Genomic DNA, 83,440 nt, shown 5'->3' with positions numbered 1-83,440 from the left:
AGTTGTGGCGCCGGTGGTGAAGGCGGTGGGTGCTGCCGGGCCGGTGGGCCGTGCGGCGGGTGGTGTGGTTTCGCCGGTGAGTGGAGCCGCGGCCGCAGTTGTGGCGCCGGTGGTGAAGGCGGTGGGTGCTGCCGGGCCGGTGGGCCGTGCGGCGGGTGGTGTGGTTTCGCCGGTGAGTGGAGCCGCGGCCGCAATTGTGGCGCCGGTGGTGAAGGCGGTGGGTGCTGCCGGGCCGGTGGGGCGTGCCGCAGGTGATGTGGTTTCGCCAATAGGTGGAGCCGCGGCCGCGGTTGTGGCGCCGGTGGCGAAGGCGGTGAGTTCGGCTGCGCCGGTGGGGCGTGCCGCGGGTGATGTGGTTTCGCCAGTGGGTGGGGGCGCGGCCGCGGTTGTGGCGCCGCTGACCAGGGCGGTGGGTGCTGCCGGGCCGGTGGGGCGTGCCGCAGGTACCGTGGTCTCGCCGGTGGGCGAAGCCGCCTCCGCGGTCGTGGCTCCACTGACCAAAGCGGTGGGCTCCGTCGAGCCGGTGACGCGTGCCGTCGGCGCTGTTGCCTCTCCGGTGAGCGAAACCGTCGCCGGGCTCGTTGCGCCCGTTGTTCGTGGCGGCCTTCCCGTCGTCGAGCCGGTGACCGGTGCCGCGAAAAGGCTTCTCTCCCCGCTGACCCAGGCCGTCGCCGGGCTTGGTGAGCCCGTTGCGTCCGTTCTCGGGCCGCCCGTTGCCGGTCTCGCCGGTTCTCTGGGGCACCTGCTCGAGCCGGTCGCCGGGCCCGTGCTCGGCGCCACTTCTCCCGCACTGGGCGATCTGCTCGCCCCCGTCGCCGACGGCGTCGGGCGACCGATCGTCGCCCCCGTCGCCGAGGCCGTCGAGCCGCCCGTGTCCAGGACCGTTGTCCGGGCCGTTCCCGCGGTCGCGCCGCGGGTGGTCGCCGGTGCGCCGCCGGATCAGGCGCGTGTTTCCGCCTCGGGTGTTCACCCCGCCGCCGCAGCCGGTGGGCCGGTGTGGCGAAGCGGCCCGGTCTGCTCCGCCGCCTCGCCGTCGCGCCGAAGCGCCGCTCACCAGCCGGTGGTGGCGCACCTCGGCGGCCACCGGCCCGGGTCCGCTCCGGCGCCGGCCCGGCCCGGCGCGCCCGGGTCGTCGTCCGACGTCGCCTCCGGCAGCGGGTCCGGCATCCCGCCCGCCTGCCTGAGCGCCGGCCAGGCTCCGCACCGCTTCCGGGCGTCCCCTTGGGCGCACGGGGATTTCGTGCCGCTGTCGCGGCCGTCCGAACCGGGCACCGGACCCGGTTAGTCCCGTTCCGATCTTCCGCCCGTCGTGTGCTCCGCGGCGCGATCCGCGCTGCCCGCGACTGCCGAACTCGAACCGAAAACCACGCGTGGAAGAGGGACGAAATGGAAGCGAGCGTGTTCGACCTGGGGAAGGTGCGAAGAGACGCGGTGGTCACCGTCCGCCTGGACGCGATGGCCAACGTCAGGCTGCTGACCGCGGTCAACTTCCAGGCCTACCGGCGCCGGCAGTACTACCGGATGCACGGCGGGGTGGCCACCGCACCGATGTTCAAGATCCACATCCCGGCCAACGCCCACTGGTTCCTGGTGATCGACGTCGAGGGCCTCGAAGCCCGGCCCCTGCGCCCGCGGGTGAGCGTCGAACCGGAAGCGGCCGTCACGGCCCGTGGCCGCGGCTGCCGGCCGTGAGCGTCCCCTCCGCGGCCCTGGATCCGGGGCCGCGGAGGGGAATCGGCGGCCGGATGCGGGGTACCCGGACCGGATGCAGACGTTCCTGCCGTGTCCCGGCTTCACCGCCAGCGCCCGCACGCTCGACCGCCGCCGCCTCGGCAAGCAGCGCGTCGAGGCGCTCCAGGTGCTGCGGGCGCTCGTGATCCCCGGCTACGGCTGGCGCCACCACCCGGCGGCGAAGATGTGGACGGGCTACGAGGAGGCGTTGACGCGCTACGGCCTCGAGGTCTGCGCGGTGTGGTGCGAGCTGGGCGCGGCGGACACGTGCGCGGTGAAGCTGGGGGAGGAGTTCACCCGATCGGTGAGCAGCGCCGAGGTCCGGACCCAGGCCGACCTCACCGCGGCGGGTGACGTGCCGCCGTGGCTGGGCGACGAAGCGCTCCACCGCAGCCACCAGTCGGCGCTGGTGCGGAAGGACCCGGACCACTACGGCACGCGGTTCCCGGGGGTGCCGCCGGACCTGCCGTACGTGTGGCCCGCGTCGGACCGCGCCAGCCGGGTGGGCTGAGCCGAGCCGCCGGGCCCGGGCTCGCCAGGTCTGGGCCGCCCGACCCGAGCCGGGTGGGCCAGGCGAGCCGAGCCGGGTGGGCCGGGCAAGCCGAGCCGGGTGAGCCGCCCGACCCGAGCCGGGTGGGCCGAGTTGGGCCGCCGGGCCTCGGGTCGTCTGAGCTGAGCCGCCCCGGCCCGGACCGCTCGACCCGAGCCGGGCCAGGCGGCTGGACCGACCGAGTCCAGCCGCCTGGTCCGGACCCGCCGGATCCGGGCCAGGCGAGCCCCGGCCGCTCAGGCCCGGGCCACTCACCTCACCTGCGCCGCGCCAGGGCCACCAGCGCCGGTCCGGCCGGCCTAAACCGCACCGGACCTGCGGCTCCACTGGTCCGCACCGCAACCCCGCACCGACCTTCGGCGGATTTACAACGTTGTACCAACGATGTAAAAAAGTCCCTGCCCGGCTCGCCCGCCGTCGGAAGGGGCCATCGATGTCCTCCGGAAACCGCGACCGAACCCGAGAACCCGCCCACCTCACCCGCCGCGATCTGCTCCGGCTCGCCGGGGGTACGGCCGCCGCCGTCGCGGCCGCGCTCTGGCTGCCCGGGACCGCCGCCGCCGGGACCTTCGGCCCGATCCGGCCGCCCGCCACCCCGCTGATCGTCCGCTCGCCCTACCTCTCCACCTGGCAGCCCGCCGACAACCTCCCCGGCACCTGGTCGAGCTTCTGGACCGGCCACATCACCGCGCTGTGCGGCATCGCCCGCGTCGACGGCGCCGCCTACCTCTTCGCCGGCGCGCCCGGCAGCCCGGCCACGACCCCGATGACGCAGGTCAGCCTCCAGGTCACCGGCACCCGCTCGACCTACGTCCTCAACGGCGGCGGTGTGAACCTCACCGTCACGTTCTTCTCGCCGGTCGACCCGGCGAACCTGCAGCGCCAGTGCGTCCCGTTCGGCTACGTCACGATCCAGGCCGCCAGCGCCGACGGCCGCGCGCACACCGTCGACCTGCACTTCGACACCTCCGCGGAGTGGGTGCACGGCAACACCGCCACCCCGGTCACCTGGACGCAGCAGCAATCCGGCGGCTACACGCTGCTCAGCTGCACCCCGGCCAGTCCCGGCGTGCTGCAGGAGAACGGCGACCAGGCCGGCTGGGGCTCGCTCGTGCTGGCCGCGCCCGCCGCGGGGACCACCTGGCAGATCGGGCAGGACACCGTCGTGCGCGGCGCCTCGGCGGGCCAAGGCGCCCTGAACAACACCAGCGACCCCGCCCAGCCGCGCGCGATCAACGACCGCTGGCCCGTGCTGGCCTTCAACAAGGACCTCGGCACGATCCCGGCCGGCGGCACGGCGAGCCCGTTCACCCTCGCGATCGGGCACGTCCGCACCCCCGCGGTCCGCTACCTCGGCACCGAGCTGCGGCCCTGGTGGACGCACTACTGGAGCAGCTGGCCGGACATGGCGGTCTGGTTCGCGAACGACTACGCCGCCGCACTGACCTCGGCCACCGCGATCGACCAGCGGCTGCACGACGACGCCGTCGCCGCGGCCGGCGGTGGCAGCACCGGCGAGCACTACGCCGGGATCTGCGCGCTCGCCCTGCGCCAGGCCTTCGGCGGCACCGAGCTGGTCGACCGGGGCGGCGCGCCCTGGGCGTTCCTCAAGGAGATCTCCTCCAACGGCAACATGTCCACAGTGGACGTCACCTACCCGGCGTTCCCGGCCTTCCTCCACCTTTCGCCCGCCTACCTGCGCCTGCTGCTGGAGCCGCTGCTCGACTACGCCGAGCGCGGCGGCTGGCCGATGGCGTTCGCCGAACACGACCTCGGCACCCACTACCCGGACGCCACCGGGCACAACGACGGCAACGAAGAGAGCATGCCGGTCGAGGAGTCGGCCAACCTGCTGATCATGGCGGCCGCGCTGGTGCAGCGGCTGCCGCAGGCCGAAGCCGTCGCCTTCGCGAACACCCACTACCGGATCCTGCGGCAGTGGGCCGAGTACCTGGTCGCCAACACCCTCGACCCCGGTTTCCAGAACCAGACCGACGACTTCACCGGCTTCATCGCCCACAGCGCGAACCTCGCGCTGAAGGGCATCATCGGCGTCGGCGCCATGGGCATCATCGCCGCCGCGGTGGGCAACTCCGCCGACGCCCAGCGGTACCGGTCGACGTCCCGCAGCTACGTCAGCCAGTGGGTCACCCTCGCCGAGGACGGCCAGCACCTGCGGCTCGCCTACGACCAGCCGGGCACCTGGAGCCTGAAGTACAACGGCTTCGCCGACCGCGTGCTCGGCCTCGACCTGGTCCCGGTCGGCGTCGCCGCGCAGGAGGCCGCCTGGTACCAGAGCCGCGCCGGCGCCCACGGCGTCCTGCTCGACCCGCGCAACAACTACACGAAAGCCGACTGGGAACTGTGGACCGCGGCCTGGCTCGCCGACCGGCCGGACATCCGCACCACCCTGGTCGAAGGTGTCTACAGCTACGCGAACACCACACCGCAGCGCGTGCCGTTCAGCGACTGGTACGTCGTCGCCGACGCCACCCAGCGCGGCTTCCAGGCCCGCCCGGTGGCCGGCGGCTACCTGGCGCTGCTGACCCGCCCCGCCGCGTCGACGACCGTCTGGCGGAAGCTGCAGAACCAGCGTTCGGGCAAGGTGCTGGCCGTTTCGAACATGTCGCTGGCCGACATGGCCGAGGTCACGCAGTGGTCGGACAACGGCACCGCGGACCACCTCTGGGCCGTCGTGGACAACGGCGACGGCACGGTCCGGATCGTCAACCGCAACAGCGGCAAGGTCCTCGCCGTGCACGACCAGAGCCTCGACAACGGCGCCCACGTCCAGCAGTACCGCGACAACGGCACCCCCGACCACAACTGGCGGATCGTCGACGCCGGCGGGGGCTGGTCGAAGCTCGTCAACGTCCGCAGCGGCAAGGTGATGGCGGTCGACCAGCAGTCCACGGCGGACGGTGCCCAGGTGACCCAGTGGGACGACAACGGCACACCGGACCACCTGTGGCGGTTCGCCTGACGCCCGTTTGCGACACTGGCGCCCGTGTGCGCCGACTTCACCCGGATCCGCCGGTTCCTCGACGAGCGGGACCCGCCGACCCCGTGCCTGGTCGTCGACACCGACGTCGTCGCGGCCCGGGCGCGGGAGTTCGGCGCGGCCTTCCCCGGCGCGCTGGTCCGGTACGCGGTCAAGGCCAACCCGGCGCCACCGGTGCTCGACGCGCTGGTGGCGGCCGGGATCGGCTTCGACGTGGCCGGGCCGGCCGAACTCGAGCTGTGCCTCGGCCGCGGCGCCGGCCCGGCGGACATCGCCTACGGCAACCCGATCAAGAAACCGCGGGACATCGCCTTCGCCTTCGAGCGGGGGGTCCGGGAGTTCACTTCGGACGCCCCCGCCGACGTCGAGCACCTGGGCCGGTACGCGCCGGGTTCGGCGGTGTCGATCCGCGTCCTGCTCGACGCGCCGGACTCGGCGACGCCGTTCGGCCGGAAGTTCGGCTGCGCCCCGGCCGAAGCCCTCGACCTCGTGCTGCACGCGGCCGCGCTGGGCCTGCGGCCCGGCCTGGCCTTCCACGTCGGCTCGCAGCAGCCGGACGTCTCGGCCTGGGAGATCGGCATCGCCACCGCCGCGAAGCTGTTCGCCGAGGCCGCGGCGCAGGGCGTCGGGATGACGCGGCTCAACCTCGGCGGCGGCTTCGCGACCGCGCACCGGACGGCGGTGCCGTCCTTGGCCACGTACGCGGCGACGATCGAGGCCGCCCTCGACGCGTCGTTCCCCGAAGGCCGGCCGGAGCTGCTGCTCGAGCCGGGGCGGGTGCTCGTCGCCGACGCCGGCCTGCTGCGGACCGAGGTCGTGCTGGTCGCGGACCGGGCCGGGCGGCGCTGGGTGTACCTCGACATCGGCCGCTACAACGGGCTGGCCGAAGCCGAGAACGAAGCGATCGCCTACCGGTTCGAACCGGTGGGCGTGCCCGGCGGCGCGGACGGCCCGGTGGTGCTGGCCGGCCCGACCTGCGACGGTGACGACGTGCTCTACCAGCGGACGCCGTACCGGCTGCCGGTGTCGCTGCGCGGCGGCGACCGGCTCGACGTGCCGGGCACCGGGGCCTACACCGCGAGCTACGCGTCGGTGGGGTTCAACGGGATCGAGCCGCTGCGCACGTACTGCGTCGGGAGGTGGGGCGATGCCTGAGGTCGGCCGGTTCACCGGGCGGCACGTGCTCGCCGAGCTGCACGGTGTCGACCCGGGGCTGCTCGACGACCCGGTGCGCCTCGGTGAGCTGCTGCGGGCGGCGGTGACGGAGGCGGGCGCGACGGTGCTCGACGTCGTGGCGCAGCGGTTCGCGCCGCAGGGCGCCACGGTGATCGCGCTGCTGGCCGAGTCGCACGCGTCGGTCCACACCTACCCGGAGCACGGGTCGCTCTTCGCCGACGTGTTCACCTGCGGGGACAGCGCCGACCCCGAACACGCCCTGCGGCTGCTGGCCAAGGCGCTCGACGCCGCGCCGGTCCACCTGTCGGTCCTCCACCGGGGAGAACGCTGATGCCCTTGATCCACGAACCCCTCGGCGAGGGCCTCACCCGCGTCTGGGAGGTCGGCGAGGTGCTCTTCCACGAGCGCACGCCGTACCAGGAGGTGCTGATCGGGACGACGGCACAAGGGGTTTCGCTGTTCTGCGACGGCGAGCGCCAGAGCACCGAAGCCAGCCAGCTGGTGTACCACGAAGCGCTGATGGTGCCCGCGCTCCTGCTGGCCGAACGGGTGCGGCGGGTGCTCGTCATCGGCTCGAGCGAGGGCGTCGCGAGCGAGCTGGCGGTCGCCGCGGGTGCTTCGCTGGTCGACCACGTCGACATCGACGCCCGCGCCGTGCGCGCCTGCGCCGAGCACCTGCCCTACGGCTACACCCCGGCGGAGCTGGCCCGGGCCGAGCGCGGGGACGGGCCGGTCCGGGTGTCCTATGCGGACGGCTGGGCCTTCCTCGCCGCGGCCGAAGACCGGGGCGAGCGCTACGACGTGGTCGTGATCGACCTGCCGGACGAGAACACCGATCCGGACGCGCAGCACAACCGCTTGTACGGCACGGACTTCCTCGCCCGCTGCGCGCGCGTGCTGGCGCCGGGCGGGGTGGTGACCTGCCAGGCGGGTTGCCCGACGCTGTGGCGCAACGAGACGCTCCGGGCGTCCTGGCGGCGGTTCCGCGAGGTGTTCGGCGGGGTGCTGTACTTCGGCTCCGACGAGCACGAGTGGGCGTTCCTGTCCGGCCGCGCGGAGCCGGTCGGGGAGCCGGGCGCGCTGGTGGCGCGGCGGTTCGCGGAGCGGGGGAGCGGCGCGGCGACGCTGGACGCCGAAGCGCTGCTCGGCGGCAGCGTCCCCCCGCGGTCCCTTCGCGCCAGTGGTCTGAACCAGTCGTCTTGACCTTCGATTCCGCGAATATCGGGGCCCGGGAAAGGTGAATTAGCGGGAAATGGATTTCCCGCGCTCCGCGCCTCTCGTGTTACTCCGTTCAGTGGCCGTCGAAAAGGTTGCGATCGCGCTACGATCCTTCCCGCGCGCGATCATCATCACCACCTCGGCACCGTGGCCCATTTGGAGGAGCGTCATGCTCGGTATGTCGGTCGTAGGCGCAATGATTCTGTCCACCCTCCTCGCTCCCGTCGATTCCGCGGCGGCGTCCGTTCCGAGCGAAAAGATCACGCTCGACATCAAGACGATCAACGGTTCGGGGTGCCCGGCGGGCACGGCCGCCGCGTCCGCCGACGTCGCCTCCGACAACACCTCGTTCACGGTGCACTACTCGAACTTCACCGCCAAGGCCGGCGGCGGCGCCCCCGCGCTCGAAGCCAGGAAGAACTGCCAGATCAACGTGGTCGTCCATGTGCCGCAAGGGTTCACGTACGCGATCGCGGAGGCGGACTACCGCGGCTTCGCGCACATCGAGAGCGGTGCGAGCGCGATCGAGCAAGCCAACTACTACTTCGCCGGGACGGCACCGACCGCACGGGTGCGGCACACCTTCCCCGGCCCGTTCCACGGCGTGTGGCGGGCCGTCGACGCCACCGACGTGGCCGAGCTGGTGTTCGCTCCCTGCGGGGAGAGCCGCAATCTGAACATCAATGCGGAACTGCGCGCGGACGCGGGCTCGTCGTCGGGCGGCAGTTTCATCGAAATGGATTCCGAACACGCGAGCGTGGACACGATTTACCACTTCGCGTGGAAGACCTGCTGAATTAGAGAGGTCTTCGTCGCGGCGCCCGCTCACCGGAACCCCGGCCGGTGAGCGGGTTTTGCCGTGCCCGCACGGGCCGGGAAATTCGTTGAACGAGGAACAACGAACCGGCGTCAGCCGCGGGCCGTCACCCGTTCGGTCTCGGGGCCCGGTGCCAGCCGGCACCGGCGTTCGAACCGCTCCATCAGGACGGTAGCGATCAGGACGGCCACTGGGGTGCTCACCGCGATCCACATGTAGCAAGAGCTACCCAGCCGGGCGCGCTCTCAATCGCCCGCGGACAGCCGGGTGATCAGCGCGAGCAGGCCGGTGCGGAACGCGTCGTCGTCGCCGAGGCCGCCGAGCAGCGCGGGTTCGGCCCGCACGGCCTGCTCGTGGACGGCCCGGCCGCGCGCGGTCAGCCGGGTGAGGTGGCGGCGCCCGTCGGCCGGGTCCGCGGCCCGGCTGACGAACCCCGCCTTGGCCAGGCGCTCGAGCGTGCGGCTCATCGTCTGGTCGGTCACCTGGCAGCGCTGGGCCAGTGTCCGCTGGGGCAGCGGTCCGTCACGCAGCGTGTGCAGGGCGATCAGACCCGCGTGGGTGAGGCCCAGGTCGTCGAGCACGGCCACCCAGCGCTGCTCCACCAGGCGGGCGGCCACGGCCAGCAGCCGGCCGGTCGGCCAGGTGCTCAAGTCGGGTTCGGGGGTTGTGCTCACCGTCACTCCGGGTCGTCGTGCAAAATGTTCAGCTTGCTGAACAATTGGGCGTGTTCGCCCTCGAAAGGACCTTAGCGACCATGAACGACAACCCGCGCCGCCTCCGCTGGCTGATCCCGGCCCTCCTGGTGGTCGCCTGGCTCGGCCTGGGCGGGTTCGGCGGTCCGTTCGCCGGCAAGCTCAGCGAGGTCGCGAAGAACGACAACGCCGCCTTCCTCCCGCGCTCGGCCGAAGCCACCGAGGTCGCCGACGAGCAGAAGGCGTTCAGCCCGCGCCAGGTGCTGCCCGCGACCGTCGTCGCCGAGCGCGCGAGCGGCCTGACCGCGGAAGACCGGCGCTTTCTCGAGACCAAGGCGCGGGAACTGGGCAGTGTGCCCGGGGTGGCCGGCCCGCTCGGCCGGCCGGAGCAGGCGCCACGCGACGACCAGGCCGCGCAGCTCGCGGTGCCGGTCTTCGCCGACGGCAACCCCGCCGACGTCGTCAAGGAGGTCCGGGCACGGCTCGCCGGCGCGCCCGACGGGCTCACCGTGCTCGTCACCGGGCCTGCCGGGCAGATCGCCGACCTGGTCAAGGCGTTCGGCGGGATCGACGGCATCCTGCTGCTGGTGGCCGGCGGCGTGGTCGCGCTGATCCTCGTCGCCGTCTACCGCAGCCCCTTGCTGCCGTTCCTGGTGCTGCTGTCGGCGGTGTTCGCGCTCGGGCTCGCCAGCCTGGTCGTCTACCTGCTGGCGAAGCACGACGTCCTCGCGCTCAACGGCCAGAGCCAGGGCATCCTCTCGATCCTCGTCTTCGGCGCGGCGACCGACTACGCGCTCCTGCTGGTCGCCCGGTTCCGCGAGCAGCTGCGCGACACGCCGAGCCGGTTCGACGCGCTGAAGCTCGCCTGGCGCGCGACGCTCGAACCGATCGGGGCCTCGGCGGGCACCGTCGTGCTCGGCGTGCTGTGCCTGCTGTTCAGCGACCTCAACTCGAACAAGGGCCTCGGCCCGGTGGCGGCGATCGGCATCGGTGCGGCCCTGCTGGCGTCCACCACGTTCCTGCCGGCCGCGCTGGCCCTGTGCGGCCGTGGCGCGTTCTGGCCGTTCAAGCCGGCGCTGGGCTCGCCGCACCCGGAGACGGCCGGGATCTGGGGCCGGGTCGCGCGCCTGGTCGGCCGCCGCCCGCGCGCGGTCTGGGTGGTGACGGCGCTGGTGCTGGGCGTCGGCGTCGCGTTCCTGCCGCAGCTGAAGGCGTCCGGCACCGCGCAGTCGGACGTCTTCCTGACCCAGGTCGAATCCGGGACCGGGCAGGAGATCCTCGGCAGGCACTTCCCGGGCGGCCTCGGCGCACCCGCGATCACGATCGCCGACGCCGGCGCGCTGCCCGCGGTCCTGAAGGCGTCCACAATCGACGGAGTGGCCCAGTCGTTCCCGTTGCCGGGCCCCGATGGCCGCCCCAAGGTGGTCGGCGGCCGCGTCCAGATCCTGTCGGTCCTCACCGATCCGGCGGACTCGGAGGCGGCGGTGGCGACGGTCGGCCGCCTGCGTGACGCCGTGCACGCGGTTCCGGAGGCGAACGCCAAGGTGGGCGGCCCGACGGCGATCCAGCTGGACACGCAGCAGACGTCGAAGCGCGACCGGGCGTTGATCATCCCGATCGTGCTGCTGGTGATCTTCCTGGTGCTGGCGTTGCTGTTGCGGTCGCTGCTGGCACCGCTGCTGCTGATCGCGACGGTGGTGCTGTCGTTCGCGGCGACGATGGGTGTGTCGGCGCTGGTGTTCAACCACGTCCTCGGCTTCCCCGGCGCGGACCCGGTGGTGCCGCTGTTCGGGTTCGTGTTCCTGGTGGCACTGGGGATCGACTACAACATCTTCCTGATGACCCGGGTGCGCGAGGAGGCGCTGACGCGGGGAACGCGAGCCGGAACGCTGCGCGGGCTGTCCCTGACGGGCGGGGTGATCACCTCGGCGGGAGTGGTGCTGGCGGCGACGTTCTCGGCGCTGGCGGTGATCCCGATCCTGTTCCTGGCGCAGATCGCGTTCATCGTGGCGTTCGGGGTGCTGCTGGACACGCTGCTGGTGCGGTCGTTGCTGGTCCCGGCGCTGACCATCGACGTCGGGCGGCGCATCTGGTGGCCGTCGAAGCTGGCTCGCCGGGAGGACTCGACAGCGAGCAGTCCTGGATGCCAAGAATCTTGGTAGCCAAACATTTCCGAGGGGAGCATGTGGGGGCGGATCACGGCACTCGTCGTCCTGCTCGTGTCCGTCGTCGCGCCACCCGCCTCGGCCTCGCCGGGCGCCCTGGACTGGGTGCCCGGCGGGGTGGGTGCGGAATGCACGAAGATCGCCGTTCCGCTGGACTGGGACCGGCCGGACGGGCCGAAGACCACGCTGGCGTTCGACCGGCACCGGGGTGGATCCGCGCGGTGGCGGGGTGCACCCCTTCAACGGCAGGCAGCCCGCCCCGGTCCGGTCCGGTCCGGCGCGATCGACTGCCGCCTGCCGGTGCACGACCCGGACGTGACCGCGTTCCCGCGCTCGGCGGCCGAGGCCGACGCGCTGATCCGGCACAACCAAGCGGTGGAGGCCGGTTGCGCCGGTCCGCCGGCCGGCCACCTGGACGCCGTCACCCAGGCCAGGGACCTCGACGCGGTCCGGGCCGCCCTGGGCGAAGAGCGGGCCAGTTTCTTCTTCTACGGCTACACCGGTCCGGGGCAGGCGTACGCGCACCTGTTCCCGCACCGCGTCCGCGCCATGGCGATGGACAGCCCGCTCGAGCACAGCGTCCCGGTGGTCGTCCGGGCCGCGGCGTACGCGTCCACAGTGGAGCGTGAGTTCACCCGGTTCGTGGCGTGGTGCACCGGGTCGGTGCGCTGCGCGCTGCACGGGCAGGACGTCGCCGCGGTCTACGACACCCTGCTGCGCGATGCCGACCGGCGTCCGGTCCGGCTGGACCTGCCGCCCGAACCCGGCCGCCCCGAACCGCAGCAGACGACGGTCGCGGTGCGCGGCGACGACCTGGCGTTCCTCACCGGGCAACTGCTGGAGATCGGCGACCTGACCCTCCCGGGCGGCGGCATGGGCTGGGCCGACCTGGCGACCGCCGTCCAGCAGGCGGCCGGCGGCACGAGCCCGGTGTTCGCCTTCGTCTACCGCTACTCGTGGGGCTTCCGCGACCTGTGGAACCCGCTGCGGGCCGGAATGTGCCAGGACTACCCGGCTTCGGTCACCGATCTCGTCGTGGCGCGGCCGATCGTGGCCGCGCTGGCCCCGCACACCCGCGGCGCGTCGCGGGCGTGGGACGCGCTGAGCGGCTGCGCCGGCCGGCGCACGGCGGGCACGAACCCGCCCCGGCCGGCGATCGTCCGGGGCGCGCCACCGATCCTGGTCGTGGGCGCCGAGGGCAACCCGTGGTCACCGTACGAAAACGTCGTCAGGGTGTCGGCGGAGATCCGGGGAAGTGTGCTCCTGACCTACGCGGGCCATCCCCACCCCTTAGCCGATGGCGGCCTTGAGGTCCGGGCACACCGCCGGGCACGCCGTCCACGACGGCACCCGCCAGCTGCTGCGGCGACGCTGTTCGGCGCGCACGACCCGTGGGAGCTGGACCTGCTCAGGAATCGCGCCGGGCCCGGGAGTCCGTCGCCTCGCCGGTGAGGTACGCGGCCGTGCCGGTGCGGGCGAGCAGCCGGTCCAGCGCCGGCTGCCGGTTGTCCAGGTGCAGCCGGGCGCCCGCGTCGGTGACGACGCGGTACAGCTTCATCAGCTCCGAGAGCCCCGAGGAGTCGCAGAAGCCGATTTCGCCGCAGTCCAGGCGGACTTCGCGGACGCCGGGGCGGCCGGCCAGCCGTTCGGTGACCAGCCGCAGCAGCGTGCCGGTCGTGGCGAACTCGAGGTCGCCGGTGATCGTGACGCGGGCCGTGCCCTCGTCGGGGGTGGTCCAGGTGCAGGTCAGCCCGGTGGTCATGCCGGCCGCTCCGATCCGGCGGCCGGCTCCGCCAGGTGCGTTCGTGCGGTGCGGAGCAAGCCGGTGGCCCGCGGGAAGTCGCGCAGTTCGCCTTCGAGCAGTTCGAGCGCCGGCGCGAGCGAGGCCGCCGGGACGCCGCGCGCGGTCAGGATCCCGGCCGTCCAGGTCAGGAACCCGGTGAACAGCTCGCCGTCGCCGACGTACAGGGCGGTGGCCAGGTACTCGACGATGTGGGCGAGGTCTTCGGCGGTGTACTGGCGCTGCAGGTCGGTGTAGTCCCGCATCGCCGGGATCCGCTCCTCCAAGCCCGCCAGCACCGTCTTCACCAGCCGGCCCGAGCTGCGCGTGACCAGCGTGTACTCCTGGTCGGCCAGGTGGGGCAGGTCGTCGAGCGGCTGGTGGGCGGTCTGCGGGCGGGGGAGCGGCTCGGCCAGCCGGTCGGCGGCGGCCCGGGCGTCCGGGGCCCACGCTTCGGCGCCCAGCAGCCGGGCGTACCGGCCGTCGTGACCGAAGGCGGCGCCGCCCGCGATGACCGGGGTCGCCGCCGCCTGGCACGCGGTGATCGTCGCGTGCGCCGTCGGCAGCCGGGTCGCCAGCGAGCCGGACAGCGCCACCGCGTCCGGGCCGGTCCGGTGCAGGTGGGCCACCAGGTGCGGGGCCGGCACCTGCGCGCCGAGGTAGTCGACCGCGAACCCGCGCAGCCGCAGCACCTCCGACAGCAGCCGGGCCGGCATCGCGTGCCACTCGCCGTCGACGCACGCGACGGTGATCCGGCCCAGGTGCGGCTCCGGCCGCTTCAGCACGTAGCCGAAGGTGGCGATGACGCGGTCGTTGATCGCGGTCGCCGCGTGCTCCTGGGCGACGGTGAGGCGGTTGGCCGCCCATTCGCGGCCGACCCGCCGCTGCACCGCGCCGATCACGTCGAGCAGCACGCTTTCCGGGTCGGCCCCCTCGCCGAGCGCCCGGACCACGACGTCGCCCGCGGCGTACTCGTCGCCCGTGGTGACGGCGGTCCAGAGCCGCTCGGCGTGCCCGGCCACCCCGGTGGCGCGGGTGGCGGTGCTCATGCGGTGTACCTCCCGCGGCCGTGGCCGCCGACCGCGGCCAGGTGCTGGCCGCGCGGCGCGGTGATCGCCAGCACGGCCATGTCGTCGTGGGTGCCGCGGCCGATCCACTGCGAGGCGAGCATCTGCACCCGCTCGACGACGGCGTCGGCCGGCATGCTCGCGCACTCGGCCGCGGCCTGCTTGAGCCGTTCTTCGCCGAACATGGCGTCCCCGAGCGGGCCGCCCTTCGCCTCGACGATCCCGTCGGTGTAAAGCAGGCAGGTCTCGCCGGGGTGCAGCGTGACGTCCGCGCTCGACGTCGTGATCTCGGGCAGCACGCCGATCAGGCTGCCCTGGCTGTCGGCCTCTTCGACCCGGCCGTCGGCCCGGATGATCAGCGGCGGCGGGTGCCCCGCGCAGGTCACGCGCAGCCGGACGGTGGCGCCTTCGCGCCGCGCGGAGGCCAGCACGAGGGTGACGTACCGGGCGTCGGCGTTGTCGCCGAGGGTGCGGTTCAGCAGGTCGAGGAGCCGGTGGTGGTCGCCGGCCATCGGCAGCAGCGCCCGCAGCGTGGTGCGGATCTTGCCGGTCAGCACGGCGGCGTCCAGGCCCTTGCCGCAGACGTCGCCGAGCACCGCGAGGGACTCTTCGCCCTCGGCGGTGATCGCCGAGTGGACGTCGTAGAAGTCGCCGCCGATCCGCTCGCCGTCGCGGGCCGGGCGGTAGCGGCCGGCGAACTCGACGCCGCCGAGCTGCTCGAGGGTCGGCGGGAGCAGCTCGCGCATGAGCGTGTCGGTGATCGACGCCTGCAGCGCGAACACGCGCGCCGCCGACATGGCCGCGCCCGCCCGCGCCGCGAACAGCCGGGCGAAGAGCTCTTCCTGGGCGGTGAACGACGCCCGGTCGCCGCGGCGCAGCAGGACCAGGGCGCCGGCGGGGACGCCGTGGCCGGGCAGCGGCGTCACGACGATCGAGCCGACCGGCCCGAAGCCCTCCGGCAGCACCCAGGACGGCGCCGCGCCGGGGTCGAGCCAGCGCGACGGCACCGGAGGGAAGCCCTGCAGCGCTTCGCCGAGACCGGGCAGATCGTCCGGGTCGATCTCCAGCCGGGCGCGGATCGGCACGCCGTCGCGCACGCAGGTGACGGCCGGGAAGCCGGTGCCGGCGGACGGGGCCAGGACGAGGGCGGCGTCGGCGAGGTGCTGCGCGGCCAGCCTCGCGGCCACCTCCATGCAGCGGTCCAGGTTGAGCGAGCCGAGCAGCGCGGCGGAGGCGTCGCTGAGGAAGGTGGTCCGCTCCTGCTCGCGGGCCAGTGCCTCGCGCGCCGAGCGGGTCTCGGTCTCGTCGATGAGCCACCAGGTCACGGCCTCGCCGTGCGGGACCGGGTGCGCGGCGAACGCGCGCTCGCCGACCTCGCCGCGGACGACCTCGTCGGAGCCGCGCTCGTGCGCCTCGGCCAGCCAGTCCGCGATCGTGCCCGCCGCCGGGCACCCGAAGCCGGCGGCCGGGAAGAGCGCGCGGGCGGCTTCGTTGAGGGCCCGGACCGTGCCGGACCGGTCGACCACCACGGCGGCGGCCGGGGCGGCCGCCCAGCCGCCGGTGCCGTCGACCGGGGCGGTGGCCGCGGTGTGTGCCGGATCAGCCACGGGCGCCCGCCGGATCCGGGTCGGTCGCCAGCTCGGCCCACAGGGTCTTGCCGCTGGGCCGGCGCAGCTGGCCCCAGGCCGCCGCGCAGCGTTCGACCAGCAGCAGCCCGCGGCCGCCGTGGTCGGACGGCGCCCGGCGGCGGGCCGGGTCGGTCCCGCTGTCGTCGACCTCGATGCGCAGCCGGGCGGCGCCGGGCAGCAGGCGGACGTGGTAGGGCGCGCGGCCGTGCCGCAGCGCGTTCGACGTCAGCTCGTCCACCACCATCACCGCCGTGCCGACGAAGTGGGCCGGGAAGCCGCGCAGGACCGTCCGCACCCAGTGCCGGACCCGCGCCAGTTCGGACAGCTCGGGGGAGATGCCGAGTTCGTGCCGGGCAAATCGGAGCTTCACATCCGCCTCCTTCGCCGTGCCACCCCCAGCCGGGAGGCCCTCTCCCTCTTCATGCCCGGAACCGGGCCCGCCCACACGGGTGTCCGAGGTCGTCATGCCGCACCCCAGGCGTCGGCGACCGCGTCGTGGGTCGGGTGCACCGGCAGGACGTCGCCGAGGCGGAGCAGGCCGATGGGCCGGGTCACCGCCGGGGCGGCCGACACGACGGCGAACCGGCCGCCCGCCGCGTGCAGCCCGCGGGCCAGCCGGAGCAGGACCTGCAGGCAGCTGGAGTCGCAGTACTCGACCTCGGCCATGTCCACCACGACCCGGGCGGCGCCCGGAGCGGCGACCAGCAGGTCCGCGAGCTTCGTCGAGGCCGCGAAGTCGAACTCGCCGCACAGGGTGTAGACGCTGGTCTCGCCGGAGTCGTGGGCCTCGAGCGACCAGCCGTCACCCGAGTACCGCTGCCGCGGCCGCGTTGCGTCGGTGGTCATCACAAGCTCCAGGAGGGGGTCGGGACGCGGGCTGGCCGGCTCAACCCGTTCCCGACGCAATCTACCAGCGCTGTCGACCAGGGGCAGGCCGGTGTCCCTTACTGTCCTTTAAGGACTTTCTCGGCAGGCGCGGTCACCGGCGCCTGCGCCGGCGTCCCCGGCGGCACGACGGCCACGTTCACGGTGCGGGTCAGCCGCTCGTAGGGGGCCCGGTGCTCGTCGTCGAGCAGCACGGCCAGCGGCGTCCAGATGCCGACGACGAACACCGAGGCGGCCAGCGCGACCGGCAGGAGCAGCCGTTCGGGGTGGTTCCCCAGGTCCCAGTGGTCCAGGTCCAGCACCAGCCAGGTGAGCCACAGCGGCGAGAGCAGGACGCCGTTGCGGACCAGCAGCGCGACCGGTCCGGCCCGGCGGCCGCCCCGGCGGGTCACCCGCAGCAGCATCGCGCGCTTGCCCGGTGTCGACCCGGTGACGGCGGGCAGGACCACGAACCACACGAGGGCGAGGATGACGACCGGCGTGTCGCGGTGGCTCAGGTCCTCGCCGAACAGCGTCAGCAGGCCGAAGAGGAACCCGAGCAGCGCGGCGAACCCCAGCAGGTCGGTGGCCAGCGCGAACAGCCGCCGGGTGAAGGTGACCTTCGCCGCGTAGCGGCGCCGGTCGTGTTCGGGCTCCGGGGAGGGGAGCAGCCGCCCGAGCGGGCCGGCCAGCAGCCAGCCCACGACGACACCCGCGGTGTTGAGGATCAGGTCGTCGACGCTGAAGAGCCGGTACGGGCACGGGTAGACGAACCACAGGCCGGTCAGCTGCGTCAGCTCGAAGAACAGCGACACGCCGAAGCCGATCAGCGTGGCCGGCAGCAGCCGCACCCGCCGGGCGTAGCGGACGTAGAAGCCCAGCGGGGCCAGCATCACGACGTTGAGCGCGGTGGTCCAGACCGCCGGGTTGTGCAGCAGCGCGCCGGGGCTCCAGTGACCACGGGCCCGCTGCGAGACCACCTCGACGAAGTAGAACGGCCGCAGCTGCGGGGAACTGGCGTAGGTGTGGCCCGCGCAGTACGCCGGGTCGGCCGGCAGCGGCAGCACCGTCTGGGTGGCGATCGCCAGCAGGTAGAACAGGAACGTGTAGAAGACGAAGGTCGGCCACCCGCCGGCGCGGCCGCGGCGGCGGTAGCTGACGAAGGCGGCCGGCAGCATCACGGCCAGCGCGACGAGCGGGAACAGCAGCAGGGCGGTCCGGACGGGGACCAGGTAGGTGGCGACCACGGAGCCGGTGGTACCCAGCCGCGGGGGCGGCGAAGCGTGCTTCCCCCGGACGGCTGGGATTCACCGGCGCGGGCTCACTGCGGCGGGGCGTCCTGCCCGCCACCGCCCTGCTTGCGCAGGAACTCCTTCGCCTTCTCCGAGCCCTGGTCGATCTTGTCGGCGTGCTCGCCGAAGCGCTGCTTGGCGGCCTCGGCAGCCTTGTCGACGCCCTGGTCGGCCTGGTCCGGGTGGTTCCCGAGCGCTTCCTTGGCCTTGTCGAACAGGTTCATCACGGACCTCCGCTGCGGATTCGATCTTCGGACCCCCCGAGGAGAACACCGGCGGCGCGCACCCGCAACGCCGCTTCCCCTGTGCCGGGGATTTCGGGCGTTTGTGCGGGTGAAAGCCGGGCGCGGGGGTTTGGGAAGATCGGCGGCGGGTAGCGGCGGCCGCAGACCTGGAGGTGCTTGAACCGCACGCCGCCGCGGCCCGTATATCCGGTGACGACCGCCGCCCGGCCGCACGGGCCGCGGTCACCACCGTGCACCACGACGTGAGGCTCGCCATGGTTGGAAACATCGGTCTGCCGCTGGTGCGGCGCGTCCGCCGCACCCCGGTCGCCGGGGCGGCGCTGCCCGACTTCGGGCTGCCCCGGCCCGGACGGCGGCGCCAGGTCGTCGCGAGCCGGGTCCTGACCGTGCTGGCCGCGCTGCTCGTGCTGTTCGGGCTCCTCGCCCCCGACGACCTCAGCTCGTTCTCCCTCGCGGACCTCGTGCGGGTGCCGGTCGAGGGACTCGTCGTCGCGGCGTTCCTGCTGGTCCTGCCGCCGCGGGCGCGCCGCGTCGCCGCCGCGGCTGTCGGGCTGGGGCTCGGCCTGCTCACCCTGATGAAGGCCCTCGACACCGGCTTCTACGCGACGCTGGAGAAGCCGTTCGACCCGGTCTACGACTGGAGCTTCTTCCACGCCGGCGTCGAGTTCCTCGCCGGGCAGATCGGCAACGCGGCCACGACCGCCGCGCTGGTCGGCGCCGGGGTGCTCGCGGTGGCGGTGGTGGCGCTCATGGTGCTGGCGATGCTGCGGCTGAGCCGGATCGCCGCCGGGCGCCGCACCGGCGCGACGCGGGTGGTGGCCGTCCTCTCCGTGGTCTGGATCGTCTCCTCGGTGTTCGGCGTCGAGCTCGCGCCGGGGCAGCCGGTCGCCGCCCAAAGCGCCGCCGCGCTGGCCTACGGCGACCTGCGCCAGGTCGGCGCCGATCTGCGGGACCAGCGGCCCTTCGGCGAGGTGGCCGGCGACGACGCGTTCCGGGCCACCCCGGGCGCCCAGCTGCTGAACGGGTTGCGGGGCAAGAACGTGGTGCTGACCTTCGTCGAAAGCTACGGCCGGATCGCGCTGGACGACCCGGTCATCGGCGCGAAGATCGGCCCGTCGCTCGACGCGGGCACCGCCGAGCTGCGCGCGGCGGGCATCGGCGCGAGGAGCGCGTTCCTGTCCTCCTCGACGTTCGGCGGCGGCAGCTGGCTGGCGCACTCGACCGTCCAGTCGGGGATGTGGATCGACAACCAGCAGCGGTACAACGACCTGCTGGGCAGCGACCGCCTGACGCTCGGCGGGGTGTTCCAGCGGGCGGGCTGGCGGACGGTCTGGGACGTGCCTGCCCACACGAAGGACTGGCCGGAGGGCCAGAGGTTCTACCACCCGGACGCCTACTACGACGCCCGGTCCATCGGCTACCACGGGCCCGGCTACGCCTACGCCACCATGCCCGACCAGTTCTCGCTCTCGATGCTGCAGCGCAAGGAACTGGCGAACGCGACGCCGCAGCGCCCGGTGATGGCGGAGGTCGACCTCGTCTCCAGCCACGCACCGTGGTCGCCGCGGCCCTGGCTGGTCGACTGGAACCAGGTCGGGGACGGCTCGGTCTTCAACCCCCAGCCCGCGGCGGGCGAAGCGCCGGAGTCGGTCTGGAAGGACCCGGAGAAGATCCGCGAGGCCTACCGCGACGCGACGGACTACTCCCTGAAGACGGTGATCTCGTTCGTCAAGCAGTACGGCGACGACAACCTGGTGCTGGTGTTCCTCGGTGACCACCAGCCGCCGGTGGTCACCCCGCAGGGCGCGGTGCACGACGTGCCGATCACCATCGTGGCCAAGGACCCGAAGGTCCTCGACCGGATCGCCGGCTGGGGCTGGCAGGACGGCCTGCACCCGGGCGCGCAGGCGCCGATCTGGAAGATGGACTCCTTCCGCGACCGCTTCCTGAACGCCTTCGCCCGCTGACCGTCCTCTCCGGACGGCAGCGGGTTCGCGGGCTCGAGCGGGGAATCCGCCATCCGACCAGTGGCCCGGGCTAGCCCGGATGGAGCAGCGGGGTGACTTTCCGCTGCGCGCCGGTTCACTGGCCCGATGAATTGCCGGTAATTCTCGCGCACTTCTACGCTCGTGAAGTCGGGTTCTCGGCGGTTGAGGAGTGGCGATGTTCAGGAAATGCGCGGTTTTCGCGATCGCGGTGTTTTCCCTTTTCGGTCTGTCGGTCGTGCCGGCGGCCGCGGCGACCGGTGATTTCGCGCCACCCGGCTGCTTCGGCGAGCGCTACGGAACCCTGTTCGGACAAGGGGTTTCCGTCAGCTGCTTCCCCGGCTCCGGCTACGGGTACCGGGTTCTCGCGCAGTGCTCGAACGGCTCCGCGTTCTGGCTGGTGGTCGGTCTTCCGGTGCCCTACGGATTCGGCCCGGCGACCGCCGAGTGCTCCGGTGCACTGCTCGTGCCTGCCCGGGTGATCCGCTACCAGGTCGACGAAATCTGATTGGGGTACGGAACCGCCCGGCCGCCGTTTTCCGGCGGCCGGGCGGCGTCGTGCCCGTATTCCGGCCGCCGGATCGGGCGGCCGGAGGGACGGCCGGGCACCTTCGGTGCCCGCCAGACTCCCGTTCGGGGCGTCGTCCGGTGCAGCGTGTTCTACTTGGTTCAGACCTTTGCGATGCCGCGACGAAGGGGTGGCGGACACGGCGCGGGCGGCCCGGTGGCCGGTCCGCGTTCCGGTCGTTGCCGGGAAAAGTCTTTGCCTCGTAACGGGTTGGGACCATCCATAGTGGAGGCAAGGCCGGGAGTTCCGGACAGAAGACCGGACAAATCTGGACCCGGCGCGGGGTCGGCCCGCACACTCTGCGGACGGTGTGTTTCTTTCCCCCGGCCTTGGAGGAGTTCCCATGCGTCGAAGAATCGCCCTGACCCTCGGCAGCGCCGCCGCCGTCCTCACCGCGTCCCTGACCGCCCTCACGCCCGCCGTCGCCCAGGCCTCGCCCGGGCTGATCGCCGCCATGCAACGCGATCTGGGGCTCACCGCCGCCCAGGCGTCGGCCCGGCTCACCCAGGAAATGACCGCCGCCCGGGTGCTGCCCGCCGCGCAGCAGGCGGCCGGCACCGCGTTCGGCGGCGCGTGGTTCGATCCCGCGCGGGGCAAGCTGGTCGTCGGCGTCACCGACCCGGCCGCGTCGGCCGCCGTCCGGCAGGCCGGTGCCGAACCCGTCGCGGCGCGGACCAGCGCGGCGAAGCTCGACGCCGCCAAGGCCGCGATCGACGCGTCGGCCAAGGCGGACCCCGCCCCGGCCGCCGTCACCGGCTGGCGCGCCGACCCGCGGGCCGGCAGCGTCGTGGTCACCGTGCGGCCGGGCGCGCGCGGCGCCGAAGTCGACGCCTTCCTCGCCCGTGCGGCCAAGGCCGGGCCGGTCACGGTGGCGACCGCGCCGGCCGCCGAGCCCTTCTCGGCCGGCACCGTCGGCGGCGACCCGTACTACATCAACGGCAACACCCGCTGCTCGATCGGGTTCTCCGTGCAGGGCGGGTTCGTCAGCGCCGGGCACTGCGGCGGAGCGGGCAGCTCGGTCGTCGGCTGGGACGGCTCGTGGATGGGCACCTTCGCCGGCTCCTCCTTCCCCGGCAACGACTATTCGTTCATCCGCATCGGCGGCGGCTGGTGGACCGCGCCGGTCGTGCTCGGCTGGGGCACGGTGAGCGACGCGCTCGTCCGCGGGTCCTGGGTCGCGCCGGTCGGCACGTCGGTGTGCCGCTCGGGCTCGACCACGCACTGGCACTGCGGCGTCGTCGAAGGCCAGAACGAGACGGTCAACTACGCCCAGGGCGCGGTCTACCAGATGACCCGCACCAACGTCTGCGCGGAGCCCGGCGACTCCGGCGGCTCGTTCATCACCGGTGACCAGGCCCAGGGCGTCACCTCCGGCGGCTGGGGCAACTGCGGCTCCGGCGGCGAGACGTGGTTCCAGCCGGTGAACGAGATCCTGCAGACCTACGGCCTGTCGCTCGTCACGGCGTAGAAAACCTGACGGCGGCGGTGCGATGAATCCGTCGGCCGCCGCCGGTAGGTACCGGTGCGGCCGCGCCACCGGGGTGCGGCGAAGAGACACCGGGAGCGGACATGAGCGTGATCGTCGTCGAGTTCACCACCTTGGACGGCGTCGTCGAGGACCCGGACGGCTCCGGCGGCACGCCCGCGGGCGGCTGGGCCTTCCGGCACGGCGGGCCGGAGGCCGTGGCCGGGGACAAGTTCCGGCTCGGCCCGCTGCTCGACAGCGGGACCCTGCTCTTCGGCCGCTCCACCTGGGAGCTGTTCGCGAAGCTCTGGCCCGGCCGGACGGGCGAGTTCCCCGACCGGCTCAACGCGGCCCGGAAACTGGTGGCATCGCGCACGCTGACCGATGTGACCGCGTGGCAGAACTCCTCCCTGCTGCAGGGGGATCTCCTCGAAGCGGTCAAGCACGCGGAAGGCGACCTGATCGTCATCGGCTCGATCGGGATCGTGCGGGAACTGGTCGAGCACGACCTGGTCGACGAATACCGCTTGCTGGTGTTCCCCACCGTGGCCGCGGAAGGCCGGCGGCTCTTCGACGGCGCGGCGCCCGCAGACCTGCGGCTGGTGTCGAGCACGCAGGTCGGGCCCGCGGTCCTCGGCACTTACCGGACGCGCTAGGTCCGCAGCAGGCTCCCGAGCCAGCCGCCGAGGACCTGCTGGACCTCGGCGCGGGTCCGCGCCGGGTCCTCGGCCGCGGCGATCATCCGCGCCGCTTCCATCACCGCGCTGAGCACGAGCTGCGCCAGGGCGCGGACGGGCGTTTCCACGATCAGCCCGTCCGCCCTGGCCCGCTCCAGCACCGCGACGATCAGGCCGAGGCCGTACTCCGCCTCGATTTCGCGCCAGACGTCCCAGCCGAGCACGGCGGGGGCGTCGGTGAGCGAAATGCGCCGGACCTCCTCGCGCAGGCAGGCGTCGAGGAAGACGCCGAGGCCGCCCAGCATGCCGGAGAGCGGGTCCGGGCCGGCCGCGAACGCGGCCTGCACCTCTTCGGTCAGCTCGCGTTCGAGCTCCTCGACGACGGCGCGGAACAGGCCCTGCTTGTCGGCGTAGTGGTGGTACAGCGCGCCGCGGGTCACCCCGGCGGCGCGGGTGATTTCGTCGGCCGGCACGGCCTGGTAGCCGCGGGCGGCGAACAGTTCGCGCGCGGCCGCGACCAGGGCGGCCTTCGTGCCGGCGGAACGGTCCTGCTGGGTACGTCGCACGCGCCTAATCTGCCATGACGCCCGCGAACTCCACGACGTGGCGGGCCAGCACCGCGGGCTGGTCCTCGGACACGAAGGTGTAGGAGTCCGGTATCTCCACGAGTTTCGCCGCCGGCAGCAACGCGGCGAGCCGGCGGGCCAGCCGGATCGGGAACAGCCTGTCCTCGGTCGCCCACGCGAGCAGCACCGGCCGGTCGAAGGTCCGCAGCTTCTCCGCGGCGGCCAGCGTGTGCCGCGGGTGCACGGCCTTCAGCAGTTTCCGCAGGTCGCGCTGCACTCCGGCGGACTTCCGCAGCGGGGCGAGGTACGCCTGCGCGACGGCGTCCGGCAGCGGGCGTTTGACCACCCAGCCGAAGAGGACCGGCAGCGGGTACAGCGCCCGGATCCGCAGCAGCTGCCCCAGCACCGCCATCGAGCCCGGGATCCGGGCGAGCGGCGGCAGCGCCTTGAAGACCGGCGGGAAGAAGTACTCGAAGCAGTCGGACGGGGTGAGCACGACCCGCCCGACCCGCTCCGGGCGGCGGGTGAGCAGGATCTGCGTCAGCGCGCCTCCGGTGTCGTTGGCGACGAGCGTGACGTCGCGCAGGTCCAGCGCCTCGAGGAAGTCGGCGATGACGTCGGCGTTGCCGGTGGGGGAGAGGTCCGCGTCCGCGCGCATCGGGAGCTCGTGCGCGCCGAGCGGCAGATCCGGGGCCAGGCACCGGAACCCGCCGTCGGCGACGTCGGGGACGACCTTCCGCCACAGCTCGGCGTTCGTCAGCACCCCGTGGACGAACACCACCGGGGCGCCCGTGCCCCGCTCGAAGTAGCGCACCTCGCCGGCGGGCAGCCGGACGCGGTGCTCCTGACCCAGGGATTCGCTGCGCTTCGTCATGCGGCCAGGTTACATACGTGGTGTATGTATGTAAATGCGCAAGGGAGGCGGACCGCATGCGCTGGGGAAGTGGCCCGATCGGCCGGATGCTGCGGTGGTGCCCCGGGACTTGGCTTCGGGGAAAGGTCGGATCCGGGGGCACCACCGCCCGCGGGACAGCTGACACGGTGTCCTGCGGTGGACTCACCCTACGAACCGCCGGGGGCGCTGACCAGGGCCTCGATGCGGTGTCGAAGGTTTGTCGCCCGGTCGGTCACCGGGCCTACCGAGAGTGGGTCCCGGTCAGGGTTTCCTCCGGTTCGGGTTCGTCCGGCGGCCGGTCGGCGTGGCGGTGGACGATCTTCCACTCGCCGTCTTCGCGGCGGTACACGTGGGTGGCGCGCAGGGTGTAGGTCGTGGGCCTGCCGTTGACCGACACCGTGTTGTGCTCGAAGCCGATGGTGTACGCCAGGTCGCCGCTCGCGCCGGCCGCGACGACTTCGAAGCGGTAGTCGAGCGAATCGGAGAACTGGGCCGCGACACGCTTGAACGCTTCGCTGACGTCGGGCCAGCCGGTCCGGATCGGCAGCCAGGCCCCGAACAGGCTCACCGGGTCGGCCTGCGACCACAGCGCGGCGCGCGGTTCCTGGTCCCCGTTGTGGATGGCCCGCTCGGCGGCGGTCTGCCGCGGCAGCACGTCGGCCAGGAACGCGTCGGTGGGTGATGGCATGATGACTCCAATACAGTCGTGCTGTTTTCAATACAGTGAGGATGTATCGGATGAGCGGACCCGTCAAGCGCCAGTACGACTCGAGCCGGCGCCGGGAACAGGCGCGGGAGAACCGGCGGCGGATCCTGGTCGCGGCGCACGAGCTGTTCGTCACGCGCGGTTACGGCCGGACCACCATCGCCGACGTCGCCGCCAAAGCGGGAGTCGCTCCCGAGACGGTCTACGCGGCCTTCAAGAACAAGCCCACGCTGTTGCACCGGGCGTGGGACGTAGCCGTGGGCGGCGACGACCGGGACGTGCCGCTGCTGGAGCGTCCCGAGCTGCGGGCCGTGCTCGCCGAGTCCGACCTGCGGGCCCGGTTCACCGCGCTGGCCGTCTTCAACACCGCCGCCATGCGGCGGACCGCGCGGCTGCACCTGGCCGTGCGCGGCGCGGCGGCGAGCGAACCCGCGGCGGCGGCGATGCTCGAGGAGATCGACCGCCAGCGGCTGGCGGCGATGGCCGAGCACGCGCGGGCCGCCGCCGGTACCGGGCAGCTGGCGGTGGCCGAAGAGGAGTGCCGGGACGTGCTCTGGTCCACCACGGACGGGACGCTGTGGCACCAGCTCGTCGAGTGGCGCGAGTGGTCCGACGAGCGCTACGCGGCCTGGCTCGGCCGGCTGTGGGGGACGGTCCTGGTGGCCGGTTGACCGGTGCTGAACATGCGCTTAACATTCAGTTGAAACTTCAACCGAACTGCGCGCAGCACGGAGCCCCGATGTCGATCTTCCGCCTGAACCACGCCGTGCTCTACGTCCGGAACCTGGCCGAAAGCGTGGCGTTCTACCGGGACGTGCTCGGCTTCGGGTACATCGACGGCGGTGACGCGCACCCGGGTGCGGCGTTCCTGCGGGCGCCCGGGTCGGCCAACGACCACGACCTCGGCCTCTTCGAGATCGGCCCGGACGCCGCGGAATCCGGCGCGGGGCGGACTTCCGTCGGCCTCTACCACCTCGCGTGGGAGGTCGACACCCTCGGCGACCTCGAGCGGCTCGCCGCCCGGCTCGGCGAAGCGGGCGCGCTGGTCGGCTCGTCCGACCACGGCACCACGAAATCCCTGTACGCCAAGGATCCCAGCGGGATCGAGTTCGAGGTGGTCTGGATCATCCCCCGCGACCTGCTGACCGACGAAGACCGCGCGTCGAGCGGGCGGCTCGACCTCGCGAAGGAGCTGGCGAAGTACGGTCCCGACGCGCGCAGCGGCGTCGGGATTTCCCGTCCCTCCTAGACCGTGGCGCCTTCCCGGCTCGGCTCGGAAGACCGCTGCCGGACCGACAGGTTGCCCAGCGCGAACCGGCCCGCGCCGATGAACGCGATGAGCAGCAGCGACCAGCAGAACAGCGTGGCCGCTTCGCCGCCGTTCTGGATGGGGAACGGGCCGGTCGGCAGGTGGACGACGAAGTAGGCGTAGGCCATCGAACCGGACCCGATCAGGGCGGCGACCCGGGTGCCGAGGCCGACCAGGACGAGCACGCCGCACACGAGCTGGATGACCGCGGCCCACCAGCCGGGCCAGGCCCCGACGGCGGCGGTGGACTTCGCGCCGAACAGGCCGAAGAGCGTCTTGAGGCCGTGGCAGGCGAAGAGGAAGCCGATGACGATGCGGTAGAGCCCGATGACTTGTTCGCGGGCCGGGTCAAGGCGGTGCATGGTGCCTCCGGGGAGCGGGAGAGGGCGGCATCGAACCGGCCGGGAGGGGTCCGGCCGCGTGCGAATTCGAGTCACCCAGATATACCGCCCGTGGAGAGTTGCCACAAGCGCCAATCGTCGTGTAAGCGAGTTTCGAAAACGTTTACCCGCTGGTCTTCGCCGTGCAACCACCTTGCGGGGCAAGGCAAAGCCGCCGTACGGGTGATCTTTCCGGCGTGGTCCAGACCAGTGGATAATCTGGTCCGCTTCTTTCGGGATTGTTTTCGAGTCTTTCGATGCGGCTGCTTAACGGTCTACTTAACAAATGGTGGATCCGAATGTCGTATTCGACGCACCCGAATGATGTGTTGATCGCACGGGGCCGGGTGCCACTCGTCCACATCGGAGGGGGAGCCGTCCCGGCCCGGGCCGGCGGCGGGCGCCCGGCACCGGCCGGCGTCCGCCGGTCGCGGAGCGGACGTTCGACATGATCGACGAGTTCCTCGGCCGGCTTGAGGAGGTACCCCCTAAAGTGGCTCCATGGTGGACGAAGAAGCCGTCACGGAGCGCATCCAGCAGATCGCCGCCACCCTCGCGGACCGCGCGGGCGAACTCACCGGTGAGCTGGTCCAGCTGTACGCCACCGACCTGCCGCAGCTGGTCAACGACGACGAGCGCATGGTGAGCCTGCTGTCGGCGAGCGTCTACCAGAACATCGAGACCGCGCTGCAGATCTTCCGGCACGGCATCGACCCGGCGGGCGTCGAGCCGCCGGCCGCGGCGGTGGAGTACGCGCGCCGGCTGGCCCAGCGCGGCACCCCGGTGTTCGACCTGATCCGCGCATACGACCTCGGACAGGCCGCGATGCTCGACTTCGGGTTCCAGGAGTGCATCCGGGCGGTCGACGACGCCGCGCTGCTCGGGGCCATGATGCGCCGGCTGCTGCGGGTCGCCTACGAGTTCATCACCCGGGTCGTCCGCCAGCTCGTCGGCGTCTACCAGGACGAACGCGACCGCTGGCTGCTCAACCGCAGTGCCGCGCGCGCGGCGAAGGTGGCGGACCTGCTGGGTGAGAACGGCGTCCCGCCGGACGTCGACGCGGCCGAGGCGGTGATCGGCTACCGCCTGCGGGGCACGCACGTGGGGATGATCGTCTGGCACGCGTCGGAGGCCTTCGTCGACGACGCGCTGTCGTTGCTGGAGTCGGTCGCGGGCGAGGTGTTCGCGCGCGTCCGAGGGCAGGGCCGTCCGCTGTTCGTCCCGCGGGACGAGGCCAGCGCCTGGGTGTGGCTCCCGCTCGCGCCGGGCGCGACGATCGGCCGGGAGCACCTCGACGCCGCGCTCGCCGGCGCCGCCGCCGGGGTGCGGGTGACCGTCGGCGACCCGGGCACCGGGGTGGCCGGCTTCCGCGACACCCACCAGCAGGCCCGGCGGGTGCACGCGCTGGCGCTGGCGGCCGGCGAGCACTGCGACCGCGTGCTGACCTTCCGGGAGGTCGGCACGGTGGCGCTGATGACGAGCGACCTGAACGCGGCCCGCCTGTGGGTCGCGAGCACGCTCGGGCCGCTGGCCGCCGACGACGAGAACGGGGCCCGGCTGCGCGAGACCCTGCGGGTGTTCCTGTCCTCCGGCGGTAGCTACACCGCCGCGGCGGCCGAGCTGACGATGCACAAGAACTCCGTGCAGTACCGCGTCCGCAAGGCGGAGGAGCTGCTGCCCCGCGGGCTCGGCGAGGGCCGGCTGGACGTCGAGCTGGCGCTCGCCCTGTGCCGCCGCCTGGGCTCGGCGGTGCTCTCGCCGTCGTGACTTTGGTGTCCGGGACCACCGGTGCCCAAGATCGTTGGGCCGTCGGCACGAAGCCGCAGTGCCGATCTTCGCCTACCTTGCTGGCATGGGTGAGAACGGTGGGATGCTCGCACTGGTGCGGCTACGCCGAGGCGTCGTCGGCGAGAGCAGACGCGTCTGCCACCTGATCCCCGTGCCCGCCGGTCCGGTGCCGGAGCACCTGACCGCCTTGTGCGGCGAGGCGATCTTCCCGGCCGAGGCCGAGGTGCTGGACGGGCTGCGGGGCATGCCGTGCCACGCGTGCCTGGTGCGCAGCGCGCCGCCGGGCCCGGGCCTGCTGGCCAACGCCGGCTGAGCTCACCACGCAGCCGGGCACCGGCCCGCGCGGACACCCGCGTGAGCCGGACCGGTGCGCTCCGCGACTGAATCGATTTCGTAAACCGCCGCCCGTCGGGAGGGTGGCGGGACAAAGCGGTCGAATTGATTGTCGGTGAATATCCGACCGGGACGGCGGGCGAATTCGAATTCGCGATCACGTCGAGTAGCCGGCCGACTGTCCACTGTGGCGATCAAGGCGGATTCCGCTGTGGATGACGTGGGAATCTGCGACGTCTGGTCCATGTTCGATAGGTCATTCGGCTGAACTCTGCGGATTACGTACCCATGGACGGTCTCGTGACCCTTAACCTTGCGTGATTCTTCGTCAATCGCACTGGGGAGTGAGATGAAGTCGACGTCACCGCCTTGGTTTCCGCGCGCCCATTCGCCGTCGGGGGCCGACCGCCGGCGATGACGCAAGCCGGAATTCTCAGACGTTTCGCGGAAATCTCCCGGCGCAGCCCCGATCGGATCGCCGTCCTCGAAGGCGGCTCGGCGGTGAGCTACGGCAGGCTGGCCGCGCTGGCCGGCGGGCACGCCGCCCGGCTGCTCGACGCCCGTGTGCGGCCGGGGGAGTTCGTCGGCCTGGTCACCGGGCACGGCACCGCCGCCATCTCCGCGATCCTCGGCACGCTGGCCGCGGGCTGTGCCTACGTCCCGCTGGATCCGACGTTCCCGCGGGACCGGCTCGGCCACCAGGTCGCCGCCGCCCGGGTGTCGGCCGTGCTGGCCGACGCCGAGCACCTCGAACTGGCGGAAGCGCTGTGCCGCACCGGGGCCGCCCGGGTGGTCGGGTCCGAAGGGGACACCGCGCCGCTGCCGGTGCCCGACCCGGACCCGGGCGCGCCGACCTACGTGCTGTTCACCTCCGGCTCCACCGGCACGCCGAAGGCGGTCGCGCAGACCCACCGCAACCTGCTGCACGTGGTGGACAACCAGATCGCGACGCTCGGCATCACCGCCGCCGACCGGGTCAGCCTGCTGGCCTCCTTCGGCTTCGACGCGGCCATCCCCGACCTCTACCCGGCGCTGCTGACCGGCGCCGCCGTGGTGCCGGTCGACGTCCGCGCCCACGGCGTGGCCCACGCGGCCCGCGAGCTCGCGCGGCACGAGGCGACCGTCTACCACTCGACGCCGACGGTGTACCGCTACCTGCTCGACGCCCTCGACGGGGACCTGCCCTCGGTGCGGACCGTCCTGCTGGGCGGCGAGCAGGCCACCTACGCCGACGTCCGCCGCGGCCGGTTCGCACCCGGGTGCGTGTTCGTCAACGGCTACGGCGCCACCGAGGTGACCTTCGCCGCCCAGTACCGCCTGACCGCCGCGGACGTCCGCGAAGACGCCACCGGGCCGCTGCCGATCGGGACCGCGCTGCCCGGCTACACGCTCACCGTGCTCGAGGGCGGCGAGCTCGAAGTCAGCGGCGAGTACCTGGTCGACGGCTACTTCGACCAGCCGAGCCCGGCGTTCGGCACCACCGGCGCCGGTGTCCGCAGCTACCGCACCGGCGACCTCGGCCGGGTCCTCCCCGACGGGAACGTGGTCTGCCTCGGCCGGCTGGACCGGCAGGTCAAGGTCCGGGGGTTCCGGATCGAGCTGACCGAGGTCGAGGCGCGGCTCGGCGAACAACCCGGGGTGGCCGAAGCGCGGGCCATCGTCCGCGACGGGGAGCTGCTCGCCTACGTCGTGCCGGCGGCCGGTACCCGTCCGGACGGGACGGCGCTGCGGTCGGCACTGGCCGGGGTGCTGCCCGCGCACGCGGTGCCCGGCGCCGTGACCGTGGTCGCGGCCTTCCCGCTCACCGTCAGCGGCAAGCTCGACGAGGAAGCGCTTCCGCATCCCCGGCCGTCCGCGGGCCCGGAACCGGCCGGGCCGGCGACCGCGGCGCAGCGCCGGGTGCACGCGATCTGGTGCGCGGTGCTCGGCCACGACCGGATCGGCACCGAGGACGCCTTTTTCGACGTCGGCGGCCACTCCCTGCTGCTGGGCCGGGTCCAGCAGCGGCTGGCCGCGGAGTTCGGGACCGACGTCCCGCTGCTGAGCCTGCTGGAGCACCCGACGGTCGCGGCGCAGGCCGCCTACCTCGAGCCGTCCACTTCGGACGCCGAGCCGGAAGCGGAAGCGCGGGGCGAAGACGAACCCGGCAGCGACCTGATCGCGGTCGTCGGGCTCGCCTGCCGGTTCCCCGGCGCGCCGGACGCGCAGGCGTTCTGGTGGAACCTCTGCGCGGGCGCCGACGCGATCCACGACCACACCGACGACGAGCTGGCCGCGCTCGGCATCGGCCCGGGCCTGCGGGCCGACCCCGCACACGTGCGCGCCGGGGGACGGCTCGACGGGGTCGAGGACTTCGACGCCGGGTTCTTCGGGTTCACCGCCGAGGAAGCCGCGCTGACCGACCCGCAGCACCGGCTCTTCCTGGAGACGGCGTGGCACGCGCTGGAAGACGCGGGCCGCGACCCGGCGCGGGAACACGGCCCGGTGGGCGTGTTCACCTCCACGGGCGTGAACCGGTACTTCCTGTTCCACCTGTTCGGGAACCCGGCCGTCACCGGCGACGTCGACCCCGACGACTGGGAAGGCAGGCTGGCCGGCCGCCAGCTGACCGACCACCTGCCCGGCCAGGTCGCCTACCGGCTCGGCCTGACCGGGCCCGCGGTGGCCGTCCAAAGTGCCTGCTCGAGCTCGCTCGCCGCGGTCGGCCTGGCCGCGCAGAGCCTCGCCGAATACCGCTGCGACCTGGCGATCGCCGGTGGCGTCAGCGTCACGTGGCCGCGCTACCGCGCCGGCGGCATGGTCTCGCCGGACGGCCGCTGCCGGTCGTTCGACGCGGCGGCCGACGGCGCCGGGTTCGGCTCGGGCGCCGGGGTCGTGGTGCTGCGGCGGCTGTCCGACGCCCTCGCCGACCACGACCACATCCACGCCGTGCTGCCCGGCTGGGCGATGACCAACGACGGCGGCGACCGCGCCGGGTACGCCGTGCCCAGCCCGGCCGGCCAGGCCGCTGCGGTCGCCGAGGCGCTGGCCGTGGCCGAGGTCGACCCGGCCGAGGTCCGCCTGCTCGAGGCGCACGGCAGCGGCACTCCGCTGGGCGACGCCATCGAGGTGGCCGCGCTCAACCGGGTGTACCGGGACGTCCCGGCGGGCACCTGCGCGCTCGGCTCGGTCAAGACCAACATCGGCCACCTCGACGCGGCCGCCGGCGTGGCCGGGCTGATCAAGGCGGTGCTTTCGGTGCGCCACGGCGTGATCCCGCCGAACCTGCACTTCACGGCACCGCACCCGGAGGTCGACCTGGCCGGCGGGCCCTGCTACGTGCCGGTCAAGGCCGCCGACTGGCCGGACGTGCCGCGGCGGGTGGCCGGGGTGAGCGCCTTCGGCATGGGCGGGACCAACGTCCACGTGATCGTCGAAGAAGCACCGGCGCCCGGGCCGCGGGTGAGCGCCGGCGGCCCGCACGTCCTGCCGGTGTCCGCGCGGACCCCGGAAGCCCTGCGCCAGGCGCTGGCGGCGGTGCGGGACCGGCTCGCGACCGACCCGCCGGACCTGGCCGACGTCGCCTACACCCTCGCCGTCGGCCGCCGGGAGTTCGGGGCCAGGGCCGCCGTGGTCGCGACGACCGCGGCCGAGGCCGTCGAAGCACTTGACGCGCTGCTGGCGGCCGGGACCGACCTGGCCGGGCCGCCCGGCGCGGCCCGGGAACTGGCCGCCCGCTGGGTCGGGGGCGCGAGCGTCGACTGGGTGGCCCGCCACGACGGCGCGCGCCCCGGCCGGGTGCCGTTGCCCGGCTACCCGTTCCAGCGCAGCAGGTTCTGGATCGACCCGCCGGCTCGGGGACACCACCCGTGAGCCGCACGCACGACCACACGGCCGCCACCGCGGCCGTGCCGAACTGGGGAGTTCACGTTGACCGACACGTTGCCCGGCACGGGCGCCGACGGCCTGGCACTGTCCGATGCGGACTCGACCGTCGCCGGGCTGATCCTGGCGCAGGCGGAGCGGACGCCGGACGCGCTCGCCGTGCGGCAGGGCACCACCCGGCTCACCTACGCTGAACTCGTTGCCGCGGCCTGGGGTGTGGCGGCGGCCCTGCGCGAACGCGGGACGGGCCCGGAATCCCGCGTCGGGGTGTGCGCCCACCGGACGCCCGCGCTGGTGACCACCGTCCTCGGGGTGCTGTTCTCCGGCGGCTGTTACGTCCCGCTCGAACCGGGCGGGCCACGGGCCCGGCTGTCCGGGATCGTCGAAGACGCCGGCGTCTCGCTGGTGATCGGGGACGCCGCGGTCGCGGAGTTCGGGCCGGCGCTGGGGATCGACGTCCCGCCGCCCGCCGCGCCCGGGGTCTGCCCGGCCACCCCGGACAGCACCGCGCACGTGCTCTACACCTCCGGGTCGACCGGGCGCCCGAAGGGCGTGCTCACCACCCACCGCAACATCGTCGCGTTCGCGACCGGGTTCGCCGGGCGGCTGGGTGTCGGCCCGGACACCCGCACGCTCGGCATCGCCTCGCCGGGGTTCGACGCGTTCACGATGGACGTCTTCGTGCCGCTGACGACCGGCGGCTCGGTCCAGCTGGCGAGCTCGGCCGACCGGGCGGACCCGGACCGGCTGCGCCGGTTCGTCGTCGAGCACGACGTGAACTGGGGGTTCATCACCCCGACGCTGCTGGCGCTGCTGGACCCCGCCGACGTGCCCGGCTGGCGGACCGTCGCCTGCGGTGGCGAGCCGGTGCCCGCCGAGCTGGCCGCCCGCTGGCTGCCCGGCCGCCGGTTCTTCAACGTCTACGGCCCGACCGAAACGACCGTCGTCGTGCTCACCGACGAGGTGACCGGCATCCCGGCCGACCCGCTGCCACTGGGCACGCCGACCCCGGGCCACCGCGCGGACGTCGTCGACGCCGACCTGCGGCCCGTCCCACCGGGCGAGGTGGGCGAGCTGGTCGTCGGCGGGCCCGGCGTGGCCGCGGGCTACCTGAACCGCCCGGAGCTGACCGCGCGCCGGTTCGTCGACGACCCGGCCGCGCCGGGGGAGCGGCGCTACCGCACCGGCGACCTGGCCCGGCTGCGCCCGGACGGCAGGCTGGAGTTCGCCGGCCGCGCCGACCGCCAGGTGAAGGTCCGCGGCCAGCGGATCGAGCTCGGCGAGGTCGAAGCCGCGCTCGGCGCGCACCCGGACGTCGACGCCGTCGCGGTGGAGGCGGTGCCGGGGCCCGGCGGGACCCGGCTGGTCGCGTTCCTCACCCCGGCGTCGGCACCGTCCGACGAGGACATCCACGCCCGCACGGCCGACCGGCTGACCGAGGCGATGCGCCCGGCCGCGATCCGGCGCCTGGCCGAGCTGCCCGTCAACCCCGTCACCGGCAAGATCGACCGGGCCGCCCTGCGCGCGCTCGCCGAGAGCGAGCCCGTGGCGGCGGACGCGCCCGCGTCGCCGCTCGAAGCGGTGTGGCGGAGGGTCCTCGGTCCCGGCGCCGGGACCGGCTTCCTGCTCTCCGGCGGCGACTCGATCTCCGCGATGCGGCTGGTCGCGGCCCTGCGCACGGAGTTCGCCGCCGACGTGTCCGTCGAGGACGTCTTCGCCGGGCGGACCCTGGACGGGCTCGCGCGCCGGGTGGCCGAGGCCGCCCCGCTCGTCGGGCCGGGCCTGACGACCGGGCACGCACCGGCGTTGTCCCCGCCGCAGCGGCGGCTGTGGTTCCTCGACCAGCTCGCCCCGGACGCGGCGCCGTACAACATCGCGATGGCGTTCCGGCTGGCCGGTCCTCTCGACGTCGTGCGGCTGCGAGCGGCACTGGCGGCGGTCGCCGAGCGGCACGACGTGCTGCGCTGGCGGATCCGCCCGGTCGACGGCGTCCCGCGGGCCGAGTGCCTGCCGCCGGGCGAGGTGCCCCTGCCGGTCGTCCCGGTGACCGCCGGCGCCGTGGCCGCCCGGCTGGCCGCCGACGCCGCGACGCCGGTGCGGCTCGACCGCGAACCGCCGTGGCGCGTGCGGCTCTACGAGCTGGGGGCCGACGAGCACGTCCTCGGGGTGACGCTGCACCACGCGGTGTTCGACGGCTGGTCGCAGGAGCTGCTCTGCGCCGACCTGGCCGCGGCCTACCGCGGCGAGGAGCTGCCACCGCTCACCGCGTCCTATGCGGACTACGCGGTCTGGCGCGCCGACCGCGACCGCCGCCGCGAAGCCGTCGACCTCGCCTGGTGGACGGCCCACCTGGCCGGTGCGCCGTCCACTGTGGACCTGCCGCGGGACCGGCCGCGCCCGGTCGTGCAGACCTACCGCGGCGCCAGTCACCACCAGGGCTTCCCCGGCGGCGTCGCCGAGGCCGTCGCGGACCTGGCCACGCGCACCGGGACCACCCGCGCCGGGGTGGTGCTGGCCGCGTTCGGGCAGCTGCTGCACCGGCTGACCGGCGGGGACGACCACCTGGTCGCCACCGTCGTCGCGGACCGGCAGCTGGCCGAAACCCAGGACGTCGCCGGGTTCTTCGTGGACATCGTCCCGGTGCGGCTGCGGGCCGGGGCGGCGGACTTCACCACGCTCGTGCGGAACAGCGGTGAGGAGCTCTTGGCCGCCACCGCGCACCCGGCGGCACCGATCGACCGGCTCGTGGACGCCCTCGGCGTGCCGCGCGACCCGGCGCGGGCGCCGCTCGTGCAGGTGATGGTCAACGTCCTGAACTTCACCGAACCCCGGCTGGACCTTCCCGGGGTGCGCGGGACGTGGCTGCCGGTCGAAAAGCCCGGCTCGCCGTTCGACTTGACGGTCTACGTCCTCGAGCACGGGATCGAGCTGCTCTACAACCCGGATCTCTTCGACGCGGGCCGGATGGCCGCGCTGGCCGAGGACTTCACGGCGCTGCTGGCGGCCCTCGTTGCGGAGCCGGACCGGCCGGTCGCGACGTGCGCACCCCGGCTCCCGCGGCCCGCCGTCCGGGCCGCCGCGCCGGGCGCCGCCGCCCGGCTCCCGGCCCGGGCCGATCCGGCCCCGGTCACCGATCCGGCCGCGCTGGCCGCGACCGAGGCGGTCATCGCCGGAGTCTGGCGGGAGGTGCTCGGCCGCGACGCCGTCGGCGTGACCGACAACTTCTTCGACCTCGGCGGGCATTCGCTCGCACTGGCCCGCGTCCACGCCGAGGTCACCGCCCGGCTCGGCCGGCGCATCCCGATCGTGGACCTCTTCACCCACCCCACCGTCCGCGCCCTCGCCACCCACCTGCAGGCGCCGGCCGCACCCGGTCCGGAGCTCGCCCGCGCCGCCGAGCGGGTCGCTGCCCGCCGGGGGCGCACCCCGTCCAGAAGACCCCGCCGCAGTGCCGGCACGACCGGCCAGGAACAGGAGCGACCGCTGTGACCCACGACCTCGAACCCGACCCCGGCACCGAGCCGATCGCGATCGTCGGGATGGCCGCGCGCGTGCCCGGCGCCGGCGACCTGCGCCAGTTCTGGCGCAACCTCGTCGACGGCGTCGAGTCCGTCAAGCCCGCCACCCGCGAGGAACTGCTCGCCCGCGGCGCGGATCCGGCCACTTTGGACGATCCCAGCTGGGTCAACGCCACCACGGTGGTCGACGGCTTCGACGAGTTCGACGCCGACCTGTTCGGCATGACCAGCCGCGAAGCCGAGATCACCGACCCGCAGCACCGCGTGTTCCTCGAAGCCTGCCACTCGGCGCTGACCGACGGCGGCTACGACCCGGCCCGCTACCCCGGGGCGATCGGCGTCTACGGCGGCACCGGGCGGACCGGCTACCTGATCGAGAACCTGCTGCGCAACGAGCGGGTGATGGCCTCGCAGCACGGCGGCATCGGGATGTCGACCGGCAACCAGCCGAGCTACCTGACGACGTCGGTGTCCTACAAGCTGAACCTGCGCGGCCCCAGCCTGGCCGTCCACACGGCGTGCTCGACGTCGCTGGTCGCGGTGCACCTGGCCTGTGAGGCCCTGCGCAACGGCGAATGCGACATGGCGCTGGCCGGCGGCGTCAACCTGGAGATGCCGCACGGCATCGGGTACATGGGCGTCGAGGGCTTCACCTCGCCGGACGGGCACGTCCGCGCGTTCGACGCCGGCGCCAACGGCACGGTGTGGAGCAGCGGCGTCGGCGTCGTCCTGGTCAAGCGGCTTTCGCAGGCCCTGGAGGACGGCGACCACATCCGGGCGGTCGTGCTCGGCAACGCGATCAACAACGACGGCGCCACGAAGGTCGGCTTCTCCGCGCCGAGCGTCGCGGGCCAGACCGAGGCCATCGCGCAGGCGGTCGGCATGGCCGGGGTGAACCCGCGCACGATCGGCTACGTCGAGGCGCACGGCACCGGAACCGCGCTGGGCGACCCGATCGAGATCACCTCGCTGTCCACTGTGTACGGACACGGCATCGCGGACACCGGCTGGTGCGCCATCGGCTCGGTGAAGTCGAACATCGGCCACCTGTCCCAGGCCGCCGGCGTCGTGGCGCTGATCAAGACCGTCCTCGCCATGGAGCACGGGCTGATCCCGCCGACCATCAACTACGAAGAACCCAACCCGGGCATCGACTTCCCGCGCAGCCCGTTCCACCCGGCGCGGACGGTGACCAAGTGGGAGGCGGCCGACACCCCGCGCCGGGCCGGCGTCAGCTCGTTCGGCGTCGGCGGCACCAACGCCCACCTGGTGCTTGAGGAGGCGCCGGCGCCGCAGCGGCGGCGCCGTCCGCACCCGGCGCACCTGCTGCGCGTGTCGGCGAAGACGCCGGAAACCCTGGCCACCGCGGTCGAGCGGCTCGCCGAGCGGCTGGCCGGGGACGTCGACCTCGACCTCGCCGACGTCGCGCACACCCTGGCCGCCGGGCGCACCGAGTACCCGCACCGCGCGGTGGTCGTCGCCCGCGACTCCGAGGACGCGGTCGACGGCCTGCGGGACCCGCGGCGCCTGCTGACCGCGCAGGCGGCCGAGCTCGCCGAGCTCAAGGTGGCGTTCCTGTTCTCCGGCCAGGGTTCCCAGTACGCCGGGATGGGCGCCGAGCTGTACCGCAACGAGCCCGTGTTCGCCGCCGCCGTCGACGAGTGCTGCGAACTGGCCGGCGTCCCGGGCCTGAAGGAGCTGATCCTCGACCGCGGCGGGGACGCGGAGTTGCGCGAGACCCGGTACACGCAGCCCGCGCTGTTCGTCGTCGAGTACGCGCTGGCCACGCTGTGGCGCAGCTGGGGCGTGCGGCCGGGCGCGATGATCGGCCACTCCGTCGGCGAGTACGTCGCCGCCACCGTCGCCGGGGTGTTCACCCTGGCCGACGCCCTGCGGCTGGTCGTCCGGCGCGGCGAGCTGATGCAGGCGATGCCCGCCGGGTCGATGCTCGCCGTCCAGCTCGACGAAGAGGCGGTGGCGAACCGGCTGCCCGAGGGGCTCGCGATCGCCGGTGTCAACGGCCCCGGCACCTGCGTCGTCGCCGGGCCGTCCGCCGCCGTCGCCGACTTCGCCGCGTTGCTCAGGTCCAGTGACGTGCAGTGCCGCGAGCTGGTGACCTCGCACGCCTTCCACTCGCCGATGATGGACCCGATCCTGGCGGAGTTCACCGACGCCGTCGCCGCGGTGCCGCTCTCGGCGCCGTCGCTGCCGTTCCTGTCGAACCTGACCGGCGGCTGGATCACCGATGCCCAGGCGACCGACCCGGGGTACTGGGCCGCGCACCTGCGCCAGGCGGTCCGCTTCGGCGACTGCGTGCGGACGCTGTTCGCCGGCGGTGACCGCTGGGCGCTCGTCGAATGCGGGCCGGGCCACCAGCTGGCCGGGCTCGCCCGCGGCCAGGTGCCGAAGGGCCTGCCCGCGCCGCAGCCGAGCCTGCCCGGCCGCACCGACCGCGAAGGCGACGTCGAAACGCTCTACGCCGCGGCCGGTCTGCTGTGGACACACGGGGTGTCCGTCGAGTCGATGGTCCCCGGGCACCGCGTGCCCCTCCCGGGCTACCCGTACGCGCGCAAGCGGTACTGGGTCGATCCCGATCCGGCCGGGACGGCCGCCGAGCCGGTGCGGCCGAGCGGGCCGCTGCCCCTCGACGAGTGGTTCGCCGTGCCGTCCTGGCGCCAGGCCGGGCCGGAGCTGCGGCGGGAGCCGTTCTCGTCCTGCCTCGCGTTCGTCGACGACGACGTGCTGCCGGGCCTGCTGCGGGACGCCGGGGTCACGGTCACCGAAGTCCGGCCGGGTGGCCGATTCGCCGCTGTCGAGGGTGGCTTCACCGTGCGGCCCGGCGTCCGCGAAGACTACGACGCCCTCGTCGCCGCGCTCGGCGACCGCCCGGAGCGGGTGGTGCACGCCTGGGCGCTCGGCGGGACCGAGACCGGGATGGCCGCGCAGGAGCGGGGGTTCTTCAGCGTCCTCAACCTGGTCCAGGCCTGGGGCGAGCCGATGCGGATCGACGTGCTGAGCGCCGGCACCGCCGACGTCACCGGAACCGACCTGACCCGGCCCGAACACGCCACCCTCGCGGGCATCGCCCGGGTGATCCCCCTCGAAGTCCCGGGTACGGTCGTGCGCCGGATCGACGTCGAGACCGGGTCCGCCGACGTCGTCGCCGAGCTGTTCGCACCGGCGGACGCGGCCGAGGTCGTGCTGCGCCGCGGCCGCCGCTGGCTCCCGGAGCACACGCAGCTCACGGTGCCCGAGACGGCGTCGCCGGTGCTGCGCGACGGCGGCCGGTACCTGATCACCGGGGGCACCGGCGGCATCGGCATCACGCTGGCCGAGGACTTCGCCCTGCGGGTGCGGGCCAAGCTCGTCCTCCTGACCCGGTCCGGCCTCCCGCCCCGCGAGGACTGGGCCGGGTACGCCGGCGACGACCGGACCGGCCGGGCGATCCGCGCGATCCGGCGGATGGAAGCGGCCGGGGCGGTGGTGCACGTCGTGGCCGCCGACGTCACCGACCCCGCGCGGCTGCGGGAGGTCCGGGAGCTGGCCGAGCGCGAGTTCGGCGGCCTCGACGGGATCGTGCACGCGGCCGGGCTCCCCGGCGGCGGCGTCGCCGAGGTCAAGGAGCGCGCGGCCGCGGAAGCGGTGCTGGCCCCGAAGATCGGCGGCACCCTGGCGCTGGCCGAGGCGTTCGGCGACCTGCCGATGGACTTCGTCGCGCTGTGCTCGTCGGTCACCGCCGTCTCCGGCGACTTCGGGCAGGTCGACTACTGCGCGGCCAACAACTTCCTCGACGCCTACGCCCGCGGTGACCACGGCTGGCGGGCCCGGGTCGTCTCGCACGACTGGGGCGGCTGGGACGAGGTCGGCATGGCCGCCGAAGTGGCAGCGCCGACGACGATCCGCAGCACCCGCACGAAGGCGGACGGCCCGGTCGAGCACCCGGTGCTCACCACCCGCACCGGCGAGAGCTGCCACGGCCTGGTCTCGGCGGCCGGGCACTGGCTGCTGGCCGAGCACCGGATCGCCGGCGTGCCGGTCGTCCCGGGCACCGGCCACCTGGAGACCGTGCGGGCCGCCGTCGAGGCCGCCCTGCCGCGGCCCGGCGACGGCCACGTCGTCGAGCTGCAGGACGTCGCCTTCCTGGAGCCGTTCTCGGTGCCGGAAGGCACGGTCGCGGAGTACCGGGTCGCCTTCGACGGCGACGGCTTCACGGTGACCAGCCGCGCGGCCGGGGTGACCAAGGTGCACGTCCGCGGCTCGGCGGGCTGGGTCGCGGCACCCCCGACGTCCACTGTGGACCTCGACGCGGTGCGGGCCAGGACCAGCGTGCTCGACGACGGCAACGCCTTCGGCACCGGCCGGACCAGCATGGTCACCTTCGGCCCGCGGTGGGCCGCGCTGCGCACCCACCACGTCGGCGCGCACGAGGAACTGGCTTCGCTGATCGCACCGGACGCGGCGGCCGGCGACAAGGGGTGGGGCCTGCACCCGGCGCTGCTCGACGTCGCCACCGCGTTCGGCCGCGGCCGGGGGAGCGGCACGTACCTGCCGATGAGCTACGGGCGGGTGGTCGTGCACGCCCCGCTCCCGGCGAGCTTCCACAGCCACCTGCGCTACCGCGACTCCGGCGGCGACCAGGTGATCGCCGCCGACCTGACGCTCTGCGACGACACCGGCCGCGTGCTGGTCGAGATCGAGGACTTCGTGCTGCGGCAGGTCGACGAGAACGCGGTCGGCGGCGGGCTGACTGTCGCGCGGAAGTCCACTGTGGACTCCACGGGGATCCGGCCGGTGGACGGCGCCGAGGCGTTCCTGCGGGCCCTGACGCCCGGCCTCGGCGGGCAGGTGGTGATCAGCACCCGCCCGGTGCGCGACCTGTTCGACCGCCGGGTGACCGCCGAAGCGCTCGAAGAAACCGAAGAGGCCGCGGAGCCGGTGTCGCCGCAGGCGCAGGACGGCTACGTCGCCCCGCGCACCGACCTCGAGGCGGAGATCGCCCGGCAGTGGGCCGAGGTGCTCGGCGTCGAGCGCGTCGGCGTCCACGACGACTTCTTCGCCCTCGGCGGCAACTCCCTGGTCGCCATCCAGCTGATCGCCCAGGTCCGCAAGACCACCGGCGCCCGGCTGGCCATGAAGACGCTGTTCGAATCCTCCACGGTGGCCGCGCTGGCCGAGCGGATCGGGGAACTGCGCGGCGGCGCCCCCGCGCCCGCCGCCGAACCCGCCCCGGCCGCGACCACCATCCCCAAGCTCGAGCGCTGAAGCAGGAGACATGACCGAAACGAAGGAATGGACGTTCCCGGCGTCGTTCGGGCAGGAGCGGATCTGGCTGTCCAACCAGCTCGACCCGGCGTCCCCGGTGTACAACCTCCCCTGCCAGGTGCGGCAGGACCTGCCGCTCACCGAAGCGCAGTGGCGGGCCGCGCTCGGCGTGGTCGTCGGGCGCCACGAAGCCCTGCGGACGGCGTTCCGGATGGACGGCGCCGACCTCCTCCAGGTGGTGCACAAGGACGTCCCGATCGACTTCGAACGGCACGACCTGCGGGAACACCCCGACCGGGAGGCTCGCGCGGTCGAGCTTTCGGAGGCGATCGCCCGCCGCCCGATCCCGCTGGACACCGCCCCCCCGTGGCGGGCGCAGCTGTGCCGGCTGGGTGACTCGGACTGGCTGCTGACCTTCGTCGTGCACCACACGGTGTTCGACGCCGGATCGGCGGTCGTCCTGGCCGCGGAGCTCGACGAAGCCTGCAACGCGGCCGCCGAGGGCCGGCTGCCGAAGCTGCCCGAGCTGGCCATCCAGTACCCCGACTACTCGGCCTGGCAGCGCGCCCAGCTGCCGGCGGTCCGCCCGCAGCTGGACTACTGGCGCGAGCGGCTGGCCGGGCTGCCGCCGGTGCACAGCCTGCCCACCGACCGGCCGCGGCCCGCGGAGTTCGGCTTCGGCGGCGACCAGGTCGACTTCGCCCTGCCGGACGGCCTTCTCGACCGTGTCGGCGAGGTGGGCCGCGAGCTGTCCGCGTCGCCGTTCATGGTGCTGCTGGCCGCCTACACCGCGCTGCTGTCGCGGCTGTCCGGCTCGGCCGACGTCGTGGTGGGCGTGCCGGTCGCCGGCCGGGACCTGCCGGAGCTGGCGCCGCTGATCGGGATGTTCGTCAACCAGCTCGCCATCCGCGTGGACTGCGACGGCGACCTGCCGTTCGCCGAGCTGGTGGGCCGGGTCCGCACCGCGGTGCTGGACGCCATCGAGCACGGCCGGGTGCCGTTCCAGCTGGTCGCCGACGAGGTCCGCCCGGAGCGTGACGGCAGTGTGCAAGCCGTCTACCAGCTCGGCTTCAACTTCATCCCCGACTCGGGCATCGAGCCGGTCCGCTACGCGACCGCCAAGGACGACGTGGCGATCGACCTGACCGCCACCGGCGGCCGGCTGCTCTACCGCACCGACCTGTTCGACCGGGCCACCGCGGAGTCCATGGTGGACCGGTTCCTCCGGGTGCTGACCGCCGCGGCCGCGGACCCGGCCGTCGCGGTGGCGGACCTGCCGCTGCTGTCGGACGCCGAGCGCGGCCAGGTCCTGGACGAGTGGAGCGGTTCGTCCGCCGAGGACGCACCGCTGGTCGTCGCCCGCTTCGAAGACCAGGTGCGGGCGACCCCGGACGCCGTCGCCGTCGACCTCGGCGGTGTCCGGCTGACCTACGCCGAGCTGAACGCGCGGGCCAACCGGGTCGCACACCGCCTCGGCGGCGGTGGCGTGGCCGGGATCTGCGCGCCGAACTCCGCCGACCTCGTCGTGGGCGTCCTCGGTGCGCTCAAGAGCGGCACCGCCTACGTCCCGCTCGACCCGGCGAACCCGCCCCAGCGGCAGGCGCTGATCCTGGCCGACGCCGGGGCGCGGGTGGTGCTCACCGCCGGGGACGTCGACCTCGACGGGGACACCCTCGCGCTCGACGCCCCGGCCGTCTGGGCGGACTCGCCCGAGGAGAACCTCGCGCAGCCGGGTCCGGACGACATCGCCTACGTCATCTACACGTCCGGCTCGACCGGGCGGCCGAAGGGCGTGCAGGTCGGACACCGCGCCCTGGCCACCTACCTGGCCTGGGCGCGCGAGGCCTACCCGAGCCTGGCGGGCCGTGCGCTGCTGCACACGTCGGCGTCCTTCGACCTGACCGTGACCACGCTGCTCGGCCCGCTCACCGCCGGCGGGTCCATCGTGGACTCCGGACGGCCCGACTTCGTCAAGGCGACGCCGACGCACCTCGCGGTGCTGCCCGAAGAGTCGTACCCGACCGGCGACCTGGTCGTCGGCGGCGAAGCGCTGATCGGCGAAGCCGTCCGGCCGTTCACCGGCATCGCCGTGACCAACGAATACGGCCCGACCGAGGCGACGGTCGGCTGCGTCGCCCACCGGCTCGACGGGCCGGTCGCCGGGCCCGTCCGGATCGGCCGCCCGATCCCCGGCACCCGCGCCTACGTGCTCGACGACCGGCTGCGGCCGGTCCCGCCCGGCGTGGCCGGCCAGCTGCACCTGGCCGGCGACCAGCTCGCGCACGGCTACCTCGGCCTGCCCGAGCTGACCGCGCAGCGCTTCCCCGACGGCCCCTTCGGGCGGATGTACGCCACCGGCGACCTCGCGCGCTGGCGCCGCGACGGCACCCTCGAATACCTCGGCCGGACCGACGACCAGGTCAAGCTGCGCGGCTTCCGGATCGAGCCGGGCGAGGTGGAAGCCGCGCTGAAGGAGCTGCCGGAGATCCGGGACGCGGCGGTCGCGGTCCGCGAAGGAACGCTGGTCGGGTACGTCGTCGGCACCGCCGACGGCGCGGCCGACGCCCTGCGGGCCACCCTGCCGGAGTACCTGGTGCCCACGGTGTTCGTCACCCTGGACGCGCTGCCGGTCGCGGCCAGCGGCAAGCTCGACCGGGCCGCCCTGCCGGACCCGCGGCTCGACGGTGGCCCGGCCGAATACGTGGCGCCGGGCACCGCGGCCGAGGAACTGGTCGCCGAGGTCCTCGGCGAGCTGCTGGGCGTGGAGAAGCTCGGCGTGCACGACGACTTCTTCGCCCACGGCGGCAACTCGCTGCTCGCCATCCGCGCGATGGTCCGGATCCGCAAGCAGGTCGGCGTCGACCTGCCGGTGCGCGGGCTGTTCTCGTTCACCACGGTGGCCGAGCTGGCCGCCGAGGTCGAGCGCCGCCTGGAAGCCGACCTCGACCAGCTCAGCGACGAAGAGGTCCAGGCCCAGCTGGCCGAAGGCGGGCCGGCGTGACGACGATCGACGAAACCGGCCGCGCGGCCGCGCGCCGCGCGCTGCTGGAACAGCGGCTGCGGCGGCGCGCCGAGCCGGCCGCGACCATCACCCGGCGCCCGGACGGCGACCCCGTTCCGCTGTCCTACCAGCAGGAACGCGTCTGGTTCATGGAGCAGTTCGCGCCCGGAACCACGTCCTACACCATCCCGGTGCCGATCCGGCTCACCGGCCGTCTCGACACCGCCGCGCTGCAGGCCGCGCTCGACGCCCTCCCGGCGCGGCACGAGGCGCTGCGGATGCGGTTCCCGGCCGGCGAGGACGGGCAGCCGTCCGTCCACGTCGAACCGGTCGTCACCGTTCCGCTGTCCATTGTGGACGCAGGCAGTGAAGCCGCGGCCCGGGCGGCGGTCGACGCCGCCGCGGCCGAGCCGTTCGACCTGGCCGGCGGGCCGCTGCTGCGCGCCACCCTCGCGCGGGTTTCCGACGACGAGCACCTCCTCGCGGTGTGCACGCACCACATCGTCGGCGACGGCTGGTCGGTCGACCTGCTGCTGCGCGACCTCGCCGCGCACTACCACGGCACGGCGGCCGGGCTGCCCGCGCTGGCCATCGGCTACGGCGACTTCGCGCACTGGCAGCGCCGGACGCTGACCGGCACCGAACTGGACCGGCAGCTCGACCACTGGCGGGCCGCGCTCGACGGCGTCGAACCCCTGGAGCTGCCCACCGACCACCCGCGGCCGGCGACCCAGACGTTCGACGGCGCCATCCACGAGTTCTTCGTCGAGCAGGACCTCGCCCGCGCGCTCGGCGCGCTGAGCCGCGAGCACGGCGTCACGCTGTTCATGACGCTGCTGGCCGCCTACCAGGTCCTGCTGGCCCGGTACTCCGGGCAGGACGACTTCGCCGTCGGGTCGTCGTCGGCCGGGCGCGGGCTGCCCGAGCTCGAAGGCGTGGTCGGCATGTTCATCAACATGCTGCCGCTGCGCGCCCAGCTGGCGGGCGATCCGACGTTCGCCGAGCTGCTGGCGCGGACCCGCCGGCACGTGCTCGACGCGTTCGAGCACGCCGACGTCCCGTTCGAGCGGCTGGTCAACGCCCTCGGCGTGCCGCGGGACGTCAGCCGCTCGCCGGTGTTCCAGGCGATGTTCGTGCTGCAGAACTACGAAATGGGCCGGATGGGCGCGGCCGGGAAGTCCGATGTGGACTTCCGGTGGCTGCCCATGGACCTGCCCTCGACCCGGTTCGACTTCGAGTTCCACGCGATCGAGGTCTCCTCCGGGCTGATCGGCAAGTTCGTGCACAACACGGCGCTGTTCGGCACGGAGACCGTCGCGGGCATGGCCGAGCGCCTGGTCACGCTGCTGCGGTCGGTCGTCGCGGACCCGGGGCGGCCGGTGTCCGAGCTGGATCTGCTCGGCGACCAGCGGGACCTGGTGCTGAACCGCTGGAACGACACCGCCGGCGAGATCCCGCCGGGCACGCTGCACTCGCTCGTCGAAGCCCAGGTCGCCCGGACACCGGACGCCCCCGCGCTGACCTTCCGCGGGGCGTCGCTGTCCTACCGCGAGCTGGACGAGCGGGCCAACCGGCTCGCCCACCGCCTGCGCGACCTCGGCGTCGGGCCGGGCACCCTGGTCGGCGTCTTCGCCCAGCGGTCGTTCGAACTCGTCGTCGCGCTGCTCGGCGTGCTCAAGGCCGGGGGCGCGTACGTGCCGCTCGACCCGGAGTACCCGGCCGACCGGCTCGCCTTCATGCTCGAAGACGCGGCCGCGCCGGTGGTGCTGACCCAGGCTGCCCTGCGCGAAACCCTGCCGCCGAGTGACGCCACGGTCGTGGTCCTCGACGACCTGACCGGGCCGGCCACGCCTCTGGAACCCTTGGCGGGCGCGGAGGATCCCGCGTACGTCATCTACACGTCCGGGTCGACCGGGCGGCCGAAGGGCGTGCCGAACGGCCACCGCGGCATCGTCAACCGCCTCGACTGGATGCAGCGTGAATACCGCCTCGACGGCTCGGACGCGGTGCTCCAGAAGACCCCGGCGAGCTTCGACGTCTCGGTGTGGGAGTTCTTCTGGCCGCTGATGACCGGCGCGCGGCTGGTGCTGGCCGAACCCGGCGGCCACAAGGACGCCGCCTACCTGCGGGAACTCCTGGAGACCGAAGGCATCACCACCGCGCACTTCGTGCCCTCGATGTTGAGCCTCTTCCTCGCGGAGCCGGGGGTGGAGCAGGTGACAGCGCTGCGGCGGGTCGTCTGCAGCGGCGAAGAGCTGCCCCTGGACACCGCGCGCGAGTTCGTCCGGCGGCTGCCGCACTGTGAGCTGCACAACCTCTACGGGCCGACCGAAGCCGCGATCGACGTCACCGCCTGGCACTGCACGCCCGAAGCGCTCGCCGAGGTCGCGTCCGTGCCGATCGGGGCACCGATCCGCAACCTGCGCATCTACGTCCTCGACCGGCGCGGCAACCCGTGCCCGGTAGGCGTGCCCGGCGAGCTCCACATCGCCGGTGTCGGCCTGGCGCTGGGCTACCACAACCGGCCGGAACTGACGGCCGAACGGTTCGTCCTGGATCCGTTCCACGGCGGCCGGATGTACCGTACCGGCGACCTCGCCTCCTGGCGTGCCGACGGCACGATCGCCTTCCTCGGCCGGCTCGACCACCAGGTCAAGCTGCGCGGCCTGCGCATCGAGCTGGGCGAGATCGAAGCCCGGCTGCGGGAACAGCCCGGGGTGGCCGACGCCGTCGTGCTCGTCCGGGAGGACACGCCGGGGGACAAGCGCCTGGTCGGCTACGTCGTCGGCGAGGCGGACGCGGGCACGCTGCGGACCGCGTTGAAGGAGACGCTGCCGGACTACATGGTCCCGCCGTCGTTCGTCGCCCTCGACGCCCTGCCGCTGACGCCGAACGGGAAGCTCGACCGCAAGGCGCTGCCCGCGCCGGTCGCGGCCCGCGACGCGAGCACGGCCCTGGTCGAACCGTCGACCCCCTTGGAAGTGCTGCTCGCCGAGATCTGGCGGGACGTGCTCAAGGTCGACGAACTCGGCGTCGACGACGACTTCTTCGACCTCGGCGGGCACTCGATGCTCGCCACCCAGGTCGTCGCGCGGATCGCCAAGGCCGGGCACCAGGCGGGCGTGATGGACCTGTTCCAGCACCGCACGATCCGCGAGCTCGCGGTGTTCCTCGACGGCGACCGCGACGACTCCGGGCACCTGCTGTACGAGCTGACCAAACCGGTCGCGAAGCCGACGCTCACCTACGTCTGCTTCCCCTACGGCGGCGGCAGCGCGATCGTCTACCAGCCCCTCGCCGACGCCCTCCCGGGCGGCTACTCGCTGTTCTCGGTGGCGATCCCCGGCCACGACGTCGGGCTGTCCGAAGAAGCCGTGCCGTTCGACGAACTCGTCGAGCGGCTGGCCGACGAGGTCCTCGAGCGCATCGACGGCCCCCTGGCCATCTACGGCCACTGCGGGGTCGGCAACGCCCTCGCGGTCGGCGTCGCCCGGCGTCTGGAGGAGCGGGGCCGCGAGCTGGAGGTCGTCCACATCGGGGCGATCTTCCCGTTCGCGCGGATCAAGGGCGCGGTCGGCACGCTGCGCACGCGGCTGGAAAAGCTGCGCAGCAACCGGTACTACGCGAACTGGCTCAAGGGCATGGGCGTCGACACCGACGACCTCGACCCGGCACAGGCCGACCGGATCATCAGCAACATGCGCGCCGACAGCCGCGCCGCCGAGGAGTACTTCAGCGGCCTGCTCGACGCCCGCGTGGCCAAGCTGCGCGCGCCGATCGTCTCGGTCGTCGGCTCGGAGGACCCGGTCACCGACTACTACGCCGAGCGCTACCGCGAATGGGAGTTCCTCACCGACCGGACCGCCCTGGTCGTGCTGGACCAGGCCGGGCACTTCTTCCTCCGCTACCGCGCGGAGGAACTGGCGGAGATCCTCACCCGCGTGCACCCGGCGCTCGACGACCCCGGCGACCTGCACGTCTCGGCGCGCGGGGAGGACGCCGACTGGGCCGTGCACGACACGCATCGGTCCACAGTGGACGAGAAGCCCGCGGTGAAGCCGAGCATGGCCCGGTTCGTCACGGTCACCGTCGGCCAGCTGGTCTCCTCGACCGGCTCGGCGCTGACGTCGTTCGCGGTGCCGATCTGGCTCTACACGAAGACCGGCTCGGTCACCGACCTCGGCCTGCTCTGGGCACTGGCCCTGCTCTGCGGGGTGCTGGTGCTGCCGGTGGCGGGCGCGCTGGTCGACCGCGGCGACCGCCGTCGCATCATGATCGCGGCCAGCGCGATCGCCGGGGTCATCCAGCTCGTACTGGCCTTGCTGCTGACCGCCGGGAACCTGCAGCTGTGGTTCCTGTACGTGCTGATCCCGCTCGGGTCGGTCGCCGGGTCGATCCAGCGGATCGCCTACCAGTCGTCGGTGGCGCAGCTGGTGCCCAAGCAGTACCTCGGGCACGCGATGGGGCTGGCCCAGCTGTCCAACGGCTTCGCGCAGCTGCTCATGCCGGTGATCGCGGCCGGGCTCCTGGCCGCGATCCAGCTGTCCGGGATCCTGGTGCTCGACATGGCCAGCTACGTCTTCGCCGTCGTCAGCCTGCTGTTCGTCCGGTTCCCCGACCTGCTCGGCTGGCGCCCGCGCGAGCCGCTGCTGACCGCGATCGCGGGCGGGCTCAAGTACTCGTGGAACCACCGCGGGTTCCGCACCATGCTGCTGTACTTCGCGCTGGCCAACGTCTTCCTGGCCCCCGCGCTGGTGCTCGTCTCCCCGCTGGTGCTGTCCTTCGGCACGGTCACCGACGTCGCCCAGGTGGCGCTGGCCGAAGCGGTCGGCGCGGTGGCCGGCGGCATCGGCATGGCGCTGTGGGGCGGCCCGCGCAAGCGGCGGATGGTCGGCGTCCTGTTCGGCAACGTCGGCATCGCGCTCGGCAGCCTGGTGATGGGCCTGCGGCCGTCGCTGGTCGTCGTCGCGGCCGGGGTGTTCCTGCTCGCCGCCGCGATGGCGGTGTCCCAGGGCATCTACGCGACGCTCGTGCAGGTCAAGGTGCCGCAGCGCTACCACGGCCGGGTGTTCGCGATCAACCAGACGATCACCTGGTCCACCCTGCCGATCGGGTTCGCGGTGCTGGCGCCGCTGGCCGTCGGCTGGTTCTCGCCGCTGCTCGCCCCCGGCGGGGCGCTGTCCGGGTCGGTCGGCGCGGTCCTCGGCACCGGCGAAGGCCGCGGCGTCGGGCTCGCCTACGTCGTCTACGCGCTGGTCCTGCTGCTGGTCAACGCCGGCGGGTTCAGCATCCGGCTGCTGCGCCGGTTCGACACCGAAGTGCCCGATTCGCTGCCGGACGACCTCGTCGGCGCGCAGGAACGGGAGCGCAAGCTCGCCGGGAAGGAGGCCGCGTGAACACCGTGGTCCTGATCAGGGAGGCCCGCGGGCACTGGGTCGGCGAGGTCGCCGCCGCGGTGCACGCGGCCGGCCACCGCGCGGTACTCCTGGCCCCGCCCGTGGACGAGGCCGAGCGCGCGTCACTGGCCGCGCTGGTGGACGAAGTGGTCGCGGTCGACGACGTCTACGACGCTCCGGCGGTCGCGGCGAAGATCCGTTCGGAATACGGGACACCGGCCGCCGTGCTGACCGGGTCGGACGGGGCCATCGCGAGCACCGCCCGGGTCGCCGAGCTGCTCGGCGTCGCGCGGTGCCCGGCGTCGGTGTTCGCCCGGTGCGCGAACAAGTTCGCGGTCCGGGAGGTGCTGGGCGGGACCCCGTTCGCGTTGATCTCCTCGGCGGCGGAAGCCGCGGAGGTGGCGGCGCGGGTCGGCCTGCCGGCGATCGTCAAGCCGGTCAACGGGGCCGGGAGCAACCTGGTGCGCACCGTGTCCACCGTGGAGGAACTGGCGGCGGCGTACGAGCTGCTGGCCGCGCGGCTGCCCGAGTCCGCGGACCCGCGCTACCACCGCCAGCTGGGGACCCTCGACCCGGCCGGGACCTTCCTCGTCGAAGGCTTCCTCGACGGGCCCGAGTACGCGGTGGACGTGCTCGTCCGCGACGGCGTCGTCGAGCCGATCGAGGTCCTCGACAAGCCGCTCATCGACGAGCGCAAGTTCGAGCTGGCCCTGTCCTGCCCTCCGGCCGGGCTCACCGAAGAGCGCCTCGCGCTGATCACCTCCGCGGCCGCGGACGCGGTTCTGGCGCTGGGCCTGGACAACACGGTCGCGCACGTCGAGGTGATCGACGACGTGCGGCGCGGCCCGACCATCGTGGAGGTCAACGCGGGCCGCCCGGCGGGCTCGATCATGCCGCTGCTGGCCAAGCTGCGCACCGGCATCGACGTGTTCGCCGAGCTGACCGCGCTGGCACTGGGCGCACCGCCGCCCGCGCGGGAACCGGCGAAACTGCAGATCCCCCTCGCGATGCTGATCCTCTACGCGGCCGGCTCCGGCACCCTGACCGGGATCGGCGGCCTCGACGAGGTCGCCGCGCTGCCGGAGGTGATCGACGTCGTCACGACGGTTTCACCCGGTCAGGTGCTCACCGACGAGCAGGAGACGTACGCGGTGAACCTCGTCGTCGCCGGGTTCGCCGACCACGAGGACCTCGCCGCCCTGCACGCCGAAGCGAGCAAGCTGATCCGCCTGGAGGTCGCGTGAACACCGCGTTCATCGTCCGGGAGACGCACGGGCACTGGATCGGGGACTTCGCGGCCGCCGTCCGGGCGTCCGGGTGGCGGGCCGAACTCGTCACCGAGCCCCTGGACGACGCCGAGCGGGCCGCGCTGGACCCGCTCGTGGACGGGTTCGTCTTCGTCGACGACGTCCGGGACGTCCTCGCCGTCACCGGCGCGCTCCGGGACCGGGCGCCCGCGGCGGTGCTGACCGGGGCGGAGGGGATCATCGCGAGCACCGCCCAGGTGGCCGAGCTGCTCGGCGTCGCACGCTGCCCGGCGTCGGTGTTCACGCTGGCGCACAACAAGTTCGCCGTCCGGCAGGCCCTCGCCGAAGCGGGGCTGCCGGGGCCTCGGTGCGCGTTGTTCGCCGACCCGGCCGAGGCCGCGGCGATCGCCGGGCGGGTCGGGCTGCCGGCGATCGTCAAGCCGGTCAACGGCGCCGCCAGCACCCTGGTCCGCACGGTGTCCACCGTGGATGAACTGGCCGCGGCTTACCGGGTGCTGGCCACCCGGCTGCCGGAGAACGCGGACGCGCGCTACCACCGTCCGCTGCCCGGCGGCCTCGACCCGCTGCGCGTGTTCCTCGTCGAGGGCCTGCTCGACGGGCCGGAGTACGCGGTGGACGTGCTGGTCCGCGCCGGGGTCGCGGAGACCGTCACCGTGGTCGGCAAGCCGTTGATCGACGAGCGGAAGTTCGAGCTCGGCATGGTCTGCCCGCCGTTCGGGCTCCCCGCCGGGCGCGCGGCGGCGATCCGGGCGGCCGCGGCCGACGCGGTGCTCGCGCTGGGGCTCGACCAGGCGGTCGCGCACGTCGAGGTGATCGACGACGCCGAGCTCGGGCCGGTGGTCGTCGAGGTCAACGCCGGCCGCCCCGCCGGGGGCGCGCAGCCCGCGCTGCTGAAGCTCGCCACTGGCATCGACGTCACCGCCGAAGCTGTCTCGCTGGCCCTCGGCACCCCTCCGCCCGTCCGGGGCACCGGGCTGCCGGTGCCGGTCGGGTACCTGGTCGTCTACGCCGAAGGCGCGGGGCGGCTGGTGCGCGTCGAAGGCACCGGCGAGGTCGCGGACCTGCCCGAAGTGCTCGACGTCGTCACGATCGTTTCGCCCGGCCAGGTGCTCACCGACGACCAGGAGATCTACGCCGTGAACGTCCTCGTCGCGGGCTTCGCCGACCTGGACGACCTGGCCGCGCTGCACGCTGAGGCCACCAAGCTGATCCACTTCGAACTGGAGGAAGCATGACCGCCGTACTCGCGGAGCTGCAAGGCAACGAGCACACGAAGATCGCCGTCTTCGCCACCGCGGACTTCGCGGCAGTCGAGGCACAGTTGCCGCAGCTGCAGGCGCACCTGCGTGACCACGGCGCGATCCTGCTGCGCGGCCTGCCCGCCGACCTCGACCTGTTCAACAAGGTCACCGAGACGATCGGCGGCGCGCTGCTCACCTACACCGAGCGCTCGACGCCGCGCTCGGCCGTGGCGGGCAACATCTACACCTCGACCGAGTACCCGCCCGCCGAGTCGATCCCGATGCACAACGAGAACTCCTACTCGGCGAGCTGGCCGGCCCGGCTGTTCTTCCTGTGCGACACCGCCGCGGAAACCGGTGGCGCGACCCCGATCGCGGACAGCCGGGCGGTGTACCGGCTGCTGCCGGAAGACCTGCGCGAGCGGTTCGCGGACGGCGTCACCTACACCCGTGCGTTCCGCGAAGGGCTCGGGCTGACCTGGCAGGAGGCGTTCCAGACCGAGGACCGCGCGGCCGTCGAGGAGTACTGCGCGAGCCACGGCCAGACGCACCAATGGACCGAAGAGGGGCTGCGCACGCGGCACGTCCGGCCGTCCTTCGCGACGGAACCGCACACCGGGGACACCGTGTGGTTCAACCAGGCCAACCTCTTCCACGTCTCCAGCCTCGGCGAAGAGGTCAGCGAGGCGCTGCTGGAGCTGTACCCCGAGGAGGACCTGCCGCGCAACGCCTACTTCGCCGACGGCAGCCCGATCCCGGTCGCGGACCTCCAGAAGATTCGCGAGGTCTACGACGAAGTCAGCTACGCGTTCCCCTGGCAGCCCGGCGACATCATGGTGATCAACAACATGCTGATGGCCCACGGCCGCGAGCCGTTCACCGGCAAGCGGCGCATCCTGGTGGCGATGACGGGATGACCGCACCGGTGGTGGTGCTGCTCGCCCACCCGCGGCCCGGCAGCTTCAACCACGCGCTGGCCGCGCGAGTGGTCGAGGCGCTGGAGCGGGCCGGGGTGCCGGTGCGGTTCCACGACCTGTACGCCGAGGGCTTCGACCCGGTCCTGACCGCGGAGGAGGCCTACACCAGCGGGGACCGGGCGGAGGAGTTCCTCGCCGCCGAACCGGACCCGCTGGTGCGGCGTCACCGCAGCGAGCTGCGCGAGGCGGGCGGGCTCGTCGCGATCCACCCGAACTGGTGGGGCAAGCCGCCGGCGATCCTCGGCGGCTGGCTCGACCGGATCCTCGTCCCCGGCGTCGCCTACCGCCTCGACGACGCCGGCGGCGCGCCCGAGCCGCTGCTGTCCCTGCGGCGGCTGCTGGTGGTCAACACCTCCGACACGACCGAGGAGCGGGAGCGGACGCTGTTCGGCGACCCGCTGGACGCGATCTGGCGGCGCTGCCTCGCGCCCTACCTGGGCGAGCCGGAGGTGCGCCGCCTGGTGCTGCGGGTGGTGGCCGACGCCGACGCGGCCCAGCGGGCCGCGTGGCTCGACGACGTCTCCGCGGTGGTGGAGCGGCTCTTCGGCTAGCTCGCCTTCAGCGCGTCGAAGACCAGCTTCGCCGCCTGCGCGATCAGGCGGTCGTCGTGCTCGGCGTCCTTGTCCTGGCGGCTGGACATGACCGCCAGCACGATCGGCGCCCGCCCGGGCGGCCAGACGACGGCGATGTCGTTGCGCGTGGCGTAGCTGCCCGTCCCGGTCTTGTCGGCGACGGCCCAGCCCGCCGGTGCCCCCGCCCGGATCAGGGCGGCGCCGGTCGTGTTGGCGCGCATCAGGTCCGTGAGCACCGTCGCCTTCTCCGGCGGCAGCGCGGGGCCGATGGCGAAGGCGCGCAGGCTGCCGGCCATCGCGCGCGGGGTGCTCGTGTCCCGCACGTCGCCAGGCGCGAGGTCGTTGAGGCCGGGTTCGATCCGGTCGACGTGGGTGGTCGTGTCGCCGGCCTCGCGCAGTGCGGCGGCGAGCCCGGCGGGGCCGCCGAGCTCGCGGAACAGCAGGTTCGCGGTGGTGTTGTCGCTGTAGCGCAGCGCCGCGTCGATCGCGTCGCGCAGCGAAATGCCGGTGGCGACGTGCTTTTCGGTGACGGGGGAGTTCGGCTGCAGGTCGGCGCGGGCGTAGCTCAGGTTCTTCGCGAGCCCGTCGAGGCCGGTCTTCTTCAGGACGGCGGCGGCGGAGAACGCCTTGTGCGTCGAGGCGTAGCCGAAGCGCTCGTCGGCGCGGTGGGCGATCTCGCGGCCGGAGCCGGTGTCGAGGGCGTACACGCCGAGGCGGGCGTCGAAGCTGCGTTCCAGCGGCGCGAAGTCCGGTTGCGGCGTCGTGGCCGGTGTCGCTGTCGCGGCCGGCGCCGGGGCCGGCTTCGGTGCTTCCGCGGTGCAGGCGGCCAGCGGGACGAGGAGCAGCGCGGCGAGCGCGGCCCGCCGGGCTCGGGGGAACGGCACGGGACTTCCTTCCGGTTTCTCGATCGTCCTCCGCAGTCTCACGGCGTTCGCTCATGCTGTCCAAGACGGAAGTAAGCGGTTTGATGCCGAATTGGCATAAGATCAGGTCGTGGACCTGGTCGGTGGCTGCAAGGCGTTCGTGAGCGTGAGCGAGACGGGCAGCTTCACGGCCGGTGCGGCGCTCGCCCGGATCCCGCAGCCGGTGGCCAGCCGGCGCATCGCCGCGCTCGAACGGCACTTCGGGGAGCGGCTGTTCGACCGCTCGACCCGCCGGGCGAAGCTCACGCCGTTCGGCCGGGACGTGCTGCCCTCGGCGCGCCGGCTCGTGCAGCTGGCCGAGGCGATGGAACACGACGCGAAGCGCGCCCGGCTGCGGCCGGTGCGGGTGGCCGTGCCGGCGACCTGCGGGGTGCGGGAGCTCGCCGGGCTCGCGGCGGAAGCCCGGGCGCTGGAGGTCCACCTCGAGTTCCGCCCGGCGGGGCCGGGTGAGCGGGCCGAGCTCGTCCGCACCGGCGAGGTGCGGGCCGCGCTCACCGCCGTCCCGGCCGAGGAAGCCGTGTGGTCGGTGCCGCTGGGCGTCGCCGGCTTGGCGCCGTTGCCGGGCCGGGTGGTGCACCTGGAGACACTGCGGGCGGGCCGTTCGCCGGGCGCGCGGCGGCGCGTCTGGATCCAGCCGGAGGACGACGTGCCCCACGTCCGCGACCGGGTGCTGCGGGTGCGGGACGCGGTGGGCCTGCCACCGGCCCAGGTGGCGGTGGCGGACTCGCTGACGTCGGCGGCCGCGGAGGTGTTCGCCTCCGCCGACCTGCTGCTGTGTTCGGTCGTCCAGGCCGAAGAGCTGGGGTTGTCCTGGCGCCCGATCGGCGAGCTCGACCTGGCCCGCGGCTTCGCCGTCACCGCGGCACTGGCCGAGGACGCGGACCGGCTGCGGACGACGTGGCACGCCTCCGTCGGCCGGTGCCTCGGAGCCGGCCGATGACCGCTTCGCTGCTCCGCGACTTGCGCACGGCGCTGGCCGACGGCGGCCTGCGCGGCTCGTTCCTGGTCCGCGACCTGCGCTCGGGGGCCGAAATCGGCCTCGAGGAGGACCGCGAGTACCCGATCGCCTCGTTGGTCAAGGTGCCCTTGGCGGCGGCGACCCTGGAGCGCATCCGCCGCGGCGAGCTCGACGCGGCAACCCCGCTGGAGGTGTCACCCGGCGGCGTCACGACCCCGGGCCCGACCGGCCTGACCCGCTTCCGCCACCCGGCGCGCGTCGCGATCGGCGACCTGGTGTACCTGAGCACGTCGTTGAGCGACGGAACGGCCGCGGACGTCCTGTTCGGACTGACCCCGCCTCCGGAGGTCACCCGGCTGCTGGGGGAGTGGGACCTGCCCGGGATCGCGGTGCGCCACCTCATGCGCGACCTGGTCGAGACCCCGGCCGAGCGGTTCGAAGCGGGCGAGGCGGACCTGGCCCAGGCACTGGCGATCGGCGCGTCGACGGCCGGCCGGGGCCACCGCCTCCGCCAGCTCGACACGACCCGCGCGAACTCGGCATCGGCGCGGGCGTTGCTCTCGCTGCTGCAGGCGCTCTGGACCCCGTCGAAGATCGCCCCCTCGGTGGCCGGCGGCGTGCGCGAGCTGATGGCGAACAACATGATCCGCCACCGCTTGACCCCCGACTTCGCTTCCGACGCGGCGCGATGGTCCTCGAAGACGGGAACGTTGCTGAACCTCCGCCACGAGATGGGCGTGGTCGAGCACGCGGACGGCGGGGTGTTCGCGGTGGTGGCCCTGACGGAGTCGACGGTCCCGGCCGCGATCCAGCCGGAGGCGGAGATCCTGATGGCCCGGGTGGCCCGGGCCCTGCGCGACCACCTCCGCGGAGGGTGAGAAACGGCTGGGGGAGGAAGTTTGCGCCTCGGGGGAGCCAACGCATCTCGGCTCGAGCCCCCACGAAGCATCGCCTGCCCCGCCACGAGGCATCACCTGCCTCGCCACTAAGCGTCGCCTGCCTCGCGACGAGGCGTCGCCTGCATCGCCACAAAGCGTCGCCCGCCTCGCCACGGAAGCGTCGCCCGCCCCGCACAGCCTCACCTCAGCGGCGCCGACAAGCCCCCAACAGCCCCCTCACCCTTCCCCGGCCGCCCGCGGAAAGCCCACCTCAGGCCGGCGTCTTCACCCCGAACTCCACCTCGGCAGTCTCCAAAGTCCCCGCCGTCCGCCCCGGCGCGGTCTGGTACTTCCAGTACAGATTCGTGTGCGCGATGACCTGTCCCGGCGGCGGGGCACCATAGGCCGACAGGTCCTCCGTCGTGTGCGCGTCCGCCACCAGCGCCACGTCGTACCCCCGCGCGAGCGCCCCGTGCAGAGTCGACCGGATGCACGCGTCCGTCTGCGCCCCCGCCACCACCAGGGAGCCGATCCCGCGAGCCGCCAGCACCTCTTCGAGGTCGGTGTCCTCGAAGGAGTCGCCGTACTCCTTGTGCACCAGCGGTTCGCCTTCCGCGCGCACCAGTTCCGGTACGTACTCCCACGTCCGGCTGCCCCGCGGCAGCTCGTCGCTGGTGTGCTGCACCCACACCACCTCGGTGCCGGCGGCGCGGGCGCGCTCCACCAGCGTGACGAGGTTGGCCAGGACGGATTCGCGCTCGTGGGCCGTTTCCATCACGCCGTTCTGCACGTCGACGACGAGCAGGGCGGTGTTCGGACGGCCGGTCAATGTGGTCATGGCGCCACCTTAACCACCGGCACCGACAATTTCGGGGAGTCAGGGCGCCCCGCCGATGTGCTTGGCGGACACCGCCTCCCACACCGCGTCGAAGTTCTCGTACCGGTCGCTGTCCGGCAGGCCGCCGAGCGAGCCCAGCACCGAGTCGCCACCACCGGCCGCGGCGGCCCGGCGAAGGAGTTCCTCGCGGCCGCACGGGTATTCGGTCTCGGACAGGTGCTGTTCCAGGCTGGTCCGGTCCGGAGCGGGCATCACACACCTCCTGATCGTCACCCGCATACCCGGCGAGCCCGGGACGGAAACTCAGCCGACGACGATCGTGTGCTCCGAGCGCGGTGCCAAGGAGCCGATCACCGGGTGCCCCGGCAGCTCCCCGGCCACCAGCAGGCCGCCGGACGTCTGCGCGTCGGCCAGCAGCAGGGCCTCGTCCTCCGAGATCCGGGACAGGTCCGCGTGCGGGCGCACCCAGTCGAGGTTGCGCCGGCTGCCACCGCTGACGTACCCCTCCCGCAGCGCCTCCCGTGCGCCGTCGAGGTACGGCACCGCCGCCGGGTCCAGCCGGGCCGTGACGCCGCTCGCCCGGGCCAGCTTGTGCAGGTGCCCCAGCAGCCCGAACCCCGTCACGTCGGTCGCGCACACCACCCCGGCGGCCAGCGCGGCCCGGGACGCCGGCGCGTTCAACGTCGTCATCGCCTCGATCGCCTGCGGAAACCGGTCGCCGGTGGCCTTGTGCCGCGAGTTGAGCACGCCGATGCCGAGCGGCTTGGTCAAGGTCAGCGGGACGCCCGCGCGGCCCGCGTCGTTGCGCAGCAGCCGCGAAGGATCCGCGACGCCGGTCACCGCGAGCCCGTACTTGGGTTCCGGGTCGTCGATGCTGTGCCCGCCGGCCAGGTGACAGCCCGCCTCGGCGCAGACGTCGAGGCCGCCGCGCAGCACTTCGGCGGCCAGCTCGAACGGCAGCGTCTCCCGCGGCCAGCCGAGCAGGTTGACCGCCACCACCGGCGTGCCGCCCATGGCGTAGACGTCGGACAGCGCGTTGGCCGCGGCGATCCGGCCCCAGTCGTAGGCGTCGTCGACGACCGGGGTGAAGAAGTCCGTGGTGGCGATCAGCGCGGTGCCGCCGGAGATCCGGACCGCGGCCGCGTCGTCGCCGGTGTCGAGGCCCACGAGCAGCTCGCCGGGTGGCGAAACGGGCGAAGCGCCGGTGAGGCCGGCCACCGCCGCCTCCAGTTCGCCGGGCGGGATCTTGCACGCGCAGCCGCCGCCGTGCGCGTACTGCGTCAGTCGGTAACCCACCGGTTCATCGTGCCCGCCGGGCGCGGACTTGGCAGGATGGCTGCCATGGTGCAGGGAGGCGTATCCGGCCTGGTGACCGGCGCGGTCTTCAAAACCGTCGAACGGCAGGTTCTGCCGCTGGCGGGTTCGATTCCCGTCCGCCTCCGCCATGCCTGACCCCCGCCGGGCGATCCCGCGGACCGACGCGGTCCTGGCCGAGCCCCGGATCGCCAAGGCCGCCGGGACGCTCGGCCGGGACCTGGTGAAATCGGCGGTGAACGACGTCCAGCGGGCCGCGCGGGCGGGCGAGATCGCCCCGGGCGACGTCGTCGAAGCCGTGCTCGCGCGGCTGCCGGTGAGCGCGTCCTCAATGCGGCCGGTGGTCAACGCGACCGGTGTCGTCGTGCACACCAACCTCGGCCGGGCCCCGCTTTCGGCCGCCGCGCTCGACGCCCTCGCCGCGGCCGGCGGCGCCACCGACGTCGAGTTCGACCTCGCGACCGGCGAGCGGGCCCGCCGCGGCCGCGGCGCCCTCGCGGCCCTGCACGCGGCCGTCCCGGACGCCGGTGCGGTGCACGTGGTCAACAACAACGCGGCCGCCCTGCTGCTCTGCGCCCTCGCACTGGCGCCCGGCCGGGAGATCGTGGTCAGCCGGGGCGAGCTGGTCGAGATCGGCGACGGCTTCCGCATCCCCGACCTGCTCGAATCGGCAGGCGCGCGGCTACGGGAAGTCGGCACGACGAACCGGACGTCGGCTCGCGACTACGCCGCGGCGATCGGCCCGGACACCGGCTTCGTGCTCAAGATCCACCCGTCGAACTACCGGGTCACCGGGTTCACCGCGGAAGCGGCGCTCGGCGAGCTGGCCGGGCTCGGCGTGCCGCTGGTGGCCGACATCGGCTCGGGCCTGCTGGCCCCGCACCCGCTGCTGCCGGCCGAGCCGGATGCCGCGAGCGCGCTGCGGGCGGGCGCCACGATCGTCACCGCCAGCGGGGACAAGCTGCTCGGCGGCCCGCAGGCCGGCCTGCTGCTCGGCGACGCCGACGTCGTCGAACGGCTGCGGCGGCACCCGGCCGCCCGGGCCCTGCGCGTCGACAAGCTCACCCTCGCCGCCCTCGAAGCGACGCTGCGCGGGCCGCGGCCCCCGGTGCTCGCCGGGCTCGAAGCGTCCGTCGCGAGCCTGCGGGAGCGCGCCGAGGCGCTGGTCGCCGCACTCGGGGACATCGATGCCGAGGTGGTCGCGTCGGTGGCGGCGGTCGGCGGCGGAGGCGCGCCGGGCGTCGAACTGCCCAGTGCCGCGGTGAGCCTGCCCGCCCGGTACGCGGCCGCGCTGCGCACCGGCGAACCCGCCGTGGCCGGCCGGGTCGTCAAGGACCGCTGCCTGCTGGACCTGCGGACAGTGCGGCCGGAAGAGGACGCGAAGCTGCGGGAAGCCGTCCGCCGATGCGGGTGATCGTCACCGCCGGGCACGTCGACCACGGCAAGTCCACGCTGGTCCGGCGGCTGACCGGGATGGAGCCGGACCGGTGGGCCGAGGAACGCCGCCGCGGCCTCACCATCGACCTCGGCTTCGCCTGGACCCGGATCGGCGACGAGGACGTCGCGTTCGTGGACGTGCCGGGCCACGAGCGGTTCGTGCCGAACATGCTCGCCGGCGCCGGCCCGGCCCCGGCGGTGCTGTTCGTGGTCGCCGCGGACGAGGGCTGGATGCCGCAGTCGGCCGAGCACCTCGCGGCGCTGGACGCGTTCGGCGCCCGCCGCGGCCTGCTGGTCGTCACCAAGGCCGACCGCGCCGACCCGGCCGAAGCGACGGCCCTCGCCCTGGGCGAGATCGCGGGTACCTCGCTGGGCGAGGTCCCGAGTGTCGCCGTCAGCGGCACCACGGGTGCGGGCCTCGACCGCCTGCGCGCGGCGATCGGGGAACTCACCGGCGGGCTGCCGCCACCCGACCCGGACGCCGACGTCCGGCTGTGGATCGACCGCGCGTTCACGGTTTCCGGAGCCGGGACGGTCGTCACGGGCACCCTGGCCGCGGGCACGATCGCCGCGGGCGACGAGCTGCTGCTGGGCCCGGCGCGGGTGAAGGTCCGCGCCCTGCAGGCCCTCGGCGAACCCCGCGACCGGGTGAGCGCCGTGGCCAGGGTCGCGGTGAACCTGCGCGGCACCGCCCGCGCCGACGTCCGCCGCGGCGACGTCCTGCTCACCCCGGGCCGGTGGCGCACCACGGCCGGGTTCGACGTCCGGCTGCGGGGTGCGACGGCCGCGGACCTGCACCGCGAACTGGTGCTGCACCTGGGCACGGCGGCCGTGCCGGTGCGCGTCCGTCCACTGGGGACCGACACCGCCCGGCTCACCACGGCCACCGCGTTGCCGCTGCGCACCGGAGACCGCGGCCTGCTGCGCGACCCCGGCGAGCACCGGATCGCCGCCGGGTTCGACGTCCTCGACGTCGACCCGCCCGCGTTGTCCCGCCGCGGCGCGGCACGGGCCCGCGGCCGCGAGCTCACCGGCCCCGATCCGGCCCGGACATACCTGCGCCGCAAGGGTTTCGTGCGTGCGGAGGACTTCGTCGCGATGGGCCTCCCGGAAACGGGGGAGCGGCTGGGCGGGTGGTGCGCGGACGAGGAGCGGTTCGCGGAGCTGCGCGCGCAGGCGGCCTCGGTGGTGGCGGCGTGGGACCGCACGGCCGCGGGCGTGCCGGTGGAGGCGCTGCGGCAGCGGCTCGGGCTGCCTGCTCCGGAACTGGTCGTCCCGGTGCTGCGGGGCACCGGCTTCGAGGTGGCGGGCGGGCTGGTCCGCCGCCCCGGCGCGGGCCTGGCCCCGGCCGTCGAAAAGGCCGTGGAGACGGTGCTGAAGAGCCTCGCCGAGCACCCGTTCCGCGCACCGGAGGCGGACGAGCTGCGCGCGCTGGGCCTCGGCCGCCGCGAACTGGCGGCGGCGGTCCGCCTGGGCCGGTTGACCGCGGTCGCGGAAGGGGTCGTGCTCGGCCCCGACGCCGACGAGCGAGCGGCGGAGCAGCTGCGGGGGATCCCTCAGCCGTTCACGGTTTCGGAGGCGCGCAAGGCCCTCGACAGCACCCGCCGGGTGATGATCCCGCTGCTCGAACGCCTGGACGCGGCCGGCCGGACCGCACCCCTCGGCGACGGCACCCGCCGCACGACGGGCTGAGCCTCACTCGACCAGCGACTGCGTCCCGATCACCGCCAGCAGGGCCAGCCGCTCGGCCGCCTCGGTGCCCGGCTCCGCGGTGTACACCATCATCCGCAGGTCGCTGCCCGCGACGGCGAGGACGTCGCAGTCCAGGGTCAGTGCACCGACGTCCGGGTGGTCGATCGTCTTGCGGGCCGACTCGTGCCTGCCCACGGTCCCCGATTCCCACAGCTCGGCGAACCGGGCGCTCTGCCGGCGGAGGTCGGCGATCAGCGTGCGCAGGCCGGCGTCGCCGGGGTAGGTGCCTGCGGTGCGGCGCAGGTCGGCGACCAGGGCCGCCTGCAGCGCGTCCCGGGACTCCGGCGTGTCGCGCACCCGGGCGTTCGGGCTCAGGAAATTGCGCCGGACGCCGTTGAGGTCGGTCGCCCCCATGAGCGCCGTGTACAGCGGGTTGGCCAGCAGCTGGTTCCAGGCCGCGTCGAACACCGCGACCGGGGTGCCGGCGAGCCGGTCCAGCATGCGGTGGACGCCGGGGGTGATGTGCCGCGGGACCGTGCCGGGGCCCGGCGGGGCGAGGCCGGCCAGCCGGAACAGGTGCGCGCGCTCGTCCCCGGTCAGGCGCAGGGCCCGCGCCAGCGCTTCGACGACCTGGGCCGACGGGCTGGTCGCGCGGCCCTGTTCGAGCCGGATGACGTAGTCGGCGGAGATGCCCGCCAGCTGGGCCAGCTCTTCGCGGCGCAGCCCGGCGGCGCGGCGGCGGCGGCCCGCGGGCAGGCCGGCGGCCTGGGGCGTGACGCGGTCGCGCCAGTGGCGCAGGGCCGTGCCGAGTCCGGTGTTCGCCATCCTCCGATTGTGCAAGCCGGCCGGCCGCTTGTCCTGGTACTGCCCGTCCCAGGAAAACCGGGCCACTTCCTGCCCCGGCGCCGCGGGCCGATCGTGGAGGCGACGGAAAGGAACGCATCCCGTGAACCAGCTCGCCCTCGTCACCGGCGCCACCTCCGGCATCGGCCGGGCCTTCGCCGAACGCCTCGCCGCCGACGGCCACGACCTCATCGTCACCGGCCGCCGCGAGGACCGCCTCGCCGAGTTCGCCGCCGCCCACCCGGACGTCAACGTCCGCACGGTGGCCACCGACCTGTCCACCGACGACGGCATCGGCACCGTCGCCGCGCTCTGCGCCGCCGAGCCGCTGACCGTGCTGGTCAACAACGCCGGCGTCGCCCACTACATGCCGCTGGCGCAGTTGCCCGCGGCGAAAGCGCACGAACTCGTGCACGTCAAGGTGGCCGCACCCACCATGCTGACCCGCGCGGCGGTGGCGGGCATGCAGGAACGCGGTGGCGGGAAGATCGTCAACGTGGCCGGGATGATCGCCTTCAGCGGTCCCGCCGACGCCTCCGTGATGCCCCGCCGGGCCGTCTACGCCGGCTCGCTGGCCTATCTGGTCGCGCTGTCCCAGACCCTGCACGCCGAGCTCGAGGGCACCGGCGTGCAGGTGCAGGTCCTGTGCCCGGGTGTCGTCGCGACCGAGTTCCACGAGCGGCAGGGCCTCGACCTGAGCGCGGTGCCCCGGATGTCCGCCGAGGACGTCGTGACGGCGTCCTTGCGCGGCTTCGACCTCGGTGAAGTCGTCACGGCCCCGGGCGTCGAGGACGCCGGCCTGCTCGAGGCCGTCTTCCGGGCCGATGTGGCCGCCTTCGGCGGGCAGCGGCCCGAACTCGCCTCTCGCTACCGCTGAATCCCGCCGAAGAACCCGCCCAGCGCGGCGGCGAGGTCCTCGGGGTTCTCCTCGGCCACGTGGTGCCCGGACTCGATGGCGTGCCCGCGCAGGTCCGTCGTCCACGGCTGCCAGACCGCCAGGACGTCGCCGTAGAGGTCCTCCATGTCGTCTTCGCTCGACCAGAGCACCAGGGTGGGACACGCGATCCGCCGCCCGGCGGCGCGGTCGGCGTCGTCATGTTCGCGGTCGATGCCCAGGCCCGCGCGGTAGTCCTCGAGCATCGCGGTCACCGTGGCCGGGTCGTGGATCGCGCGGTGGAAGTCGGCGAAGTTCTCCGCCCCGAGCCGTTCGGGCGTGTTCTTCGTCCTGACCTCGTACCAGGCGTCGGGATCCGCGGTGATCACCCGTTCGGGTTTTTCCGGCTGGGCGAAGAAGAACCAGTGGTACCACTCGCGCGCGAACCGGGCGTCGCAGCGGGCGAGGGCCTCGCCGATCGGGACGGCGTCGAGGATCGCCGCGCCGCGGACCACCGACGGGTGATCGAGCGCCAGCCGGGTCGCCACGTAGGCACCGCGGTCGTGGCCCGCCACGAAGAACCGCTCGTGCCCCAGGTGCCGCATCAGCGCGACGAAGTCCGCGGCCATGGCGCGTTTGCTGTAGGGGGTGTGGCCGGCGTCGGTGGGTGGTTTGGCCGACTCGCCGTAGCCCCGGGTGTCCGCGCACACGACGGTGAACCGGTCGGCGAGCCGCGGGGCGACGCGGTGCCACGTGGTGTGCGTCCGCGGATGCCCGTGCACGAGCAGGACCGGCGGCCCGGAGCCGCCGTGGCGCACTCGCAGCGTCACTTCACCGACGTCGATCCGGTCCAGCGTGAACCCTTCGAACACCTACCGCCCCCAGACGCGCGCCCGCTGCCGCACCTCGGCGTCCGGGGTGCGGCAGCGGGAAAACGGGCTACTTCTTGTCCGTGACGCCCTTCACGGCGTCCTTGATCTTCTCGCCCGCCTGCTTGAGCGAGCCCTTGGCCTGCTCGGACTTGCCCTCGGCCTGCCACTGCTCGTTGTCGGTGGCGTCGCCGACGGCCTCCTTGGCCCGGCCCTTGAGCTCTTCGCCCTTGTTTTCCAGCTTGTCGTTCATCGGGGTGCACCTTCCGTCGCGGCGACATTTCCGGATCGGCCAGTCGCCAAAAGGGCCTTGCCGTCCGGTTACCCACTGGTTCGCGACCTACACATCGGCCGGCAGGTGGCCGCCCGTCCGCTCGATCCGCTGGATCGCCGGCTCGGCGAGGACGCCGTGCACGATCACCGACACCGCGACGGCGAGGGCGCCGACCCGCCACAGAACGTCCTGCTGCGGCACGGGAAGCCGGTTGAGCGTGTAGGCCAGGTAGTAGAGCGTGCCGATGCCGCGGACGCCGAAGAACGCGATCGCCGCGGTCGCGGGCCGTCCCGGCGACGACGCGCCGAGCAGGGAGAGCCAGCCCACGACCGGGCGGACCACCAGCACGGCGACGACGGCGATCACCACTTCGAGGGGCTGCAGGCCGCGCAGCAGGCCGTCGCCGACGGCCAGGCCCAGCCCGAGCAGGGCGAGCGGGACGAACAGCCGTTCCAGCTGGCGGCCGAAGGCGTGCAGGACGCCGTGGTACTCGTGCTCGCGCTCCTGCGTGCGCACCGCGGCCGCCGCGACGAACACGGCGACGAACCCGTTGCCGTGCACCGCTTCCGACAGCGCGTAGGGCACGAACGCCAGCGCGAGCAGGACCAGCCCGTCGGCGTACTCGGCGAGGCGCAGCCGGTCCGACGTCGTCCGGAAGATCGCCCAGCCGAGCAGCCGCCCGGTGACCAGGCCGGCCACGACGCCGACGGCCAAGGGCAGCAGCAGGTCCACCAGCACCCAGGAGACGTCCAGCCGGGGCTGCCCGCTCGCCAGCGCCAGGCCGAGGACCACGAACGGCATGGTGAGGCCGTCGTTGAGCCCGGCCTCGGTGGTCAGCGTGAAGCGGATTTCGTTGTTCCGCGCCAGTTCCGGCTCGACGTCCGGGTGCGGCACGCCGATGTCGCCCGCCAGCACCGGGTCGGTCGGCGCCAGCGCCGCGGCCAGCAGCAGCGCGACGCCGGGGGCGAGCGCGAGCCACCAGTACCCGAGCACGGCGATCGCGAGGATCGACACCGGCATGGTGACGGCGAGCAGCCGCCACGTCGAGCCCCACCGGCGCAGGCCGAACGGGCGGTCCACCGACAGCCCCGCCCCGGCGAGCGCGACGAGGATCCCCAGCTGGGCGAAGGATTCCACGCCGTGCAGGTGGGCCGCCGGGTCGCTCCAGCCGTCGCCGTAGGGTGCGGGCAGCGGGAGCACCCCGAGCACGATCCCGGCGACGAGCATCACCAGCGGCACCGAGAACGGCCGGTCGGCGACCAGCTTGGGCACGATCGCCGCGGCGAGCGCGAGCAGGCCGGCCACCCCGAACAACACCGTCAACGACGCCAAGGAACTCCTCCTGTCCGCCCGGCACCGCGGCCGGTCGTGCATCCGGGGCGCACGCGACCGGCCGGTACCCCGGAGCCGGGGTAGCGTGACGGGGAGAGGCGCGCCGCGGCCCGGATTCCCGGCGTGCGGGCGGCGAAACCGAGGAGGCCGCGGTGACGGCGACGAACGGGGCGGGCGCGCCGTGCCGGTTCTGCGGCAGGCGGCGCGACCCCCGGGTGCCCGGGCGCAACGGGCCGATCTGCGTGGACTGCGTCCGCGCCGGCCTGCGCGTGGTGCGTGACGGCGCGGACCGGGAGAGCGGCGCGGGCGACGTGCTGGCGGCGGTGACGTCCCCGCTGGCCGCGGTCTGCGACTTCTGCGGCCGCCGGGAGCGCCGGACGTTCCTCGGGCTCCGGCGGCCGCTGCTGCGCGTGGACTGCGCCGCGCGGGACGCGGTGATCTGCGTCGACTGCCTGGACCACGCCGGCGACGTGCTGAACGTCGCCCTCCGCGGCTGAGGCGCGTTTCCGCACCCCGGCCCGCGGGTAGCCGGGCGCCATGACGTCCACCCGGGAACACCGCACGCAACCGGAGACCGCCTCGGTCGCCGAGACCCTGCGGGTCGCGCTCGAGGTCGCCCTGCCCACGCTGGCCGGCGGGGTCATCAAGCGCCGTCCCGCGGTGCTGGCGCCGGCCGGGAAGCTGCAGTCCGACCGCCCGGCGATCCGCCTGCTGCGCCGGTTGCGCGACCGCCACCACGGTCACCCGCTGAAGCTGCGCGTCCCCGGCCGTTCGGTGAAACTGGCGCTGTCCGGCGCGGACGTCAAGCGCGTGCTGGCCGGCGCGCCGACGCCGTTCAGTCCGTCCACAGTGGAGAAACGGGCCGCGCTGGGGCACTTCCAGCCGCACGGCGTGCTGATCTCGGACGCCGCGGACCGGCCGGCCCGCCGCCGGTTCACCGAAGCCGTGCTGCAGCCCGGCCGTCCGCTGCACGAGCTGGCCGGGCCGTTCGCGAAAGCCGTCGAGGAGGAAACCGCCGTCCTGCTGGACTCGGTGACCCGCGAACTCGACTGGGACACCTTCACCATGGCCTGGTGGCGCCTGGTCCGGCGGGTCGTGCTCGGCTCCGGCGCCCGTGACGACACGACGCTCACCGACCAGCTCGCCCGCCTGCGGCTCGACGCGAACTGGGCCTACCTGCACCCGAAGCGCCGTCAGCTGCGCGAGCAGTTCCGGCGGCGCCTGACCGGGCACCTCGACCGCGCCGAGCCCGGCAGCCTGGCGGCGGCGATCGCGGCCGCCGGCCCGGAGGGGAAGGACACCGCGCCCGACCAGGTGGCGCACTGGCTGTTCGCGTTCGACGCGGCGGGCATGGCGACGTTCCGGACGCTGGCCCTGCTGGCGGGCCACCCGGCGGCCGCCGACCGCGCCCGCGAAGACCTCGAGGACACCGGCCCGGCCCGGCTGAGCTACCTGCGCGCGTGCGTGCTGGACGCGGTCCGGCTGTGGCCGACCACGCCGATGCTCCTGCGGGAGACCACCGAGGAGACGTCCTGGGGCCCGGCCGGCACGACCGTGCTGATCTTCACCCCGTTCTTCCACCGCGACCCGGACCTGCCGTACGCGGACCGCTTCGAGCCCGACCTCTGGCTCGACGGCCGCGCGGCGGAGAACCCGGCCCTGGTGCCGTTCAGCGCGGGCCCGGCGATCTGCCCGGGCCGCGACCTGGTCCGGTTCTGCGCGAGCACGATGCTGGCGAACCTGCTGCGCGAGCACCGGTTCGAGCAGACGGCCGGCCCGGTGCTGTCCCCGGACCGGCCGCTGCCCGCCACCCTCGACCACTTCCACCTGCGGGTGCGGCTCCTCCCGGTTACACCGGAGCCGTGAAGACGTACGTGCCCGCAGGCAGGAAGTACGTCCCCGGCGCGGACGGCACCGCTTCGGGCGGCGCCACCACCCCCGAGGGCTGCGACGTCGGCACCACGACCGTCGCCGAGGACCCGGCCGGGATCGTCACCCGCAGCGTCAACCGCCCGTTCGCGGCGGACCAGTCGCTGACCGCGCCGCCGTAGGGCGTTTCGTAGGCCGACTTCGCCGAGGTCAGGCCCCCGCCCGGCCGGGGCGCGATCCGCAGCGACGCGTACCCCGGGGACGCCGGGGCCAGCCCGCCCACCGAGCGGTAGAGGAAGTCGCCCACCGAGCCGAGCCCGTAGTGGTTGAACGAGTTCATCCCCGGGTCGTTGAACGAGCCGTCCGGCTTGATGCCGTCCCAGCGCTCCCAGACCGTCGTCGCACCGTGGCCGATCATGTAGCCCCAGCCGGGGAAGCCCGGCTGCAGCAGCACCTGGTAGGCGACGTCGGTGTGCCCGTGCGCGGCCAGCACCGGCAGCAGGTTCTCCACGCCGAGGAAGCCGACGCTCAGGTGCCCGCCCGCCGCCGCGACCCGGGCCGCCAGCTTGTCGGCCGCCGGCTGGACCAGCGAGGACGGCAGCAGCCCGAACGCCAGCGCCAGGACGTACCCGGTCTGCGAGCCCGAGCCGATCGTGCCGTCGGCCGCGGCGAACCGCCGGGTGAACGCGGCCGCGACCTGGTCGGCCAGCGTCCCGTACTGCGCCGCCTCGGCACTGTGGCCGGTGGCCGCCGCCATCCGCGACACCAGCCGGGACGACCACGCGAAGAACGCCGTCGAGATGAGGTCCTGCCCGGTGTTGTCGTCGACGTTGAGCCAGTCCCCGTAGGTCTGGTGGTCGCGGATCAGGTCGGCACCCGACGTCGAGCGCAGGTATTCGACCCACTTGACCATCGCGGCGAAGTGTTCCCGGATCACGCCGGTGTCGCCGTAGCGCTGCCACAGCGTGTACGGCACGATCACGCCCGCGTCGCCCCAGCCCGCCGTGCCCGAGCCGCCCAGCACGCCCGGCGCGACGTCGGTGAACGAGCCGTCGTCGTGCTGGGCGTCGACCAGGTCGTCGCTGAACTTGCCGAGGAAGTTCGCGACGTCGAGGTTGAACGTCGACGTCCCGGCGAAGATCCCGATGTCGCCGGTCCAGCCGAGCCGCTCGTCGCGCTGCGGGCAGTCGCTCGGCACCGACAGCATGTTCGAGCGCTCACCCCACAGGATGTTGTGCTGCAGCTGGTTCACCAGCGCGTTCGACGTCGTGAACGTCCCGGTCTGCGCGGCCGAGGTCCACATCGCGCGCCCGGTGAGCGTCGCCGCGGTCGGCGCGGAGGGCAGGCCGGTCAGCTCGACGTACCGGTAGCCGTGCACGGTGAACCGCGGTTCGTAGGTCTCCGCGGCGCCGGTGCCGGCGAGGGTGAACCGGTCGGTGGCCTGGGCCGCGCGGAGGTTGGCGGTGTAGAGCGTGCCGTCGGGGTTGAGCACCTCGGCGTGCCGCATGGTGACGGTGGTGCCGGCCGGGCCGGTCACGGTCAACCGGTTCCGGCCGCCGAAGTTCTGGCCGAAGTCGGCCACCCACACGCCCGGTTTCGGCTGGGTCCACGAGACCGGCGTGAACTCCTGCTGCACCGCGACCCCGTTGTCCACTTGGGACACCAGGTTCGGCGGCGCGCCGGAGCGCACCCGGGGTGCCGCCCAGCCGCGGTCGTCGAAGCCGGGCCGGTCCCAGCCGTCCGCCGCGAGCCGCGCGTCGTAGGTTTCGCCCTGGTACAGGTCGTCGGCGCGGATCGGGCCGTCGCCTGCCCTCCAGGTGCCGTCGGTCGCGATCGTGCTGCTCGTGCCGTCGGTGAAGGTCAGCTTCAGCTGCGCGGAGTACCACGGCTCGGTGCCGTACTTCTGGCTGCCGGCGATGCCGACGCTGCCGGAGTACCAGCCGTTGCCGACCAGCGCGCCGAGGACGTTCTCCCCGGCGCGGATCTGCGCGGTGACGTCGGAAACCCGGTACTGCAGGCGTTTCGCGTAGTCCGTCCAGCCCGGCGCGAGCACCTCGGAACCGACCTTGACGCCGTTGAGGTGGGTCTCCTGCAGCCCGAGCGCGGTCGTCAGCAGCCGCGCGCTCGCGACCGGCTTGGCGACGGTGAAGCTCTTGCGCAGCAGGGGAGCGGGGGCGCCGGCGACGACGTTCGCACCCCACGGCCCGGTGCCGTAGGTGGCCAGCGCCTTCGCCGCGGGCCAGGCGCTGTCGTCGAAGCCGGGCTGCGGCCAGCCGTCCGGGCCGCTCCGGCTCGCCTTCCACGACCCGTCGGTGACCAGCGCGGGTCCACCTTGGACGGTCAGCTTCGCGATCGCCCCGGCCGGGCTCTGGGTGGTGTTCTCGGTGCTGACCGCGACGGTGTTCGACCCGGCCTTCAGCAGGCTGCCGACCTCGACGACGGCGGCCGTCTTCCACGAGTCGGCGACGCGCGGCGAGTCGCTGACGCGGGTGCCGTTGACCCAGACGGTCGCGGTGTCGTCGCCGGTGACCACCAGGGTGGCCTTCGCCGGGGCGGCGGCCAGGTCCAGTGTCCTGCGGAAGAACCGGGTCGACGGCGGGACACCGCCGGCCGGATCGCCTTCGGGGTACCAGATCCAGCTCGCCCCGGCGAGGTCCGGGCCGGTCGTGGCCCGGCCGAGGAAGGCGCCAGCCCACTCGGCCGACGGCGTCCGCAGCGCGGTTTCGAAGCGCTGCACCGGGCTCCAGCCGCCGGCGCGGCCCTGGCCGTCCCAGACGCGGACGCGCCAGGTGTAGGCGGTGAGCGAGGCCGGCGGCGGCCCGCCGTAGGCGACGTCGGCCTGCTGGGCCGAGGCGACGCGGCCGCTGTCCCAGACGTCCTTGCCGCCGGCGGAGACGACGAGCTGGTAGGCCGACTGCCGCTGCTGCGCGGCCGCGGACGTCAGCTTCCAGCCGAACCGCAGCTGCGCCGGGTCGACGCCGAGCGGGTTCACCCGGTTCGCGACCGTGGCGCTCGCGACCGCCAGCGGGGACGCCTCCGACGGACCGGGAACGGTGACCCCGGTGCCCCAGGGCGCGGCGCCGTACGCGCCGAGGTCCGCGGCCGCGCGCCAGCCCGCGTCCGCGAAGCCGGGCTGTTCCCAGCCTTCCGGAGCGGTCGTGGCGCTCTTCCAGGCGGGTCCGGTGGCCAGGTCGGTGGTGCCGCCCGTCGTGGTCACCCGCACCCGGCCGAGCAGGCCCGCCGGGCCGCCGGCGTTGCGGACGGCGACGGCCAGGGTGTTGGCGCCGGGGACGAGCGCGGGGGCGAGGTCCACCGGCAGCGCCCGGCGCCACGAGTCCGCGGTGCGGGCCGAGGAGGCGAGCGGGCTGCCGTTGAGCCAGACGTCGGCGGTGTCGTCGCCGGTCAGGACGAGCCGGGCGTCGGTGACCGCGCCGGCGGGGACGGCGAACGTGGTGCGGAAGTACCGGGTCCCGGCCGGCGCGGCGACGCGGGCGTCGCCTTCCGGGTACCAGATCCAGTGCGCGCCGGCGAGCGTGGGCGGCGGCGCGGCACCGGCCGGGGGCGCCGCGGCGGCCGCCATGGCCAGGATCGCGGCGAGCGTGGTCGTGGCGGCGCGCCAGAGCTTCGAGGGCAGCATGCAGGCTCCCTTGCGGCGGGGACGGGCGCCGGATTTAGAACGTTTCAACCCGGCGTGCCTGGTGACTGTAATGAGAAGCTCACGTGGGAGCAATACGCCAGTGGTATGCCCCGGACTGGCCGGGGCACCACCTAAATCGTTTCAGGACGCCGCTTCCGCCGCTCCCGCTGCACCCGGACGACCACGGCGAGCGCCGCGACGCCCAGCAGGACCAGCACGACCGGCAGCGCCGTCGGCCACCACGGCCAGGCGTCGCCTTCGAAGACGATCCCGTCGGTGGGCAGCTCCAGCACCTTCGCCGTCCAACGCGCGGTCGCCACGTCGGTGCGGTGGGAAAGGCCGCTCACCGCGGTGTCATAGGGAAAGCCCGGGCGGTCGTGGACGTACTCGGGGGCCGGTCCGCCGGGTGGTGGCGTGACCCCGCGCGTCGCGCCGGGGACGAGCAGCCGGTCGAGGTCCGGTGCGGCGGCGAGCGCCGCGCGGGGCAGGAACGTGAGCCCGTGCCGGGACCGGATCGGGCCGCCGCCGGCGCTCACGGCGAGGGTGCGCGAGGACAGCGACTGGCCTTCGGTGTCGAACACCGACGCCAGCTCGACCTCGCCGACGCCGTCGGCGAGCAGCACGCCGATCTCGTCGGGGTGCCAGCGGAACCCGGCGTTGACGATCGCGGCCGCGTCCGGCATCCCGTCCGGCGGGTGCACCGGCACGGCGGTGCCGTAGCGGCGCCAGCCGATCGACGCGGCGGCGCCGGCCGCCACCTGGCGCCCGGCGAGCCGCTCGACCCAGTGCAGCGTGCCGTCGATGCCGGAGAGGATCCCGGCGGTGGTGACGACGGTGCCGTCGTCGACGAACCGTTCCCCGCGCACCCACCGCACCGCCGGGTACTCGGCGGCCCACGCGTCGACCTTCAGCCAGTGCGCGGTGGCCGGCCGCCCGTCCAGCAGACCGGCGGAGGCGAGCACCGCGCCGCCGTTGCAGACGCTCAGCAGCTTCGAGCCGTGGGCGGCCTGGGCCCGCAGCCAGGTGGTGACGGGTTCGGCGCTGGGCTCGCCGACGTCCGGGAACGCCGGCACGACGACCAGGTCCGGCGCCCGCGAACCGAGCCGGGCGGCGAGGCCGGTGAAGTCGAAGTCCGGCACCAGGTCCAGGCCGCCGGTCAGCGGCTTCGGGTCGCGGTGCGGCGCGACCGTGTAGACGTTGAACCGGCCGGTCGCGGCCAGGATCTCGTAGGGGGCGAGTGCGTCGGAGACGACGGCACCGCGATCGCCGACGACGACCACGGCGGTCGGCTTGGCCGGGTCATGGGGGACCGGGGCCGCGGCGGGGACGGGCCGCGGCGGGCCGGCGGCGTAGAGGGCGCCGATCGCGCCGAGCGAGGCGACGGTGGCGCCCACGGCGGGGACCACCAGCACGGCGGCCACCGCGGCGAGGAGGAAGGCGATGCGCTTCAGCACGATCAGTGCCAGTACTCGGCGCGGCGCCACACCATGGCGGCGAGCATCAGCGGGAACATGACCACGTGCCCGGCGACCATCAGCGTGGTGCCGGAGATCGCGCCCAGCCAGTACGGCACGAGCAGCGCCGCGAACGGCAGGTACATCGCCGCGGCCATCTCGGCGATCCGCGGCCACGAGTGCCGGCGCAGAGCCATGGCCAGGACCATCGCGACGGTCATGTTCGTGGCCATCACCAGTGCGCCGGCGTCGGGGCGGTCGAGCCAGGCGGACGGCCACAGCGGGCCGAGCGCCACCATGCCGACCAGCATGGCGACGACCATCTCGACGTAGTGGCCGGTGAACCGGGCGAGCTTGCGGCCGGTGGTCCGGGTGGTTCCGGTGGTGGTCATGGTTTCCCTCCAGGTCTTTCCTGGAAGGAGCATCGCGGCCGGCGGCCGTGCGGCCAGGTGCCGGAAGTCATGACCGGGGGTCATGGTCTACAGCAGGCCGAGATCCCTCGCGCGCAGGGCGGCCTGGGTCCGGTCGCGGGCGCCGAGCTTGCCCAGGACGTTCGTGACGTGGTTCTTCACCGTGCCCTCGGCGAGGAACAGCGCCGCCGCGATCTCCCGGTTGCTGCGGCCGTCGGCGAGCAGGCGCAGCACGTCGAGTTCGCGCTCCGACAGCGGCACCACCAGCGGCTGCGGCCGCGGCTCCGGTGCGTCCGGCAGCTGCGCGAACCGGGCGACGACCTTCGCCGCCACCGAGGGCTGCAGCACGGATTCCCCGCGCGCCGCGGCCAGCACCGCCTCCACCAGCCGCGCCGACGAGACGTCCTTCAGCAGGTACCCGACGGCGCCCGCGCGCAGGGCGGCGAAGACGTCCTCGTCGTCGTCGAAGGTGGTCAGCGCGATCACCCGGACGCTCGCGTGCTCGACCCGCAGCCGCCGGGTCGCGGCCACGCCGTCGAGGACCGGCATGCGCAGGTCCATCAGCACGACGTCGGGGGCCAGCGAAGCGGCTTCACGCAGGGCTTCGGCACCGTTGCCGGCTTCGCCGACGACGTCGATGCCGTCGTGGGTGGCGAGGAGCGTGGCGAGGGCTTCGCGGAACAGGGCCTGGTCGTCGACGAGCAGGACGCGGACCGGCGTCATCCGGGGATCTCCATGGTCAGGGCGCTGCCGCCGCCGGGGGTTGAAGTGAAGGCGAGTTCGCCGCCGAGGTGCTCGGCCCGTTCCCGCAGGCCGACCAGGCCGAAGCCGGTCGACGCGGCGCCGTCGCGGCCGCGGCCGTCGTCGCGGACCTCGACCCGGACGGCGGTGGCGGTGTAGCCGAGCACCACGTCCGCCGTGGCGGCGCTCGCGTGCTTGCGGACGTTCGTCAGGCCCTCCTGCGCGGCCCGGTAGAGGGCTTCGCGCCGCTCGTCCGGCAGCGGGCGTTCGGTGCCGGTCACCGTGAGCCGGGTCGGGACACCGGTCGCCGACGTCTCTTCGGCGAGCGCCTTCAGCGCCTCCGGCAGCGGCGGCACCACCCGCGGTTCGCGCAGCGCCCGCACCGAGCGGCGGACCTCGGCCAGCGCGGTTTCGGCCTGCTCCTGGGCCTTGGCCAGCACTTCGTCGGCCTTGCCGGGGTCGGTCGGCAGCACCGCCCGCGCGGCCTTCACCTGCATCTGCACGACGGTGAGCGAGTGCCCGAGGCCGTCGTGGATGTCGCGGGCGACGCGGTTGCGCTCCTGCGCCGTGGCGAGCCGCTCCGCCTGGGCGGCGTGGTCGCGGAGTTTCGCGTACGCCTCGGCGAGTTCGCTTCGCGAGCGCTGTTCGCGCAGCGAAAGCTCGGTGATGATCGCGGCGAACAGCACCGACATGAAGGTGCCGATGCCTTCCCGCAGGCCCTCGCCCAGCGACATCCCGAGGTGCACGAGCGGGACCACGGCGATGACGAGCGCGATCGCCGGCCGCGGCAGGCGCAGCAGCACGCACTGGCTGACCAGCACGACCAGGAACAGCGTCGTCCCGACGCCCGCGTCGATCGTGAAGAGCACGAAGGCCAGCGGCAGCTGGACCGCGACGTAGGCCGCGCCCCACGCCAGGTGCCCGCGGGCCCGCACCCAGCCGAAGGCCGCGGTGGCGAGCACGGCGAAGACGGCGCCGAGCACGAGGGCGAGCCGGGGTTCCCCGGAGCCGAGGACCCCGAGCGCGATCGAAAGGAGGGCGCCGCAGGTCAGCACCCCGAGGGCCCGGTTCATGCGGTCACTGTGGAGGCTGCGGGCGGCCGCGGTCAACCACGAAGGCGTTCACACGGCCGTTCGACACCCCGGCGCTTACGCTGGACCCGACGGCCAAGCCGATTCGGGGGTTTGACATCGATGTCAGTGCTCTGGGGCGTGTCCTTCGACGCCACTCCGCTGTCCGGGGTCGTGGTGGAGTTCCTCAAGACGGCACACCGCTTCGCGGCTCGCGGGCACCGCGTCCACCTGGACCTCGGGTACGACATCAAGGCGGACAAGGGCGCGTTCTTCCGGCCCTACCGCGACGAGGCCCGGCTGCTGCCGGACTGGGTCACGCTCGACCGCGTCGACGGCGTCGAGCGGATCCGGGGCTACGACCGCGCGTTCGTCGAGCGGGTCCTGACCGAAGTCGTGCAGGGCGGCGACTTCGCGCTGCGCCCGGAGATCGACCGCGTCGCCGGCGAGCTGGCGGACCGGATCGTGGCCACCTGGGAGCGGCTCGGCGTCACCGTGGTGATGGTGGAAAACGGGACCCTGCCGGAAAACCTCGCCTACACCGAAGCGCTGTACCGGGCGATCGACCGCTACGGCACCCGCCACCGGCTCGGCCGGTTCGTGTTCTGGCGCGACCACGACCTGATGTGGCAGAGCGAACCCGGGATCGCCAAGTACGGCACGTTCCCGTACCCCGGCGTCCCCGCGCCGCGCAACTCCCCGCACCTCCACTACTTCGCCCTGCACGAACAGGCGAAGGCGCGGACCCTCGACTGGGTGCCGGGGCTGGCGAACATCGACGTCCTGCCCAATTCCTTCGCCATCGCCCCGGCGCGGATCGACGAGCGCAACGCGGCTTTCCGGCGGGACCACGGCATCCCCGAGGACGTCCCGCTGCTGGCCCGGATCACCCGGATCATCCCGCAGAAGCGCATCGACCGGGACCTCCACCTGCTCGCGCTGCTGCCGGAGGCCTGGCTGTTCGTCGCCGGCGACACCGGGGAGACGCCGACCGAGCACGCCCGGCTCACCGGCCTCGCGGACCGCCTCGGCGTGCGCGAGCGGGTCGTCTTCGGCGGCTGGCTGACCCCGTACGACACGCCGGTCCCCGGCCGGTACTCGGTCCGCGACCTGCTCGCGCACGCGACCGTCGTCTCCTTCCTGACCTCCTACGACTACGAGAGCTACGGCAACCCGGTCAGCGAGGCGATCGCCTCCGGAACGCCGTACATCACCAGCGGGTACGAGCTCTACGACGTCGTCTACGGCGGCTTCCGCGCCCCGGTGCTCGACATCCGGGCCCGCGACCTGCCGGACGCGGCCTTCGCGCGCGAAGTCGCCGAGCTGATCACCGACGAAGGGAAACGGGCGGAAGTGGTGCGGGTGAACTCGGAACTCGGGCAGGCGCGGTTCGGCGCACGGGTGGTCGACGACCTGGTCGACCGGCTGTACCCGCCGCCGATGGGGGCGGCGACGCGGATGAGCGTCGTGCTGCCGGTCTACAACGAAGCCGCCAACCTCCCGGAGGTGCTGCGGACCCTGCACGACCAGCGTGACGGCGACGGGCCGCTGGACAAGAGCCGGTACGAGGTCGTGCTCGTCGACAACAACTCCACCGACGACACCGTGGCCATCGCACACGCCTTCGCGGCCGCGCACCCGGACCTGGCCCTGCACGTCATCCACGAGCCCGAGCAGGGTGTCTCGTGCGCGCGGCGAGCCGGGATGGACTTCGCCGCGGCCCGCAGCCGGAACCGGCCCGACAGCGACCCGGCGGAGCGGTTCCACCTCGTCTCCGCCGACGCGGACTGCCGGGTGGACGCGCATTGGCTGAGCGAGCTGCTGGACGCGATGGAGACGTCCAAGGCCGCCATCGGCGTCTGCGACTACTACTACAACGCCGAGCACTTCACCGGGCGGCCGCGGCTGTGGGAGGCGATCCAGAAGACGCTGCGGTGCCGCGCGGTGACGTTCTCGCTCTTCGGCGGCTTCCCCGACGGCAAGGGCTTCGCCGTCGAGCGCGACGCCTACGAGCGCGCGGGTGGCATCGAGATCTTCTACCAGCTGCAGGACGGGAAGTTCGTCAACCACCTCTCCGACGACTGGGACTTCGGGATCAAGGTCGCCAACGGCGGCGACCCGATCACCTACGTGCCGCGCTCGCGCGTCGAAATCAACCCGCGGCGGGTCGACCACGCCATCGACGAGGTCATCGCCGGCCGGGCCTACGGCTCGGACGGCATCATCGTCATGCGCGACATCCGGCCGTCGGCGCCGCCGGTGCCCACCGACCTCACCGAAGCCGAGGCGCGGCAGGCGTGGGAGTTCTCGATCAAGGACTTCACCCCGAAGAACACCATCCTGCCGGTGCTGCTGACCCCGGCGCTGCTGGAGGACGACGCCGTGATCGCGTTCTTCGGGCCGGACCTCGCCGCGCGGCTGGCCCGGCGGATCACCGAAATCCGGCACGAGATGCGCGTCGTCGACTTCACCCCGATCCACGCCTACAAGACGCCGTCCTACCGGCTGTACTTCGAGTTCGCCGACGAGCTGTTCGCGTGCCTGCGGCGGCACGTCGGCGAAGACATCGGGTACCCGCCGCCGCTGCCGCCGTGCCTGGCGGAAGTCCCGGCCGAGCGGTTCGCGGAGTTCGTCCGCTACTACTGCGAGGACCGCGAATCGGGCGAGGCCCACAACTACTTCGGCAACGGAGGGGTGTTCTGATGACCCTGGGCTACGAAGCGGCGGTCGGCTCGCTGCACGCGATCGATCCCGCATGGCCGCGTCCCGCGGTGCTCGACGTCCTCGAAGCGCCCGAGAACCGGCACCTGCTGGACTTCGTGCAGGAGGACCCGTTCGGGGCGCACGTGTTCCCCGGCAACCTGCCCGGTTCGCCGCCGGAGTTCCTCGCCGACCTGGACGCGCAGCTCGCGTCGGCCGGCCCGATCCACCTGTGGTCCTACATCCCGACCTGCGCCTACCGCTGCCGGTTCTGCCAGTACCCGGTGGTGCTGGTGAAGGGGAAGATGGAGAAGGCGGCCGACTGGGTCGACCTCAACATCGCCGAAGCGCGGCTGTGGCTCGACGCCGTGCCCCACCTCGCCGGCGCCGAGGTGGGGGAGTTCAACGTCTTCGGCGGCACCCCGTCACTGCTGCCGGAGCCCGAAATCCGGCGGCTGCTGGAGTTCTACCGCGAGAACTTCGGGTTCACCGCCGGCACGACGATCCGCTTCGAGGGCGACCCCAGCACGTTCACCCCGGCCAAGCTCGACCTGCTGCGGGAACTGGGCTGCACCAAGCTCTCCAGCGGCGTCCAGTCGTTCGACGACCACGTGCTGCGGCTGTGCGGGCGCGAGCACACCGCGCGGATGTGCGTCGACTTCGTCCGCAATGCGAAGGCGGCCGGCTTCGAGTGGGTCAGCATCGACCTGATGTACGGCCTGCTGGACCAGACCCTCGACAGCGTCCGGCGCGACCTCGACGTCGTGCTGGAGAACGAGGTCACGGCGGTGGTGTGCACGAAGCTGCACCTGGCGTCCTACAGCGACACCCGCACCGGCGTCACCGGCGAAAAGCCGGCGGCCTGGCAGCTGCCGTCCTACCGGGACAAGCTCGTGCGCGACGGCCACCGCTGGCCCACGCTCGGCGAGCAGTACCAGATGCGGGAGCTGCTCACCGAAGGCCTGCGGGCGGCCGGGTACACCGAGCACCCGACGATGTACTTCGCGCGCGACGGGCTCGGGCCGGAGAAGTGGAAGTCCATCATGGTCGACCAGGACCGGCAGGAGGCCGAGGTCGCGATCGGCCTGGGCGGCAGTTCGAGCTGCCGCGCGTCCGAGGCGATCACCGACGTGAACTCCCGCCGCTACACCGAAACCGTGCTCGCCGGCCGGATCCCGCTGGGCTCGGCGACCAGGTTCACGCCCGAGGCACAGGAAGCGCGCGCGGTGAAGATGGCGCTGACGACCTTGCAGCCGGTGCGCGATTCCCTGCACCGCGAACGGTTTCCCGGCAGCTCGCTGTTCGCGGAACCGTGGCTGGGGAAGTTCCGGTCCCTGGCTTCGCGCGGCCTGGTCCGGCTGCGGCCGGGCGTCGTCGAACTGACCCCGGCCGGGGAGGTGCTCGTCGAGGCGATCATCACCACCGAACTCTGAAGATCACTGCATCGGGTGACAGACCCCTCGCGGGGAACGAGCGCGGCAGGCAGCATGGAGTCCGGACCTGCGCCCACCGTGATCGGAGCCCGGATGAACCGAACCGTGACGGCACAACGGCTCGCCGGCGCGGCCGCGCTGGCCGCGTTCGCGGCGGTGGTGGTCGCGCCGCCCGCCCGAGCCGGCTACGCGCTGGCGGAGGAGAACTACGCGGGCACGCAGATCGCCCGGTACGAAGGCGTCCAGGGAACCCCGCGGGCCGAAGCCGACGGGCAGACGCTGGGGCACGACGTCAGCGGGCACCAGGGTCCGGTCGACTGGGCCGCGGCGGCCGGCGCCGGGGCCAAGTTCAGCTACGTCAAGGCGACCGAGGGCACCGGGTTCGTCAACCCGCAGTTCGGGCAGCAGTACGACGGCGCGCACGCGGCGGGCATCATCCGCGGCGCGTACCACTTCGCCCGCCCGGACGTCTCGGGCGGGGCCGAGCAGGCGGAGTACTTCATCGCCAACGGCGGCGGCTGGCGCGCGGACGGCACCACCCTGCCCGGCGCGCTGGACGTCGAGTACAACCCGTACGGCGAAGTCTGCTACGGCAAGAGCCCGGCGGACATGACGGCGTGGATCGCCGACTTCACCCGCACGTACCTGGCGAGGGTCAAGCGCAGCGCGCTGATCTACACGAGCACGGCGTGGTGGAAGCGCTGCACCGGCAACACCGGCCGCTTCGGGAACACCGACCCGCTCTGGCTGGCGCGGTACGGCCCCGACGTCGGCGAGCTGCCCGCGGGGTGGGCGAAGCACAGCATCTGGCAGTTCGCCAGGGGCGGCGGCCTGCCGGGGGACCAGAACTACTACAACGGCCCGCTCGGCCGGGTTCAGGCGCTGGCGAAGGGGTGAGGCCACCGCCGGCGCAGGTCCGGCCACGGCGGCCGGTGCACCATCGCGATCCCGGCGAAGGTGGCCGCGACCAGCCCGACACCGATCCCCAGCAGGGCGACGCGCGTGGCGTCCACGGCCGGCTCCCACCGGGCCCGGCCCTCGCGGACGGCGAACACGCCGACCGGCCGGTGCACCGGGATCACCGTCGTACCGTCCGGGGTTTCGTACGGATCGCCGAAGAGGCGGGGTTCGGTCATGCCCGCCATCGAATCGGAATCCGCCGCCGCTGACAAGATCGGACAGAACCCTGTCGTTTCCGTGACCGGCTGCTTACGATCGGCGGAGGGGGGTCGACGTTCGTCCTTTGTGGACCCGGGAGGCGCCGTGCGCAAGGTCGTCCTGCTCGCCGCGATTTCGGTGGCGGCCGCCGCCGTGGTCTCCGCGCCCGGCGCCGCCGGTGCCGGGCGCTCGTGGTTCACGTCGTGGGCGCAGTCGCAGGACGGCCGGGCCGACGCGCCGGTCACCGACCGGACGCTGCGGATGATCACCCACCTCAGCCGGGGCGGCGACGCCGTGCGCGTCCGGTTCCAGAACACCTTCGGCTCCGGGCCACTGACCATCGGGCACGCCACCGCCGGCCCCAGCGCGGGCGACGCGGCGGTCTCCTTCACCCGTGAGCTGACCTTCGCCGGCGAGCCCGCGGTGACGGTTCCCGCCGGCGGCGAGGTCTGGAGCGACGAGACCAGGCTCGCGACCGGCCCGGACGCCGACCTCGCGGTGACCATGGCGGTCGAGGGCACGGCCGTGCCCGGCCGGCACGGCGCGGCGTTGCGCGACAACTACCTCACCCCGCCGGGCTCGGGCGACCACACCGCCGACACCTCGGGGGCGGCCTTCACGTCGACGGTCGGGTCGACCTACGTCGTCAGCGCCGTCGACGTGCACAACGCGGCCTTGCACGGCGTCGTGGTCCCGTTCGGCAGCTCGGTCGTCGACGGCATCGGCAGCACCAACTGCGGCCCCGGCTGCACCCGGCCCGGCGCGAACCGCCGGTGGACCGACGACCTGGCCCGGCGGATCGTGGCGGCGTCCGCGCCGCTCGCCGTCGCCAACGCCGGGGTCTCGGGCACGACGAGCGCGCGGACGTGCCCCGGGATGCCGCCGTCGGTCGCGGGCCTGGACGCGGCGAGCCGGCTGGACCGGGACGTCCTGGCGCTGCACGGCGTCACGGCGGTCATCTACTACTACGGCACCAACGACCTGGCGTACGGCTGCGACGCGGCCGCGATCCTCGACAGCTACCGGGCGGTGTTCGCGCGCCTGCGGGCGGCCGGCATCGCGGTGTACGTCACGCCGAGCACGCCCCGGCCGGGGTACGGCGACCAGGCGAACCTGGCCCGGCACGAGATCGCGCTGTTCGTCCGGCGCGGGAACACCTGCGGCGGCGCGTGTTCGGGGGTCGTGGACTTCGACACGGTGCTGGCGGACCCGCTGAAGCCGAACAGCATCCTGCCGGCGTACGACAACGGCGACGGCATCCACGCGAACGAGGCCGGCCAGCAGGCGCTCGCGGACTTCGTCGCGGTCCCGATGCTCACCCGTTCCGGGCCGGTTCTTCACGCGATGGGGTGATCGGGCGAGTCGGAGCGGCGGGCTTGTGCGTGCCGGTCAGCAGAGTACGTCCGGTGATGAACGAGTCGATGGACGACGCCGGGTGCTGCCTGCTGTCGGTGGCCTGGAACGTCGCTCCGCTGGCCGAAGGCCCATCGGCCTCCCGGCGCGCCGACCTGCGGCGCACGGTGGTGTCGGTGTGCCGGGCGGCGGGCCACGGCGCCCGCGACTGGGCCGCGCGGCACGGGCCGGGAACGGCGGCGGAGTACCGGCCGTTCCTGCAGCTGGCCGACGTCGCCTACGAGATCGCGACGCTGCTGCTGCTGGTGGAGGACTTCCTGGTGCCGGACCTGGAGCGCGAACACCGCCGCTGGGCGGAGATCGAGGAGCTGACGTCCCGCTTGACGGAGCTGTCCGAGTGGACGGCGGCGTTCCTCTTGTCAGGCGCTCCCTTACGTCTGTAAGGTCGCGCCTGACAAGGAGGTCTTCGATGACTGCCGTGGTGTTCGCGCGCTGTTCGTTCTGCTCCAAGGCCAACACGGAGGTGGACACGCTGGTCGCCGGTCCGGGGGTGTTCATCTGCGACGGCTGCGTCGGGTTGTGCGTGTCGGTGATCGAGGGCAAGCCGGCGGACGCGCCGCTGATCGCCCCGTGGGAGCACGACCTGCCGCTGGCGCAGGTGCTGGCCAACCTCACCCCGGTGTCGGCGGCGAGCGCCCAGGTCCAGGAGAACCTGGCGGCCTGGGTGGGCAAGGCCCGCGCGCTGGGCGGCACCTGGTCCCAGATCGGCGAGGCGCTGGGGATGACCCGCCAGTCGGCGTGGGAGCGGTTCGCCTAGTCCCCGGCGCGGCGGTCCGCGGGGCGTCGGGAAGCGCTTTCGGTTTCAGTGCAGCAGGTCCTGATCGTCCACTGTGGACCATTGCGGCCCGTGACGGCATCCGGGTGACATCGGCGTGGGCACGCGCGACGGCCCCTGCGATTCACATTCGATTCAGACGGCGGGGTTCGGTTGCCGGATCGATCTCCCGGTGTCACGGTCGAGGCCCGTGACGACGTGAGGAGCGCGGTGCCGATGAGTTCACTCACCACGCCGACCAAGGGGTCGAGCCCGGTCGAGAAGGCGCTGGGCGATGCGGCGAACAATGCCGACCAGCGGTATCACCTGGCCAAGGGTCTGCGGCACCAGATGAACAAGGTGTTCCCGACGCACTGGTCGTTCCTGCTGGGCGAGATCGCGCTCTACAGCTTCATCATCCTGCTGCTGACGGGTGTGTATCTGACGCTGTTCTTCGACCCCTCGATGCAGGAGGTCGTCTACCACGGCAGCTTCAAGAACATGCAGGGCCTGGAGATGTCGCAGGCGTTCCGCACGACGCTGGACATCTCCTTCGACGTCCGCGGTGGGCT

General features: G+C 73.6%; 65 protein-coding genes, 1 tRNA gene and 2 pseudogenes. 42 read left to right on the top strand and 26 right to left on the bottom strand.

Features of this window, described 5'->3' with window-relative positions; all coding sequences use genetic code 11:
• The 8 genes and pseudogenes from ACWEGE_RS31950 to ACWEGE_RS31915 all read left to right on the top strand — a co-directional run.
• A pseudogene (locus tag ACWEGE_RS31950) lies at positions 1 to 1,285 on the top strand (hypothetical protein); the annotation flags it as partial.
• 101 nt (positions 1,286 to 1,386) lie between these two features.
• Positions 1,387 to 1,692 carry a DUF1883 domain-containing protein gene (locus tag ACWEGE_RS31945; RefSeq protein ID WP_449664161.1) on the top strand — a complete coding sequence of 102 codons (306 nt, stop codon included), beginning with the start codon at positions 1,387 to 1,389 and terminating at the stop codon, positions 1,690 to 1,692.
• A 73-nt stretch (positions 1,693 to 1,765) separates the two neighbouring features.
• Complete coding sequence (locus ACWEGE_RS31940; RefSeq protein ID WP_449664160.1) at positions 1,766 to 2,242, top strand: MSMEG_6728 family protein; 477 nt, start codon at positions 1,766 to 1,768, stop codon at positions 2,240 to 2,242.
• Between the two features lie 472 nt (positions 2,243 to 2,714).
• Entirely contained in the window at positions 2,715 to 5,264 is a 2,550-nt protein-coding gene (locus ACWEGE_RS31935) for a glutaminase domain-containing protein (protein ID WP_449664159.1), read from the top strand.
• Between the two features lie 24 nt (positions 5,265 to 5,288).
• Positions 5,289 to 6,437 carry a type III PLP-dependent enzyme gene (locus ACWEGE_RS31930; protein WP_449664158.1) on the top strand — a complete coding sequence of 383 codons (1,149 nt, stop codon included), beginning with the start codon at positions 5,289 to 5,291 and terminating at the stop codon, positions 6,435 to 6,437.
• Positions 6,430 to 6,789, top strand: coding sequence for an adenosylmethionine decarboxylase (gene speD, locus ACWEGE_RS31925; RefSeq protein WP_449664157.1), 360 nt, complete (start codon positions 6,430 to 6,432; stop codon positions 6,787 to 6,789). Before ACWEGE_RS31930 ends, speD begins: the two co-directional genes overlap by 8 nt.
• A complete protein-coding gene (locus tag ACWEGE_RS31920) occupies positions 6,789 to 7,661 on the top strand; it encodes a spermine/spermidine synthase domain-containing protein (RefSeq protein ID WP_449664156.1) in 873 nt (290 codons plus the stop codon). The genes speD and ACWEGE_RS31920 overlap by 1 nt, the downstream gene beginning before the upstream one ends.
• A 184-nt stretch (positions 7,662 to 7,845) precedes the next feature.
• Positions 7,846 to 8,472 (top strand): DUF4360 domain-containing protein, encoded by a 627-nt coding sequence (locus tag ACWEGE_RS31915; RefSeq protein WP_449664232.1) that lies wholly within the window; start codon positions 7,846 to 7,848, stop codon positions 8,470 to 8,472.
• Between the two features lie 266 nt (positions 8,473 to 8,738).
• Here the strand turns inward: ACWEGE_RS31915 and ACWEGE_RS31910 are convergent, their stop codons facing one another.
• On the bottom strand, positions 8,739 to 9,173 hold the full coding sequence (locus tag ACWEGE_RS31910) for a MarR family winged helix-turn-helix transcriptional regulator (protein WP_449664155.1): 435 nt from the start codon (positions 9,171 to 9,173) through the stop codon (positions 8,739 to 8,741).
• 74 nt (positions 9,174 to 9,247) lie between these two features.
• Between ACWEGE_RS31910 and ACWEGE_RS31905 the strand changes: the two genes are divergently transcribed.
• Together ACWEGE_RS31905 and ACWEGE_RS31900 are read left to right on the top strand one after the other, a co-directional pair.
• Positions 9,248 to 11,347 carry an MMPL family transporter gene (locus tag ACWEGE_RS31905; RefSeq protein WP_449664154.1) on the top strand — a complete coding sequence of 700 codons (2,100 nt, stop codon included), beginning with the start codon at positions 9,248 to 9,250 and terminating at the stop codon, positions 11,345 to 11,347.
• A 21-nt stretch (positions 11,348 to 11,368) separates the two neighbouring features.
• Positions 11,369 to 12,802, top strand: a complete 1,434-nt coding sequence (locus ACWEGE_RS31900) for an alpha/beta hydrolase (protein WP_449664153.1) — start codon at positions 11,369 to 11,371, stop codon at positions 12,800 to 12,802.
• Here the strand turns inward: ACWEGE_RS31900 and ACWEGE_RS31895 are convergent.
• From ACWEGE_RS31895 to ACWEGE_RS31865, 7 genes are all read right to left on the bottom strand, one after another.
• Entirely contained in the window at positions 12,759 to 13,112 is a 354-nt protein-coding gene (locus ACWEGE_RS31895; protein WP_449664152.1) for an STAS domain-containing protein, read from the bottom strand. The genes ACWEGE_RS31900 and ACWEGE_RS31895 overlap by 44 nt on opposite strands.
• Positions 13,109 to 14,179: a cobalamin B12-binding domain-containing protein gene (locus ACWEGE_RS31890; protein WP_449664151.1), complete on the bottom strand. Its 1,071-nt coding sequence runs from the start codon at positions 14,177 to 14,179 to the stop codon at positions 13,109 to 13,111. Before ACWEGE_RS31890 ends, ACWEGE_RS31895 begins: the two co-directional genes overlap by 4 nt.
• Positions 14,176 to 15,804: a PP2C family protein-serine/threonine phosphatase gene (locus tag ACWEGE_RS31885; RefSeq protein ID WP_449664150.1), complete on the bottom strand. Its 1,629-nt coding sequence runs from the start codon at positions 15,802 to 15,804 to the stop codon at positions 14,176 to 14,178. Before ACWEGE_RS31885 ends, ACWEGE_RS31890 begins: the two co-directional genes overlap by 4 nt.
• Positions 15,797 to 16,195, bottom strand: coding sequence for an ATP-binding protein (locus tag ACWEGE_RS31880; protein ID WP_176177577.1), 399 nt, complete (start codon positions 16,193 to 16,195; stop codon positions 15,797 to 15,799). The genes ACWEGE_RS31885 and ACWEGE_RS31880 overlap by 8 nt, the downstream gene beginning before the upstream one ends.
• Before the next feature lie 92 nt (positions 16,196 to 16,287).
• Entirely contained in the window at positions 16,288 to 16,671 is a 384-nt protein-coding gene (locus ACWEGE_RS31875; protein WP_449664149.1) for an STAS domain-containing protein, read from the bottom strand.
• Positions 16,672 to 16,769: 98 nt separating this feature from the next.
• Positions 16,770 to 17,936: a VanZ family protein gene (locus tag ACWEGE_RS31870; RefSeq protein WP_449664148.1), complete on the bottom strand. Its 1,167-nt coding sequence runs from the start codon at positions 17,934 to 17,936 to the stop codon at positions 16,770 to 16,772.
• A 74-nt stretch (positions 17,937 to 18,010) separates the two neighbouring features.
• Entirely contained in the window at positions 18,011 to 18,205 is a 195-nt protein-coding gene (locus tag ACWEGE_RS31865) for an antitoxin (RefSeq protein WP_449664147.1), read from the bottom strand.
• A 275-nt stretch (positions 18,206 to 18,480) separates the two neighbouring features.
• On the opposite strand from ACWEGE_RS31865, the gene ACWEGE_RS31860 reads away from it, so the two are divergent.
• The 4 genes from ACWEGE_RS31860 (at position 18,481) to ACWEGE_RS31845 (ending at position 22,900) form a co-directional block, all read left to right on the top strand.
• Entirely contained in the window at positions 18,481 to 20,193 is a 1,713-nt protein-coding gene (locus tag ACWEGE_RS31860) for a sulfatase (RefSeq protein WP_449664146.1), read from the top strand.
• Between the two features lie 196 nt (positions 20,194 to 20,389).
• Positions 20,390 to 20,719 (top strand): hypothetical protein, encoded by a 330-nt coding sequence (locus tag ACWEGE_RS31855; protein WP_449664145.1) that lies wholly within the window; start codon positions 20,390 to 20,392, stop codon positions 20,717 to 20,719.
• Between the two features lie 403 nt (positions 20,720 to 21,122).
• Positions 21,123 to 22,247 (top strand): S1 family peptidase, encoded by a 1,125-nt coding sequence (locus ACWEGE_RS31850; RefSeq protein WP_449664144.1) that lies wholly within the window; start codon positions 21,123 to 21,125, stop codon positions 22,245 to 22,247.
• Between the two features lie 101 nt (positions 22,248 to 22,348).
• Positions 22,349 to 22,900 carry a dihydrofolate reductase family protein gene (locus ACWEGE_RS31845; protein WP_449664143.1) on the top strand — a complete coding sequence of 184 codons (552 nt, stop codon included), beginning with the start codon at positions 22,349 to 22,351 and terminating at the stop codon, positions 22,898 to 22,900.
• Here ACWEGE_RS31845 and ACWEGE_RS31840 read toward each other — a convergent pair.
• The 3 genes from ACWEGE_RS31840 to ACWEGE_RS31830 form a co-directional block, all read right to left on the bottom strand.
• Positions 22,897 to 23,487 (bottom strand): TetR/AcrR family transcriptional regulator, encoded by a 591-nt coding sequence (locus ACWEGE_RS31840; protein WP_449664142.1) that lies wholly within the window; start codon positions 23,485 to 23,487, stop codon positions 22,897 to 22,899. The genes ACWEGE_RS31845 and ACWEGE_RS31840 overlap by 4 nt on opposite strands.
• A gap of 4 nt (positions 23,488 to 23,491) precedes the next feature.
• On the bottom strand, positions 23,492 to 24,361 hold the full coding sequence (locus tag ACWEGE_RS31835) for an alpha/beta fold hydrolase (protein WP_449664141.1): 870 nt from the start codon (positions 24,359 to 24,361) through the stop codon (positions 23,492 to 23,494).
• A 262-nt stretch (positions 24,362 to 24,623) separates the two neighbouring features.
• Positions 24,624 to 25,070, bottom strand: coding sequence for a YybH family protein (locus tag ACWEGE_RS31830; RefSeq protein WP_449664140.1), 447 nt, complete (start codon positions 25,068 to 25,070; stop codon positions 24,624 to 24,626).
• Between the two features lie 50 nt (positions 25,071 to 25,120).
• Between ACWEGE_RS31830 and ACWEGE_RS31825 the strand changes: the two genes are divergently transcribed.
• A complete protein-coding gene (locus ACWEGE_RS31825; protein ID WP_449664139.1) occupies positions 25,121 to 25,759 on the top strand; it encodes a TetR/AcrR family transcriptional regulator in 639 nt (212 codons plus the stop codon).
• 68 nt (positions 25,760 to 25,827) lie between these two features.
• The gene (locus ACWEGE_RS31820) at positions 25,828 to 26,337 is read left to right on the top strand and encodes a VOC family protein (RefSeq protein WP_449664138.1); all 510 of its coding nucleotides are present in this window, start codon (positions 25,828 to 25,830) and stop codon (positions 26,335 to 26,337) included.
• Here ACWEGE_RS31820 and ACWEGE_RS31815 read toward each other — a convergent pair.
• Complete coding sequence (locus ACWEGE_RS31815; RefSeq protein ID WP_449664137.1) at positions 26,334 to 26,759, bottom strand: DoxX family protein; 426 nt, start codon at positions 26,757 to 26,759, stop codon at positions 26,334 to 26,336. The two genes, ACWEGE_RS31820 and ACWEGE_RS31815, sit on opposite strands and share 4 nt — an antisense overlap.
• Before the next feature lie 519 nt (positions 26,760 to 27,278).
• On the opposite strand from ACWEGE_RS31815, the gene ACWEGE_RS31810 reads away from it, so the two are divergent.
• The 11 genes from ACWEGE_RS31810 to ACWEGE_RS31760 all read left to right on the top strand — a co-directional run bounded on the left by ACWEGE_RS31810 (position 27,279) and on the right by ACWEGE_RS31760 (position 53,976).
• A complete protein-coding gene (locus ACWEGE_RS31810; RefSeq protein WP_449664136.1) occupies positions 27,279 to 28,544 on the top strand; it encodes a PucR family transcriptional regulator in 1,266 nt (421 codons plus the stop codon).
• Positions 28,545 to 28,647: 103 nt separating this feature from the next.
• On the top strand, positions 28,648 to 28,878 hold the full coding sequence (locus ACWEGE_RS31805; protein ID WP_449664231.1) for a hypothetical protein: 231 nt from the start codon (positions 28,648 to 28,650) through the stop codon (positions 28,876 to 28,878).
• A 434-nt stretch (positions 28,879 to 29,312) separates the two neighbouring features.
• Complete coding sequence (locus tag ACWEGE_RS31800; protein ID WP_449664135.1) at positions 29,313 to 32,750, top strand: beta-ketoacyl synthase N-terminal-like domain-containing protein; 3,438 nt, start codon at positions 29,313 to 29,315, stop codon at positions 32,748 to 32,750.
• A 57-nt stretch (positions 32,751 to 32,807) separates the two neighbouring features.
• Entirely contained in the window at positions 32,808 to 36,251 is a 3,444-nt protein-coding gene (locus ACWEGE_RS31795) for an amino acid adenylation domain-containing protein (RefSeq protein WP_449664134.1), read from the top strand.
• Positions 36,248 to 41,542: an SDR family NAD(P)-dependent oxidoreductase gene (locus tag ACWEGE_RS31790; RefSeq protein ID WP_449664133.1), complete on the top strand. Its 5,295-nt coding sequence runs from the start codon at positions 36,248 to 36,250 to the stop codon at positions 41,540 to 41,542. The genes ACWEGE_RS31795 and ACWEGE_RS31790 overlap by 4 nt, the downstream gene beginning before the upstream one ends.
• Positions 41,543 to 41,552: 10 nt before the next feature.
• Complete coding sequence (locus ACWEGE_RS31785) at positions 41,553 to 44,543, top strand: non-ribosomal peptide synthetase (protein WP_449664132.1); 2,991 nt, start codon at positions 41,553 to 41,555, stop codon at positions 44,541 to 44,543.
• Positions 44,540 to 49,939, top strand: coding sequence for a non-ribosomal peptide synthetase/MFS transporter (locus tag ACWEGE_RS31780; RefSeq protein ID WP_449664131.1), 5,400 nt, complete (start codon positions 44,540 to 44,542; stop codon positions 49,937 to 49,939). Before ACWEGE_RS31785 ends, ACWEGE_RS31780 begins: the two co-directional genes overlap by 4 nt.
• The gene (locus ACWEGE_RS31775) at positions 49,936 to 51,183 is read left to right on the top strand and encodes an ATP-grasp domain-containing protein (protein WP_449664130.1); all 1,248 of its coding nucleotides are present in this window, start codon (positions 49,936 to 49,938) and stop codon (positions 51,181 to 51,183) included. Before ACWEGE_RS31780 ends, ACWEGE_RS31775 begins: the two co-directional genes overlap by 4 nt.
• Positions 51,180 to 52,442 carry an ATP-grasp domain-containing protein gene (locus tag ACWEGE_RS31770; protein ID WP_449664129.1) on the top strand — a complete coding sequence of 421 codons (1,263 nt, stop codon included), beginning with the start codon at positions 51,180 to 51,182 and terminating at the stop codon, positions 52,440 to 52,442. The genes ACWEGE_RS31775 and ACWEGE_RS31770 overlap by 4 nt, the downstream gene beginning before the upstream one ends.
• A complete protein-coding gene (locus ACWEGE_RS31765) occupies positions 52,439 to 53,365 on the top strand; it encodes a TauD/TfdA family dioxygenase (RefSeq protein WP_449664128.1) in 927 nt (308 codons plus the stop codon). Before ACWEGE_RS31770 ends, ACWEGE_RS31765 begins: the two co-directional genes overlap by 4 nt.
• On the top strand, positions 53,362 to 53,976 hold the full coding sequence (locus ACWEGE_RS31760) for an NAD(P)H-dependent oxidoreductase (protein WP_449664127.1): 615 nt from the start codon (positions 53,362 to 53,364) through the stop codon (positions 53,974 to 53,976). Before ACWEGE_RS31765 ends, ACWEGE_RS31760 begins: the two co-directional genes overlap by 4 nt.
• On the opposite strand, the gene bla is transcribed toward ACWEGE_RS31760, so the two are convergent.
• On the bottom strand, positions 53,973 to 54,881 hold the full coding sequence (gene bla / locus ACWEGE_RS31755; RefSeq protein ID WP_449664126.1) for a class A beta-lactamase: 909 nt from the start codon (positions 54,879 to 54,881) through the stop codon (positions 53,973 to 53,975). The two genes, ACWEGE_RS31760 and bla, sit on opposite strands and share 4 nt — an antisense overlap.
• 109 nt (positions 54,882 to 54,990) lie before the next feature.
• Here bla and ACWEGE_RS31750 point away from each other — a divergent pair, with 109 nt between their 5' ends.
• Positions 54,991 to 55,860, top strand: coding sequence for a LysR family transcriptional regulator (locus tag ACWEGE_RS31750; RefSeq protein ID WP_449664125.1), 870 nt, complete (start codon positions 54,991 to 54,993; stop codon positions 55,858 to 55,860).
• A complete protein-coding gene (locus ACWEGE_RS31745) occupies positions 55,857 to 56,756 on the top strand; it encodes a serine hydrolase (RefSeq protein ID WP_449664124.1) in 900 nt (299 codons plus the stop codon). Before ACWEGE_RS31750 ends, ACWEGE_RS31745 begins: the two co-directional genes overlap by 4 nt.
• A gap of 271 nt (positions 56,757 to 57,027) precedes the next feature.
• Here the strand turns inward: ACWEGE_RS31745 and ACWEGE_RS31740 are convergent, their stop codons facing one another.
• From ACWEGE_RS31740 to selD, 3 genes are read right to left on the bottom strand one after another with little or no spacing between them, the layout of a single operon-like run.
• Complete coding sequence (locus ACWEGE_RS31740) at positions 57,028 to 57,594, bottom strand: cysteine hydrolase family protein (protein WP_449664123.1); 567 nt, start codon at positions 57,592 to 57,594, stop codon at positions 57,028 to 57,030.
• 39 nt (positions 57,595 to 57,633) lie between these two features.
• Positions 57,634 to 57,846 (bottom strand): DUF2795 domain-containing protein, encoded by a 213-nt coding sequence (locus ACWEGE_RS31735; protein ID WP_449664122.1) that lies wholly within the window; start codon positions 57,844 to 57,846, stop codon positions 57,634 to 57,636.
• Between the two features lie 51 nt (positions 57,847 to 57,897).
• Positions 57,898 to 58,890 (bottom strand): selenide, water dikinase SelD, encoded by a 993-nt coding sequence (gene selD / locus ACWEGE_RS31730; protein ID WP_449664121.1) that lies wholly within the window; start codon positions 58,888 to 58,890, stop codon positions 57,898 to 57,900.
• A 54-nt stretch (positions 58,891 to 58,944) separates the two neighbouring features.
• Here selD and ACWEGE_RS31725 point away from each other — a divergent pair.
• From ACWEGE_RS31725 to selB, 3 genes are all read left to right on the top strand, one after another.
• Positions 58,945 to 59,039 (top strand) — tRNA-Sec (locus ACWEGE_RS31725).
• Positions 59,039 to 60,322: an L-seryl-tRNA(Sec) selenium transferase gene (selA, locus tag ACWEGE_RS31720; protein ID WP_449664120.1), complete on the top strand. Its 1,284-nt coding sequence runs from the start codon at positions 59,039 to 59,041 to the stop codon at positions 60,320 to 60,322. The genes ACWEGE_RS31725 and selA overlap by 1 nt, the downstream gene beginning before the upstream one ends.
• The gene (selB, locus tag ACWEGE_RS31715) at positions 60,313 to 62,037 is read left to right on the top strand and encodes a selenocysteine-specific translation elongation factor (RefSeq protein ID WP_449664119.1); all 1,725 of its coding nucleotides are present in this window, start codon (positions 60,313 to 60,315) and stop codon (positions 62,035 to 62,037) included. The genes selA and selB overlap by 10 nt, the downstream gene beginning before the upstream one ends.
• A 3-nt stretch (positions 62,038 to 62,040) precedes the next feature.
• Here the strand turns inward: selB and ACWEGE_RS31710 are convergent, their stop codons facing one another.
• Positions 62,041 to 62,862, bottom strand: coding sequence for a helix-turn-helix transcriptional regulator (locus tag ACWEGE_RS31710; RefSeq protein WP_449664118.1), 822 nt, complete (start codon positions 62,860 to 62,862; stop codon positions 62,041 to 62,043).
• 121 nt (positions 62,863 to 62,983) lie between these two features.
• On the opposite strand from ACWEGE_RS31710, the gene ACWEGE_RS31705 reads away from it, so the two are divergent.
• Complete coding sequence (locus tag ACWEGE_RS31705; RefSeq protein ID WP_449664117.1) at positions 62,984 to 63,757, top strand: SDR family NAD(P)-dependent oxidoreductase; 774 nt, start codon at positions 62,984 to 62,986, stop codon at positions 63,755 to 63,757.
• On the opposite strand, the gene ACWEGE_RS31700 is transcribed toward ACWEGE_RS31705, so the two are convergent.
• The 3 genes from ACWEGE_RS31700 to ACWEGE_RS31690 all read right to left on the bottom strand — a co-directional run bounded on the left by ACWEGE_RS31700 (position 63,748) and on the right by ACWEGE_RS31690 (position 66,229).
• Positions 63,748 to 64,626 (bottom strand): alpha/beta fold hydrolase, encoded by an 879-nt coding sequence (locus ACWEGE_RS31700; protein ID WP_449664116.1) that lies wholly within the window; start codon positions 64,624 to 64,626, stop codon positions 63,748 to 63,750. The two genes, ACWEGE_RS31705 and ACWEGE_RS31700, sit on opposite strands and share 10 nt — an antisense overlap.
• Before the next feature lie 67 nt (positions 64,627 to 64,693).
• Positions 64,694 to 64,876, bottom strand: coding sequence for a CsbD family protein (locus tag ACWEGE_RS31695; protein ID WP_013226939.1), 183 nt, complete (start codon positions 64,874 to 64,876; stop codon positions 64,694 to 64,696).
• 87 nt (positions 64,877 to 64,963) lie between these two features.
• A complete protein-coding gene (locus ACWEGE_RS31690; protein WP_449664115.1) occupies positions 64,964 to 66,229 on the bottom strand; it encodes a cation:proton antiporter domain-containing protein in 1,266 nt (421 codons plus the stop codon).
• Between the two features lie 152 nt (positions 66,230 to 66,381).
• Between ACWEGE_RS31690 and ACWEGE_RS31685 the strand changes: the two genes are divergently transcribed.
• Both ACWEGE_RS31685 and ACWEGE_RS31680 read left to right on the top strand, forming a co-directional pair.
• Entirely contained in the window at positions 66,382 to 66,726 is a 345-nt protein-coding gene (locus ACWEGE_RS31685; protein WP_191311205.1) for a hypothetical protein, read from the top strand.
• Positions 66,727 to 66,766: 40 nt separating this feature from the next.
• Entirely contained in the window at positions 66,767 to 68,095 is a 1,329-nt protein-coding gene (locus tag ACWEGE_RS31680; protein WP_449664114.1) for a cytochrome P450, read from the top strand.
• Here the strand turns inward: ACWEGE_RS31680 and ACWEGE_RS31675 are convergent.
• The 5 genes from ACWEGE_RS31675 to ACWEGE_RS31655 all read right to left on the bottom strand — a co-directional run bounded on the left by ACWEGE_RS31675 (position 68,079) and on the right by ACWEGE_RS31655 (position 75,413).
• The gene (locus ACWEGE_RS31675) at positions 68,079 to 71,735 is read right to left on the bottom strand and encodes a family 78 glycoside hydrolase catalytic domain (RefSeq protein ID WP_449664113.1); all 3,657 of its coding nucleotides are present in this window, start codon (positions 71,733 to 71,735) and stop codon (positions 68,079 to 68,081) included. The genes ACWEGE_RS31680 and ACWEGE_RS31675 overlap by 17 nt on opposite strands.
• Positions 71,736 to 71,866: 131 nt before the next feature.
• On the bottom strand, positions 71,867 to 73,189 hold the full coding sequence (locus ACWEGE_RS31670) for a DJ-1/PfpI family protein (RefSeq protein WP_449664112.1): 1,323 nt from the start codon (positions 73,187 to 73,189) through the stop codon (positions 71,867 to 71,869).
• 2 nt (positions 73,190 to 73,191) lie between these two features.
• Entirely contained in the window at positions 73,192 to 73,581 is a 390-nt protein-coding gene (locus tag ACWEGE_RS31665) for a hypothetical protein (RefSeq protein WP_449664111.1), read from the bottom strand.
• Positions 73,582 to 73,668: 87 nt separating this feature from the next.
• Entirely contained in the window at positions 73,669 to 74,322 is a 654-nt protein-coding gene (locus ACWEGE_RS31660) for a response regulator (RefSeq protein WP_449664110.1), read from the bottom strand.
• Positions 74,319 to 75,413, bottom strand: coding sequence for a sensor histidine kinase (locus ACWEGE_RS31655; RefSeq protein WP_449664109.1), 1,095 nt, complete (start codon positions 75,411 to 75,413; stop codon positions 74,319 to 74,321). The genes ACWEGE_RS31660 and ACWEGE_RS31655 overlap by 4 nt, the downstream gene beginning before the upstream one ends.
• 120 nt (positions 75,414 to 75,533) lie before the next feature.
• On the opposite strand from ACWEGE_RS31655, the gene ACWEGE_RS31650 reads away from it, so the two are divergent.
• From ACWEGE_RS31650 to ACWEGE_RS31640, 3 genes are all read left to right on the top strand, one after another.
• Entirely contained in the window at positions 75,534 to 78,113 is a 2,580-nt protein-coding gene (locus ACWEGE_RS31650) for a glycosyltransferase (protein WP_449664108.1), read from the top strand.
• Complete coding sequence (locus ACWEGE_RS31645; RefSeq protein WP_449664107.1) at positions 78,113 to 79,543, top strand: radical SAM protein; 1,431 nt, start codon at positions 78,113 to 78,115, stop codon at positions 79,541 to 79,543. Before ACWEGE_RS31650 ends, ACWEGE_RS31645 begins: the two co-directional genes overlap by 1 nt.
• Before the next feature lie 93 nt (positions 79,544 to 79,636).
• Complete coding sequence (locus tag ACWEGE_RS31640) at positions 79,637 to 80,440, top strand: GH25 family lysozyme (protein WP_449664106.1); 804 nt, start codon at positions 79,637 to 79,639, stop codon at positions 80,438 to 80,440.
• Here ACWEGE_RS31640 and ACWEGE_RS31635 read toward each other — a convergent pair.
• The gene (locus ACWEGE_RS31635) at positions 80,419 to 80,679 is read right to left on the bottom strand and encodes a hypothetical protein (protein ID WP_449664105.1); all 261 of its coding nucleotides are present in this window, start codon (positions 80,677 to 80,679) and stop codon (positions 80,419 to 80,421) included. The genes ACWEGE_RS31640 and ACWEGE_RS31635 overlap by 22 nt on opposite strands.
• A 127-nt stretch (positions 80,680 to 80,806) precedes the next feature.
• Here ACWEGE_RS31635 and ACWEGE_RS31630 point away from each other — a divergent pair, with 127 nt between their 5' ends.
• The 4 genes and pseudogenes from ACWEGE_RS31630 to ACWEGE_RS31615 form a co-directional block, all read left to right on the top strand.
• A complete protein-coding gene (locus ACWEGE_RS31630; RefSeq protein ID WP_449664104.1) occupies positions 80,807 to 82,054 on the top strand; it encodes a GDSL-type esterase/lipase family protein in 1,248 nt (415 codons plus the stop codon).
• Positions 82,055 to 82,110: 56 nt separating this feature from the next.
• Positions 82,111 to 82,497, top strand: a complete 387-nt coding sequence (locus ACWEGE_RS31625; protein ID WP_449664230.1) for a hypothetical protein — start codon at positions 82,111 to 82,113, stop codon at positions 82,495 to 82,497.
• Positions 82,498 to 82,523: 26 nt separating this feature from the next.
• Positions 82,524 to 82,871: a ClpX C4-type zinc finger protein gene (locus ACWEGE_RS31620; RefSeq protein ID WP_449664103.1), complete on the top strand. Its 348-nt coding sequence runs from the start codon at positions 82,524 to 82,526 to the stop codon at positions 82,869 to 82,871.
• Positions 82,872 to 83,105: 234 nt separating this feature from the next.
• Positions 83,106 to 83,440 (top strand): annotated as a pseudogene (locus ACWEGE_RS31615) (cytochrome b); the annotation flags it as partial.

This window comes from Amycolatopsis sp. NPDC004747, assembly GCF_053601335.1.
This window is presented reverse-complemented; position numbering and strand designations above follow the sequence as displayed.

Coding starts and splice junctions, on each gene's coding strand:
- ACWEGE_RS31945 (WP_449664161.1), top strand. CDS start 1,387: ATGGAAGCGAGCGTGTTCGACCTGGGGAAGGTGCGAAGAGACGCGGTG.
- ACWEGE_RS31940 (WP_449664160.1), top strand. CDS start 1,766: ATGCAGACGTTCCTGCCGTGTCCCGGCTTCACCGCCAGCGCCCGCACG.
- ACWEGE_RS31935 (WP_449664159.1), top strand. CDS start 2,715: ATGTCCTCCGGAAACCGCGACCGAACCCGAGAACCCGCCCACCTCACC.
- speD (WP_449664157.1), top strand. CDS start 6,430: ATGCCTGAGGTCGGCCGGTTCACCGGGCGGCACGTGCTCGCCGAGCTG.
- ACWEGE_RS31920 (WP_449664156.1), top strand. CDS start 6,789: ATGCCCTTGATCCACGAACCCCTCGGCGAGGGCCTCACCCGCGTCTGG.
- ACWEGE_RS31915 (WP_449664232.1), top strand. CDS start 7,846: ATGCTCGGTATGTCGGTCGTAGGCGCAATGATTCTGTCCACCCTCCTC.
- ACWEGE_RS31905 (WP_449664154.1), top strand. CDS start 9,248: ATGAACGACAACCCGCGCCGCCTCCGCTGGCTGATCCCGGCCCTCCTG.
- ACWEGE_RS31900 (WP_449664153.1), top strand. CDS start 11,369: ATGTGGGGGCGGATCACGGCACTCGTCGTCCTGCTCGTGTCCGTCGTC.
- ACWEGE_RS31895 (WP_449664152.1), bottom strand. CDS start 13,112: ATGACCACCGGGCTGACCTGCACCTGGACCACCCCCGACGAGGGCACG.
- ACWEGE_RS31890 (WP_449664151.1), bottom strand. CDS start 14,179: ATGAGCACCGCCACCCGCGCCACCGGGGTGGCCGGGCACGCCGAGCGG.
- ACWEGE_RS31875 (WP_449664149.1), bottom strand. CDS start 16,671: ATGACCACCGACGCAACGCGGCCGCGGCAGCGGTACTCGGGTGACGGC.
- ACWEGE_RS31865 (WP_449664147.1), bottom strand. CDS start 18,205: ATGAACCTGTTCGACAAGGCCAAGGAAGCGCTCGGGAACCACCCGGAC.
- ACWEGE_RS31860 (WP_449664146.1), top strand. CDS start 18,481: ATGGTTGGAAACATCGGTCTGCCGCTGGTGCGGCGCGTCCGCCGCACC.
- ACWEGE_RS31855 (WP_449664145.1), top strand. CDS start 20,390: ATGTTCAGGAAATGCGCGGTTTTCGCGATCGCGGTGTTTTCCCTTTTC.
- ACWEGE_RS31850 (WP_449664144.1), top strand. CDS start 21,123: ATGCGTCGAAGAATCGCCCTGACCCTCGGCAGCGCCGCCGCCGTCCTC.
- ACWEGE_RS31845 (WP_449664143.1), top strand. CDS start 22,349: ATGAGCGTGATCGTCGTCGAGTTCACCACCTTGGACGGCGTCGTCGAG.
- ACWEGE_RS31835 (WP_449664141.1), bottom strand. CDS start 24,361: ATGACGAAGCGCAGCGAATCCCTGGGTCAGGAGCACCGCGTCCGGCTG.
- ACWEGE_RS31830 (WP_449664140.1), bottom strand. CDS start 25,070: ATGCCATCACCCACCGACGCGTTCCTGGCCGACGTGCTGCCGCGGCAG.
- ACWEGE_RS31825 (WP_449664139.1), top strand. CDS start 25,121: ATGAGCGGACCCGTCAAGCGCCAGTACGACTCGAGCCGGCGCCGGGAA.
- ACWEGE_RS31820 (WP_449664138.1), top strand. CDS start 25,828: ATGTCGATCTTCCGCCTGAACCACGCCGTGCTCTACGTCCGGAACCTG.
- ACWEGE_RS31815 (WP_449664137.1), bottom strand. CDS start 26,759: ATGCACCGCCTTGACCCGGCCCGCGAACAAGTCATCGGGCTCTACCGC.
- ACWEGE_RS31810 (WP_449664136.1), top strand. CDS start 27,279: ATGGTGGACGAAGAAGCCGTCACGGAGCGCATCCAGCAGATCGCCGCC.
- ACWEGE_RS31805 (WP_449664231.1), top strand. CDS start 28,648: ATGCTCGCACTGGTGCGGCTACGCCGAGGCGTCGTCGGCGAGAGCAGA.
- ACWEGE_RS31800 (WP_449664135.1), top strand. CDS start 29,313: ATGACGCAAGCCGGAATTCTCAGACGTTTCGCGGAAATCTCCCGGCGC.
- ACWEGE_RS31785 (WP_449664132.1), top strand. CDS start 41,553: ATGACCGAAACGAAGGAATGGACGTTCCCGGCGTCGTTCGGGCAGGAG.
- ACWEGE_RS31765 (WP_449664128.1), top strand. CDS start 52,439: ATGACCGCCGTACTCGCGGAGCTGCAAGGCAACGAGCACACGAAGATC.
- ACWEGE_RS31760 (WP_449664127.1), top strand. CDS start 53,362: ATGACCGCACCGGTGGTGGTGCTGCTCGCCCACCCGCGGCCCGGCAGC.
- ACWEGE_RS31745 (WP_449664124.1), top strand. CDS start 55,857: ATGACCGCTTCGCTGCTCCGCGACTTGCGCACGGCGCTGGCCGACGGC.
- ACWEGE_RS31740 (WP_449664123.1), bottom strand. CDS start 57,594: ATGACCACATTGACCGGCCGTCCGAACACCGCCCTGCTCGTCGTCGAC.
- ACWEGE_RS31735 (WP_449664122.1), bottom strand. CDS start 57,846: ATGCCCGCTCCGGACCGGACCAGCCTGGAACAGCACCTGTCCGAGACC.
- selA (WP_449664120.1), top strand. CDS start 59,039: ATGCCTGACCCCCGCCGGGCGATCCCGCGGACCGACGCGGTCCTGGCC.
- selB (WP_449664119.1), top strand. CDS start 60,313: ATGCGGGTGATCGTCACCGCCGGGCACGTCGACCACGGCAAGTCCACG.
- ACWEGE_RS31710 (WP_449664118.1), bottom strand. CDS start 62,862: ATGGCGAACACCGGACTCGGCACGGCCCTGCGCCACTGGCGCGACCGC.
- ACWEGE_RS31695 (WP_013226939.1), bottom strand. CDS start 64,876: ATGAACGACAAGCTGGAAAACAAGGGCGAAGAGCTCAAGGGCCGGGCC.
- ACWEGE_RS31680 (WP_449664114.1), top strand. CDS start 66,767: ATGACGTCCACCCGGGAACACCGCACGCAACCGGAGACCGCCTCGGTC.
- ACWEGE_RS31675 (WP_449664113.1), bottom strand. CDS start 71,735: ATGCTGCCCTCGAAGCTCTGGCGCGCCGCCACGACCACGCTCGCCGCG.
- ACWEGE_RS31665 (WP_449664111.1), bottom strand. CDS start 73,581: ATGACCACCACCGGAACCACCCGGACCACCGGCCGCAAGCTCGCCCGG.
- ACWEGE_RS31660 (WP_449664110.1), bottom strand. CDS start 74,322: ATGACGCCGGTCCGCGTCCTGCTCGTCGACGACCAGGCCCTGTTCCGC.
- ACWEGE_RS31655 (WP_449664109.1), bottom strand. CDS start 75,413: ATGAACCGGGCCCTCGGGGTGCTGACCTGCGGCGCCCTCCTTTCGATC.
- ACWEGE_RS31650 (WP_449664108.1), top strand. CDS start 75,534: ATGTCAGTGCTCTGGGGCGTGTCCTTCGACGCCACTCCGCTGTCCGGG.
- ACWEGE_RS31645 (WP_449664107.1), top strand. CDS start 78,113: ATGACCCTGGGCTACGAAGCGGCGGTCGGCTCGCTGCACGCGATCGAT.
- ACWEGE_RS31640 (WP_449664106.1), top strand. CDS start 79,637: ATGAACCGAACCGTGACGGCACAACGGCTCGCCGGCGCGGCCGCGCTG.
- ACWEGE_RS31635 (WP_449664105.1), bottom strand. CDS start 80,679: ATGACCGAACCCCGCCTCTTCGGCGATCCGTACGAAACCCCGGACGGT.
- ACWEGE_RS31625 (WP_449664230.1), top strand. CDS start 82,111: ATGAACGAGTCGATGGACGACGCCGGGTGCTGCCTGCTGTCGGTGGCC.
- ACWEGE_RS31620 (WP_449664103.1), top strand. CDS start 82,524: ATGACTGCCGTGGTGTTCGCGCGCTGTTCGTTCTGCTCCAAGGCCAAC.